Origin of the sequence: Methylobacterium sp. 285MFTsu5.1 (assembly GCF_000383455.1) — a bacterium.
Lineage (GTDB): Bacteria > Pseudomonadota > Alphaproteobacteria > Rhizobiales > Beijerinckiaceae > Methylobacterium.
Genome location: NZ_KB911270.1, coordinates 111,628 through 220,474, shown reverse-complemented (window position 1 = coordinate 220,474; position 108,847 = coordinate 111,628). Strand labels below are relative to the sequence as shown.

The window sequence follows — 108,847 nt, the reverse complement described above, 5'->3', positions numbered from 1 at the left end:
ATGCGGCCGTTCAGGTCGTGGAACACGCTCGGATAGGTCGCCTCGATCGCGTCGCGCACACGGGCGTAGTCGGCGACCCAGGCATCCCAGTCGATGCGGGGATTGGGCGGCAGGGTCGCCTTGGCGATCTCCGCCACGATCCAGGGCTCGGAGCGCAGGTGCGGTCCGACCGGGTCGGCCACGCCCCGCGAGCCGTGGAACTGGGCGGTGGAGCTCTCCATCGATACGGCCTGCGGGCCGCTCGCCTGCCGGTCGATCTCGATCCGGCCGAGGCAGGGCAGGATGTAGGCGACGGCGCCGGTCACGAGGTGCGAGCGGTTGAGCTTGGTCGAGATCTGCACGGTGAGCCGCTGCCGCCGCCAGGCCGGTTCCATCCGGGCGGTGTCGGGCACGGCCCGCAGGAAGTTGCCGCCGAGCCCGATGAACGCCTTCACACGCCCGTCGAGAACGCCCTCGCAGGTCTCGACGGTGTTGAGGCCCTTCTCCCGCGGCGGCTCGAAGCCGTAGAGTTCCCGCAGCTTGTCCAGCGGCGCCAGCTCCGGCTTCTCGGTGATGCCGACGGTGCGCTGGCCCTGCACGTTCGAGTGGCCCCGCACCGGGCAGATCCCGGCTCCGGGCTTCCCGATATTGCCGCGCAGCAGCAGCAGGTTCACGAGCATCCGGACGGTCTCGGTGCCCTTGCGGTGCTGGGTCAGGCCCATCCCGTAGATGCCGATCACCGCCTTCGCGCGGGCGTAGACCTCGGCGGCGGCCTCCAGAGCAGTCCGGGTGAGGCCGGAACGCCGCTCCAGCGCGGCCCAGTCCTGACCGTCACAGAAGGCGACGAAGGTCTCGAAGCCGTGGGTGTGCTCGGCGATGAAGGCGTGGTCGAGCACCCGCGGCCGGCCGGCGGCCTCCGCGGCCCGGTCGAGGGCGATCAGCGCCTTGCACAGCCCGGTGAGCGCCGCGAGGTCGCCGCCGGCCTTCACCTGATGGTACTGCGTCGAGATCTTCGTGGACGAGCGGGTGAGCATCTCGACCGGCGATTGCGGGTCGGTGAAGCGCTCCAGCCCGCGCTCGCGCAGCGGGTTGAAGGTGATGATCTGCGCACCCCGGCGCCGCGCCTCCTGGAGCGGGTGCAGCATCCGCGGCGAGTTCGACCCGACGTTCTGGCCGAAGAAGAAGATCAGGTCGGTGGTCTCGAAATCCTCCAGCAGCACCGTGCCGACCGGCGCGCCGATCGACTGCGGCAGCGCCACCGAAGTCGGCTCGTGGCACATGTTGGAGGAGTCGGGCAGGTTGTTGTTGCCGTAGAGCCGCGCGAGCAGGGCCCACATGTAGCTCGTCTCCAGCGACGCCCGACCGGAGGCGTAGAACACCACCGACCGCGGGTCTTGCGCGCGCAGCTCCTTCAGCTCACGGCCGATCTCGGCCAGGGCCTCCGCCCAGGCGACGGGCCGGTAGCGGTCCGTCGCCGGATCGTAGCGCATCGGGTGGGTCAGGCGGCCCTGCTCCTCCAGGGCGTAGTCGCTCCAGCCGAGAAGCTCCGTCACCGTGTGCGCGGCGAAGAAGTCCGGCGTCGCGCGGCGGCGCGTCTGCTCCCAGGCCGTCGCCTTGGCGCCGTTCTCGCAATACTCGAACGCCAGCGGCTTGGCGGGCTTCGCCCAGGCGCAGGAGGTGCACATGTAGCCGTCCGGCTTGTTCTGCTTGAGCAGCATCGCCGAGCCGGTGACCGGCACGCCCTCGCGGGTCAGGATCTCGACGAGGGAGCGGGCCGAGCCCCAGCCGCCCGCAGGCCCGTCATAGGGCTCGATCCGGACGTCGTCGGTGTTCTGATCGGCCATGGCGCCCTCCACCCGGCGCAGCGAGCACCGGACCTGGGGAACGCGCGAGCGGGCGAATGGGATCACGGGCGCGTCACCGCGCCCGGAGAAGGGTTTCCTCGCCGCCGCCGCGGCTCTAACGTCGACATGCGGACTGTCCCGCCGGAGGAGGAAATCATGGCCAGCGTCGACGTCGAGATGGTGAAGTGCGCCTGCCAGGACTGCGTCTGCGTGATCCCGGTCGCCAAGGCCGTGTCGCGGGACGGCAAGGCCTATTGCTGCGACGACTGCGCGAACGGCCACAAGGATCACGCCGGCTGCGAGCACGCCGGCTGCGCCTGCCACGGCTAGGGCTTTTCCCGGTCGCGTCGCGACGGTCCGGAGGACGCGTCACCGGTCGAGCCAGCCGCGACGCGCCCCTCTCCCGCACAAGCGGGGACCTGCACCTCATTCGGCGCGGCTTCGGAGAACGACCCCGGGATGACGCGCCGCGGCGGTCGCGGTCAGGAGACCGCGGCGAGCTTGTCGGCCATCGACTGGTCCTTGTCGCGGCGCGTCGAGAAGATCAGCGTGAAGAAGGTCCGCTGGACGCCGAGCTCGGCGAGCCTCGCCTCGCACCGCTCCGCCAGCGCGCAGATCTCCGACAGCTCGCCCTCGATGTTCGTGCCGTTGGGATGCATCGTGGCGGTGAGCCCGCTCGACTCGATGATCCCCTTGAGCTCGCGGACGTAGGGCGAGACCGACGGGCCGACGCCCATCGGCACGATGCAGAGGTCGGCCGAAACTCTCATGGTGCCTGCCTGATCCGGGAGGGGCGGCCCCGGCCGGCTGCGCGACCGGAAGCGGGGCGAGCGCGCAGCCTATCGCCGGCCGCACCGACTTTCCAGGCCGGCGCCGGCGGTCACGCCTCGCCGGTCTCCAGCGCCGCCGCCCGCACCGAGGGCAGGCAGGGATTAGCGTTGTCGCTGCGCCACGCGAGCCACAGCTCCGGCCCGGTCGTGGCCGGCAGGGCGATGGGCCGGAGCCGGATGTCGGCCATGCTGTTGCCCCGGGCGCTGCCCGGCACCAGCGCGACGCCGATGCCGGCGCCGACGAGGGCCAGCATCGCGTGGACCTGGTTCACCCGCTGCACGATCCGCGGCTGCACGCCCCCCGCCTCGAACAGCCGGTCGAGCAGGTCGATGAAGTAGCGCCCGCCCCGGGGTGACCACGTCACGAAGGCCTCGCCGTCGAGGTCCCGCAGGGTCGGGGCGCGCGCCGCCGCGAGGCGGTGCCCGCGCGGGACCGCGAGCAGGAGCCGCTCGCGCGCCAGCGGCGCTGTGGCGATCGCGGATTTCGGATCCTGCAGGACCGGGGCCGGCCGCAGGATCGCGAGATCGGTGCGGTTCTCGCCCAGCGCCAGGATCTGCTCGTCCGAGACCATCTCCTCCAGCACGAGGTCGACCTCGGGCAGCGTCCGGCGGACATGGGCAACGACCTGCGGCAGCGTCCGGTAGGCCGAGGCGGCGGTGAAGCTGAGTCGCAGCACCCCGCTCTCGCCCAGGGCGGCGCGGCGCGTGATGCGCGCGGCGTTCTCGGCCGCCGCCAGCACCCGGTAGGCCTCGGCCAGGAAGGTGCGGCCCGCCGGGGTCAGGCGCACCGCCCGGGTGGTCCGCTCCAGCAGCGTCACGTCCAGCGTCTGCTCCAGCATCTGGATCTGCCGCGACAGGGGCGACTGGGTCAGGTGCAGCCGGGCCGCGGCCCGGCCGAAATGCATCTCCTCGGCGACGGCGACGAAGCTGCGGGCATGGCCGAGATCGAACATTGATGCAGGATCCGGGATAATCCAGCCAAAATCAACGTTGGACGCATTTAACGCCGGCGCCTAACCCCGGACGCGACACCGAACGGTGCGTTCCAGGGAGAGAATCGATGGCGAGCATGACCCCGGCCGAGATGGCGCGCGTGCTGGGCTCCGGCCTGCTGTCCTTCCCGGTCACGCATTTCCGCGGCGATCTCAGCTTCGACGAGACCGCCTACCGGGACAATCTCGGGCGGCTGGCCGACTACAGGGTTTCGGGCCTGTTCGCCGCCGGCGGCACCGGCGAGTTCTTCTCGCTGACGCCCGTCGAGATCGACCGCGTCCTGCGCGCCGCCGTCGAGGAGACCCGCGGCCGGACCCCGGTCATCGCCCCCGCCGGCCAGGGTACCGCCCTGGCGGTCGAGATGGCCCGGGCCGCCGAGGCCGCCGGCGCGGACGGGATCCTGCTGCTGCCGCCCTACCTCGTCGGCTCCGAGCAGGCCGGTCTCGCCGCCCATATCGAGGCGGTCTGCCGCGCGACCTCGCTCGGCGTCATCGTCTACAACCGCGCCAACGCCCAGCTCAACGAGCAGACGCTCGCCGGCCTGTGCGAGCGCTGCCCGAACCTCGTCGGCTTCAAGGACGGCGTCGGCGACGTCGAGCTGATGACCCGGGTCTACGCCGCTCTGGGCGACCGCCTGACCTATGTGGGCGGCCTGCCCACCGCCGAGACCTTCGCGCTGCCGTACCTGGAGATGGGCGTCACCACCTACTCCTCGGCGATCTTCAACTTCCTGCCCGAATGGGCGCTGTCTTTCTACGACAGCGTCCGCCGCCGGGACCGCGACGCGGTCTACCGGGAGCTGCGCGACTTCGTCCTCCCCTACATCGCGATCCGCAACCGCAAGCGCGGCTACGCGGTCTCGATCGTCAAGGCGGGCATGAGCGCCGTCGGCCGCCACGCCGGCCCGGTCCGGCCGCCGCTGACCGAACTCGACGCGGCCGAGCGCGCCGAGCTGACGGCCTTGATCGGCGACCGCCGCTGAGCCCCGCCTCGACACCCAAGACAGACCCGCCGAGCCAACGGCGGCCACGACCCGCCTCCCGGATCAACCGGGCGGCGACGAGCCTGGGAGAACGTCCATGAGTGCCAGTTCGACCGGCGCGCCGAGCACCCTGCTCGCCGCCGCCGACGCGGGTCGCCGCACCCGCGTCCGCCTGCTGATCGTCGCGATGCTGTTCGCCGCGACCACCATCAACTACGCCGACCGCGCGACCATCTCGATCGCCGGCCCCGACATGGCCAAGGAACTCGGCCTCTCGCCGGTTCAGATGGGCTACGTCTTCTCGGCCTTCGCGTGGTCCTACGTCCTCGCCCAGATCCCGGGCGGCTGGCTCCTCGACCGCTACAGCGTCAAGTGGGTCTACGCCGCCGCCGTCGCCCTCTGGTCGGCCTTCACGCTGGTCCAGGGCGCCGTCGGCTTCTTCACCGGCCTGACCGCCGTGGTGCTGCTCTTCGCCCTGCGGCTCGCCGTCGGCCTCACCGAGGCGCCGGTCTTCCCCGCCAACGCCCGGATCGTCGCCGCGTGGTTCCCGACCCGCGAGCGCGGCATGGCCTCGGCGTTCTTCAACTCGGCGCAGTACTTCGCCACGGTGCTGTTCACGCCGCTGATGGCGTGGATCGTCCACAACTTCGGCTGGCACCACGTCTTCACCAGCATGGGCCTGCTCGGCATCGCCTTCGCGGTCCTCTGGCTGCGCGTGGTCGACAGCCCGAAGAACCACCCGTCGATGAACCAGGCGGAGCGGGACTACATCGAGGCCGGCGGCGCCCTGCTCGACATGGACGGCCAGAGCCGGAGCAAGCAGGGCGATGCCGGCCGGACGCTGCGCCAGCTGCTCGCCAACCGGATGCTGCTCGGCATCTATATCGGCCAGTACTGCATCACCGTGCTGACCTACTTCTTCCTGACGTGGTTCCCGGTCTACCTCGTCAAGGAGCGCGGCCTGTCGATCCTGCAGGCCGGTTTCGCGGCGGTGCTGCCGGCGCTCTGCGGCTTCATCGGCGGCATCCTCGGGGGCGTGATCTCCGACCTGCTCCTGCGCCGCGGCTTCTCGCTGACGGCGGCCCGCAAGATCCCGATCGTCGGCGGCATGCTGCTGTCGATGAGCATCATCGGCTGCAACTACGTCCAGGCGGACGCCCTCGTGGTCGGCCTGATGGCGCTCGCCTTCTTCGGCAAGGGCATCGGCGCGCTCGGCTGGGCGGTCGTCGCCGATACCTCCCCGCGGGAGAGCGGCGGCCTCTCGGGCGGCCTGTTCAACACCTTCGGCAACACCGCCGGCATCACCACGCCGATCGCGATCGGCTACATCGTCCAGAGCACGGGCTCGTTCAACGGCGCCCTGGTCTTCGTCGGCCTGAACGCCCTGGTCGCCTGCTTCTGCTACCTCGTGGTGGTCGGCGAGATCCGCCGCGTCGAGCTCAAGGCCCACTGACCCGCACGCCGGACCGGCCCCGGCCGGTCCGGCCCCGCATCGATCCCGCCTCGCGCCCGGCGCAGACCGGCCGGGGGCCCCCGAGGAGGACGCCATGCTGAATGACAGTCGCCACGCCGCCCGCCACACGCCGACCGTGACCGCCATGACGGTGGTGCCGGTGGCCGGCCACGACAGCATGCTGCTCAACCTCTCGGGCGCGCACGGCCCGTACTTCACCCGCAACCTCGTGATCCTGACCGACTCCACCGGCGCCACCGGCCTCGGCGAGGTCCCCGGCGGCGAGGGCATCCGCAAGACCCTGGAGGATGCCCGGGACCTCGTCGTCGGGCAGCCGCTCGGCGCCTGGAACGCGGTGCTCAACGCCATGCGCACGCGCTTCGCCGACCGCGACGTCGGCGGGCGCGGCCTGCAGACCTTCGACCTGCGCATCACCATCCACGCGGTCACGGCCGTCGAATCCGCCTTCCTCGACCTGCTCGGCCAGTACCTCGACGTGCCGGTCGCGGCGCTCCTGGGCGAGGGCCAGCAGCGCGACGCCGTCGAGATGCTGGGCTACCTGTTCTACGTCGGCGACCGCACCCGCACGGATCTCGGCTACCGGGCGCCGACGGCCCGCGACGGCTGGTTCCGCCTGCGCGACGAGGAGGCGCTGACCCCGGAGGCCGTCGCCCGGCTCGCCGAGGCCGCCTACGACCAGTACGGCTTCAGCGACTTCAAGCTGAAGGGCGGCGTCCTGCGTGGCGAGGACGAGATCGCCGCCGTCACCGCGATCCACGAGCGCTTCCCCAAGGCCCGCGTGACGCTCGACCCGAACGGCGCGTGGTCCCTCGCGGAGGCGATCCGCCTCTGCAAGGGCCAGGGCCACGTCCTCGCCTACGCTGAGGACCCCTGCGGCGCCGAGGGCGGCTTCTCGGGCCGCGAGATCATGGCCGAGTTCCGTCGCGCCACCGGCCTGCCCACCGCCACCAACATGATCGCCACCGACTGGCGGCAGATGAACCACGCGATCCAGCTCGGCGCCGTCGACATCCCGCTGGCCGACCCGCATTTCTGGACGCTCGCCGGCTCGGTCCGGGTGGCCCAGCTGTGCCGCGACCACGGCCTGACCTGGGGCTCGCACTCGAACAACCACTTCGACGTGTCGCTCGCCATGTTCACCCACGTGGCCGCGGCGGCGCCCGGCAACGTCACGGCGATCGACACGCACTGGATCTGGCAGGACGGCGAGCGCCTGACCAAGGAGCCGCTGGCGATCCGCGGCGGCCTCGTGCGGGTGCCGGAGCGGCCGGGCCTCGGCATCGAGCTCGACATGTCGGCGGTGGAGGAGGCCCACGCCCTCTACCGCGATCACGGCCTCGGCGCCCGCGACGACGCGGCCGCCATGCAGTTCCTGATCCCCGGCTGGACCTTCGACAACAAGAAGCCCTGCCTGGTCCGCTGAAGCCCGGCCCGGGCTCGCGCCGTCAGACGCGCGAGCTCGGGCGGTAGAACGGCTCGTGCCGCGACGGGTCGATGTAGTCGGCGTAGAAGCGCCGCGCGTGGGGGAGCAGCGCCTTCGACAGCTGGCGCCGCTCGACCTCGTCGTCCGAGAGCGCCCGCGACAGGTCGTCGTGGAGCGCCTTCAGGGCGGCGTCGCGGTCGACCCGGGTGAAGCGGCCGTCCGCGTAGAGCACCTCGCCCTCGCACAGAACTGCGGTGACGCCGCCGGTCTTGGCTCGCTGGATCACCGCGTCGAGGAGCGGCGTCTCCGGGTCGAGATACGGGTAGGCGATCTGGTCCCAGTCGATCAGGACCATGTCGGCGCCCTTGCCGACCTCGATCGTGCCGAGGCTGTCGCCGTAGGGGGTGGTGCGGGCGCCGCCGACGGTGGCCATGCGCAGCACCTGGGCCATGCTCGGCACGTCGGCCTCGTCCATGCCGGGCACTCGGTGGGCGCGCAGCACGAGGCGCATCTCCTGCAGCATGTCGCGGTCGTCGTTGATGCCGGCCTCGTCGAGGCCGATCGCCGTGTTGATGCCCTTGGCCTCGAAGCGGTTGAGCGCCGCCACGCCGGAGCGCAGCCGGAAGTTCGAGGAACAGTTGTGGCAGATGCAGGTGCCGGTCGCGGCGACCCGGTCGATGTCGGACTCGTTGAGCCAGACGCCGTGGCCGAGCGTCAGGCGGGGTCCCAGCATGCCGAACCGGTCGAGGTACTCGACCGCGGTCCCGCCGCCGCGCTTCTCCGCGTAGGCCTTCTGGTAGGCGGTCTCGACGAGGTGCATGTGCATCGGCACGTCGTAGGATTCGGACAGGCCGGCCAGCCCCTCGAGGGCCGCGTCCGAGCACCAGTGCAGGTTGGCGGGTGCGAGCTGGATCTTGGCCCGCGCGGCTCCGGCCTGGCCGCTATGCAGGCTGCGGAACAGCGAGAAATTGTCCTCCAGGGACATCTGGAAGCGCTCGAACCAGCGCTTCATCGGGTCCTGCAGCGGCGCTGGCAGGCTCGCCACGAAGTCCATGTCGGCCTGGTAGACGAGGCGGTTCTGATCGCGGACCGCGAAGCAGTACGAGACCCGCATGCCGATGTCGCGATAGGCGCGCAGCACCTCGTTGGAGCGCGCCTCGACCTCCTCCAGGCTGCCGGGCATCCAGCCGTGGATGTGCTGGACCGTGGTGATCCCGGAGCCGACCATCTCGAAGGCCGAGTACAGGGTGTCGAGGTAGAGGTTCAGGTTGCGTGCCACCATGCGGGTGACGAACCACAGCTCCAGGGGCATGTCGGGGGAGCCGAGCTGCACTGGCGTCAGGCCGACATGGTGGTGGCCGTTGACGAAGCCCGGCAGCAGGATCTCGCGGCCGGACCCGATCACGGGTGCGTCGGGGTAGCGGGCGTGCAGGTCCGCGTAGGTGCCGACCGCGGCGATGACCCCGTCCTTCTGAAGAACCGCGCCGTCGGCGATCTCCTCCCAGCGATCGTGGTCGAGGGTGCGGGTGATCATCCGCCGGCTGCGGATCAGCGATGTGGCCATGGTCGTGTCCGTGTTGGGGGAGGGGGTCAGACGAGCGCTTCCTGCTCGGCGAAGGCCCGGTCGACCTCGTCGCGCAGGAGCTCGGTGAGGTGCCGCCGCAAGGCCTCCGCCTCGGGCGAGAACGGGTCGCGCGGGCGGGCGAGGTCGTTGCGGACGATCGTCTTGATCCGCCCGGGGCGGGCGGTGAACACCACCACCCGGTCGGCGAGCGCCACCGCCTCGTCGATGTGGTGGGTCACGAACAGCACCGAGGCGCCGCTGTCGCGCCAGACGTCGAGCAGGAAGTCCTGCATCTTCTGGCGGGTCTGGACGTCGAGCGCCGCGAAGGGCTCGTCCATCAGCAGTACCTTCGGGCGCATGGCCAGCGCCCGCGCCACCGCCACGCGCTGGCGCATGCCGCCGGACAGCTCGTCCGGCCGCTTGTCGAAGGCCTCGGCGAGGCCGACGCGCTGGAGCGCGGCCCGGGCGACGCTCCGCCGCTCGGCCTCCGGCACGCCCTTCAGCGACAGGCCGAAGCTGACGTTCTGCCAGACGCTGAGCCAGGGCAGCAGCGAGGTCTCCTGGAAGATCAGACTGCGCTCCGGCGACGGACCGGTGACCGGTTCGCCGAAGGCCAGGAGTTCGCCCCCGGAGGCGGGTTCGAGCCCGGCGATCAGGTAGAGCAGCGTGCTCTTCCCGCAGCCCGAGGGGCCGAGGAACACCACGAACTCGCCGGGCCGCACGGTGAGGTCGATGTCGCGCAGGGCCTCGTGGGCGCGGGCGGTGCCGGCCGCCCAGACCTTGGCGACGCCGCGGCACGAGACGGCGTCATGGGATGCGGGATCAGAGGCCAAGGGAGGCCCCCGCGTCGCGCGGCAGCCAGTACAGCAGCCGCCGCTGGACCAGCCGGAACAGCAGGTCGAAGGCGAAGCCGAGCAGGCCGATCAGCGTGATGGTGAAGAAGACGAGCGACGGGTTGAAGGTGTTGCGCGCCAGCATGATCACCTGGCCGAGCCCGTAGCCCACGCCGGTCGCCTCGGCGACGAGCACCACCATCCAGGCGCCGAACAGGTTGAGGCGCAGCACCGCGAGCAGCCCCGGCAGGATCGCCGGGACGATCACCCGCGCGTAGATCTGGCGCTTGGACGCCCCCATGGTCCGGGCGACGTTGATGTAGTTGCGGTTGACCCCGTCGATCTGCTGGATGGTCGAGAGCACCATCGTGAAGAACAGGGCGATGAACACCATGAAGATCGCCGGGGCGTTGCCGATCCCGAACATGAAGATCGCCACCGGCAGCCACGCGATCGGCGAGACCGGCGCCAGGAGTGTGATGGTCGGCAGGGTCAGCCGCTCGAACAGCTTGAAGTAGCGGATCGCCACCCCGACCAGGATCGACAGGGAGGCCGCCAGGGCGAGGCCCGCCAGCACCCGGCCGGTCGAGGCGAGCACGGTGATCAGCACCGCCATGGCGGGGCTGGGGCCGGTATTCATCCCGGTGCCGATCTGCCAGCGCTGCGCGGTGTTGAAGAAGCGCGCCTGCTCGGCGAGGTTGCCGAGGAAGATGTGCGGCGGCGGCAGGAGCTTGGCGTCGGCGATGCCGAGCGCCCAGAGCAGCTCCCATAGGCCGGCGAAGCAGCCGACCGAGACCAGCATCCAGCCGATCCGGCGGAGCAGGGGGACGAGCCCTTCGGGCAGCGCGAGGCGCTGACCGAGCGGGAGGCGCGGCCGGTCCTGCGGGACGGCGGCGGCGCGGGCGAGGAAGGTGGCCATCCGCTCAGGCCGACTTCAGCTTGAGCTTGCCGTAGAGGTCCGGGTTCTCGGCGATGACCTGTTCCAGCAGGGTCCAGTCGATCGCGTCGCGGCCGGGCTTCTTCTTGATGTAGCCCATCTCGGCGACGGAATCGGTCCGGTCGAGGATGAACTGCGTCTGGTTGCGGGCGTCGACCACCGAGGGCTGCCGGCCCATGGCGAGCTGGGCGTTGCTCATCGAGGTCTTGTAGTAGGAGCCGACGAGCTTGTTCAGGGCGACCTGGGGGTCGCCCTCCGCCAGCGCCTGGGCCTTCATCATGCCCTTGATCAGGGCCTTCACGGCGGCCGGGTTCTTGGCGATCAGCTCGTTGCGGACCGCCAGCACGCAGTCGGTGTAGCCCTTGCCGTAGATGTCGGTCCCGTCGGAGAGCTTCACCGCGCCCTTCACGTCGGTGAGCAGGGCCGTGCCGTAGGGCTCGATCGTCGAGATGATGTCCAGCGCCCCGGCGCGGAACGCCTCCACGGCCTCCGGGGTCGAGCCCATGTAGCGGACCGTGATGTCCTTGAAGGCGACGCCGTTCTTCTTCAGCCAGTCGTAGGGCAGCACTTCCAGCGTATCGAGCTGGAAGGTCCCGAGCGTCTTGCCCTTGAGCTTCTCCGGGCTGTCGAGGCCGGGCTGGGCCACGAGCACGCAGCCCTCGATGCCGCCGCCGGCCACGATCTTCACCGGGGCGCCCGCGTCGTAGAGGGCCATGAAGCTCGTGTAGGGCATCACGCCGGCATCGACCTGGCCCATGCCGAGGAAGGTGACTTGATCCGAGAAGGTCGGCGTGTTGACGAAGTCGATCGTCAGCCCGTCATCCTTGGCGAGCTGCATCGCCTCGGCCAGGAAGAAGTTGAGGTTGCAGAAGCCGGTGCCGTGGGTCGCGCGGATGCCGGTGGCCGCCGCGGCCGGGCCGGTCAGGCCCGGGCCCACCGCCAGGGTCAGCGCGGCGGCGGTCCCGCCGAGGAAGCGCCTGCGACTGGGCTTGAACCGCGTGAGATCCGGGACGCGATAATCGCCGTGACGGTCGCACATATCGACTCTCCTCAGAGGGCGGATCGCGCGATCCGCCGGACGGCGCGTGCCGGTGCTGAAACGGAGGGATCGGAGCTCGGGACAGGCTCAAGGCAGTCGCGGAGATCCGGTCGCCCGGCACCTCACCACATCGACGGCACGCCAACCTCTAGCCGCCGCCGGGGCGACGCTGCGCTGGTGAATACGAACCAAGAAGCGTGCCAGACGCGGGAATCTGCGGTGTTGGCGGCGCACCTCGCCCGTCGGCGCTGTCGAGGAACGGCACCGCCGTCATTGCGAGCGGAGCGAAGCAATCCAGCCGCGCCACGCCTCCCGACATGGCGCTGCCCTGGGTCACTTCGCTCCGCTCGTGATGACGGAGGTGTCGCATCGACCGGTTCGACGCCCGCGAAAGCGGCTGTCTGCCGCCGGCGTGTTCAGCCGGGCTCTTCGGTCAATGCCGGTCCCGCGCGGGCGAAGAACGCGCGGAGCGGGCCCTCGGGCAGCATCCCGAGCCTCGCGCACAGGCGGTCGTCGGGCGCCCGGTCGGCGCCGCGCTACGCGGCCACGAGGTTGAAGGTGCGGTCGGACGGCGCGAGGCTCACCCGCCGCCCCCAGTCGAAGGCGACGAAATCCTGCTCGATCCCGTCCGAGAACACCACGCCGCCCTCGTTCATCCGCGACACCACGGTGAGGGGCGATCCGGCGAACTTGCCGCCGCGGAGGTCGGTGCCGGTGGCGACGCTCGGGAACGGCTCGCGCACCCAGTAGCCGAAGGCCGCCTCCTCGATGCCCACCTCCACGGTGAGGTGCGTCGCCTCGCTGATCGAGCGCGCCCAGCCGGTCAGGCCGGTGCCCGAGGCCACGATCAGCCCGCTCGACGAGTGGTCCTCCGCCCGCGCCCCGTCGTCGATGCGGTAGCGCGCCGATTGGTGGCTGCGGTGGCCGACGAAGATCTCGTTCAGGGCGAGCAGCCGCTCGCCACCGTCGAAGGTCGCCTGCACCATGGTGCGCCGCTGAAGGGGCACGGCGCCGGCCGCGCTGGCGGGCAGGAGCGCGCGCAGGGCCTCGACCCGCGCCCGGGCCAGCACGCCGTCGTAGAGGTCGGGCGCCGGGTTGACGCCGACCACCGGCTGCCCGTCGAGGTACTTGGCGACGTTGGCCACGAGCCCGTCCTGCCCCACCGCCACGACGACGTCCTCGGGGGCGAAGAGGAAGCGGTCGAGGTCGGGGCGCCGCACCAGGGCCTGCCGCCAGTCCAGCGGCACGGCGGACCGGGCCTCGGCGAGCACGGCCTGGAATTGCGCGTGGCGCGCCTCGACCTCGGCGAGCGTCTGGCCTCGGCTCTCCAGGAAGAACCGGACCTGGCCGCGAGTCGCGTGCCGGGCGATGAGCAGCTCGTAATCCGTGTCGCGGATGACGAAGACCACGCGGGGGGTGACGGCCGGCACGGCAGACCTCCTCAGCGCGGCGCGAGCCGCGGGGACAGCGCGCCCCGGAACTCGCCGAGGACGGCCGCCAGCAGGTCGGGCGTGACGTTGACGTGCTCGATCGTCTCCAGCTTGCCGGCGAGTTCCCGGGCCGCCAGCCCGAGCAGGACGGCGGGCGGCATGTCCCGGTAGACGGCGGCGCGGCGCTGCTCCGCGTCGGCCCGGGCGCCCTCGACGAGGCGGATCCGCTCGGCCTCCGCGGCCGCCTCCAGGCCCCGCGCCTCCGCGACGCCGGCGGCGCGGTCGCGGGCGTTCTCGGCCTCCTGCGCGATCAGCACGGTCTCGCGCCGGGCCAGCTCGGTCTTCGTGGCGAGCTCGTTCTCCGCGATGGCGCGCTCCTTCTCGACCGCCAGGGCGCGCCGCGCGAAGGTCGCCTCGTCGGCCTTCTGCTGCAGGGCCTCGAAGGTCGGGGTCTGGAGGGCGCGCTCCAGCTCGCTCGTCGGCGCGAGGTTGGTGAGCCGCACAGACACCGCCGCCACGCCGATCTCGGCCAGCGCCGACGCGTCGGACAGCACCCGTTCCAGCACGGCGCGCAGCGGCTCCGGCCCGGCGTCGAGCAGGGCGCCGATCGGGCTCGCCCCGAGATACTGGAGCGCCGCCTGGCTCGCGATGCCGCCGAGGCGCGCCTCGATCCGCTCGATCGGCTCACCCTGCAGGCGCCCGGTGCGGAGGTCGATCGAGAAGTCGACCCGGCTCGCCAGCAGCTCCGGATCGACGACGTGCCAGCCGATCGTCCCCTGGACCACGACGGTCTGGAAGTCCCGGCTGCGGCCGCGGACGAAGAGCGTCATCTCGCGGTCGTCCACCGGCACCTCGCTGATGCTGGCGGTCTCGGGCCGGAACCAGAAGACCAGACCCCGCCCGCTCTGCCGGACACGACCGTTGCGGAAGCGGATGATGTGGCTGCTCGCCTCGCTCCGAAGCTGGGCGATGACACCGATGTTGCGGACCGTGGCCATGATGGGCTCCTCGAAGCGCTCTCCGCCGAAGTGGATACCGGTTCGGCTCAAGAGAGCGCGTTGAAACAAAGGCTTAGAACTGGCCTGACCTGTCGAAGCGGAAGAGTTCGGCGGGGCGGAACGCCGTCCCGGCCTCGCGGGCGCCTGTCGGCGCGATCCAGCCCCGGTCGCGCATGCGGCGCCGGAAGGCGGATTTGTTGAGGGGCACGCCGCGGATCGCCGCGTGCACGTCCTGAAGCTGCCGGAGGGTGAAGTGCTCCGGGAGCAGCGCGAAGCCGACATCCGTGTAGTCGAGCTTGCCGCGCAGCCGCTTCACGGCGAGCGCGAGGATGTCGGCGTGGTCGAAGGCGAGGGCGAGGGGCGCGCCGTCCTCCGCCTCGGCCGAGACCGGGCCGCCGGACTCGCCCGCCCAGGGCACGACCAGCACCGCCGCCGCGAGCCCGGCACCGCCCGCCAGGGCCTCGACGAAGGCCGCCTCCGGCAGCAGCGCGAGGTAGGCCACCGAGACGATCCGCATCCGCGGATCCCGATCAACGGCGCCGAAGGTGTAGAGCTGCTCGAGCCGCGCCCGCCCGATGCCGGCCTTGTCGCGCAGGACGCGCTCCGCGGCGGCGTCGAGGGTCTCGGCGATGCCCACGAACCCGCCCGGCAGGGCCCAGAGGCCCGCCTGCGGCTGCTGGCTCCGCCGCAGCAGGAGGGCGGCGAGCCGGCCCGCCCGGATCCCCAGCAGGACGAGATCGACCGCCAGGGCGGGCCGCTCGTAGGCCGCAGGATCGTAGCCTGCCAGGAACTCGGACTCGGTCATCGGTCTTTTCTGCTCAAGTTGAGCATAACTAAGACGCAGATTGCGCATATGTCAAGCCGAGAGCGGATTCGCCGGGAAGCGCCGCGGAACGCACAGCTCCGCACCGGCTCCGCACAGATCCGCCCGGGCACGGCCGGCCGGTGCGGTCTGAGCCTGGAAAAGGGCGAAGCTTCTCGTGGCGACCGAGGGGCTGGCGCGGGAGCTTCAGCGGCGAGCCGGCATCGATCCGCCGGTGCAGGAGGTTTCCCCGATGCCGTTCTTCGCTCCACGATCCGCGGTCGAGCCCCCCCGCAACGCCGCGCTGTCACCGCTCTTCCTCGCGCTGCTGGCGCTGCTCATCATGCTCGCCTCGGCCCACGCGGCGCCGGGCCGAGACCGGGGTGGCCTCACCCTGCGCGGGCCGGCCGGCACCGCGCCGGTCGAGGCCGTCCAACTGGCGACCGACATCAGCGTCGACGTCAGCGGCCCGACCGCCCGGGCCACCGTCACCCAGGCCTTCCGCAACGTCACGGCGGACTGGGTCGAGGGCACCTACCTGTACCCCCTGCCGGAGGACGCGGCCGTCGACGGGATGAAGCTCGTCGTCGGCTCCCGCGTGATCGTCGCCGACATCCGCGAGCGGGCGGCGGCCAAGCGCGCCTACGAGGCCGCGAAGGCGGCCGGGCAGTCGGCGGCGCTGACCGCGCAGGAGCGGCCCAACGTCTTCACCAACGCGGTCGCCAATATCGGCCCCGGCGAGACGGTGGTGGTCCAGATCACCTATCAGCAGACGATCCCCGTCTCGGGCGAGACGCGGACGCTGCGCCTGCCCCTGGTGGTCGCGCCCCGCTACAATCCCGCCCCCGCCCCGGTGGACGCGGTCTCCCTCGACGGCGTGGCCGGAGCGGCCCGCGACCCGGTTCCGGATCGCGCCCGGATCAGCCCGCCGGTGCTCGACCCGGCCCTGTCGTCGCCGACCAACCCGGTCGCCGTCACCGTGCGGCTGAAGGCGGGCTTCCCCGTCGGTGACGTCCGCAGCGCGACCCACGCGATCCGCGTGACCGAGACCGGCCCGGAGGCGCGGACCGTCACGCTCGCCGACGGCGTCGTCCCGGCCGACCGCGACCTCGAGCTGACCTGGGCGCCGGTCCCGAGCCGGGTGCCCGGCCTCGGCCTGTTCCGCGAGACCGTGGCGGGCCGGACCTACCTGCTGGCCGCCGTGAGCCCGCCGGCGATCGAGACCGACACGGCCGCCCGGCCGGCGCGCGACGTCACCTTCGTCATCGACAATTCCGGCTCGATGTCGGGCGCCTCGATGCGGCAGGCCAAGGCCGGGCTGCTCGCCGGTCTCGCCCGCCTGACCCCGTCGGACCGCTTCAACGTCATCCGCTTCGACGACACCTGGGACGCGCTTCATCCCGCGCCCGTCCCGGCGACGCCGGAGGCCCTGGCGCAGGCCCAGGCCTTCGTCGCCGCTCTGGAAGCCCGCGGCGGCACCGAGATGCTGGCGCCGCTCAAGGCGGCCCTCGCCGACCCGCACCCCGAGGACGGGCGCGTCCGGCAGGTCGTGTTCCTCACCGACGGCGCCGTCGGCGACGAGGAGCGGATCTTCGCGGCGATCCACGCCAATCTCGGGCGCACGCGCCTGTTCATGGTCGGCATCGGCTCGGCGCCCAACGGCCACCTGATGCGCCACGCCGCCGAGATCGGACGCGGCAGCTTCACCGAGATCCGCGACCTCGCGCAGGTCGGCGAGCGGACCCGCGCGCTCTACGAGAAGCTGGAATCCCCCGCCGTCACCGACCTGACCGCGACCTTCTCGGTCTCGGGCGTCGAGGTCACGCCGGGCGCGCTGCCCGACCTGTATCGCGGCGAGCCGCTGGTCTTCGCCGCGCTTCTGCCGGGAGCGGCCGAGGAAACGGCCCGCGGGACCGTGACCGTCACGGGCCGGGTGGGCGGCCGGACATGGACCCGGACGCTCCCCCTCGCCGAGGCGGGTGCGGGCGCCGGCATCTCCAAGGTCTGGGCGCGCTCCCGGATCGGCGAGACCGAGACGGCGCGCATCACGGGGCGCCTCGGCGCGGACGCGGCCGACGCCGCGATCCTGGCGCTGGCCCTGGAGCACGGCCTGACGACGCGGCTGACCAGCCTCGTGGCCGTCGACGCCACGCCGCGCCGCGCGCCCGGCACGCCCCTCGTCGCCGCCGACCTGCCGCTGAACCTGCCGGCGGGCTGGGACTTCGCCAAGGTGTTCGGCACGGACCGGCCGGGCGCCACGCCCGCCGACGACGGGGCAGCGCGGATCGTGCCGATCCGGGCCGAGGGCGCGGCGGTCGACCTGCCGCGGACCGGGGCCGGCATCGTGGCGCAGCTCGGCCTGGGCCTGCTCCTCGCCCTGCTGGGTCTCCTGCTCGGCACCGGCCTGACGATCGGCGGCCGGCGGACCGGGGACGCGCGATGAGCCGGCGCACGGTGACCGGACTGGGGAGGGCCCTCGCGGCCCTCCTCACCCTCGCGGGGCTCGGGCTCGCGGCGCAGGCCGCCTGGATCCCCGCCAAGGCCGTCCTGGCCCAGCTGCTGCTGGAGCGCGCCTTCGCCCGCACCCTGGCCGAGGGTCGGCCCGCCCGGCCCTGGCCCTGGGCCGACACCGAGCCGGTCGCCCGGCTCACCGTCGCGGGCCGCAGCTTCGTGGTGCTGCGGGGCGGGAGCGGCCAGGCCCTGGCCTTCGGCCCCGGCCACCTGGACGGCACCCCGGAGGCCGGCGCGCCCGGCACCGCGGTCATCGCCGCCCACCGCGACACGCAGTTCGCGGTGCTGGGACAGCTCGGGCCCGGCGATCCCGTCACGGTGACCGGCCGCGACGGCCGGATTCTGCGCTTCCGCGTCACCGGCACGCGGGTGGCCCGCTGGGACGCCTCGGGCATCGACCCGGAGGCCCCGGGGCGGCATCTCGACCTCGTCACCTGCTGGCCCCTGGAGGCGCTGCAGGCCGGTCCGCTCAGGCTTATCGTCGAGACCGAGCTGGCCCCGGAGCCGGAGCGTTCCTGACGGCTCGGCGTGGACGGTCAGCTTGGCCGCGCTTGCGCGAATGTGCGGTTTCGTGCGGATCTGTGCGGGTCAAGCCCGTGCGAGCCGTGCCTGTGAGCGAGATTGAACTGTCCGAGGCGCAGAGCCGCGCCATTGCCCAGACCGTGCGCGAGGCGCTGGCCCGCCGGCGCATCTCGCGGCAGACGCTGGCCGAGGAGGCCCGGATCAGCATCTCGACCCTGGAGAAGGCGCTCGCCGGCCGCAGGCCCTTCACCCTGGCGACGACGATCCGGCTGGAGGAAGCCTTGGGCCAGTCCCTGCGCCAGGAGACGGCGCGCCCGGCCCCGGAGGCGGCCCGTCACGCGCCCGACGAGCTCGGCTCCTACTCGCGGGAGAGCGTCGCCTGGATCGAGGGGCGCTACCTCACCCTGCGGCCCTCGTTCGGGTCGGCGGACGCGATCTTCGCCTACCGCACCGAGATCGCCTGGGACGCGGACGCGGCCCGCCTCGTGTTCCGCGAGGCCGAGCGGCTCGACGCGCCCTTCGCGCAGTCCGGCAGCGTCGCCGTGCCGAGCCAGTCGGGCATGATCTACCTCGTGACCAACTGGCACGGACAGCACCGCCTCGCGGTGCTGTGCCGCCCCAACATCCAGGGCGAGATGTACGGGGTCCTGACGACGCTCCACGCCGGGCGCGGCACGCAGCTGACCCCGGCCGCGGCGCCCCTGGCGCTGTTGCCCGAGCAGGCGGGCGCGCACGGATACGGGCGGATCGGGCCGGAGGAGCCGGGCTACGGTCCGTACCGGGCCTATCTCGCCCGGGTGAACGACGACGGCTACGCCACCTTCTTCACGGGCGTCGCCTGACGGGATCTGACGGATGAGCCCGAAGGCGCGGCGCGCGGCGGGCTTGGAGCGGGTACCGGGAATCGAACCCGGGTATTCAGCTTGGAAGGCTGCTGCTCTACCATTGAGCTACACCCGCGCGGGCGGATCGTTAGCACGCCGGGTCGGCCGTGAGAAGGTGGGTCGGGATCGCCGCCGCGCGGGCGACGTCCCGAAACCGCGACGTCGCTGGCCGGCTCACAGACACGGATTCATGACCGGCTCGCGCGGGGTCGAGAGCAGGTCGTCGACCTGGGCGCGCAGGCCCGCGGCGCCGCCGGTCCGCAGGGCCTCGTACAGGGCCTCCGCGTCGCGGCCGCAGACCGCGCCGGGCCGCTGCTCCGGTTCCGTCGTCCCGTCGCGCGGCGGGCCGGCCCCGTCCGGGGCGTTGTCGGCGATGAAGCGATCGATGCGCGCGAGCGCGGCGCGCAATTCCTGCTGGAAGTCCGGGTCGGCGCCGGCGTGGCACGCCTGTCCGACGGCGCGCATCGCCTGCAGGATGCCGCGCATGCACAGCACCGCACCCTTGCCGGTCCGGTCGACCTTCGTGACGGTGTCGCCGCGCCGAATGGTCTGGATCCCGTTCACGAGCGCCTCCGCCGATCCCGGTCCGGCCTGACCGGGAGCCTCCGAGGACACGACCAGGAACGCGCAGGCCGCGGCGGCGCAGCCGACGATCAGGGATCGCGGTCGGGACGGCGTGCGTGTCGTGAGGCGCATGGATCCGGTGCCGTCTCCACCGCGCGACCGCGGCAACATCTGCGCCCGCTCAACCCAGGCCCAGGGCGGCGCGGGCCTCCGCGGGCGTGGCGACGCGGCGGCCGTGGCAGGCCACAGCCTCGGCGGCGAGGCCGACGAGCTCGGCGTTGCTCGCCGCCAAGCGGTCCTTCGTCACCCGGATGTTGTCCTCCAGGCCGGTGCGGACCGCGTCCGCCCCGCGGGCGAGTGCCCAGTCCATCACGATCGCCTGGTTGCGCCCGATCCCGGCCGCCGTCCAGGTCGCCTCCGGCAGGATCCGCCGGGTCTCGGCGAGCAGGATGTCGAGGAGGTGCTCCTCGGCCGGCATCGCGTTCTGGACGCCCATGACGAACTGCACGTGCGGGCGCGCGTCGATCAGGCCCGCCTCCACCAGCCGCTTGGCGCCGTGCAGGTGCGAGAGGTCGAAGATCTCGATCTCGGGCCGGACGCCGTACTGCTTCATCTGGCCGGCGAGGTCGGTCACGAGGCTCGCGGAATTCTCGTAGACGATCGTCGGGAAGTTCACCGAGCCGGTGGACAGGGAGGCCATGTCGGGCCGGTGCTTGAGCGAGAGGCCGCGGGCGGCCGGGTCGCGCCCGCGCCCGCCCGTCGAGAACTGCACGATCATCCCCGGGCAGTGCCGGCGCAGCCCCTCCTGCACGGCGGCGAACCTGTCCGGATCGGAGGAGGGCGACTCGTCGTCGTTGCGCACGTGGATGTGGCAGAGCGTGGCGCCGGCCTCGAAGGCCTGCTGCGTCGACTCGATCTGCTCGGGCACGGTGACCGGAACGGCCGGGTTGTCGGTCTTGCGCGGCACCGAGCCGGTGATCGCCACCGCGATCACCACGGGCGCGTCGCTCCGGGATCCTGCCATTCGCCTGTCCTCCCTGCCGCATCGGGCTTCCGCGACCGGGATAGCGCCGCGGGATCCGGATCTGAACCGCCCGGCGCGGGCGGCAGCTCCGTGTGCGGGACATCTCCGGCCGGATGACAGCCCGGACTTGAGTCTTGCGGGCGCTTGCCGCACCTCTCGACCCGCGAGGCACACGATGAACGACACCGTCCTGGTCCTGAACGGGCCGAACCTGAACCTGCTCGGCAAGCGCCAGCCGGAGATCTACGGCCGCGAGACGCTGGCCGACGTCGAGGCCCTGTGCCGCGAGACGGCCGCCGGCCTCGGCCTCGCGGTCGATTTCCGCCAGAGCAACGCCGAACATGTGCTGATCGACGCGATCCACGAGTACCGCGTCGGCTCGACCGGCATCGTCATCAATGCGGGCGCCTACACCCACACCTCGGTCGCCATCCTCGACGCGCTGAACACCTGCGAGGTGCCGGTGATCGAGTGCCACATCTCGAATGTCCACCGCCGCGAGGCGTTCCGCCACCATTCCTACCTCTCGCTCGCGGCCACGGCCGTGCTGGCGGGATTCGGCACGCACGGCTACGCGCTGGCGATCCGGCACCTCGCGCATCTGCGGGCCGGCAGACCTGCGTGAGGCGCGGATAGCGCCGCGATCAGGGTTGACGCTGGCGGAGACAGGGCGGAGGAGGGCGGTCAGGCCCTATTCCCACGCGATCTCTCTGGCCGGACCGGTTCTCAAGGCCCCGGAGAGCGCCCCAAGCGGAGCGCGCACGCCGCATGACCAGCCCCTTCCTGCCCCTCGACCGGAAAGTGATCGCCCGCGAGGCGGCCAAGATGTTCCTCGAGATCGAGGCGGTGCTCTTCTACAAGGACGAGCCGTTCAAGTTCACCTCGGGCTGGGCGAGCCCGGTCTACACCGACAGCCGGAAGATCATCTCGTTCCCGCGCCTGCGCTCGACGCTGATGGATTTCGCCACCGCCACCATCGTGCGCGAGATCGGCTACGAGAAGCTGACCCACATCGCCGGCGGCGAGACCGCCGGCATCCCCTTCGCGGCCTGGATCGCCGACCGGATGATGCTGCCGATGCAGTACATCCGGAAGAAGCCTAAGGGGTTCGGCCGCAACGCCCAGATCGAGGGTGAGATCGTCGAGGGCGCCCGGACGCTGCTCGTCGAGGACCTCGCCACCGACGGGCGCAGCAAGGTCAATTTCTGCAAGGCCCTCCGCGATTCGGGCGCCCAGGTCGAGCACTGCTTCGTGCTGTTCTACTACGACATCTTCCCTGACAGCGCCGCGCTGATGGAGGAGATCGGTATCAAGCTCCACTACCTCACCACGTGGTGGGACGTGCTGGCGGTGGCCAAGGAGATGGGCACCTTCGACCCGAAGACGCTGGCCGAGGTCGAGCGCTTCCTCAACGCGCCGGCGGAGTGGTCGGCGGCCCACGGCGGCATCTCCGCCTTCGGCCAGGCCTGAGGGGCATCCCGCGATGAGCGTCGCCGACCTGTTCCCCGCTGAGCGCCAGGACGCGAAGACCGTCGACTGGATCACGATCCGGCGGCCTGACGACTGGCACATCCACCTGCGCGACGGCGCGATGCTGAAGGCGGTGCTGCCCTACACGGCGGCGCAGTTCGCCCGGGGCATCATCATGCCGAACCTCGTGCCGCCGGTGACCACGGTGGCGGCCGCCAGCGCCTATCGCGAGCGTATCCTTGCCGCGCTGCCGGAAGGCCAGGACTTCACGCCGCTGATGACCTGCTACCTGCGGGACGACACCGACCCGGACGAGATCGAGCGCGGATTTCGGGAGAAGGTCTGGGTCGCTGCGAAGCTCTACCCGGCCGGCGCGACCACGAATTCGCACGCGGGCGTCACGGACCTCGTCGGCATTACCCCCGTCCTGGAGCGCATGGAGCGGATCGGCATGCCGCTCCTGATCCACGGCGAGGCGACCGACCCGGAGATCGACATCTTCGACCGGGAGGCCGCCTTCATGGAGGGCAGCCTGATCCCGCTGCTCGGCCGCCATCAAGGGCTGAAGGTCACCGTGGAGCACGCCACCACGGCGGAGATCCTCGACGTGGTCCGGGAACACCGGAGCCGGTGCGCGGCGACGATCACGCCGCACCACCTCGTGATCAACCGGACGCACATCTTCCAGGGGGGGCTGCGCCCGCACCTGTACTGCCTGCCGGTGGCCAAGCGCGAGCGGCACCGTTTGGCCCTGCGCGAGGCCGCGACCTCCGGCGAGGCCTGCTTCTATCTCGGCACCGACACCGCGCCGCATGTCCGCGGGGCCAAGGAGGCGTCCTGCGGCTGCGCCGGCGTGTTCTGCGGGCCTTCCGCGCTCCAGACCTACGTGCAGGTCTTCGACGAGGAGGGGGCGCTCGACAAGTTCGAGGCCTTCGCGTCGCTCAACGGAGCCCGCTTCCACGGGCTGGAGCCGAATGCCGGGACCGTGACCCTGGAGCGGCGGGAGAGCCGCATCGCCGAGGCCGTCGCGGTCGACGACACGGCAGTCGTCGTGTTCCGCGGCGAGGAGACGCTGCCCTGGTCGGTGGTATAGCGAATCAGGGCGATGGGTGCGCTCCGTCATCGCGAGCGCAGCGAAGCGACCCAGGGATGCGCGACATCGGTGATCGTCGCGCGACACTGGATTGCTTCGCTGCGCTCGCAACGACGATGATCGGCACTCCATCCAATCAGCCAGAGCCATCTTTGCCTGGATCCAACCTCCGGTTACCGATCTTCCGTCGATCCGGGGGAGGGCAAGATGCAGGACGCGCGACAGGATGGCATCACGGCGCTCGGCGCCGTGGACCTCGCCGCCGCCATCCATGGCCGAGTGATCTCCTGCGTGGAGGTGATGCGCGCCTATCTGGAGCGGATCCATCGGATCAACCCGCAGGTGAACGCCCTCGTGGGCCTCGCCGACGATGCCGCGCTCCTGCGGGAGGCCGAGGCCGCCGACGCCGCGCTGGCGCGGGGGGACGCCGTCGGGCCGCTGCACGGCTTCCCGCTGGCCGTGAAGGATCTCGACCCAGTCCGCGGCCTGCGGTTCACGCAGGGCTCCCCGATCTTCGCCGACCGGGTCGCCGACACCGACTCGATCATGGTGACGCGCCTGCGCGCCGCCGGGGCGATCTTCATCGGCAAGACCAACATCCCCGAGTTCGGCCTGGGCTCGCACAGCTTCAACCCGGTCTACGGCGCCACCGGCAACGCCTACGATCCGGCCAAGACCGGGGGCGGCTCGAGCGGCGGCGCCGCGGTCGCAGTCGCCTTGCGGATGCAGCCGGTCGCCGACGGCAGCGACCATGCCGGCTCCCTGCGCAACCCGCCGGCCTTCAACAACTGCTACGGCCTGCGCCCGAGCTGGGGCCGGATCCCCGCCGAGGCCAAGGACGTGTTCAGCCCGAACCTCGGCGTGCTCGGGGCGATCGGGCGCACGCCCGGCGATATCGGCCTGATGCTCTCGGTGCTGGCGGGCTACGACCCGCGCTGCCCGAACGCCATTCGGCAGGACCCGTCCGCCTTCGCGAGCCCGCTCGCCCGCGATTTCCGCGGGACCCGGATCGCGTGGCTCGGGGATTGCGGCGGCCAGATCCCGTTCGATCCCGGCGTGCTCGACGTCGGGCGTTCGGCGCTCGCCACCTTCGCGGAGATCGGCTGCACCGTCGAGGAGGCGATGCCGCGCTACGACATGGAGACCCTCTGGCAGGACTGGCTGGTGCTGCGGGCCTTCACCGTCGCGGCGAACCTCCGCCCGTTCTACGACGAGCTCCGCCACCGGGTCCTGCTGAAGCCGGAGGCGGCCTGGGAGGTCGAGCGGGGGCTGGCGCTCGGCGCCGACCGGATCATCGCGGCGCTGGAGGGCCGCACCCGCTGGTACGAGACCCTGCGCCGCTTCATGAAGACCTACGACTACGTGGTCATGCCCAGCGCCCAGGTCTTCCCGTTCGACAAGGGCCTGCGCTGGCCCGAGACGGTGGGCGGACGGGCGATGGACACCTACCACCGCTGGATGCAGATCACGATCCCCGCGACGATGTCGGGCCTCCCGTCGCTCGCCGTGCCGGCGGGCTTCGGCGAGGCCGGTCTGCCCACTGGCATCCAGATCGTCGGTCCGAACCACGGCGAGCTCGCCTGCCTGCAGCTCGGCGCCGCCTACGACGCGGCGAGCGGCTGGGTGCGCCGCTACCCGCCGCCGCTGCAGTGAGCCGCGGCTCCGGCACTCAACCGGCGCGGAACCAACGCGATTGCACGCACGGACGCGTTGACCGGCTCCGCGCTCTCCGCTAAGAGGCCCGACACTTCGCGCGCCGACTATGAGCCAGTTCCGGATCATGGGGCCGCCGCGGGGCAGTTTCGGGTTTCCGATGACGACGGTCCTTATTGTAGCGGTAGCGTCACCGACGGGGCGGCCCTGAACGAGGGTCGCGATCCGAGCGGTGGCGCATGCAGGGTCCCTCGGGGCCCTTTTTTGTTGCCCGCTCCAGGGCGGCATGGGATCGGCGCAGACGGGTGACCGAGGCGAGAGGCACCTTCGGGCGAGGCGGAGACCGCCCCGCGTGACGGGGGTGCCGGGAGAGAGGACGGGGCAGGGCGGCGATCATGGGATCGCGGTGGCCTCGGAGAGCGCGAGGAGACGAGCATGGGCGGCGAGGTCATGACCGGGGCCGAGATGGTCATCCGGGCCTTCCAGGATCAGGGTGTCGACACGCTGTTCGGGTACCCGGGCGGCGCCGTACTTCCGATCTACGACGCGCTCTTCCACCAGAACGCCGTCAAGCACATCCTCGTCCGCCACGAGCAGGGCGCCGTCCACGCCGCGGAGGGCTACGCCCGCTCGTCCGGCAAGGTCGGCTGCGTCCTCGTCACCTCGGGCCCCGGCGCGACCAACATCGTCACCGGGCTCACCGACGCGATGCTGGATTCGATCCCGCTGGTCTGCATCACCGGCCAGGTTCCGACGCACCTGATCGGCACCGACGCGTTCCAGGAATGCGACACGGTCGGCATCACGCGCCACTGCACGAAGCACAATTACCTGGTCAAATCGATCGACGACCTGCCGCGCATCCTGCACGAGGCGTTCTACGTCGCGGCGAACGGCCGGCCGGGCCCGGTCGTCGTCGATCTGCCCAAGGACATCCAGTTCGCCTCCGGCCTCTACGAGCGTCCGGAGATCGCGAGCCACAAGACCTACCGCCCGGCCGTGAAGGGCGACGCCGACCGGATCCGCGCGGCCGTCGAGCTGATGGCGACCGCACGGCGGCCGGTCTTCTACACCGGCGGCGGCGTGATCAACTCGGGCCCGGAGGCCTCGCGGCTGCTGCGCGAGCTCGTCCGCGAGACCGGTTTCCCGATCACCTCGACGCTGATGGGGCTCGGCGCCTATCCGGGCACGGACGAGAAGTTCCTGGGCATGCTCGGCATGCACGGGACCTACGAGGCCAACCTCGCGATGCACGAGTGCGACGTGATGATCTGCGTCGGCGCGCGGTTCGACGACCGGATCACCGGCCGGCTCGACGCGTTCTCGCCCTTCTCCAAGAAGATCCACATCGACGTCGACGCCTCCTCGATCAACAAGGTCGTGAAGGTCGATGTCGGGATCGTCGGCGACTGCGCCTCGGTGCTCGCCGACATGCTGGAGGCGTGGCGCGCCCTGCCGTCGCGGCCCGACAAGTCGAACCTCGATCCGTGGTTCCAGAAGATCAGCGCCTGGAAGGCGCGGGACTGCCTCGCCTACTGGCCGTCGGGCACGATCATCAAGCCGCAATACGCCGTGCAGCGCCTCTACGAGGCCTGCAAGGACCGCGAGACCTACATCACCACCGAGGTCGGTCAGCACCAGATGTGGGCCGCCCAGTACTTCAAGTACGACGAGCCGAACCGCTGGATGACGTCGGGCGGCCTCGGCACGATGGGCTACGGCCTGCCGGCGGCGATCGGCACCCAGCTCGCGCACCCGAACGGGCTCGTGATCGACATCGCGGGCGAGGCCTCGATCCTGATGAACATGCAGGAGATGTCGACGGCGGTGCAGTACCGCCTTCCGATCAAGGTGTTCATCCTGAACAACGAGTACATGGGCATGGTCCGCCAGTGGCAGGAGCTGCTGCACGGCTCGCGCTACTCGCAGAGCTACTCGGAGAGCCTGCCGGACTTCGTGAAGCTCGCGGAGGCCTACGGTGCCAAGGGCATGCGCTGCGAGAAGCCTGGCGACCTCGACGGCGCCATCGCGGAGATGCTCGCCCATGACGGCCCGGTGATCTTCGACTGCATCGTCGACAAGACCGAGAACTGCTTCCCGATGATCCCGTCGGGCAAGGCGCACAACGAGATGCTCCTGTCCGATTACCTCGGCGAGACCGGCGTCGAGCTCGGCGACGTGATCTCCGAGGAAGGCAAGATGCTGGTGTGAGGGCGGGCGGCCCGGCGTCACCGCCGGGCCGCGATCCGCCGCTGCGGCGGCGATGGGTCGAACGACGAGGACGAGGCCGGCGATGAACGCGATGAACACCCACTACCCCGATGCCGTCCGCGTCGAGCCGGTGAACCGGCACACGCTGGCGGTGATCGTCGACAACGAGCCCGGCGTGCTCGCCCGCATCTCGGGCCTGTTCTCCGGCCGCGGCTACAATATCGAGAGTCTGACCGTCTCCGAGACCGAGGAGGCGCGCCACATCTCGCGCATCACCATCGTGACCACCGGGACGAACGCCGTGATCGAGCAGATCAAGGCGCAGCTTGACCGGCTGGTGCCGGTGCATCGGGTCGTGGACCTCACGCTCCAGGGCAACGCCATCGAGCGCGAGATCTGCCTCGTGAAGGTGAAGGGCGAGGGCGAGCACCGCAGCGAGGCCCTGCGGCTGGCCGCCGCCTTCGGCGCCAAGACGCTGGACGCCACGCTCAACTCCTTCGTGTTCGAGCTGACCGGCGCTACCGAGGATGTCGACCGGTTCGTGCGCCTGATGAGCGTGATCGGGCTGGTGGAGATCTGCCGGACGGGCATCTCCGCCATGGGGCGCGGGGCGGAGCCGCTCTGAGCTTCTGGCGCGCGGCCAGTCGGTGCTCGGGGGAGCCGGAAGACGTTACCGGCTCTGAAGGCGACAGCCGGCTGGCCGTTGTCGCTGAAAACGCCGCGCCCGTATTCGTCGATCAAGGACCCCCCATGACCGCCCGCAACCTCTACTACGCCCCCGGCGCCTGCTCGCTCGCCGCCCACATCATCCTGGAGGAATCCGGGCTGCCCTACGAGGGCCTCAAGCTCGATCTCGCCGCGGGCGACCAGCGCCGGCCGGAATACCTCGCGATCAACGATCGCGGCCGTGTCCCGGCGCTGACCGAGGACGGCTGGGTGCTCACCGAGTGCGCGGCCATCATGCGCCATGTCGCCCGTCAGGTGCCGGAGAAGGGGCTCTGGCCCACGGATCTCCGCGAGCAGGCCGCCGCCGACGAGTGGCTCGGCTGGCTCGCCTGCAACCACCACGTGACCTACGCCCATGTCCGCCGGCCCGAGCGCTACACCGAGGACGAGAGCGCCCTCGAGGGCATCAAGGCGAAGGCGGCCGACACCTACGCGGACCTCGCCACCATGACCGAGGTGCGCCTGTCGCACGGCGGGTGGGCGGTGGGCGACCGGTTCAGCGTCGTCGACGCCTACCTGACGGTCTTCTGGTTCTGGGCCAACGGCCCGGTGCTCCGGTTCGACATGGCCGGTCGCTTCCCGGCCTGGACCGCCCATGCGCGCCGGGTCGCCGAGCGCCCGGCTGTCCAGGCCGTCTTCGCCCGCGAAGGACTGCCGCTCCCCCGCTAGCGAGGTGCGAGCGCGACCCCCCTTGCCGCGCCCCACGAATCGGCCTACAGCGCGTACCGTACGGTACGGTACGCCATTCGAGATGATGCAGGCCAGCGCGACAGCAGAGCGGGAAGAGCCGTCGGCACGCCAGCAGGCAGTGCTGGACGCCGTGCTCGGCCTCATGGTCGAGGACGGCGAGCAGCTCACCATGGACGCCGTCGCGCGCCGGGCGAGCTGCTCGAAGGAGACGCTCTACAAGTGGTTCGGCGACCGGGACGGGTTGCTGACCGCGACGGTGCGCTGGCAGGCCTCCCGGGTCCATGCCGGGAACGACAGCGCTCAGGTGCTCGACGGCGCGACCCTGCGGGAGCGCCTGCAGGACTTCGCCGTGACGTGGCTGGAGGTCATCACCGGCCCGACCTCGGTGGCGCTGAACCGCATCGCCATCGCGCATGCGGGCTCGCGCAAGAGCAATCTCGGCGGCATCGTCCTGGCGAACGGGCGCTTCGCGATCGGCGAGCGGGTGAAGCCCGTGCTGGAGGCGGGGCGCGCCGCCGGCCTGCTGAGCTTCGCCGACAGCGAGGCTGCCTTCCGCACCTTCTTCGGCCTCGTCGGCCGGGATATCCAGATCCGCCTTCTGCTCGGCGAGACCCTCGACCTCGACGGGGCCGGGATCCGGCGCGACGCGGGCCGCGCCGTCGAGCAGTTCCTGGCCCTGTACGGCCGGGCCAAACCCGACCCGAAACACCAAGTCTAAGAGGAGACAGACATGCGGGTGTATTACGATCGCGACGCCGACCTGAACCTGATCAAGGGCAAGAAGGTCGCCATCGTCGGCTACGGCAGCCAGGGCCACGCCCACGCGCTCAACCTGCGCGATTCCGGCGTGAAGGACATCGTCATCGCGCTGCGCGAGGGCTCCGCCACCGCCAAGAAGGCCGAGCACGAGGGCTTCAAGGTCCTGTCGGTCGCCGAGGCCGCCAAGTGGGCCGACGTGGTGATGATGCTGACCCCCGACGAGCTGCAGGGCGACATCTACCGCGAGTCCCTCGAGGGCAACATGAAGCAGGGCGCCGCGCTCCTGTTCGCCCACGGCCTCAACGTCCACTTCAACCTGATCGAGCCGCGCAAGGACCTCGACGTCCTGATGGTCGCCCCGAAGGGCCCCGGCCACACCGTGCGCTCCGAGTACCTCCGCGGCGGCGGCGTGCCGACCCTGATCGCCATCGCGCAGGACGCCTCCGGCAACGCCCACGACCTCGGGCTGTCGTACGCCTCGGCCAACGGCGGCGGCCGCGCTGGCATCATCGAGACGACCTTCAAGGAGGAGTGCGAGACCGACCTGTTCGGCGAGCAGGCCGTGCTCTGCGGCGGCCTCGTCGAGCTGATCAAGGCCGGCTTCGAGACCCTGGTCGAGGCGGGCTACGCCCCCGAGATGGCCTATTTCGAGTGCCTCCACGAGGTGAAGCTGATCGTCGACCTCATCTACGAGGGCGGCATCGCCAACATGAACTACTCGATCTCCAACACGGCCGAGTACGGCGAGTACGTCACCGGCCCGCGCATCGTGACGCCCGAGACCAAGGCCGAGATGAAGCGCGTGCTCAACGACATCCAGTCGGGCACCTTCACCCGCAACTGGATGCTGGAGAACAAGGTCAACCAGACCTCGTTCAAGGCGACCCGCGCCAAGCTCGCCGCCCACCCGATCGAGGAGGTCGGCGCCAAGCTCCGCGGCATGATGCCGTGGATCTCCGAGAAGGCGCTGGTCGACAAGACCCGCAACTGATCCGCATCCGCGCGGTCGGGCCCGGCCCGGCCGCGCACGCGCGGGGCCGGTCACGCGGAGGCGTGGCCGGCCCTTCGCGTTCCGGGTTGCCCGACACAGGGTGTCCCGGCCATAAGCCCGCCAGCGGTCCCGCGCGTACGAGGACCGGCAAGCGGAGAGGACACGCATGGCATCGCTCTATTCCGACGCGCACCGGGCGCTGCAGGAGGAGTTCGGCACCACCAAGCTCGCCGTGCGTCTCGACGAGGACTGGGTCCACGAGACCGTCCAGCCGGACGAGGCCGCCTTCATCGGCTCCCGCGACATGTTCTTCCTCTCGACCGTCGACCCGGACGGGATGCCGACGGTCTCCTACAAGGGCGGTCCCACGGGCTTCGTGAAGGTGCTCGACGACAAGACGCTTGTCTTCCCGGGCTTCGACGGCAACGGCATGTTCTACTCGATGGGCAACATCGAGGGGCAGGCCAAGGTCGGCCTGCTGTTCATCGACTTCGAGACGCCCCACCGGATCCGCGTCCAGGGCCACGCGACGCTGCTGCGCGACGACGCCCTCTTGGCCGCGTACACCGAGGCCAAGTACCTGGTGAAGGTCGCGGTGACGAAGATCTGGATCAACTGCCCGCGCTACATCCACAAGTACCAGAAGCTCGAGCAGAACAAGTACGTGCCGCGGCCCGGCCGCGAAACGCCGCTCGCCGCCTGGAAGCGCCTCGACCTCGCGGGCGACGTGATCAGCGATGCCGACAAGGCCCGCGTCGCTCAGGAGGGCCGGCTGGAGGTCGCGGAGTACGAGGCGCTGATGGCCCGCGGCGAGGCCTGATCGTCCATTGCGGCCGCCCCGCAGTCCCGGGCGGCCGGTGCGGAACTCAAATTACGTCAAATCAGATTTTTCCGAGTATAAATCTGCCGTACAAAATACTAATAAAGCATAACTTCTGTGTTCTATAGTTTAATGGTCTAAAAAATTCTTGACGATGTGAGTGCCGAGCCATAAATTTCGTGCAGATTTTGCCGATCGCATCTTTGCTCGGACCGTTAAGATCATGGTTTCGCTCCCGCTGCGCGTCGCATTGATCTGCAGCATCCTGATCGCTGCGGTGTTCGCGGGTGGGACGACTTTTCTCGCCCGCCGAATCGACGCTTCCTTCGATGAGCAGGCCGCAGAGATACAGTCGGAGACGCTGTCGAACGAGGCGCGCGAGGTCCGCTTCCGCCTCGCGGTAGCGGCCAAGACTGCCGAGAGCATCGCGGCCTCCGCGTCGGCCCTGCGCGCCGGCCGCATCCAGGACCGGGACATCTACGACGCGCTGCTGCGCGAGCTTCTGCGCGCCAACCCCGAGCTGATCGCGACCTGGACGGGCTGGGAGCCGGACGCCCTGGACGGGCGCGACCGCGCGTTCGCCGGCACGGCCTCCTCGGACGCGAGCGGCCGCTTCATGCCTTACTGGAACCGCGGGAGCGGCACGATCAAGCGCGAGGTCCTCACGGGCTACGAGGCCGAGCCGGACGGCGCCTATTACCTCCGGCCGAAGCAGCTGAACCGCTTGGTCGCCATCGAACCCTACATCTACCCGGTGGCCGGGAAGGACGTCGTCATGATGTCGTTCGGCGCACCGATCACCGTGGACGGCACGTATCGCGGCACCGCCGGCGTCGACATCGATCTCGGGTCCCTGAACGCCGCCCTCGGGGCGGTGAGGCCGTTCGGGACCGGCTACCTCGCCGTGGTCTCGGCGAACGGAACGACCGTCGCGCATCCGACCGGCGCGGCGGCCGGGAAGCCGATGCACGGCTTCGACGCGTCGGCGGCGGACGCGGCCCGGCAGGCGATCGCGGCGGGAGCCGTGGTGGTGACCGACGCGCCGGGCCCGGACGGGGCGCCGTGGCGCTACATGGCGCAGCATATCCAGGCGGGCGAGACGCCCGACCGCTGGGCGATCGTCGTCGCGGTGCCGGTGGCGACGCTCACGGCCGCCGCCGATCGGGCGCGCGCGACGCTGATCGGCATCTCGGTCCTCTGCGTGCTGATCGGGTGCGCGGCCGTCTTCGGCGCGCTGCACCATCTCGTCGGGGCGCCGATCCGCGGCCTCGGCCGGACCATCGGCGACATGGCCGCGGGCGATTACGGGGCGGATGTGCGCGAGGCGCGGCGCCGCGACGAGGTCGGACTGGTCGGGCGTGCCGTGCTGAAGCTGCGCGACGGCCTGCGGGCGCAGGCGGAGGCCGACGCGCGAACGCGGGCAGAGGCTCAGGCGGCGGCCGACCGGGACCGCAAGCGGGTGACCGCGGACTTGGCGAACAGCTTCGAGCAGGCCATCGGCGGCATCGTCGCGACGGTCACGGACGCGGCCACCGCGCTGCAGGCCACGGCCGGGGCGCTGGCCGCCACGGCGTCGGAGACCGCCGGCCAGTCGACCACCGTCGCGGCCGGGGCCGAGGAGGCCGCCTCCAACGTCCGGGCCGCAGCCTCGGCGGCCGAGGAGCTCGGCAGCTCGGTGCAGGAGATCGGGCGTCAGGTCCAGGGATCCGCGCAACTCGCGCGGGCCGCGGCCGACGAGGCCGGGCGCACGGTGCGGCTGGTGGAGGATCTGAGCGCGGCGGTGATGAAGATCGGTGATGTTGTGGCGCTGATCAGCGGCATCGCCGGCCAGACCAACCTGCTGGCCCTGAACGCCACCATCGAGGCGGCCCGCGCCGGCGAGGCCGGCCGGGGCTTCGCGGTCGTGGCCGCCGAGGTGAAGGCGCTGGCCGAGCAGACCGCACGGGCCACCGAGGAGATCGCGGGCCAGATCGCCCGCGTCCAGGCCTCGACCGAGCAGGCGGCCTCGGCGATCGGCAGCATCACGACGCGCGTCGACGAGATCAGCGGGGCGGCCACGACGATCGCGGCCGCGGTCGAGCAGCAGGGCACGGCAACCCAGGAAATCGTCCGCAACGTGACCCAGGCCGCCGCCGGCACGGGCGAGGTGACGACGAACATCGCCCGCGTGGCCGAAGCCGCCGACATGACCGGCTCTGCCGCCGGTCAGGTGCTGGAATCGTCCGCGGACCTGTCGCGGCAATCCGCGCATCTCCGGGCGGAGGTCGGCCGCTTCCTCGGAACGGTGCGCGCGGCCTGATGGTCGCCGTGCCGGCCCGCGCTACGGCGCCTTGCGGGCGACGATGAACACGCGCGGGAAGGCGAGCAGGCGCCGCCCGTCGCTGCGCGGCGGGTAGGCGGCGTCGATCGCGCGGGTGTAGGCCGCCAGGAAGCCGGCCCGCTCCTCCGGATCCAGCGGGTCGAGGAACGGCCGGAGCCCGGTCGCGCTGACCCAGTCCACGATGGCGGCCGCGTCCGCCATGCGGTGGTGGTAGGCGGTGCGCCAGACATCGACCTCGGCGGCGCGCGGCGCCAGCAGGTCGTAGTAGGCGGCGGGTTCCAGCATCCGTCCGAGGCGGCCGGCCACGGCCGGATCGCCGATCGCGGCTGCCCAGGGACCGTCCGCCGCGACCGCGCGCATCAGGCGATGGGTCGGCTCGGCGAGGTTGTCGGGCATCTGCACGGCGAGCACGCCGCCCGGGGCGAGCAGACCGAACAGCCGCGGCAGCAGGCTCGCGTGGTCCGGCAGCCATTGCAGGACGGCGTTGGTGTAGATCAGGTCCGGCGCGCGCTCGGGCTGCCAGGTCGCGGCATCGGCCAGCGCGAAGGCGACGCCCGGGAGGCGGGCGCGGGCGCTCTCCAGCATGGCCGGCGAGGTGTCGAGGCCGATCACCTCCGCGTCGGGGTAGCGCGCCGCGATCAGCGCGGTGGAGTTGCCGGGCCCGCATCCGAGATCGTAGGCCAAACGCGGCGCGTCGAGGGGCACGCGGGCGAGGAGCTCGGCGGCGGGGCGGGTCCGCTCGTCCTCGAAGCGGGTGTAGAGGGCTGGGTTCCAGTCGGCCATCACACCCTCCCGTATCGATCCGTCAGCAGCCGAGCCGGTCGGCGAGATCCGCGAGATCCCGCGCCGCGTGGGTGACCGGCACCGTCGGCGCGGTCTCGCCGCCGGCCGGGCCGTGCTCGTGCGGGCGGGCGATGTGGGCGGTGGCGAGCCCGTGGCTTGCCGCCGCCGCGAGGTCGTTCGAGTGGGCGGCGACCATCATGGTCTCGCCGGCCGCGAAGCCGAAGGCCGCGACCGCGTCGCGGTAGAGCGCCGGCTTCGGCTTGTAGTCGCGGGAATAGCCAGCGCCGAGCACAGCGTCGAAGATCAGGCCGTTGCGGCGGGCGAGGTCGGCCATCAGCCGGACATGCCCGTTGGAGTTCGGTGCCAGGAGGTGCTTCTCGCGCAGGCGCCGCAGCGCGTCCGGCACCTCGGGCCACGCGTCGAGCCGGTGCCACGCCTGGACCAACTCGCCCCGCACGGCCTCGGAGACGCCCGCGAGGCCGAACTGCGCCAGCACGTCGGGCAGGGATTCGGCTTGCAGCGTGTCGAGGTCGACGAAGGGCCGGGCCCCGGAGCGCACCGTCTCCATCGAGGGATTGTACCGGGCGCGCCACGCGTCCGCGAAGGCGCCGGCATCGAGGTCCGGCGCGACGGGCGCGAGCAGCCGCGCCGCCTCGCGGGCGACGCCGGAGCGCCAGTCGACCAGCGTCCCGAAGACGTCGAAGACCAGCGCCCGGATTGTCACCGCACCGCCTGCAGGCTGGGACCGCGCCGGACGAAGCCGACGATGTCCTTGACCGCGTCCAGCGTCTGTGCCGCGATGGTCTCGGCCCGGGCGCCGCCATCGGCCAGCACGGCGTCGATGTGGCCCGGATCGGCGGTGAGGCGGCGCATCTCCTCGGCGATCGGCGCGAGGCTCGTCACCGCGAGGTCGGCCAGAGCCGGCTTGAAGGTCGAGAACTGCGCCCCGCCGAAGTCGCGGAGCACGTCCTCGCGGGTGATCCCGGCGAGTGCCGCGTAGATCCCCACGAGGTTGTCGGCTTCGGGCCGCTCCTTCAGGCCCGCCACCTCGGAGGGCAGGGGCTCGGGATCGGTCTTGGCCCGGCGGATCTTCTGGGCGATGGCGTCCGCGTCGTCCGTGAGGTTGATGCGGGCGTTGTCCGACGGGTCCGACTTCGACATCTTCTTGGTGCCGTCGCGCAGCGACATGACCCGGGCGGCCGGGCCGCCGATCAGCGGCTCCGTGATCGGGAAGAACGCGTCGCCGTGGCCGTGCGCCGTGATCGAGCCCGAGAAATCGGTGTTGAACTTCTGGGCGATGTCCCGGGTCAGCTCCAAGTGCTGCTTCTGGTCCTCGCCGACGGGGACATGGGTCGCCCGGTAGGCCAGGATGTCGGCCGCCATCAGCACCGGGTAGTCGTAGAGGCCGATCGAGGCGTTCTCCCGGTCCTTGCCGGCCTTCTCCTTGAACTGGGTCATGCGGTTCAGCCAGCCGAGGCGGGCGACGCAGTTGAACACCCAGGCGAGCTCGGCGTGCTGCGGCACCTGGCTCTGGTTGAACACGATCGAGCGCTTCGGATCGATGCCGGCGGCGAGGAAGGCGGCGGTGACCTCGCGGATCTGGCCGCGCAGGGCCTCGGGATCCTGCCAGACGGTGATCGCGTGCAGGTCGACCACGCAGTACAGGCACTGCGCGTCGCGCTCCTGCATCTCCACGAAGCGCTTCACCGCCCCGAGATAGTTGCCGAGGTGCAGGTTGCCGGTGGGCTGGACGCCCGAGAAGACCAATTCGGTGAACGCGGCCATCGGCGCCGATCCTGAGCGAGGGAAGACCGGGGCTCCGCGCCGTCCGGGCGCGCGGTTACTCGCACCCGTAGGCCGGAATGGTCAAGGACGCGCTCACGGCTCCCGCGTGGGCAGCTTCGCGCTGGGGCAGAGGTCGACCAGGACGCAGCGCCCGCAGGCCGGGCGATGATGATGGCAGACCTTCTGCCCGTGCAGCATCAGGATCTCGTGATTGTCGTAGAGGTCCTGCGCGCTCCAGTCCGCGGGGAGCTGCGCCCGCAGGATCGGGTGCGACGGGCCGACATCGACCCGCCTGCCGATCAGCCCGAGGCGCTGAGCGACCCGGTGATGGTGGCTGTCGACCGGCAGCGCCGGCATCCGCAGGGTGGAGAAGGACAGGACCGCCGCGCTGGTCTTCGGCCCGACGCCCGGGATCGCCTGCAGCCATTCCCGCGCCGCCTCGACCTCCATGTCGGCCAGGAAGGCGAGGTCGAGGCTGCCGTGCCGGTCGCGCAGGGCGCGGAGCACGTCGCGGATACGCGGCGCCTTCAGCTCCGGCCAAGTCACGCCCGCGATGGCGGCCTCGATCTCCGGCACGTCCGCGTCGAGGACCGCGCCCCAGTCGGGGAAGCGCGCCCGCAGCGCCTTGAAGGCCCGGCCGGATTCGGCATTGCGGGTCCGGTGCGACAGGAGCGACGAGACGAGCTCGCTGACCGGATCGAGGCTGTGGAAGTACGGGATCGGGCAGCCGTAGACCGGGCAGAGCCGCGCGTGGACGGCGAGCGCCTTCTCGGCCAGCGCCGGATCCGCGACGGCGGGGACCGCCTTGCGGCGTGAACGCGGGACGGTCGAGGATCTGAGGTCGGCGGCGGGCATGTCGGGCGAATCCGCCAGCCGCCGCCCCTGTTCCTGCCGGTACGGGGCAGCGGCGATCTGTCCGCATCGTCGGGTCCGCGCGCTTCCAGCGGCGAGCAGGGCGCGCTCTATTCCGAGGCGGTCGTCGCGACCGAAGGGCGCCGCCGCCGGCCCGCGCTCGCCTACTTCACCAGCGCGTAGATGTTCACGTCGAGGCTGTCGTCGGTGCTGTCCTTGAGGTCGGTGGCGTACTCCTCCACGAACCGGTCCTGCACGACGATGTCCTTGGCATCGAGGTAGGCGGTCAGCGTCTCGTAGGTGCTGTCGATCGCCTCGTAGGAGCCCTTGTGGGCGAAGCGCAGCGCCTTGCCGGAGGGCGTCGTGCCGAAGCGCAGGCCGTCGGTCTCGGCCGGTGCCGGGCTCGGCGCGGCCGCCACCGGGACCATCGCCTCGAACTCGAAGCCGTCGTCGTCCGTGCGGGTGAAGACCGCGAGCGGCCGGCCGGCCGGCGCGACGCCGAGCTTGGCGAGGTCGGCCTCGATCCGCGCGAAGGCCTGCTTCAGGTTCGGCACGGCCTCCTCCCACTTGGTCTTGCCGGACAGGATCGCGGCGGGCTTGGCCGGGAGGGTGACCTCGTCGACGTCGCCGGGCTCGCCGGCCTTCTCGATGAGCGTGGGCCGGCCGGGTGTCCCCGTGCTCGTGGCCGGGGACGTTCCCGCCGCAGACTGGCCCGCGGGCGGGGGCGCCACCGATTGCTGCGGGGCCGGGGCCGCGCTCTTGTCCGGGTCGGCGACCGGGTTCGGCGCGGTCGTGGTCGGCAGCGGGTTCGTCTGGGCCGGCGCGGGCGCCGTGGAGGGCGGCGGCGCGGGCTGCTGCTGGGCGGCGATCGGGCCGGCCGACGCGAGCACGAGGGCGGCCGAGAGGGCGACGAGCGGACGAAGGCGGATCACGTAGGGCGCTCCGGTCGAGGCCCGCGGATGATCGCGCGGGCTCCCGCGGCGTAACCTAGTGGCGAACGGGACGGCCCGCGAGGGCGCCGCGGACGAGAGCCGCGGGTGCGGCGCATCTGCCACGCCGTGGCACCCCTCGCGCCGGGCGGCGGCTTTTGCGATATAGCCCGCGCCCTCCTCCAACCGCGGGACCGCATGAGCGCACTCGCCCACAGACGCTTCCTGAAGATGCACGGCGCCGGCAACGCGATCGTGGTGCTGGACCTGCGCGGCTCCGCGGCGAAAGTCCGGCCCGAGGAGGCGCGGGCGATCGCCCAGGATCCCGGCTCGACCTTCGATCAGCTGATGGTCCTGCACGATCCCGTGAGCCCGGGCACGGACGCGTTCATGCGCATCTACAACACCGACGGTTCGGAATCGGGCGCCTGCGGCAACGGCACGCGCTGCGTCGCCTACGCGATGCTCGACGACCCGGCCATGGCGCGGCCGGCCGAGGGCGGCCGGCTCACCCTGGAGACCAAGGCCGGCCTGCTCGGAGTGCGCCGCGTCTCGGAGCGCGCCTTCACGGTCGATATGGGCCGGCCGCGGCTCGCCTGGGACGAGATCCCCCTGTCCGAGCCGTTCCCCGACACCCGGCGGATCGAGCTGCAGATCGGCCCGATCGACGACCCGATCCTGCACTCGCCGGGCGCCGTGAACATGGGCAACCCGCACGCGGTGTTCTTCGTGGAGCAGGATCCGGACAGCTTCGACCTCGCCCGGATCGGCCCGATGCTGGAGAACCACCCGCTGTTCCCGGAGCGCGCCAACATCTCGGTGGCGCAGGTGACGGGCCGCGAGGCGATCAAGCTCCGCGTCTGGGAGCGGGGGGCCGGGCTGACGCTCGCCTGTGGCACCGCCGCCTGCGCCACCGTGGTGGCCGCCTCGCGCCTGCGGAAGATCGGCCGACAGGCCAGCGTCGCGCTGCCGGGCGGCGAGCTGTTCGTCGAGTGGCGCGCCGACGACCACGTCCTGATGACCGGTCCGGTCGCGCTCGTCGCCGAGGGGACCCTGGCGCCGGAGCTGTTCGACAGCGCGGCCTGATGGCGGTCGAGACCCTCACCTTCGGCTGCCGCCTCAACACCGTCGAGTCCGAGGCCCTGAGGGCCCACGCGGCTGCGGACGGGCGCGACCGCGTGGTGGTGAACACCTGCGCGGTGACCGCCGAGGCCGGGCGGCAGGCCCGCAAGGCGATCCGGCGCATCGCCCGGGAGCGGCCCGCCGCCGAGATCGTCGTCACCGGCTGCGGCGCCGAGGTCGAGACGGAGGCCTACGCGGCCATGCCGGAGGTCGCGCGCCTCGTCGGCAACGCCGAGAAGCTGCGGCCGGAGGGCTGGTCGGCGGCCGCGACCGGCCCGGGCGCCGTCATGGCGGCGCGAACGGCCGAGCCGACGCGGGTCGAGGCGGTCGCCGGGCACACCCGTGCCTTCGTGCCCGTGCAGAACGGCTGCGACCACCGCTGCACCTTCTGCGTGATCCCGTTCGGGCGGGGCGTCTCCCGCTCGGTGCCGGAGGCGGACGTGATCGCGCAGGTCGAGACCCTCGTGGCCCGGGGCGGGCGCGAGGTGGTGCTGACCGGCGTCGACCTAACCGCCTACGGCCGCGACCTCGCCGGCCCGGCCCCGTCCCTCGGCGGCCTCGTGCGGGCGATCCTCCGGGCGGTGCCCGACCTCGCGCGCCTGCGCCTGTCCTCGATCGATTCTGTCGAGGCCGACGACGCCCTGATGGCGGCGATCGCCGAGGAGGAGCGGCTCATGCCGCACCTGCACCTGTCGCTGCAGGCCGGCGACGACCTGATCCTCAAGCGCATGAAGCGCCGGCACCTGCGCGCCGACGCGATCCGCTTCTGCGAGACGGTGCGGCGGCTGCGACCCGACATCGTGCTCGGCGCCGACCTGATCGCGGGCTTCCCGACCGAGACGGAGGCGCAGTTCGCCCGCTCCCTCGACCTCGTGGCGGAATGCGGCCTGACGCACCTGCACGTCTTCCCCTATTCCCCGCGTCCCGGCACGCCGGCCGCGCGCATGCCGCCGGTTGCGCCGGACGTGATCCGTGCGCGGGCGGCGCGGCTGCGCGAGGCGGGTGCGGGTGCCCTGCGGCGGCACCTCGACGCCCAGGTCGGCCGCCGCCTCACGGTGCTGGCGGAGCGCGGCGGCGTCGGGCGGAGTGTGGATTTCACGGCCGTGCGGCTGGCGGCCGATGAGGCGCCCGGGACGTTCCACAGCATCGCCATCGCGGGGCACGACGGGGCGCGGCTGATCGGCGCCTAGCGCCCGGTCTTCCTGGCCTGTGACGCTCCGTGCCGGCCCCGAAAGGACGGATGCGGTCCAGGCGCATGTTCAATCGTGCCCGCCGCCGTCTTTGCGAGCGGAGCGAAGCAATCCAGCGGCGCCAGGTCTCCCGATGTCGCGCTGCCCTGGGTCGCTTCGCTGCGCTCGCGATGATGCGAGGCTCACGCGCCCATCGTCGCCACGGCTTCGGCGACGTGCGGTGGGGGCGGCGCCGTCACCGTGATGGCCTCCCGTTTAGGATAAAGCGGGATCGACAGCGCCCGCGCGTGGAGGTGCAGCGCGCTCCCGCGGGGCGCGCCGCCGTAGACGGCGTCGCCCAGGATCGGCCAGCCGGAGGCGGCGCAGTGGACCCGGAGCTGGTGGGTCCGGCCGGTGACCGGCTTCAGCTCCAGCCAGGTCCGCCCGCCGGCGCGGCCGAGCACCCGCCAGTGCGTCAGCGACGGGTCCCCCGCGGGGTCGGCCTTCATCCACCATGAGCGCGGATCGTCCGAGCGGCGGGCCAGCGCCAGGTCGATTCTGCCTTCCTCCTCGGCGGGACCGCCGGCCACGATCGCCCAGTAGGTCTTGTCGACGGCGCTGCCGGAGAAGAGCTTCCCGAGCCGCGCCAGAGCCTTGGCGTGGCGGCCCAGCGCGAGGCAGCCGGAGGTGTCGCGGTCGAGCCGGTGCGCGGCCTCCGGCCGGCGGGGCAGGCCGAACCGGAGCGCGTCGAGGTGGTCGGTGAGCGTCTCGCCGCCGCGGGGGCCCGGATGGACCGGTAAACCCGCCGGCTTGTCGATGACGAGCAGCAGGGCATCGCGGTAGAGGAGGCGCGCGCCTATGTCGAAGGCGTTGGACATCCGGATCGGCTAGAGGGTCGGTGTCGGCGGGGCAAGGTGGGGCGAGGACGCGATTTCATGGCGAGCGAGGAGAAGCCCGGCTGGTTCGGACGCCTGTTCGGGCGCAAAGGCCAGCCCGCGCCCGAGGACAGAGCCGAGAATCAGGCCGAGGACAAGCCCGAGGCCGAGCTTCCGGCCGGGGCGGCCTCGCCCTCCGAGGGGGAGCCGGACTTCGCCACCGCCGCGGAAGATGTCACCCACGTCCCGCTGCCGCCCGAGGAGACCGGGGAGCCGGTCCCGGACGCTGTCGAGGGTGCGGACCTGCTGCCCGTGGAGGGCGAGCCGGAGCGTCCGCCGGCCGGCACCGCCGGTGACGATCCCGCGCACGGCGCCGACCCGGTCGATACGGGTGATATGAACCGCGAGTCGGTGGTGGAGCCGGCTGCCGACGTGCAGCCCGAGATTCAACCCGATTCCCAGCCCGACATCCAGCCGGTCGACAGCGCCGCGGCCCTCGCGCACGACGCCGGCGCCGGGCCGGACCGCGAGCCGGAGGCCAAGGGCTGGTGGAGCCGCCTCACCTCCGGGATGAAGCGGACCTCGTCGGCGCTGTCCGACCGGGTCACGGGCCTGTTCACCAAGCGCAAGCTCGACGCCACGACCCTTGAGGATCTGGAGGACGCCCTGATCCAGGCCGATTTCGGCCTGGAGACCGCGATGCGGGTCTCGGAGGCCGTCGGCAAGGGCCGCTACGAGAAGGGCATCTCGCCCGACGAGGTCCGGGCGATCCTGGCCGCGGAGGTGGAACGGGCGCTGGAGCCGGTTGCGGTGCCGCTGACGATCGACGCCGCTAGGAAGCCCTTCGTGATCCTGACGGTCGGCGTGAACGGCGCCGGCAAGACCACGACGCTCGGAAAGCTCGCCTCGAAGCTGCGGGCGGAGGGGCGCACCGTGATGCTCGCGGCCGGCGACACCTTCCGCGCGGCGGCGATCGACCAGCTCAAGGTCTGGGGTGCGCGCACCGGTACGCCGGTGGTGAGCGGCGCGCAGGGGGCGGACGCGGCGGGCCTCGCCTTCGACGCCCTGAAGCAGGCGGGCGCCGCCGGCACCGACGTGCTGCTGATCGACACCGCCGGCCGGCTCCAGAACAAGGCCGGCCTGATGGCCGAGCTGGAGAAGATCGTCCGCGTCCTGCGCAAGCAGGACCCGGAGGCGCCGCACGCCACGCTCCTCGTCCTCGACGCCACGGTCGGCCAGAACGCGCTCAGCCAGGTGGAGCTGTTCTCGCAGGCCGCGCCGGTCTCGGGCCTGGTGATGACCAAGCTCGACGGCACCGCCCGGGGCGGCATCCTGGTGGCACTGGCGGCGAAGTTCGGCCTGCCGGTGCACTTCATCGGCGTCGGCGAGGGCGTGGAGGATCTGGAGCCCTTCGCGGCCCGCGACTTCGCCCGGGCGATCGCCGGGCTGGAGAAGGATTAGGCGGCGGCCGCTCGAAGGTCTCAGGTGCGCGATGTCATGGACATCGCGCGCTCCGCGTTCCACACACCCCGGCGAATCCCGTCCGACGCTCTCAGCCGACCGTGAGCGCCGCAGCCGAGCCAACCGAGCGTATGCAGATCGAATCCGTCCCCCCGCACCGCCACCTGCCGCCGCTCGTGAAGCTGGCGCTGGAACTCGGGCCGCTGGTGCTGTTCTTCCTCGGCAACGCCTATTCCGAGAAGTTCGGCGTCGCCCCGGACCAGAAGCTGTTCGTGGCCACGGGCGTGTTCATCGCGGCGACCGTGGTGGCTCTGGCGATCCACTACGTGATGGTGCGCCGCCTGCCGATCATGCCGCTCGTGTCCGGCGTGGTGGTGGTGGTGTTCGGCGGCCTGACTCTGGCGCTGCAGGACAAGACCTTCATCATGGTCAAGCCGACCATCGTGAACGCCCTGTTCGGCACCGTGCTGCTCGGCGGCCTCGTGTTCGGGCGCTCGCTGCTGTCGGTGGTGCTCGACTCGATGTTCAGCTTGACCGACGAGGGCTGGCGGAAGCTCACCTTCCGCTGGGGCGTGTTCTTCTTCGTGCTGGCGGCGATCAACGAGCTGGTCTGGCGGACCCAGACGGAGGATTTCTGGGTCAACTTCAAGGTGTTCGGCATCATGCCGATCACCGTGCTGTTCGCCCTCGCGCAGACGCCGCTGCTCACCCGCTACGAGCGCAAGAAGGCGCAGCCGGAGGCGTGACGCCTACTGCGCCGCCGCGACCTTGCCGGCCGCGCGGATGCGGGCGAGCACGCTGGAAAAATTCTCCGGCGTGAGGATGCCGACCAGCTTGTCGCGGATCACGCCGTCGGGCCCGATGATGAAGGTCTCGGGCACGCCGTAGACGCCGAAATCGATCGCCGCGCGGCCGCCGGCATCGGCTCCCACCGCGCTGAACGGCACGCCGTGCCGGGTCAGGAAGCGCTGGCCGGCCTCGGGGTTCGGCTCCTTGTAGTCGATCCCCACGAGCCGGATGCCGGGCTCCTTCGCCAGCCGCATCAGCATCGGGTGCTCCACCTGGCAGGGCGCGCACCACGAGGCGAAGACGTTGAGCACCGTGATCTGGCCCTTGAGGTCCGCGCTCGACAGGCCGGGCACGGGCGCGCCGTTGGCGGTCAGCCCCGGCACCGCGGGCAGGTCGAAGCGCGGGACCGGCTTGCCGATCATCGCGGAGGGGAGGGCGGCCGGGTCGGCGCCGGAGCGCAGGCGCAGGAACAGCACGGCGGCGAGCGCCGCGAAGACGAGCGCCGGCAGGATCAGCAGCAGCGAGCGGCGGACCGGCGGTGTCCGGCCGGCGGTGTCGTCGAGGGGCGCGCTCATCGCCGGTCCTCGCCGAAGCCCCTGAGGGCGCGCCGCTGCGCCCGTCGGTCGCGCAGGGCGTTGCCCACGAGGGCGACCATCACCACCGCCGTGAACGCGTAGGCGGCCAGGATGAAGCCGCCGTGAGACCCGAGATCCATCGCGGTCCTCCTAGACCGGCTGCCCGACCGGCATCGCGGCCGGTGTCGGGGTGAGGCGCGGCTGGGCGCGGTCGAGGCGCTCGGCCTCGCGGATCGTCAGCGTCCGCACCCGGCGGCGCATGATCTCGGTGCGCATCGCGTAGAGGTGCAGGGTCGTCCCGCCGAGGGTCGCGGCGGCGATCATGACCAGCAGCGGGTGGAGCATCGAGGGATCGATGGTGGAGCCGCCCATGCGCAGGATCGAGGCCGGCTGATGAAGCGTCGACCACCAGTTCACCGAGAACTTGATGATCGGCAGGTTCACGGCGCCGACCAGCGTCAGGATCGCCACCGCGCGCGCGGCGCGGTTCGGATCCTCCAGGGTCCGCCACAGGGCGATGATGCCGCAGTAGATCAGCAGCAGGATCAGCATGGAGGTCAGGCGCGCGTCCCAGACCCAGTAGGTACCCCACATGGGCTTGCCCCACAGCGAGCCGGTCACGAGGCAGATCAGCGTGAAGGCGGCCCCGATCGGCGCGGCCGCCCGCTGGGCGACGTCGGCCAGCGGGTGGCGCCAGACCAGGGTTCCGATCGCCGACACGCTCATCGCGCCGTAGAAGAACACGCCGAGCCACGCCGCCGGGACGTGGATGTACATGATCCGCACCGTCTCGCCCTGCTGGTAGTCGGGCGGCACCACGAAGAAGGTCTGGTACAGGCCCAGGGCCAGCACGCCGAGGGACAGGGCCGTCAGCCACGGCACGAGCGCCCCCGACCACCGCATGAAGTGGCTGGGGTTCGACAGGCGGGTCCAGAGGGAAGGCGTCATCGCGGCAGCTGTCTCGGACATCGTGGAAGCGGTCTAGCCTAGGGTGCGGTGCAGCAACAATGCGGGTCGGCGGCGCAGGCGGCGGGGGTGCCGCAATGGCATCGTGCGCCGGGCCGGAACCCGTTGGGCCTTCGGATCCGAAAAGCTGCTGTACGACTGCGCCGACAACGAGCCGTCTTCCTGAGACATCCGCGACGCACGCGCTCTCCCGCACGGGAGCGGGGACCCGCGCCACGCCCGCACGTGTCCGACGATGACGCACGTCCGCGGCCGCAGCTTTTCGCGTCCGAGCCTTGCGCATCGCGGGCGGATTGCGCATATAGATGTGAACAAAAAGAGAACGGAAGAGCGTCCCCGATAAAAGCTGTGGACGACGCGACCTCACCCTGACGGACCGAGCGCCCCATGCGAACCGCCGACAAGCAGATCGCCGACATCCTCGTCCGCTACGGCGAGCCCTTCGGGGGCAACGTCTGGCGCGTCCAGGGAACCGCCGTCATCTATCACAAGACCCTGGAGCGCATCGCCGCCCAGGCCGGCATCGTGTTCGGGCCGCCGACCGTCATCCGGGCCGAGCGCGACGAGGCCGTGATCCTGGTGACCGGCCGGCTGCCCGGCGCGAAGCCCGGGACCGAGCGGGTCGAGTGGTCCATGGGCGAGGCGCTGGTCAACGTGAACTACCGCGTCTCGGGCAAGCAGGCGGCCTACGTCTACGCCATGGCCGAGAAGCGCGGGAAGGACCGCGTCATCCTCAAGCTCATCGAGCTGCACGGCCTCGTCTACTCCGAGGAGGAGGCCGACGAGTTCCGGGCCCATCAGGTCCCGGTCCGGGCCGTCGACGAGGATTTCGAGGAGGCGCCCGCCTTCGACGAGGTGACCGAGGCCGAGGGCGACCTCAAGCGCCGCATCGACGAGGCCGAGACCATCAACGCCGTCACCGACCTGATGCTGGACGGCGCCACCCAGGCCGTCCTGGCGACGATGCCGCTCGGCACCCGCGACGAGGTGCGCGACTACGCCAAGGCCCGCCTCGTGGCGCTGGGCTGGCCGAAGCGCGCCGGACGCCGCAGCGCCGCCTGATCCCGCTTCCACCCCCACCGAAGGAGACCGCCATGCATCGCGCGACGAGCCGCCGCACCATGAAGGCCCGCCGGGATTCCCACCACGGCTGGAGCATCGAGACGCTGTCGTACAGCCCGACGCGGATCGTCCGCCTCGGCGCCGAGAAGGTCGCGATCCTGTTCCCCCCGGTCGAGCCCGGCGCGGCCTGGCAGCTCTACCCGCATCCCGACACGTTCCCGGGCCTGAACTTCGAGGGCCTGCCCGAGCCGCTGCGCCCGGAATTTCTCGCCTTCCCGGACCTTCCGGAGGTCGAGCGGTTCCTCGGCATCCGCGACGCCGAGCCCGCCGCCCTCGCGGCGTGACGCGGGCGATCAGGGCGCCGGCCGCGGTGCGCCGCGATGGAGCGCCTCGGCCTCGTCGGTGAAGGTGCCGTCGGGGCTGTGCAGGACGAGGGGCGGCAGCAGGCTAAGCAAGGCGCGGCTGCCGCGGGTCGCCGCGATCAGCACGCGGATCGCGGGCACGTCGCCGCGGGGATGGACCGGGCGGATCGCCAGCCCGCCGTAGCGGCCCCGGAGCGCGTCGAGGCAGGCCGGGAGGGCGTCCGCCCGGTGGATGAGGCCCAGGCGCCCGCCGGGCCGCAGGATCGCCGTGCAGGCGCGGATCCAGGCGTCGAGATCGCCGCCCGCGAAGGTGTGGGCGGCGGCGCGGCCCGGATGCGGCGAGGCGCGGTGATCGCCGGCCGCGAAGAACGGCGGGTTGGTGAGCACGACGTCGAAACTGTCCGGCAGCAGACCGGCGGCGCGGCGTTCCGCCGCGGGGGCCAGCACGTCGGCGACCACGATCCGCGCGTCGATGCCGTTGAGGGCCGCGTTGGCGCGGGCCAGATCGGCGAGTGCCGGGTCGCGCTCGACCAGGGTCGGCCGGAGCCCCGGCGCCAGGGCCGCGCAGGCGAGGCCGACGGCGCCGGTCCCGGCGCCGACGTCGCAGAGCCGGTCCCCGGCGCGCGGCGCGAGCAGCCGGGCGAGCAGCACCGCGTCGGTCCCGGCGCGGTGCGCCCCCCGCGGCGGCTGGTGCAGGCGCAGGCGGCCGCCGAGGAAGGGATCGGCGCCGCTGTCGGCCTCGGCGGTCACGGCTGGCGCAGCTCGTGGGCGATGCCGGCATCGGTCAGCAGGCGGCGGGCCTGGGCCTCGTGGTCGCGCGGCACGAGGAGGCGCTGACCGAAGACGCCGATCGACCCCTCCATCAGGCTCATGTGACTGTCGGCCACGAGGACCGGGATCTCGGCCGCCTCGAGGACCGAGCGGGCGAACCCGATCAGCACGACGTCGTTGGCCCGGATCAGCTCGATCATCGCGGCGCGGCTCCGGAACAGGCGGGGATCGGCGGTTTCGTCGCGTGAGATCCGCGCTGGCGACACCCCATATCCGGCCGGCGACGATGTTGCGGCGCCGCGGGGCGCGTGCGAAGGGATCGCCCGCCCCCTGCGGGGCGACCGGTCTGGAGGTCACGGATCTTGGGTATGGCCCTCTCCATCGAGAATCCGAAGCCCGAGGCGGAGGCGGGGCTCAACGACCTCGTCGCGCTGGTGGCCGACGGCATGGCGCGGGTCAACACCACGATCCTGTCGCGGACGGGATCGGACGTGGCGATGATCCCCGAGGTCGCCAACCATCTGATCGCCTCCGGCGGCAAGCGCCTGCGCCCGATCCTGACCCTGGCCTGCGCCCGGCTCTGCGGCTACGCGGGCGCCACCGACGGCGACGTGAAGCTCGCCGCCAGCGTCGAGTTCATGCACACCGCCACGCTCCTCCACGACGACGTGGTCGACGAGAGCGACATGCGCCGCGGCCGCGTCGCGGCCCGGATCAAGTGGGGCAACGAGGCCTCCGTGCTGGTCGGCGACTTCCTGCTCGGCCAGGCCTTCCGGATGATGGTGGAGGTCGGCTCGCTCAAGGCGCTCGACATCCTCTCGGCCGCCGCCACGGTGATCGCCGAGGGCGAGGTGATGCAGCTCACCAACGCCAAGAACCTGGAGACCGACGAGGCCGCCTACCTCGCGGTGATCCGCGGCAAGACCGCCGAGCTGTTCGCCGCCGCCTGCGAGGTCGGGCCGGTGCTCGCCGGCCGGTCCGAGGCCGAGCAGGCGGCCGCCCGGTCCTACGGGATGAATCTCGGCATCGCCTTTCAGTTGATCGACGACGTGCTCGACTACGGCGGCACCTCCGCGGAGCTCGGCAAGAACGTCGGCGACGATTTCCGCGAGGGCAAGATCACCCTGCCGATCGTGCTGGCCTATCGCCGGGCCAGCGAGGGCGAGCGCGGCTTCTGGCGGCGCACCCTGCAGCAGGGCGAGATCGGCGAGACCGACCTGGAGACCGCCCTCGACCTCCTGCAGCGCCACGGCGCCCTGGAGGAGACCGTGGCCCGCGCCCACCATTACGGCGCCGAGGCCCGGGCCGCCCTCGACATCTTCCCGGACGGGCCCGTCAAGGCGGCGCTCCTCGGGGCCGTCGAGTTCTGCGTGGCGCGGGCGCGCTGAGGGCGGGCGCTCTCGGCTCCCGCGTCGACGGCGACCGACCTCCGCCAGCTTGACGGCGCGCGTCGGCCTCACCGCGTCACGGGCCCGAGGGCCTCGGTGAGGGCGGGGGCGAGGTCGCGCAGCTCCGCGAGATGCGCGTCCGTGAGGGTCCGCAGCAGGGCCTCGGCGCGCGGCGTCAGCGACAGCTCGCTGCGCCGCCTGTCCTCGACGGCGCGGGTCTTGGTCAGCAGGCCGGCCTCCACCATGCGGGAGACCAGCTCGGCCGCGCTGTGGGGGGCGATGAGCAGCTGCTCGGCCAGCAGGCCGACCGTGGCGGGCGCGCGCCCGACGTGGCCCGCGAGCGTCAGCAGCGCCTGATGCTGCTGCGGCGGCAGCCCCGCCCGGGCCGCCGCGGCCTCGCTGAACGCCAAGAAGCGGCGGAGACGGAAGCGGAAATCCGCCAGCGCCGCGTACTGCTCCCGCGACAGTGCCGCCGTTCCGGGGGCATCGGCCTCCATGATCGCCTCCGTGGTGAATCGTCCGAGCCGCCGATGCTGCGTCGTATCGGCAGTCCTGTCCCGGCTGCAACGGTCGAGCCATTGTCGAATATATCGGATCACGACATAAGTGCCGCCGCGACGAAAGGAGGCCCTGATGATCGGCGGGACTGGGAGCGGGAGCGGGGACGGCAGGCCGTCGCGGCGGGCGCTGGGAGATTTCAGCGCGGACCGGCGGGTCCTGACGCTGGCCGGCATGGCGGTCGTCACCGGGACCGCCGCCAGCGGCACCGCCTGGATCCTGCTCACGCTGATCGGCGTCGTGACCAACCTCGCTTGGTACGGCCGGCTCGACGCCGACCTGACCTCCCTGGCCGGCGCGGCGCCGGGGCCCTGGATGGTGGCGATCCCGGTGATCGGGGCGCTGATCGTCGGCGCCATGGCGCGCTACGGCTCGGAGAAGATCCGCGGCCACGGGATCCCGGAGGCGATGGAGGCGATCCTGATCGGCGGCAGCCGGATGTCGCCCAAGGTCGCCGTGCTCAAGCCGCTCTCCTCGGCGGTGGCGATCGGCACCGGCGGCCCGTTCGGCGCCGAGGGGCCGATCATCGTGACGGGCGGCGCGGTCGGCTCGCTCTTCGCCCAGTTCTTCCATCTCAGCGCCGCCGAGCGGAAGACCCTGCTGGTGGCGGGCGCGGCGGCCGGAATGACCGCCATCTTCGGGACGCCCGTGGCGGCCGTGCTGCTCGCCGTGGAGGTCCTGCTGTTCGAGTGGCGGCCGCGCAGCCTCGTCCCGGTGACCGTCGGGGCGGTCACCGCGGCCTGCTGGCGGCCGGCCCTGTTCGGCGCCGGCCCGCTCTTCCCCTTCGCCGACAATCCGGCCCTGCCCTGGTGGGGGCTGCCCGCCTGCGCGCTGCTCGGGGTCGCATGCGGCCTGATCTCGGGGGCGCTGACCCGGGCGCTCTACGCGCTGGAGGACGGTTTCGGGCGGCTTCCCCTCCACTGGATGTGGTGGCCCGCCCTCGGCGCCGTCGTGGTCGGGCTGGGCGGCCTCGTGGAGCCCCGGGCGCTCGGCGTCGGCTACGACGTCATCAACGACCTGCTCTCCGGCCACATGCTGGCGAGCGCCGTCGTGCTGATCCTCGTGGTGAAGGCGGTGATCTGGCTCGCCGCCCTGTCGTCGGGCACGTCCGGAGGCGTGCTCGCGCCGCTGCTGATCCTCGGCGGCGCCGTCGGCTGGCTGATCGGCCTCCTCTTGCCGGGCGCCCACGGCTTCTGGGCGCTCATCGGCATGGCGGCGATGCTCGGCGGCACCCTGCCGGCGCCGCTGACCGGCGTCGTCTTCGCCGTCGAGGTGACCGGCGACGTCGCCGCCCTGGCGCCGCTGCTCGCCGCCACCATGGCGGCCTACGCGGTGACCGTCCTCCTCCTCAAGCGCTCGATCCTGACCGAGAAGATCGCCCGGCGCGGGCAGCACGTGACCCGGGAATACGGGATCGATCCCTACGAACTCGCCCGGGTCGAGGCGGTGATGACCCGCACGGTCGAGACCCTCGACGCGAACCTGCCCCTGGCCGACGCCCTCGCGGCGATCGAGACCGGTGCCCACCACGCCTATCCGGTGGTCGACGGCGCGGGCCGGCCCGTGGGTCTCGTCTCGCGCAGCGACGCCCTGCGCTGGACCCTGGAGGAGCGCGACGGCGAGGCCGAGGCGGGCACCCTCGGCGAGCGCGTCTCTGACGCCGATCTCGCCGTCGTCCATCCGGGCGACGTGGTCTCGCACGCCCTCGACGTGATGCTGTCGGCCGGGCAGGGGCGCCTGCCGGTCACCGATCCGCGCACCGGCGGCCTCGTCGGGCTCCTGACCCGCAAGGACCTGCTCCAGGTGCGCGCCACCGTGGTTCGGGCCGAAGCCGAGCGTCGCGCGTTCTACCGGAAGGGGCGGGGTGAGCGGCGCGCGCGGATCGAAGCATGACCCTGAACCTGCACCGTCCCGGCCGGACCACCCGCCTCGATCGGCTCGCGCCGGGCAGCGTCTACCTGATCGCCGGCCGGGACGGGCCGGATCTCGCCCTCGTCGTGCAGCGTGAGGGACGTCGGGAGGCCCTGCTGCTGAACCGCCGTCACGCCGGCGACGGCCACCTGCGGGTCGCGTCCGAGATCGCTCCCGAGGCCGACGTGCTGGCGCTGCCGGGGGCCGTCCTGGCGCCGAGCGGCGCCCTCGCGGACGTCGCCCTCGGCGTCACCGCCGCTCCGGCCGCGCTCCACCTCGGCGACGGCCGGGCGTATCTGCGCGGACGCATCTCGGACGGCCGGCTCGCGACCTTCGATGTCGGGACCGGTCGGGCCAGCGCGATCGATCCCGGCGACCTGCCGCGGGCGCGCGGCTGGCGCGTGATGGTGCCCGAGGGTCGCGGCGTCGTGACGGTGTACGAGGCGGAGCCCGGCTGAACGCCGCCCGCGGGCCGGGTCAGCGCAGGAATGTCGGCGCCACCCACCATCCCGGATGGGCGGCGCGCAGGGCGGCGGCGGCCCGGACGGCCGCGCGCCGGTCGGCGAACAGCGCGAAAACGGTCGCGCCGGAGCCCGACATCCGCGCGAGGCGGCAGCCCTGGGCGCGGAGGGCCGCCAGCGCGTCGCCGATCACCGGCGCCACGGTCAGGGCCGGCGCCTCCAGATCGTTGCGGGCCCCGGCCAGGGCCCGGAGCAGCGGGTCGCTCGCCATGGCCCGCGGGATCGTCGGGTGCGGCGCGCCCGCGAGATCCTGGCCGACGCTCAGGCCCAGCGCCTTGAAGACCGGGGCGGTGGGCACCGGAACGCCGGGATTGATCAGCACCGCGGGCAGCGGTGCGAGGCCGAGGACCGGCCCGATCGCCTCGCCCGCACCGCGCATCATCCGGGCCCGCGGGTCGAGGCAGACCGGCACGTCGGCGCCGGTCTCCCGCGCCACCGCGCCGACGGCCTCGTGGTCGAGGGGCAGCCCGTTGAGGCGCGCCAGCAGGCGCAGGGCCGCGGCGGCGTCGGAGGAGCCGCCGCCGATCCCCGCCGCGACCGGCAGGCGCTTCACCAAGTGGAAGGCGCCCACGCGCAGGCTCGGCACTCGCGCGGCGAGCCCCCGGGCGGCCCGCAGGACGAGGTTGTCGTCCGTCGGGCCGGCGGGGCCGGCGGTGGGGCCGCTGACGGTCAGGCTGAGCGGTGCCGCGGGATCCAGCGTCAGGCGGTCGGCCGTGCCCGCGAAGGCGACGAGGCTCTCGAGCACGTGGTAGCCGTCACCGACGCGGCGGCCGAGGACGTGGAGTGTCAGGTTGACCTTGGCGGGGGCGCGATCGGCGAGCAGGGTCACGGGGTCTCGGTCGGGTCGTGGCGATGTGTCCCGAGGCTCTACAGGCTCGCGGCCCGGAACAACAGCTCAGCTGCCGCCCCCGCCGAACACCCGGCGCGGCCGGTCGGGCCGGGCGTCGTTCGGGCGGATCACGGTCAGATCCTCGGCGAGTCCACCAGCCCGTCGCGTCCCGCGAGGCTCGACAGGGCGCCGGAGCGTCGGAGCCTCAGGATGCGGTGGTCCGCCAGGGGGCACGCCGCCGCCGATCCGCGCGGACCGGGCGCCCCGGCCTGCGGCCTGGGCGCCGCGCGATGGAGTCCGGGCCGTGGTGCCGGCGGATCCGATCCTCTAGGCTGTCGCGCATCATGGCGTTCACCGAATCCGTCGCCGCGGCGCTCCCGTGCCAGCGCCATCTCTTCGAGATGCCCGCCGACGTCAGCTACCTCGACGCCGCCGCCTGGTCGCCGCTGCCGCGGGCCGTGCGCGCGGCGGGCGAGGCGGGGATCCTGGTCAAGAGCCGTCCCTGGGACCATCCCCGCACGGCGGTCCCGCCCTGGGCCGAGCGGGCGCGCGCTGCGGCCGCCCGGCTGATCGGCGCCGGCTCGGACGAGATCGCGATCGTCGGCGCGGTCAGCCACGCCATGGCGGTGGCCGCCCGCAACCTGACCCTGAGGCCGGGCGGGCGCCTGCTCCGCGTGGCCGACGAGTTTCCGTCCCTGCGCTTCGCCTTCGATCGGCTGGCCGACCGGCAGGGTCTGGTGGTGGAGGAGGTGCCGCGCCCCCCGGACGGCGACTGGACCGCGGCGGTCGCGGCCGCGATCGACCGGCCGGGCGCCCCGCCGCTCGCCCTCGCCACCCTGACCCCGCTGCACTGGACCGACGGCAGCCTGATCGACCTCGATCGGCTCGCTCCCGCGGTCCACGCCGCCGGTGCGGCCCTGGTGATCGACGCCACGCAGGCCGTGGGCGCCGTGCCGGTCGACGTCGCCCGGTGGCGTCCGGACTTCCTGGCCTTCCCGACCTACAAGTGGGCTCTCGGACCGTACGGTCTCGCCTTCCTGTACGCAGCGCCGCACCGGCAGGACGGGGCGGCCATCGAGGAGCATATCGGGAACCGCCCGCCGGCCGCCGGTGCCCGCCGCTACGACCGGGGCGAGCTCAACGATCCGGTCGCGCTGTTCATGGCCGTGACCGGGCTGGAGCAGATAGCCGAATGGGGCGTGCCGGCCGTCGCCGCCCGGCTGCGCGGGCTGACGGACCGCTTGGCGGACGGGGCCGCCGGCCTCGGCCTGGCGCCGTTGCCGGCTTCCCTGCGGGCGCCGCACATCCTCGGTCTGCGGCCGCCCGTGGGTCTGCCGACGGGCCTCGTCGATCGCCTGCAGCGGGACCGGGTCTACGTGAGCGAGCGCTCCGGCGCGCTGCGCATCAGCCCGCACGTCTGGGCGGACGAGGACGACCTCGCGCGCTGCCTTGCCGCACTGTCCGGTGCCTTCCGGGGGATCACCTGAGACGGTCCGGAAACGGACGCTCCGGCATGAGCGCCGGGCCGGGAGAGAGTCGCGAGACGATGCCGCGCCGCCGAATGCTTCCCGGCGCCGGCGCCCGGCCCGCGCGCCCACACGGAGACCGTCCACCCCCACATGACCGATTCGATGCCGCGTCCCGGTGATCGGCTCCGGCTCCCGGGCGCCGGCCGCCTCCGCCTGCCCGGACCGATGCGTGCCGTCCTCTCGGGGCGGTTCGCCGTGATCCTGTCGGGCGAGCTGACCCAGAGCCTGTTCCACTTCCTCCTCAACATCCTGCTGGTGCGCGCGCTCGGCGCGCACGATTACGGCCTGTTCGCCATCGTCTTCGCGGTCGGGGCGGTCGGCATCACCTACATCCGGGCCCTGGTGGCGGTCCCGGCGACGATCCACGTCGCCCGGAGCCTGGGGCGTCCGGCGGCGCTCGGCTACGACGTGATGTTCGGCTCGGGCGCGGTGCTGGTCTCCGGCCTCATGGCGGTCGCCGTCGGCCTTCTGCTGATCCCGGTGATCGGCCTCGGCGCCCTCGCGGCCGGGGCTTTCGTGGGCCTCTACGCCTTCCGCAGCTACCTGCGGATCGTGCTCCTCGCCCGCGGCCGGCCCCGGATCGCCGGCCTGAGCGACCTGGTCTACGCGGTCTGCGGCGGTCTCCTCGTCGCGCGCTGGCTGAACGGGGAGGGCACGGCCCTTCTCGATCGGGCCTTCGCGGCGATCGCGCTCGCGCACGCGGTCGCGATCGCGGTGGCCTACGCGGCGCTGCGCGAGCGGATCCGCTTCTCGCTGCACGCGCGGGCGCGCGCCCGCTACCGGGCCATCTGGCGGACCCTGGCGTGGTCGCTCGCCGGCGTCACCAGCCTGACGGTCCAGGGTCAGGGGCTGACCCTGCTGCTGGCGCTCCTGGCCGGGCCCGCCGCCTACGCGCCGATCGCCGCCACGATCGTGCTCTACGCGCCGCTGCGCATCCCCGCGAGCGCGCTGCTGAACATGATCCTGCCCGAGATCAGCCGGTTGCTCGCGGCCGGGCAGGTCGATGCCGCCCGCCGGCTCGTCGTCCGCAACGGAATCCTGCTCGGCAGCGCCTGTCTCGCCTACGGGGCGGTGATGGCGGCCGCCCTGCCGCTGGTCGAGGACATCCTGTTCAAGGGTCGGTTCGCCGCGCAGCCGATGGGCTGGATCGGGCTCGGTGTCTGGGCGGTGGTGACCGTGTCGCTGCTCTACGCGATCCCGCGGGCCTATCTCGAGGCCTCGGCGGCGTTCCGGACCATCACGGCGGGCGCGGTGGCGAGCGCCGCCCTCGGGATGGCCGTGATGGTGCCGGTGCTGCTGCTGCTGCCGCCCGCCACCGCGCTCGCCGGCCTGCTGGCCTCCGAGGTTGCGACGCTGGTCTGGTCGGTCTCGGCCTTCCGGACCCTGGCGCGGCGCCCGGGACCGGCGCGACCCCTCGGCGCCGCGTGACCGGCCCGTCGCTCAGCGCAGCGCGAGCAGGGCCGGCGCCAGTCTCCGCAGCGCCGGCGTCCGGCTGTAGACCCAGAGCGGGTTGTGCTGGACCACGTCGGTGCACAGGCCGCGCTTGAACTCGAAGACGGGCCGGTTCGCCGCCGGATCGATGCCGCCGAAATCGAAGACCCGGCAGCCCTCTTCCTTCGCTCGCTCCACGAAGCGCCAGACCGCGAGGGTCGCGGCGCCCGTCGCGCGGGCCCGCTCGTTCGAGGCCGTGTAGAAATCCGTGCAGCGGCTGTCCGACAGGTGCGCGATCCGCACGAGGACGCGCCGTCCGTTCTCGCGGACGTCGAGGAACAGCAGGTGCTCGTCCTCGGCCGCGATGTCGCGGTAGGCCTGCGGCTGCAGCGTCGTGGCGAAGCCCTTGCGCTCGCGCAGGGCCGCGAACATCGCGGTGAAGTCGTCGAAGGCTTCGAGGCGCTCGGCCCTGTCCTCGAGGAAATGCGTCGTCACCTCGGCGTTCCGCTCGGCCTTGCGCAGGGCCTTGCGCCAGCGCGGCTCCATGCCGGCCTGGATGGCGTCGAGATCCTGGGTCAGGTCGAGCTCGAGGGTGTGGTCGGGCGCGCCGATCACCGGGGCGAAGCCGTGCATCAGCAGCGCCAGCGTCGCGTCGCGGGTCTCGAACTGCTCGTAGTCGACGGCGAGGACGTCGAGCCGGCCGAGCGCGAGGTGGTCGATGAACGCGGCGAACACCGCCTCCGCGCGGTGCGCGCCCGCGGCGGTCAGCAGCGGGCCGCCCTGGACGTGGATGAACCGCGCCGGCCCCTTCCGGCGCGTCTGCCACTGGACGAAGGCGAGGTCCGCGCCGTCGCCGGACACGACCGCCCGCCGCACCTCCAGGCCGCGCCGCGCCTTGTAGGTGCCCCAGGGGCTGCCGCAATAGATGTTGGCGCCCGGGCAGGCCCAGACCCGCCGGTCCCAGTCCAGGGCATCCGCGGTCTCCTGAACCGCGAGCTTGGCCGCCATGTCGCTCCTCGTCCTCGCGCCCCGTCCCGGCCGGGCAGGGTTTCCCGCGCCGCACGCCTCATCGGTCAGGCGCCACCGCAATGCATCCTCGCGCGGCCGATCGTCCACAGGGTGACGGTGGCCGCGCGGGTCGGTTTCCGCTGCGTCGCGAGCGGGGCTCCGGTACCCGGGCGGCCGGGGCCGGTGAGGGGACGAGCCCGGGCCGGTCGTTGCGCGGCGCCGGCAGCAGGGCCGGCCGCGGCGCTTGGCCACGGACCGCGGGCGAGCAGGAGGTCGTCCCGGTAACCCCGAGGGCGCCCGCGCTCAGGGCGGACGCCTGTTCCGGACCGACGCCGGTCCTGCGGGGACGCGCGGGGATCCTAGGCGGCCGGTCGCGCCGGCGCGTCCGCGGCGCGGGACGGATCCGTCGCCGTCGGGCGGCGCAGCGTCGTCCGGACCATGGCCTCGATGCCCTCCGCCGCCGAGGCCTCCGAGAACAGGCTCAGGTAGCGCGCCCGGGCCGCCCGGCCGAAGTCGCGCCAGCGCGCCGGGTCGGCGACCAGATCCGCCAGCACGGCGGCGATCGGCTCCGGGCCGCCCGGCGGGACGATCCAGCCGGTCTTCCCGTCCTCCACCACCTCGGGCAGGCCGCCGATCGCCGTGACGAGCGGCGGCACGCCGTAGGACATCGCCTCGATCGCCACGCGGCCGAGGGATTCGGGCCGCTGCGACGGCATCGTGACCACGTCGGCCCAGCGGTAGAGGGCGGTGGGATCGGCCACGAACGGCTCGAGCGTGACCTGCGCGGCGAGCCCCGCCTCGGCGATCCGCCCGACCAGGGCCCGCTCGCGGGCCTCGTCCTCGAAGGCGCTGCCGACGATGCGCAGCGCGATCCGCCGACGCACGGGCTCCGGCAGGGAGGCCAGCGCCTCCACGAGGACGTCCTGGCCCTTGATCCGGCTGATCCGGCCGAGCATCAGCACGCGGAGCGGGCGGGCGCCGTCGTAGGCGCTCCGATTCGGCTCGGCGGGACCCGCGATCCCGTTGTAGACGACCCGGGCGGTCGCCCCGCGGGGCAGGGCGTAGGCCCGCTCGGTGGCGCGCGAGTTGAACACCACGTTGGCGCCGCTCCAGCGGATCAGCCCGCGCAGGACCTTCAGCACGGCGCCTTCGGGGATCTCGTGGACGTGGACGATGCTCCGGCCGGGGACCAGCCGGGCGGCCAGCAGGTAGTCGGCCACCACGGTGGTGTTGATGTAGACGAGGTCGCTCGCGCGGATGCGGCGCCACGCACGGATCATCGCGATGGGCAGAGCCATCAGACCCAGGGTTACGAGGCGCGCCAGGTTCTTGCGCCGCAGGATCCAGAGCGGGGCGATCACGATCTCGCTGGCGAAGGGCTCCAGCGCGGCCACGATCGGCCCGCGTCGCGGCAGCACCACGTCGATCCGCGCACCCGGATGGGCGGCCCGGATCGTGCGGACGGTCTCGATGAAGCAGCGATCCGAGCCGTACAGCTCGAATCCCTGGTGGACGCACGTGATCCGAAGCTCCGCAGCGGCGTTGCCGACGGCCCGCAGCGCGGGGGCGGCAGCACGATCGCTGTCGCGCGCCGCTCTCAGTCCGAAGTTATCTACCATAAGATGATTTCTGTATTGAATAAACAACTAGCAGTTGTAGAGACCGGTCGTCGGGATTGTATCCTTCGGATCTACAATAGGGCCGACACATTGGAAAGGAAGTTTCATGCCTGACCGCGCACCGAAACTACTTATTCTCGGAACGCGCGGTATCCCGGCCGCCCACGGTGGTTTCGAGACTTTCGCGGAACGTCTCGCGCTCTACTTGGTCGAACGCGGCTGGCAGGTCGGCGTGTACTGCCAGAGGGATGTCGAGGCGGTGCGGGACCGCATCGTGCGGAGCACCTGGAACGGCGTCGAACTGATCACCGTGGAGATCGGCCTGCGCGGTCCCGTCGCGACGCTCGCCTTCGACGCGATCTGCGCCCACGACGCCGCGACCCGCGGCGGCGTCTGCCTCGTGCTCGGCTACAACGGCGCCGCATTCCTGCCCTACCTGCGGGCGCGGGGCGGGCGTATCCTGACCAACATGGACGGGATCGAGTGGCGCCGTCCGAAATGGTCGCTGCCCGTGCGCGCCTTCTTCTACGTCAGCGAGTGGATCGCCGCGTGGTCCTCGCAGCGGCTGGTGGCGGACCATCCCGTCATCGCCGACCACCTCGCCCGTCGCAGGCCGCGCGGCGCCATCGCGACCATCCCGTACGGCGGCGATCCCCCGGCGGCCGATGTCGGACCGCCGCCCCTCGGCCTCGAGCCCGACCGCTACCTCGTCTCGATCGCCCGCATCGAGCCAGACAACAACATCCTGACGCTCGTCGAGGCCTTCTCGCGCCGTGCCCGCGGCGTGCGGCTGGTGGTGCTCGGCACGCTGCGGGTCGGCAACCCGTACCATCGCGCCGTGGAGGCAGCCGCCTCGCCGGAGGTGCTGTTCCCCGGGGCCATCTACGAGCCCGGGCAGGTCCAGGCCCTGCGGGTCCACGCGCGGGCCTACCTCCACGGCCACACCGTCGGCGGCACCAACCCGTCGCTGGTCGAGGCGCTCTGGGCGGGCAACGCCGTGGTCGCCCACGACAATCCGTTCAACCGGGGCACGGCTGGCGACGGTCAGTTCTACTTCTCGGATCCGGACAGCTGTGCCGCGGCGATCGAGCGTGTGCTCTCCGACGGGGCCGCGGTCGCGGCGGCCCGCGCGGCGGCGCGGGCGCGCGCCGAGCAGTTCCGCTGGGATACCGTGCTGGCCTCGTACGAAGATGCGCTGCGCCGTGTCGGCGGCTACCCGCCGGCCCCGGACAACGCGGCGCGCGCCGCCGCGGCAGCGCCCGTCAGCGCCACGGCCGGTCCGGGATGGTAGGCCCCAGCCGCCGGTCGGTGCTGGCCGGCGTCCTCGCGGCGGGTGCGGGTGTCCGGCCTGTCCAGGGTAGTCCCGCGCCGGTCACCCTGCGCCGCGGCATCGCCCTCTGGCCCTGGTTCTCGCTGACCACCGAGTACCCGCCCCCGCGGACCGACTACGCGTGGCCGCCCTTCCAGGCCGGCCGGCCGGTGCCGACCCGCGACGACCTCGCCCGGATCGCCGGGTTCGGCTTCGACTTCGTGCGCCTGCCCCTCGATCCCGGGCCGTTCGTGGCCTTCACGGGGCCGCGGCGCACCGAACTCCTCGGCACCTTGTCGGAGGCCGTCGACGCGGCGCTGGCGGCCGGGCTGCGCGTCCTGGTCAATGTCCAGGCGAACGCCGCGACCCACCACTACACGCCCGACGCGTTCTACGGCTCGGACCGGGCGCCGCTCTTCGCGGCCTATCGCGACCTCGTCGGAGACCTCGCGCGCCTGTGCGCGCGGAAGGGCACGGACCGCGTGGTCCTGGAGCCGGTGAACGAGCCGCCGCAGGCCTGCGGCGGCGGCGCCTGGAACCGGGTGCAGGACGGGCTCCTGGCCGCGGCCCGCGCGGCCGCGCCAGCGCTCACCCTGGTGGCGACCGGCTCCTGCGGCAGCCTCGTCGCCGGCCTGACGGCTCTGGATCCGGCCGCGCTCGCGCGGTTCGCGCCGCTCCTCTACACGTTCCACTTCTACGAGCCGTACCTGTTCTCCCACCAGGGGGCGACCTGGCTCACCGAGGAGCCGTTCTACCGCTGGCTCACCGTCGTGCCCTGGCCCGGGAGCCGCGGCACGCTGCGCGAGACCCTCGCGGCGGTGCGGGCGCGCATGGAGACGGACCGCACGGTGCCGCAGGCCGAGAAGGCGCGCGACCGCGCGGTGATCGAGGCGAAACTGCACGCGTATTTCGAGGCCGCGCCCGGCCCGGCCTACATCGCCGACGCGATGGCGCCGGTCGCGACCTGGGCGGACCTCTACGGGATCCCGCGCGGGCAGGTGCTGATGGGCGAGTTCGGCGCCCTGCGCACCGACGCCCGTTTCACGGCGTCCCGGGCGCCGGACCGGGCCGCCTACATCCGGGACGTGCGGCTGGCGGCGGAGGCGAACGGGTTCGCGTGGTCGTTCTGGAACCTGTTCGACGGCCTCGGCCTCATGGACGACGCGCACGTCGCCGATCCCGCCCTGATCGCGGCGCTCGGGCTGCGGGCCCGGCCCTGAGGCGGTCCCCGACCGATCCGCGGCTCGGGCCCTCTCAGCCGCGGCGCGGAAGGGGCGGGAACAGGACGATGAGCATCAGGGCGAACTTGGCGAGCAGGGTCGTCTTGCCGGCCAGGCCCTCGAACGTGTTCACGAGGATCACGAAGGCCAGGATCGGGAGCCAGACGCCGCGCCGGCAATCCCGCGCGATCTCCGCGAGGTAGAGCCCGACCGCGATCACCAGCACCCCCGTGACCAGGATGCCGTGGTAGAGCACGGCCGAGATGATCGAGTTCTCGATGCCCCATTCCAGGCCGTAGATCCGGCGCAGCGTGTTCACCTGCAGGAAGTCGGGGGCGAGCAGGAGCTGCCGGAACGGGATCGCGTCGAACACCGTGAGCATGTCGACCCGGGCCTGCGCGCTGCCGCCGTCCGAGACGAACCGGTCCAGCAGGGTGTCGAAGAACCCGGCCGAGGCGAGGACCGCGACCAGCACGGGCAGCAGCGTCAGGGCGAAGCACGCGCAGGCCGCCGCCGCCAGCGGGACGCGGCCGGTGCGCAGGGTGCGGTTCAGGGCCACGAGCCCGACAGTGCCGCCGAGGATCAGCGTCGTGACGGTGGCCGAGCGGCCCCCGAACGTGACCAGGGCGACGAGCTGGAGGACGATCATGGCGGCGCGCGGCATCGGCGCCAGGCGGCCGCCGCCCTTGGCCAGCGCCAGGATGTAGCACGCCGTCATGGTCGCGTTGGCCAGCGGGTGGCCCTGGAGGGCCGCCGAGCGGGTGTCGGACTCGAACGCCACGCCGTCGAACCGGTAGGGGAAGAAGCGCTGGCCGCTCGCGAGCTCGAACAGGCCGAGCAGGGCGTTGGCGAGCATCACGAGGTGGAAGATCGTCTCCAGCCGCCCGAGCGTTTCGGCGTCCCTGTCCATCAGGAGGATCGGGACGAGGCCGGCGAGCACGAAGGTGTCGATGGAGCCAGCGAGGCCCGCGCCGCCCCGGGCCGCGATCAGCGCGAGGAGCAGCACGCCGCAGGCGGCCAGGAGCACGCTGGCCGGCCGCCGGTTCAGCGCCCCGGCCACCGGGATCACCGGATTGCCCGCGCGCATCAGGGTCCAGCCGATCAGGACGACCGCCAGGTAGGTGGCGGGGTGGATCTTCGAGGCGGCCGAGCCGGTGATCCCCTCGTAATTGAGGCCGAGCACCCACAGGAGGCCGCCCGAGACCCCGACGAGGAGCAGGGCCCAGACCGACAGCGCCACCGATTCCGCCCGCAGCAGGGCGCGCAGCACCGGACCCGTGCGCGCCGCCGGATCGTGGCGGCGCGCGAAGCCGGTCTGCCGGAGGGTCCTCACGCCTTGCGCCGGGTCAGGAGCAGGGAGCCCGAGATCGGCCGGCCCAGCGCCTCCGAGGTGTCGACGAGGTCGATCAGGTCGCGCTGGCGCGTCGCGCCGTTGCAGGCGACGAGCAGCAGCCGGTCGGCGGCGGCCGCCAGGGGACCGAGCCGCAGGTTCTCGGTCAGCACGCCGCCGTCGACGAGCACGAGGTCGAAGCGTCCCTTCACGCCCGCGATGAAGCGCTCGACATTGGCGGGGGTCAGGGCATCGCGCAGGGGCTTCTCGGTGTCGCCGAGCCCGACCAGGCGGGCGCCGGAGGCCGGGTCCGTCCGGGTCACGGCGTTGAGGCTCTGCTCGCCGCGGAGCACGTCGAGGAGGCCGCCGGTGCCGGAGCCGTCCGCCCGCAGGTCGGCGTCGACGCGCAGGACGCGGTCGCCGCGCGCGACGGCGACCGCGGCGAGCAGCCCGATCACCGCCTGGCGCTCCGCCTCGTCGGATTCGCCCGAGGTGACGAGCAGCGCCAGCGCGTGGCCGCGGGTGCCGGAGGTCGCGGCCAGGTGATCGAGGGTGACGCTGGCGGCGGTCGCGCTCGCGCCCCGCGGCCGCAGGCCGGGCAGCACGGCCACGACCGGGGCGTGCGACAGCCGCTCCAGCTGCCGCGGCGAGAGCACGGTCGGCGCGAGGTATTCCCGCGTCAGCGCGAGGCCGGCGCCGAGGCCGAGGCCGCCCGCGAGGGCGGCGGCGACCAGGATCAGCCGCGGCGGCCAGCTCGGATCCTGCGGCGGCCGCGCCGCGGTGATGATCCGGGCGTTCGAGCTGTCGATGCTGGTCTGCTCCTTGATCTCCCGGGCGCGCACCAGGAAGGCGTTGTAGACCGAGCGCGCCGCGTCGACCTCGCGCTCGAGCTCGCGCTGCTGCACCGACGACTGGGCGTTCACCGCCGACTGCCGCTGCAGGCGCTCCAGCTCCGCCGCGAGGGTCCGCTCGTTGGCCTGGGCCCGCTGGGCCTCGGTCTCCGCCGCGCCCGCGATGCGGTTCAGCTCGGCGTCGATCAGCCGGCGGACGTCCTGCATCTGGGCGCGCACCGCGGCGATGAACGGGTGGCGCTCGCCGAGATTGGTGCGCAGGTCCGCCTCCTTGGCGGCGAGCTCCGCGTACTGCCCGCGCAGGCGCTCGATCACCGAGGACTGGACCGCCTCCGGCATCGCCCCGGACCCGATCGCCTGCCCGCGCGCCTCCCGGATCCCCTGGAGCCGCGCCCTGGCGTCGGCGGTCCGCGCCCGCGCGGCGACTAGCCGCGCGTTCAGGTCGGTGAGCTGCTGCTCGTTCACGAGCCGGCCGCTCGACGCGATCAGGCCGTTGCGCGCCTTGTAATCCTCGAGCTTCTTGTCGGCGGCGTTGACGGCGCTGCGCAGCTCGTCGAGGCGGCCGCGCAGCTCGCCCGCGGCGCGCTTGGCGGCGTCCGAGCGGGCGTCGGTCTGGTCCGCCAGGTAGGCGCTCGCGATGGCGTTGACGATCCGCGCCGAGAGGTCGGGATCCGTCGTGGTGACCACGAGATCGATGACGAAGACCTTGTCGGCGCGCTTGACCGCGAGCCGCCGCCGCAGCTGGTCCAGCGCCCGGCCGCGGGCGTCGACGGGCCGCTCCGCCCTCGGCCCGGCCACCAGCGCGCGGAGTTCGCCGAGGACCCGCGTGACGACGCCGTCCTGCGGCGCGCCGAAGCCCGGCGTGGTCGCGAGCCCGACCTGATCGACCGCCCGGCCCAGCACGGCGTCCGACTCGATCACCTTCACCTGGCTCTCGACCTGGGCGATGCCGCCGTCCGGCGACAGCCCGGCGGGGTTGACGTCGTTCGAGACGACCTGGCGGTCGCGGGGATCGATCAGGATCTGCGCGGTGGCGGTGTAGAGGGAGGGCGTGATCAGCGCGTAGGCGAGGGCGAGCAGGCCGAGCAGCAGCGCCGTCCCGAAGACCAGCCGCTTGCGCCGCCACAGGATCCGCCACAGGTCGCCCAGCTCGGCCGTCGTGTCGGGACGGTTGGGGCCCGGACGCTCGGGATGGGCCGGCTGCACGGGGGTGAGCCACGTCGCGACAGCGATGTTATGGTCGATCTGTGCCACGATCGGTCACCGTCGTCTCAAACCTGGTCGGTCCCTCGCGGGTGCCTTCCCCACTGCAAGAGTCGCGCAGCCTCCTGACAATGGATCGGGACCGCGATCCGCGCCGGAGCGGCCCGGATGACTGGGAGCGTGGTAAATCAAATCCGCGCGGCGCGCTCCCGCGCACGCCTCGTTCATCGCGGTCCCGGTGTTGCTGCAGCGTGTCGGCCGCGCGGACGCGGCGTCGCATCGCGGCGGGCCGCCGAGGGACCGTCCGGATGTCCCGCACGCCGCGCTGCCGCAGCGCCCGCCGACCCCGAGCCATGCGTTCAGACATCGGCGTGGATAACGCCTTCGGGCTGCTCTATTCCCCGATCGGATAAATTGTATTGGCTCTTCCGAGACGCAACAATCGCTTCAAGCTGCGATCTGTACTCTAATTCAGGTGCTCTGCCATGGAAGCGATCGGCGTCGAGGACCGGGGCGGCGGCCGGCGCGACGCCAGCGCCCGCCTGCGTCGGATCGCGGCCGCGACCGGCGTCCCGCTCGCCGCCTTCTTCGGGGCGCCGGCGCCGCGCCCGCTGGCCGAGCTCAGCGAGCTGATCGGCCTGTGGCAGTCGATCGCCGACCAGGAGGGCCGCAACGCGATCCTGGCGGTGGCCCGGGCGCGGGCCGCCGGGACGAAGGACGGGCCGGGCGGGCCGGCCTGACGGACCGGCCCGCGGATTTTGCGGTGCCCGGCCCTGGCGGGAACGCGCCGGGACCGCTACATGATGGGAGCGGGGCTGCAGAGTTCGTCAGGAGCACTATCCCCGGGGCCTTATCGACTCCCTCGGGAGCTGTCCCTGGCCTCGTCCCTGGACTTGGCCAACACGGCGCCCACCTACGCTGTAGGTTTCCCGGGATCGATCCTCCAACGGCTCACGTGGCTCCGCACCCGACCTCTCCCAGAACCGGCACCGAGGCTCCGGACGCCGCCCGCAAGGCGGAACTCCGCGCCGCGGCCCTCGCCGCCCGCGACGCCCTCGATCCCGCGGCCCGGCAGGCGGCCTCGACGGCGATCGGGACCGCGCTCCTCGCGCTGCCCGAGCTCGCCCAGGCCCGTCTCGTGGGCGCCTTCTGGCCGATCCGCAGCGAGGTCGATCCCCGGCCCGCCGCCGAGGGCCTGCGCGCCCGCGGGCAGGCCGTGGCCCTGCCGCACGTCACGCCGGACGGCCTGGTGTTCCGGGAATGGCGCGCCGGCGACGCCCTCGTCGCCGGCCGGTTCGGCCTCAGCGAGCCCGACCCGTCGCTGCCGCCGGTGGAGCCCGACGCGCTGATCGTGCCGCTCGCGGCCTTCGACCGGACCGGGCAGCGCATCGGGTACGGCCGCGGCTACTACGACGGCGCGATCGCGCGCCTGTCCCGGACGAACCCCGTCCTGACCGTCGGCATCGGCTTCGCCGCCCAGGAGGTGGCGCGGGTGCCGGCCGAGCCGCACGACCGCCCCCTCCAGTTCGTGATCACCGAAGTCGGCGTGATCCGCTGCGACAGGACCGCCTGACCCATGCGCTTGCTCTTCCTCGGCGACGTCGTCGGGCGTTCGGGCCGCACCGTGGTGTGCGAGCACCTGCCGCGGCTCCGGGAGCGGTGGCGCCTCGACTGCGTGGTGGTCAACGGCGAGAACGCGGCCGGCGGCTTCGGCATCTCCGAGACGATCTGCGACGAGCTGATCCAGGCGGGCGCCGACGCGGTCACCCTCGGCAACCACAGTTTCGACCAGCGCGAGGCGATGGTGTTCATCGCCCGCCAGCCGCGCCTGGTGCGGCCGGCGAACTATCCGCCCGGCACCCCGGGCCGCGGCGCCACAGTCGTGGAGACCCAGGGCGGCGCCCGCGTCCTCGTGGTCAACGTGATGGGCCGGGTCTTCCTCGACGCGATGGACGACCCCTTCGCGGCGGTGGAGCGCGAGCTCACCGCCTGCCCCCTCGGCGCGGCGGCGGACGCGGTGATCGTCGACGTCCACGCCGAGGCGACGAGCGAGAAGCAGGCCTTCGGTCACTACCTCGACGGCCGGGCGAGCCTCGTCGTCGGGACGCACACGCACACGCCCACGGCGGATCACCGGATCCTGCCCGGCGGCACGGCCTACATGTCGGATGCGGGCATGTGCGGCGATTACGATTCGGTGATCGGCATGCAGAAGGACGAGCCGATCCGCCGCATGATCCAGAAGACGCCCGGCTCCCGCTGGGAGGTCGCCGTCGGCGAGGGCACGCTGTGCGGCATCGCGGTGGAGACGGACGCGCGCGGCCTCGCCACGCGGGTCGCGGCCCTCCGCCTTGGGCCGAATCTCGAGGAGACCGCGCCGCATTTCTGGGATTAGCGCCCTGTCCGGCCCGGTGGATGCCGGTTTGGCGTAAGGCGGTCGCGGGCCGCTAAGCCTTTTGTGCGGGACCGGTCTCGATCGGCCTGGGCATAGCTCCGCGATGACCTTCCCGAGACTTGATCGCGTGCGGGCCTACCCCCACAGTGCCCCCCGAGGGGCGCCGATGGCCGGCTGCCGCGTGGTGAGATCAGGCTAGAACGATCGATGGCCGCCCGAGAAACCGGCGACGACAAGAATGGGCCGCTGGCACAGCCCGGGATCTATCTCGGGCGGATGGTCATCTTCCTGATCCTTGTAGGCTTCCTGGCCTTCATTCTGTTCCGGCAGATCACACCGGCCTTCCTGGCCAATCCCGGGCTCAACGGGCTCATCCTCGGTGTGCTGCTGATCGCCGTCCTGATCGCCTTCGGGCAGGTCGTCCGGCTGTTCCGCGAGACCGCCTACGTCAACGCCGTCGCGGGCGGCGCGCAGGTCAAGAAGCCGCCCGCCCTGCTGGCGCCGATGGCGCCGATGATCGCCGCGCGGGCCGGCGGAGCCACCCTGCCGGGGACGACCGGCTACCTCGACACGATCGCGGTGCGCCTCGACGAGGGCCGCGAGATCCTGCGCTACATCTCCGGCATCCTGATCCTGCTCGGCCTGCTCGGCACCTTCTGGGGCCTCATCGACACGCTGTCGGCGGTCGGCGGCGTCATCAAGGGCATGCGCGGCGGCGGCGATGCCGGCGTGATGTTCGACGAGCTGAAATCGGGCCTCGCGGTGCCGCTCTCGGGCATCGGTCTGGCCTTCTCGGCCTCGCTGTTCGGCCTCGCCTCGTCGCTGATCACCGGCTTCCTGGAACTGCAGGCGGGCCAGGCCCATGCCCGGTTCCACAACGAGCTGCAGGACTGGCTGATGTCCGGCGCGGCAGCTCCGGAGACGGCGCCGGTCGCGGCGGCGGCGACCGCGGCGCGGCCGGCCGCCGGCACGCAGGAGCTGAAGGAGGCGGTCGACCGCCTGAGCGCCCTGGTGGCCGAGGGCGGCGGCAGCCGCGCGGCGACCCAGGCGATGACCAACCTCGCCGAGGGCATCCAGGGCCTCGTCCAGCACATGCGCGCGGAGCAGCAGATGATCCGCGACTGGGTCGAGGCGCAGGCGAGCCGCGAGCGCGAGCTGAAGCAGGTGCTGGACCGGCTGGGCCGGGAGCGCGTCTAGTGGCCTCCACGGCGACCCGGACCCGGCGGACGCTCAACGTCTGGCCCGGCTACGTCGACGCGCTGGCCACGCTGCTGCTGTCGGTGGTCTTCCTGCTCACGGTCTTCGTGGTCGGGCAGTTCTTCCTGTCGCAGGAGCTGACCGGACGGGACGAGACCCTGGCCAGGCTCAACCGCCAGATCGCCGACCTCACCGACCTCCTCGCCCTGGAGCGGACGAACCGCCGCAACCAGGAGGAGGAGGCTCGCAATCTCCGCACGACGCTCGCCGGCGTCGAGGCCGAGCGCGACCGGGCCAAGGTGCAGGCCGAGGCCGCGACGGTCAGCCAGGGCGCGGCGGGCACCCTCGACAAGCAGCTGGAGACCGAGCGCGGCGCGACCCGGCGGGCGCAGTCCCAGATCGACCTGCTCAACGAGCAGATCAGCGCCATGCGCCGCCAGCTCGCAGCCCTGGAGGACGCCCTCGCGGCCTCCGAGAGCCGCGACAAGGAATCCCAGGCCCGGATCGCCGAGCTGGGCAGCCGGCTGAACGTCGCCCTCGCGCAGAAGGTCCAGGAGCTGGCCCGCTACCGGTCCGACTTCTTCGGCCGCCTGCGGCAGATCCTCGGCAACCGGCCCGACATCCGCGTGGTCGGCGACCGCTTCGTGCTGCAATCCGAGGTGCTGTTCCCGGCCGGCTCCGCGACCCTCAAGCCCGAGGCCGGGCCGGAGCTCGACCGCATCGCCGGCGCGGTCTCGGAACTCGCCAAGCAGATCCCGGCGGACCTGCCCTGGGTGCTCCGCGTCGACGGGCACACCGACGCGCGCCCGATCAGCACGTCGCAGTTCCCGTCAAACTGGTCCCTCTCGGCGGCGCGCGCCATCGCGGTGGTGCAGTTCCTCGCCGGCAAGGGGATCCCGCCGCAGCACCTCCTGGCGGGCGCCTTCGGCGAGTTCCAGCCCCTCGAAGCCGGGGCGACCGAGGAAGCCTACGCCCGCAACCGCCGGATCGAGATGAAGCTCACCGAGCGCTAGCGCTGTCGGGCCGTCGCGGCGCCACCGGGTGTGTCGGCGCGCGGCCCGCGTCCGGTGACCAGTTTCGCGCCGATCTCGCTCCGCATTCCCAGGTGCATGTGCCGATCAGGCCAGCATCCGATCGTCTTACGAGAGCTTCGAACACCAGAAGCCGGAAGAGATAGGCGGCAATTGTTCCGGCGGGCGCCGATTTCACCTGTGCGCGCCGCAGCTCTGCTGGATTAACGCATCGTTATCCTTGACGTCCCATGGTGCGGCCGATCCAGGGAGACCGTATCGATGTCGAAGCTCAGCCTGTCCCTGAACGCGGTTCGGCCCGGAGCCGACGATCACCCCCGGCCGCACGTCGCCCTGCGGGACGAGGCCAGCGCGATCGCCGCGGCCGTGCGGGTCTTCGAGGACGGGCTGACGGACCTGCACGCGGGCGTGGCGGCCGCGGACGACGCCGCGTCCGCCGCGGCGGCGGCCGACGCGGCGACCGGCCTCCTGGCCGGCATCGCCGGTCAGACCAGCCTGATGGCGCTCCGGGCCGCGATCGAGGCGGCCCGCGACGGCGGAGAGGGCCGGGGCTTCGCGGCCGCGGCCGCGGAGGTCAGGGACCTGGCCGGGCAGATGGCGCGGGCGACCGACACGATCGTGGCCCAGGTCGGCCAGATCCAGGCCGCGGCGGAGCGGGCGCAGGATACCGCGACCCGGGGGCAGCGCCAGGCCGCGTCCGCGCATTGAGGCCGCGCACCCCGCACCGGCGATCCGTCGCGCGGACGGGCGCCGCCCCGGGCGGCTCCGGGCGCGGCCCGGCTACTCGGCGACCGGCAGGCGCTCGCCCCGGCTGCGGGGCTCCTTGCCCCGCGCCGTCTCGTCCAGCGCGTCGGTGAACTGCAGGTTCGCGAGCTGGGCGTAGAGCGCGCCCTGAGCCAGCAGGCTCTCGTGGGTTCCGGTCTCGACGATGCGGCCGTCGTCGAGGACCAGGATGCGGTCCGCGGCGCGGATCGTGGCGAGCCGGTGGGCGATCACCAGCGTAGTCCGGCCCTGCATCAACGTGGCGAGGGCGGCCTGGACGGCGCGCTCGGACTCGGCGTCCAGGGCCGAGGTGGCCTCGTCGAGGAGCAGGATCGGCGCGTCCTTGAGGATCGCCCGGGCGATGGCGATGCGCTGCCGTTGGCCGCCCGAGAGGGTCACGCCGCGCTCGCCCACCTGGGTCGCGTAGCCCTGCGGCAGGGCCGAGACGAAGCCGTGCGCGTTGGCGAGTTCGGCCGCGCGCCGGACCTCCGCCTCGCCGGCCTCCGGGCGGCCGTAGCGGATGTTCTCGGTGACGGTGCCGGAGAACACGACGGGGTCCTGGGGCACCAGGGCGATGCGGGCGCGCAGGCGCTCGGGATCGACCTGGGCGATGTCGGCGCCGTCGACCAGGATCCGGCCGCCCTGCGGGTCGTAGAAGCGCAGCAGCAGCTGGAACACCGTCGATTTGCCCGCGCCGGAGGGGCCCACGATGGCGATGCGCTCGCCGGGCGCGGCCGCGAAGCTGAGGCCGCCGAGGGCGGCGTGTTCCGGGCGGGTGGGGTAGGCGAAGCGCACGTCCTCGAATGCCACCGCGCCCCGGGCCGGCTCGGGCAGCGGCAGGGCCGGGGACGGCGCGCGGATCGCGGGCTCGGCGGCGAGGATCTCGGTGAGCCGCTCGGCCGCGCCGGCCGACATGGCGAGGTCGCCGTAGACCTCGGAGAGCTGCCCGAGGGCGCCGGCGCCGAACACGGCGTAGAGCACGAACTGCGAGAGCTCGCCGCCCGTCATCGTGTGGTTCAGGACGCCCTGGGCGCCGTACCACATCACCCCGACCACCGAGGCCGAGATCAGGAAGATCGCGACGCCGGTGAGCAGCGCGCGGGCCCGGATCGAGGCCTGGGCAGCGCCGTAGGCCTCCTCGGAGGCCGCCGCGAACCGGGCCGCCGTCGAGTCGGAGCGGCCGAAGGCCTGCATCGTCCGCACCGCCCCGACCGCCTCGGCGGCGTAGGCCGAGGCCTCGGCGAGCCGGTCCTGGGCCGCCCGGGAGCGCCGGCGCACGCCGCGGCCCGACACGATCAGCGGGAAGACGATGATCGGGATCGCGGCCAGCACCATCACCGACAGGCGCGGGCTCGTCACCACCATCATGGCGGTGGCGCCCACGAACAGGAACAGGTTGCGCAGCAGGATCGAGACCGAGACGCCGAAGGCCGACTTGATCTGCGTCGCGTCCGCGGTGAGCCGCGAGACGATCTCGCCGGACTGCGCCCGGTCGAAGAACGCCGGATCGAGCTGGGTCAGCCGCGCGAAGACGGCGCTGCGGAGGTCTGCGACGACCCGCTCGCCCAGCGTCACCACTGTGTAGACGCGGGCCGCGCTCGACAGCGCGAAGGCCGCGACGACGCCGAGCAAGGCGAGGAAATAGGCGTCGATCACGTTCGAGCCGTCGGCGGTAAAGCCGTGGTCGATGACCCGGCGCATGGCGATCGGGACGACCAGCGTCGAGGCCGACGCGCAGATGAGGGCGACGAGCCCCGCGGCGATCCGCGCGCGGTAGCGCAGCGCGAAGGGGAGGAGCGGCCGGAGGGCGCTCAGCGGGGCTCTGGGTCGGCCGGCCGCGGCCGCCTTGGTCTTACGGGCCATCACGCCTCACGTGTTGTCGTTCTCCCGGTCCGCGGCGCTTGTGACCGGGGAGCGGCTGCGGTATAGGCCGCCGCTCATCCGATTGCGTGTGTTCAATGGCCGCGGGCCGCCACCACGGTCGGCTTGGACGTGCCGTTGCCACGAACCCATGGTTCGGTGCAACCGGTGACATCTTCCGCATTCCGGGCCGGGCGGCGCCTCCTGCGCTTCCCGCCGGCGTGCCAGACAGGGACCAAGGTCATGGCGAAGGACGCGGCCGCGAAGGCCAAGGGGACCGAGCACCCCGATTACCACTTCATCAAGGTCGTGATGACGGACGGTACCGAGTACCAGACCCGTTCGACCTACGGGAAGGAGGGCGACACCCTCAATCTCGACATCGATCCGCTGACCCATCCGGCCTGGACCGGCGGTGAGCAGAAGATGCTCGACCGCGGCGGCCGCGTGTCGCGCTTCAACTCGCGGTTCGGCAACCTCGGCAAGCGCTGAGCGCCGCAGCCGTCACGGCGACGCTGTTCGAGACGGGCGGTCCCTGCCGGGGCCGCCCGTTTTCGTGCGCGGCGTCGCGCGGCCGCGCGCGTTATCCACAGGACGGGTTTGCGAAGATCGCCCGGACCTTGGCGCGAACCGCGCGTCCGGATGCGTGGACGGGAACGCTTCTTCTCGGTCGGGGCGCACCCGCGGCCTCCGCGGCCGGACCCGGCCGCCGCCGGCGCATTCAAAGCGCGGCCGGGCCGTCGTATCCTTCCCCGGTCACCCGCGGTTCGCCGGAACTCCGCCGCGCGGGCGGCCCGCCTGTCCGGGGGCCGAGGCTCTCCGGACGCACTGCTAGGATCGAGATCCGATGAGACGTCTGCTGCTGCTGTTCCTCGCCCTGGTCGGTCTGGCCGCCGCGCCGGCCATGGCCGCGGACAAGATCAAGGTCGGCATCATGGGCGGGGATGCCGAAGTCCTCTGGGCGAAGGCCAAGGAGATCGCGGCCCGCGACGGGCTCGACATCAACCTGGTGGTGTTCTCCGACTACCTGCTGCCGAACGAGGCTCTCCAGTCCGGCGACCTCGACGCCAACGCCTTCCAGCACAAGCCGTTTCTCGCCAACCAGGTCAAGGCGCGGGGCTACAAGATCGTCCCCGTCGGCGAGACGATCGTGACACCGATCGGCCTGTACTCCAAGCGGGTCAAGGCCGTCGGGGACCTGAAGGACGGCGCGCAGATCGGCATCCCGAACGACCCGTCGAACGGCGGTCGGGCGCTCCTGCTGCTGCAGGCCGAGAAGCTGATCCGCCTGAAGGACGGGGTCGGCCTGCTGCCGACGGTCTTCGACGTCGTCGACAATCCCAAGCGCCTGAAGTTCCAGGAGGTCGACGCCGCGCAGCTGCCCCGCAGCCTCGAGGATCTCGACGCCGCGGTGATCAACACCAACTACGCCGTCGATGCCGGCCTGATCCCCGGCAAGGACTCCATCGCGATCGAGTCCAAGGTCGACAACCCCTACAACAACGTCATCGTGGTCCGCGAGGCGGACACGGGCAAGCCCTGGGTGCCGAAGCTGGTCCACGCGTTCCAGAACGACGCCATCCGCCAGATCCTGAAGGAGCAGTTCCCAGGCCAGTTCCCGGCGTTCTGAGCGTCGGGGCCGGGACGCCGGCCTCGCGCGGCGGCGCTCTCCGGAGCGTCGCCCGGCCCCCGCTCAGCCCTCGCTCATGCGGAAGGCCATCCGCAGCAGGCCCTGCTGCGCGGCGACGGGGCTCTCCACCGGCTGCGGCGTCGGCCGGTCCTCGGCGATCAGCGCGTCGAGGTGCAAGATGCGGCTGTGCAGGCGACGGGCCCGGAGGATCAGCTGCTGCAGGCGCATCGGCAGCAGGTTGAAATCCTGCTGCTTCGGCGGCTCGGCGGTGCCGAGCTTGACCCGGTGCTTCTCCAGGAGGGCCTCGGCCGGGGTCATCTCGCCCTCGGCGACGGCGCGCTGCACCAGCAGCCACGAGGCGATCTGCATCAGCAGCGTGGTCAGGCGCATGCTCTCGGCCGCGTAGCTGAGCGTCGCGTCCCGGGACACGAGGCGCGACTCGTCGCGGCCCTCGCCGTCGAGATAGGCGGCCGTCTCCTCGACCAGGGTCATCCCGTCGCGGAACAGCGCCTTGAAGGCTTCCGAGTTGACGTAGGACCTGCCGAAATCGACCCAGTCCTGATCGTCCCGGAACGTGACATCGAAGCCGTTCATCTGCCTCTCCTGTGCCGTCCGACGGCCCGGCTCGTTCCGATCCGGGACGCTCCGTCCGTGGCTTTCGGACGACGCCGCAATCCTAGCGCCGATTGGCCCGGACAGCAGGGTTCATGTTTTTTTAACCTTAACCCGCCGCCCGGGATCTGGAGAAGTGCCGCGGATGGCGGCACCCGCGCTCAGAACGAGGCGCGGATACCGCCGAAGACGCTGCGGCCGCTCCCGGGATAGAAGGCGGCCAGCGCGGCCGGGCCGCCCGCCGTCGCGGCGGCGTTGGCCACCACGGCGATGTCGGAGACGTAGCGGGCGTTCGTGAGGTTGCGGGCATCCACGAACAGGGCGACGCCGTCGGCGAGATCGAGGCCGGCCTCGACGCCGAGCAGGGCGTAGCCGGGCACCCGCAGGGTGTTGGCGTGATCGGCGAAGGCGCCCTGCGGCACCCAGTCGAGCGACGGCGCGACGTGGAAGCCGCGCGGGTGCCGGTAGCTCATCACGGTGCGCAGCACGTCGGCCGGGATCCCGGCGATGCGGTTGTTGCCGAAGACCGGGTCGCCGACGAACCGGAAGTCGTTGTGGGTCCAGATCTGGGTCACGCTGAGCCCGTCGCCCGCCGCCGCGAGGTCGCGGGCGAGGTCCAGGGTGAGCGCCGCCTCGACGCCCTGGTGGACGGAGCGGGGGGTGTTGAAGGTGGCGGCCGGGATGTTGAGGCCGGGATTGGTCGCGAAGTTGATCAGCTCGTCGCGCAGGTCCGACCGGTAGAGCGTCACGTCGAAGGCGAGGCGGTCGACGCGGCCGCGGGCGCCGGCCTCGTAGGTCCAGGCGCGCTGCGCCCGCAGGGGCACGAAGGTCGTGCTCAAGAGGTTCTGCTGCACGAGGTCGGAGAAGTCCGGCACGTCCCGGGACCGGACGACGTCGCCGAAGATCTGGATGTCGGGCCGCGGCTGCCACAGCAGGCCGACTTTGGGGTTGACGCCCGCATAGGTCACGTCGGCGAAGCGCGGGTTCGGGTTGCCCGGCAGCCCGCCCTTGTCGCTGAAGGTCCGGTTCGACGAGAACGCCTTCGCGCCGGTCATCAGCGCCACGTCCGGGAGGAACCAGAATCGATTCTCGCCGTAGGCCTCGAGGCTCGAGGCGCTCTGGAGGGCGTTGAGCGTCTGCGCGCCCCGCTGCCCGCGGACGTTGAAGAATTGCAGCGCGGAGTTCTGGCCCGCGAAGGCGCGCAGGCCCAGCAACACGTCGTCGCGGAAACCCCCGAGATCGAAGGTCCCGGCCCAGTGCGGGCTGATCCCGTAGGTCCAGCCGTCCTGGTCGATCGCCTGAAAGATCGGGTGGTACAGGCTCTTGTGGATCGCCCAGGTGTCGACGTCGAGCTTGCCCACGTCGAGCAGGAACGAGGTGCGGTTCGCGATCCGCTCCGTCTCGACCTTGCGGGACTGGTTGCCGGTGATCGCCGTCGGGTTGGCCAGCGTCGGGGTCGAGAGGCTCTGGCCGAGGGTCAGGGTGCCCGGCAGCTTCTGATCGGTGAGGTAGGTGCCGAGATAGAAGCGGGTCTCGATGTCGGGCGCGATCCGGTAGCCGATATTGGCGTTGAAGTTCTTCGTGGCCTGGGCCTCGTGGGCGCGGAACCCGTCGGAATTGGTCAGCGTCGCGTTGACCAGCCCGTCGAGCGGCCCGTCGATGCGGGACATCTGCGCCTGCTCGCGAATCGTGCCGAAGCTGCCGCCGTCGACCCGCAGGATGTTGGGCGCCAGCGCGGTGTAGGCCGTGGGCGTGACGGCGTTGACGGCGCCGCCGAGCGTCGTCGCCCCGAAGGTCAGGGCGTTGCCGCCCTTGTAGACCTCCACCGAGCGCAGGGCGAGCGGGTCGACCTGATAGAAGTCGCCGCTCCCGTCCGCGAGGTTGAGCGGGATCCCGTCCTGCAGCAGCTCGAGCCCGCGCAGGTGGAAGGCGCGGGCGATGCCGGAGCCGCGGACCGACAGGCGCAGCTCCTGCCCGTAGCGCTCCTGCACGTAGACGCCGGGCACGTCCTTGAGCACGTCGCGGAGCGTGTTGGTGTAGCGGTCCTGGAGCGCCGCGGCGTCGACGAAGGCCACGGAGCCGACGGTCCCCGCGAGGGCGGCCCTCTGGCGGTCGACGCTCGGCACCGAGAGCGAGCCGCGGGTCTCGTCCGACGGCGCGTCCGTCGCGGCGGCCCCGACGACGCTGAGTTCGGACAGGGTGACCGAGGCGGCGGACGGTGCCTGGGCCGCGGCCGGCGTCGCGCAGGTGAACAGCAGGAGCGCGGCGCGTCGGCCGGCCCGGAACTGGCGGGGCATGGTGTGGATCCGTGTCTGGCGATCGGGAAGGCGGGGCGATCGGTCAGACGACGGGCGGGGCGCGGGCACCGAGGCCGGGACGCGGGGGCGCCCGCGGGAGGGCGACGCGCCGCGGCCGGGGGGCGGCGGCCGCGAGGGGGCGGGCGACCGGGACGGCGGCGACGGCCGACGGCCCGGGCAGGGTGGCGGGGCCGGCCGCGTGGCAGGCGACGCAGCAATCCCCGCGGTGAGGGGCCGGCAGCTGTTTGCCGGCCGGTGCCGGATCGGTCGGGCCGCCGTCGGCGAGGCAGAGGACGTGGTCCGGCCCCGCGGCGGCGGAGGCCAGGCCGCCGAGGACGCCCTGGAGCGCCAGGGCGTAGAGGGCGAGGAGCGCCACGATCCGGGCGAGCGCGCGCGCCGGCCGCGCGGGGGCGACCCGAGGGTCCGCGCGGCCGCGACGGCCGGGCGCCGCGGCGGCCCGGCCTCGTGGATCTGCTCGCGTCACGGCTGTCGCCCGGCGGCCGAAGCTCGGTCCCGGGCGGCTAGTGCTGGTGCTGGTGCTGGCCGCCCGGCGCGCCCGCGCCGATCGGCGCCACCGTGAAGGTCACCGGCACGGCGCCGGCCCGCTGGAAGGTGAGCGTCCCCGCGACGGTCTCGCCCGCCTTCGGCGCGCCGGTCAGGTCCTCGAACATGAGGTGATAGCCGCCGGGCTTCAGCTCCACGGTCTCGCCGGGCTTGATGGTCAGGCCGTTCGTGACCGGCGCCATCTTCATGACGCCGCCCTCCATCGACATGGAGTGGATGTCGCTGCTCTTGGCGAACGGCACCGTGGCACCCGTGAGCGTGTCCGGGGCGCTCCCCGTGTTGGTGATGCGCACGTACCCGCCGGCGACCTTGGCGCCGTTCGGCGTGGCGCGCAGCCACGGCGTCTCGATCGTCAGGTCAGCGGCCTTCACGGTCGTCGCGGCCGCGGCCGTCCCCGCGGCCGGCGCGCCGCCCGCCTGAGCGACCTGGACGATCCGGAAGGACGGCGCGGCCGTCTTCAGGTCGTGGGCGTCCTGACCGGCCTTGGGGATCTCCGACCAGGAATAGCTGCCCTCCGCGCAATCCTGCTGGACCGGGACGTAGACGGTCGCGCCGGGCTCGAACGTGCCGGCGACCTGCGCCAGGAAGGTGAACTCGTCGACCTGATCGTCCGGAAGGGAGCCGCCGCTCCACGTGATCGACGTCACGCCCTCCGCGGCCGTGCCGTGATGGGTCGCGTAGGTCTTGGCGTAGGGTCCGCGCGTCGTCGCGAGGGTCCAGCCGGGTTTCGGCATCGGCTTGGCGCCGATCAGGCCCTCCGGGATGGTGACGCTCACGCGCGTCGTCGGCTTGCCGTTGCAGCCGTGCATGATCTGGACGACGCCGCGATACGAGGCGCCGGGGGCTGCCTGCTTGCGTTCCAGCACCGCGTGGGCCTGCGCCGCGGAGGCGAGCAGCCCGAGGCCGAGGGCGGCCGAGACAAGGGTCTTCATGGGAGTACATCCGTCCTGAGGGATCCGAGAGGTGGTGATCGCTCAGGCGGTCGGCGGCCCCCTCGGGGACGCGATGGTGCCGGGCGGCGCGCGGGCGCCGACGCTCCGGTTGAGGGGCCAGGCCGGCCGCAGGTCCGCGGTCGCGACCCATCGGAAGCCGACGGACGGGGGGCGCGGCGGGAGCGCCGGGCCGGTGGCCTGGGCCGCCGTGCAGCAATCGCCGTGGTCGTGGGGGACGGGCGCGCCCGGAGAAGCGGACGCGTCGGCATGCTGCGCGCAGAGGCCGTCGGTCGCCGCCGGCACCGGCATCAGGCCGCCGAGAAAGGCCTGGAGCAGCAGGGCGTAGAGCGCCAGCAGGGCGACGACGGCCCGCAGGGCCGGCCCGACACGTCGATCCGAAAGGGCCTCGCCCGAATCCATGCTGCTCCCGCGCGCCGTCCGAACCGGACCGCTATGGCATCCCTGCCACACCGGCGCGACGATGGCAGTTGCCAGGGTGCCGCAGACGGACGCCGCGTGCGCTGGCGCACGGCGATGCCACATTCCGGCCCCTTCGATAGGGAGTCTTAACGCCATCCCGACACCGTGGCGCCCGAGACAATCCGCTCCCGTCACGACCTGACGAACCCCGGACCAGAGCCAGCGACCGATGCGCAAGAAGGCACAAAACCGGTTCCCCGCGATCCTCGGCGTCGCCGCCCTCGGCGCGCTCGGCATCGGCGGCGCCCAAGCCCGCGATCAGGGCAACTATGCCCAGGCCGAGTGGGCGCAGGACTACGCCTCACCCGCCGGCATGCAGGTGCAGCGCGAGACGGTGCCGATCCTCTCGCCCCAGACCGTGACGTCCACCGAGCAGATGGTGGAGCGCTACAAGGACATCGTCGCCCGCGGTGGCTGGCGGCAGGTTTCCGGCGCCGACCACCTGCGGATCGGCTCGCGCGGCCCGGCCGTGGCGGCCATCCGCCAGCGCCTGATCGTCACCGGCGACCTCGATCCGGCCGCGGGCGGCTCGGGCGTGTACGATTCGTATGTCGCCGCGGGCGTGAAGCGGTTCCAGGCCCGGCACGGCCTCAGCCAGACCGGCGCGATGACGATGGCCACTCAGCAGGCCATGAACGTGCCCGCCGACGTGCGCCTGCGCCAGCTCGAGATCAACGTCGTGCGCCTGCGCTCCTACTCGGGCGATCTCGGCCGGCGCTTCGTGATCACCAACATCCCGGCCGCGCTCGTCGAGACGGTCGAGAACGGTCAGGTCGTCACGCTCCACGCCGCCGGCGTGGGCAAGATCGACCGCCAGTCGCCGATCATGAACACCAAGGCGACGCAGATCAATTTCAACCCGACCTGGACGGTCCCGGCTTCCATCGTGAAGAAGGACCTGATCCCGAAGATGCAGAAGGATCCGAACTACCTCACGGACAACAAGATCCGGATCCTGTCGAACGGCTCCGAGGTCTCGCCGAAGTCGGTGAACTGGTTCTCGGACGAGGGCACCCGCTACACCTACCGGCAGGATTCGGGCGCCGACTTCAACTCGATGGGCATCGTCCGCATCAACATCCCGAATCCCTACGGCGTGTTCATGCACGACACGAACACCAAGGGCGTGTTCGGCGACGATTTCCGCTTCATCTCCTCGGGCTGCGTGCGCGTGCAGAACGTGCGCGAGTACATCACGTGGCTGCTGAAGGACACGCCCGGCTGGGACCGTCAGAAGGTCGAGGAGGCGATCGAGAGCGGCAAGCGCATCGACGCCAACATCTCCCAGCCGGTGCCGGTCTACTGGACCTACATCACCGCCTGGTCGACCCCGGACGGCATCGTCCAGTTCCGCGACGACATCTACAAGCGTGACGGCGTGAACGTGCCCTCGACCATCGGCGCGCCGACCCCGGTCGCCAGCGCCGAGCCGATGCCGCAGACCTTCGAGCCCGGCGACGAGGAGTAGTCGGACCCGCGGGCGCCGGCCGCTCCCGGCGACGCCCGCCCGTCGAACCCGATCCGAGGCCCGCACCTCTGCCGAGGCGCGGGCCTCGCGCGTTCGGGGCCGCGCCTGTCATCCGGAGGTCAAACGCGTCTGATTGGCCGCGCAGGCAGCGTCCCGGATGCCGGTTGCCGGCCTCCCGCGGGACGCCGCGCCGCGAAGCCGTGCAGGAGCCATCGATGTCGCGCGACACCCAGCCCGGAGGCCTGACCCGCCGGAGCACCATGGCGGGCGCCGCCGCCCTCGGCCTCGTCGCGGGCCGGGCCGGTGCGCAGGAGCCCGCCGAGGCCGCCGAGGCCACCGGGATCGTCTCCGCGCGCGACGCGGCCGGCGGGGACCCGGTCCCGCTGCCGGGCGTGCTGGTGTCCAACGGTCGCGAGATCGCGCGGACCGACGAGCGGGGCCGATACCGCCTGCCGATGCCGGGCGACGGCGCGGTCTTCGTCATCAAGCCGCCGGGCTACGCCCTGCCGCGCGACGCCGACAACGTGCCGCGCCACTCCTACATCCACCAGCCCGGGGGCACGCCCGCCGAGCTGGGCCTGCGCTACCGCGGCCTCGCGCCCACCGGGCCGCTCCCGGCCTCGATCGACTTCACCCTGACCCGGGCGGACGAGCCGGACGACTTCGACGTCGTGCTGTTCACCGATCCCCAGCCCGAGAGCCGGTTCGAACTCGACCACGTGCGCGACACCGCGGTCGCCCGCGCCATGGCGATCCCGGCCGCCTTCGGCCTGACCACAGGCGACGTGCTGTTCGACGATCTCTCGCTCTACGGCCGGTCCAACCGGATCGTCGGGCGGATCGGCCTGCCCTGGTACAGCCTGCCGGGCAACCACGACCTCAACATGCAGGCGCCGGACGCGCGCTACAGCCGCGAGACCTGGAAGCGGGTGTTCGGCGCGCCGACCTACGCGTTCCGGCACGGCCGGGCGTGGTTCGTGATGCTCGACAACGTCGAGTGGCTCGGGCCGCCGGTGCCGGTGGGCGCCAACACCTACCGGGGCCGGATCGGCGACCGCGGCCTGGCCTTCCTGCGCAACCTCCTGGCCGAGATCCCGCGGGACGACCTGATCGTGCTGGCTATGCACATCCCCCTGCACACCGAGACCGGCCCCGAAGAGCCCCGCACCCACACCACGGACCGCGCCGCGCTCCTCGACCTGCTCGCCGGCCGCAAGGTGCTGAGCCTCGCCGGCCACACCCACACGACCGAGCACCACTACCTCGCCGACGGGCACCACCATCACGTGCTCACCGCTGTCTCGGGCTCGTGGTGGAGCGGTCCCGACACCCGCACGGGCATCCCCTCGGCCGACAGCCGCGACGGCACGCCGAACGGGTTCCACGTCCTGTCGATCCGCGGCACCGACTACACGACGCGCTACGTCGCCGCGCAGGGGCAGCCGGACGAGACCATGCGGATCCTGTTCGAGAGCGAGCTGCGGGCCGGCGCGCCCGAGGTGGTGCGCTTGACCCGGCCGGTGCAGGGGCTGCGGCCGCCGGTGCCGCAGGACGCGCTCGCCGACACGACCCTGGTGGTGAACGTGTTCGACGGCGGCCCGCGCACGCGCCTCGCGTTCCGGGTCGGAGACGCGCCGCCGAAGCCGATGGCGCGCACCCGCCGCCCCGACCCGTTCGTCACCGAGCTCTACGAGCGCTACCCGGAGACGAAGAAGAGCTGGGTAAAGGCGGTGCCCTCGACCCATATCTGGACGGCGCGGCTCCCGGACGACGTCGCCCCCGGCGCCCACCGGGTGACCGTGGAGGGCGCGGACGAGTACGGCCGCCCGATCCGCGGCTGCACGGTGCTGGAAGTCACCGGCGAGCGCGGCCGCGGCTGAGCACGGGCGCCGGTCGTCCGGCGCCCGCGCGGGTCACGCCGCCAGCTGGCGGGCGCCGTGGCCGCCCTCTTGGATCTCCTCGACGATCTTCGCGCAGAACGCGTCGAGGTCGCCCGGATTGCGGCTCGTGACGATGCCGTGATCGGTCACGACGTCCTTGTCGTGCCAGCGGCCGCCGGCATTGATCACGTCGGTCCGGATCGAGCTGAACGAGGTCAGGTCGCGGCCCTTGGCCGCGCCGGTCTCGATCAGCAGCCACGGGGCGTGGCAGATCGCGGCCACGACCTTGCCGGAGGTCAGGAAGCTCCTGATCAGGGCGAGGGCCTGGGGCTCGAGCCGGAGCTTGTCCGGGTTGATCTGGCCGCCCGGGAGAACGAGGGCGTCGTAGGATGCCGGGTCGACTTGCTCCAGGTCGGCGTCGACCGCGACTTCCCGGCCCCAGTCGGTCTTGTCCCAGCCGCGGATCGTGCCCTTGCTCTGGCGCGACTGCGGGGCGGCGACGGTCACCGCGGCGCCGGCCTCGGCCAGCTTGGCCTGCGGGACGGTCAACTCGCTCTCCTCGAAACCGTCGGTGGCGAGGATCAGGATCTTGGCTTGGCGGATGTCGGGCATGGCGGTCTCCGGTCGGGGGATCTGCCCGGCTAACGGAGGCTCGTGCCGCCCGTTCCCGCGGCCCTCCGCCGCCCGGCCGCGTCCGGGAGCGGACCCCGGACCGGTGATCGGAACCCCCGGGGAAGGCGGCCCGTTGGTCCCCATCCCAACCATCAGGAGTCGCGTCATGGCCAATCCCGGCCTTCCCGAGCCCACGCCCGGCGACCTGCCGCCGCCCCCACCGATGCCCGAAGAGGAGCCCGATATCGGCCCGACCGGCCCGCGCACGCCCTATCCGGTGAACGATCCGGGGATCGGCGAACCCGGCGGTCCGGGCTCCGAGCCGGACATCTTCCCCGGCACGCCGACGGATCCCGGGACGCGCATGTGACGGCGCCCGCGACGGCCAAGCGCCCGGCCGTCAGTGACCGCCGTGCGAGGTCCGCACGTCGCGCGGGGCATTGAGGATCTCGGAGAGGCTCGTCACGACGTGGCGGGCCTCTTCGTCCGTCAGGCGGAGCTGGAACGGCGGCAGAGCGCCGGCCTGCAGGGCGACCACCGCCTGGCCCTCGTCGTCGGTACCGACCTCGATGGCCGACGACGTCACGTCGAGCATGGCGACCTCCTCGTCGCCCATCTCGTCGGCCATGTCGGGCTCGTCCGTATCGTCGATCGCCGTGAGGAGTTGCCCGACGGCGCGCACCAGCGCCCGGGCGGCGCGGGCATCCATCACCACCGCCGTCGCCTGATCGTCCTTCTGGAAGGAGAGCTGGATGTTCGCACCGTCCAGCGAGACCGAGATGCCTGCCATGTATCGTCCAGAGCCACGCGCCTTAACTGCTTGAGCGCATTCCGTATATGCATCGTGAATGCCCGGAATCACAGGGGGCGGTGCCGCTCGGCCCCCTCCCGATCCCGGCCTGCGACGCAGATGATACGCCGCCCATGCCTTGTTGCGGCCGCAGCCTGCGCCTAAATACGTCCTCGGGGGGCTTATCCACCGAGGCTGACGCTGTTCAAGGTTCAGCGACTCGCGCCCCGCCGCACTGGCCAAATCCAGAAAGACCGTGGTGCATCACGCGGCCCTCGTGCCGCGCGGATGGCCTATGGACGAACGAGGTACACTACGTGAATACCGGCACTGTGAAGTGGTTCAATGAGACCAAGGGCTACGGTTTCATCCAGCCCGACGACGGCGGCAAGGACGTGTTCGTCCACATCTCGGCCGTCGAGCGCGCCGGGATGCGCAACCTGATCGAAGGCCAGCGGATCGCTTACGAGATCCTCACGGACAAGCGTAGCGGCAAGGACGCCGCCGGCAACCTGCAGGCGGCCTGACCGTCGCGGGTTCCGAGGCGCCTCCCGCGCCCTCAATGCGCCGACGTGTGCAACTGAGGATTGCGGGTGGCGCATGAAGCGGCCGCCAGACGCGGTTCCCCCTTCCGACGCTGCCTGCCCGGGCGAGACTGCCAGGGTTCCGGTCGCGTCGGAGGCAATATCCCAGAAACGACGCCGGGCGCAGCCAACGTCCGGTCCAGAAAAGAAAAGACAGTGATGTTATTCGAATACACACGGCGCCGCGGCGTCCGTTCCCCCGTCACCGATGCCCCGACCTTCCGAGTGGGCAAGCTGGCGCGGGCCATGACCGCGGACCAGACCGGGGCGGATCTCAGCGACCTGATCGACCGGTCCTACAACTACCACTCCCCGCGTGAGCTCCACTGGCATCTCGCCGAGCGTCTCGGGCTCGCGCCCGCCGCGGTGAAGATCCGCGAGACCGCGACGGCCTGAGGCCGCTCGCCGCGGACACGCGGGGCCTCGGCCTCAGCGGTCCCAGGCGGCGAGCACCGGGTCGCGCAGACCCAACGGCGCGGCGAGCAACTCGCCGTGCACCGGGTCAGCGCGATTGTACGGCGTCGCAGCCCCGGAGAAATCGCAGACCACGCCGCCCGCCTCGCGCAGAACGAGGTCGGCGGCGGCCAGGTCCCAGTCGCGGGCATTCCCGGAAATCATCCCGATATCGACCGTCCCGTCCGCCACGCGGGCGAGCCTCAGGGCGAGGGACGGGATCCGCGCGATCACCTCGAAATCCGGGTCCGCTCCGGCGCCCCGGGCCAGGCGGTCGAGCATCGGCTTCGGGCCGGTGACGCGGGCGCCGGGCAGGCTCTGCCTGGTATCGACGCGGATCGGTTCGCCGTTCCGCGTCGCGCCGCGCCCGCGCACGGCCTCGTAATCCGCGTCGCCCACCGGCGCGTGGACGAAGCCGATCAGCGGCTCGCCGCCCGACAGGAGCGCCACCGCGATCGACCAGTCCGGATGGCCCGACAGGAACGCCCGCGTCCCGTCGATCGGATCGACGATCCACACGAGGTCGTGGCCGAGGCGCGCCGGGTCGTCGGCGGTCTCCTCCGACAGCCATGCCGCCCGCGGCACGAGGGCGCTCAGACGCACCTTCAGGAAGGCATCGACCGCGACGTCCGCCTCGGTCACAGGCGAGCCGCCGGCCTTCGACCAGATGCGGGCCGAAGTCTGCCCGCCGAGCCTGAAGAACGGCCGCGCGATGTCGGCGGCCTCGCGCATCACGGCGCGCAACTCCGGCATCAGGGCGGATACGGCATCGTCGGTGAGAGGCTCTGGCATCGCGCTCCGCGTGGAATCCGTGCGGCCCGCGAGGGCCCCGCCGGCCCGCCCGTCCGACGGGCGGACGTCCGGGCCCGCTTGGGCTCACCCCGTCGGGCTGAGAAGACCCGGCGCGGAGGATCGCGCGCCCGGTCGCCCCGTTGTACGGCGGCGCCCGCAGCGCCACAAGGATGCTGGTTGATCGATCGATAACGACCGATCTGCGCAAGGAAATGTTGAGCATTCAAGGAAGCATTGAGCATTCCGCAAATGACAGCGCTGTCCAGATTCGCTTAACGACGGCTCTTAAGCGGTGCGGAGGAGTTCGGGTGCGATTTTGCTTGGCATAACGGACGGCCCGACAGGGGTCGCCACTTGCTCCAGGGACTCGGACCGATGAACACTTCCCCGGCCACGGACAAAAGCCACGCAGGACACCCGATGCACGGTGCCGACACCGCGCCCCGCTTCGTCGCTTCGCCGCTGCCGGTGATCGGCCGCACCCCCGGCGCGCGCCGGGCCGTCGGGATCGCGCTCGCCTACGCCACCGAGGACGCCGAGATCGTGGGCGCCGACCGGTTCAGCCTGATCCTCGTCGACGAAGAAGGCGACGTGCTGCAGCGCCTCGGCAGCTTCGAGGAGGACGATGTGGTCGCGTTGTGGCGCGACATCGCGGCGCGGGCGGGCCTCGTGCGGATGATCGTCCGGGAGGACGGCCTCCTCGTCCCGGTCTCCCAGCAGATCGGCCGGCTGATTCTCGGTCAGGTCCGCATCCGTCGCCGCCACGCCGGTCTCGGCCGCCGTCGCCCGCGCTTCCTGGCCCGCCGCAAGACCGGCCGGCTCCCCGCGCGCCCGCAGATCTTCCGCGGCGAGAACGAGATCATCGCCCGCACCTGAGGGCGCCGACGGCCCTTAGAACAAGTTGCGCAGCAGCGCGTCGGCGGTGAGGCCGACGAACAGGATCAGGCCCGCATCCCGGTTCGACCGGAACAGCGTGAGAGCCCCGCGCCCGTCGCGCTCGCGCAGCGACAGGACCTGCCAGGCGAGGTGCCCGGCGAAGGCGGCGACCCCCAGATACCCGACGAGCCCCGCTCCCGCCCCGCGCGCGGCCAGCACCACGAACAGAGCGGCCAGCGCGTAGCAGAGCCCGACGGCGAGCCGCACGTGCCGGCCGAACAGGCGGGCCGAGGAGCGGATCCCCGCGATCTCGTCGTCCTCGATATCCTGCACCGCGTAGATCGTGTCGTAGCCGATCACCCAGCACAGGGCGCCCGCGTAGAGCAGGAGCGCCGGCGGATCGAGGCGGGCGAACACCGCGGCCCAGCCCATCAGAGCCCCCCAGGCGAAGGCCAGTCCCAGGATCGCCTGCGGCAACGGCATGACCCGTTTCATGAACGGGTAGATCGCCACCGGCAGCAGCGAGCAGAGACCGATGATCACCGCCTCCGCGTTGAACTGCAGCAGGACGGCCAGCCCGATCAGGGCCTGAATCACCAGGAACAGGGCGGCGTGGCGCGGCCGCACCTGGCCCGAGGGCAGGGGGCGCAGGCGCGTGCGCTCGACCTGCGCGTCGAGGTCGCGGTCGGCGATGTCGTTGTAGGTCGAGCCCGCCCCGCGCATCGCCACGGCGCCGATCAGGAAGAGCAGGCAGTGCCAGGGGTCGGGAAAGGCCTGGTCCGCGGCAATCGCCGCCAGGGCGGCCGACCACCAGCAGGGCAGGAGGAGGAGCCACCAGCCGATCGGCCGGTCGATCCGGGCCAGGCGCAGGTACGGGCGCCAGGGCCGGGGCGCCCGCCGGTCGACCCAGTGCCCGGAGACCGCGTCGGCCGGCCGCCCGTCGTCAAACACCGTGCCGTTCATCGGTCGGATCTCCGGTCGTCCCGCACGTGAGTCCCCCGCCGCTGCCGAGGGGGGACCCGCGCCGGATCCGCGATCCTCTCAGACGATCTCAGAGAGCGCCCTGCGGCAGCTTGAAGCTTCCGGTCAAGCCCGGGCCGCCGAGCAGCCCGCCGCCGCCGCCGCCCGCCTGGGCCTGCGCCTGGGCGCGGGCCTGCGCCTCCATCTTGGTCGCCTGGGCGGCGACGCTGCAGATCTTGGTGCGGATGCCGCTGACCTTCACGTGGTCGGCCTTGAAGCCCTCGGCGAAGGAATCGGGGATCGAGCACCATTCCTTGTTGGCGGCGATCCACTTGATGCCCTCCGCGCCGTTGGACTGGAGCTTCCCGAACAGGGCGCAGGCCTCCTGCGGGGTCATCTTCTTCTTGGACTGCGACGCCGCATTGGCGCGGCCGACCAGAGCCTTGCGCTCGGCCAGGGTCTTCTGGATGGCACCGCATTCCGGTGCCGCGCTCTGCGCGAACGCCGCCGTGCCGAACAGGACGGTGCCGACCAGCACCGCCGCCCCCAGCTTCAGACTCCCCTTCGCCATTCCGCGACTCCCTCGACGCCCCTGCCGAATCCGCGAGCGGCCGGCTCTCTTCCGTTCCGTTGGGTTCGCCATAGGATTGTGGCGTCATTCGAGCGGCAAACCGGCTGCGCCATGCACCGGTGGACTGGCTGCCGAAAACCGGGGCTCGTAACCATTCGGCAACACTTTCGGTCGCGGTCCCCGCGTTGACAGGCCCGCCGGCCCGCGCGACCACGCCGCCATGCCGGCCTATGACTTCACCGCTCCGCGCCTCCACGTCGCGGCCGATCTCGCGGCGGGGGTGATTCTGCCCCTCGACCGGGCTCAGGCGAACTACCTGCTCAACGTGCTGCGCCGGGGGCCGGACGATCCGGTCCTGGTCTTCAACGGCCGCCACGGCGAGTGGCGCGCCCATCTGGTCCAGACCGGGCGCAAGGGCGCCGACCTGCACGTCGCCGCGCAGACGCGTCCGCAGCCCGCGCCCGCCGACCTTCACTACCTGTTCGCCCCGCTGAAGAGCGCGCGCCTCGACTATCTCGCGCAGAAGGCGGTGGAGATGGGGGCCGGAACGATCCGACCGGTCATCACCCGGTTCACGCAGGGCGATCGCGTCAACATGGACCGGCTGCGGGCCAACGCGGTCGAGGCCGCCGAGCAGTGCGGGATCCTGGCGATTCCCGATTGTCCGGAGCCCGAGCGCCTGCCGGCCGCTCTCGCGGGCCTCGCGCCCGGGCGGCTCCTCGTGTTCTGCGACGAGGACGCGCCCGTGCGCGACCCGGTGGCGGCCCTGCGGGCGGCCGGCGACCCGCTGGCGCCCCCTCCGCTCGCCGTGCTGGTCGGTCCCGAAGGCGGCTTCTCCGAGGAGGAGCGGGCGCTGATCCGGGCGCGGCCGAACACCGTGGCGCTCTCCCTGGGGCCGCGCATCCTGCGGGCCGACACCGCCGCCGTCGCCGTGCTGACGCTGGTGCAGGCGGTGCTCGGCGACGCGCGCTGACGCGCGCCGCCCCGATCCATGTGTGCCCGCGCACATGGAAGGACCGCGCCGGTCGATTGTTTCCACGGATCAGACGTGAAGCGGCGCGCCGGTCGAGACCGCCGCGTTGTGGGTTCACGGCGGCTCGATTATGTCCCGGATCGGACGCCGCCTGCGCCGCGTGCTCATCGGGGTCGGGGGCGGGTGTCCGCCCGGATCCCGCTCGCGAGAGCGGGTTTGTACCGGGTGGATCCGCCGGAGCAGTCCGGCGCGCCCGTTCCCAGGCACACGTCAGACGCACGGGCAGGCAGCGCATGGCGCGCGACAGCAACGACACCACGCCGCTCACCACGCGCGCCGAACTGATCGAATGGTTCGCGGCGGGCGAGAAGCCGCGCGCGCGCTTCGCGATCGGCACCGAGCACGAGAAGATCCCGTTCTATCGGGAGACCCGGGCGCCGGTTCCCTACGAGGGTGACCGCGGCATCCGGGCGCTCCTGGAGGGGCTCGCCCGCGAGACCGGCTGGGAGCCGATCCTTGATCTCGGCAACATCATCGGCCTGTCGGCGGAGGCGGGCGGCGCGATCTCGATCGAGCCCGGCGGCCAGTTCGAGCTGTCGGGCGCGGCGCTCCCCGACGTGCACGCCACGGCGGCGGAACTCGCCACGCACCTCGCCGCGGCGAAGCGGGTGGCCGATCCCCTGGGCATCGGCTTCCTGACGCTGGGCATGAGCCCGAAATGGCGCCGGGACGAGACCCCGGTCATGCCCAAGAGCCGCTACCGGATCATGGCCGGCTACATGCCGAAGGTCGGGTCCCTCGGTCTCGACATGATGCTGCGCACCGCCACCGTGCAGGTGAATCTCGACTTCGCCTCCGAGGCCGACATGGTGCGCAAGATGCGCGCGTCCCTGGCGCTGCAGCCGGTCGCGACCGCGCTCTTCGCCAACTCGCCCTTCACCGACGGCCGGCCGAACGGCTTCCTGTCGCGCCGGTCCGAGATCTGGCGCGACACGGACGCCCACCGGACCGGAATGCTGCCCTTCGCCTTCGACGCGGGGTTCGGCTACGAGGCCTATGTCGACTGGCTGCTCGACATGCCGATGTACTTCGTCAAGCGGGGCGACACCTACCACGACGTGTCGGGCGCCTCGTTCCGCGACCTGATGGCCGGCAAGCTCCCCCAGCTGCCGGGCGAGTTCGCCACGGTCTCGGACTGGGCCAACCACGCCTCCACGGCCTTCCCCGAGGTGCGGCTCAAGCGCTTCCTGGAGATGCGAGGCGCCGATGTCGGCGGCCCCGGCATGATCGCCGCCCAGGCCGCCTTCTGGACCGGTCTCCTCTACGACGACGCGGCCCTCGACGCGGCCCTCGACCTCGTGAAGGGGTGGAGCCTCGCCAACCGCGAGGCCGCCCGCGCCACGGCGCCGCGGCTGGGGCTCGCGACGCCGGTGGCCAATACCACGCTCGGGGCCGTCGCCGCCGAGGCCCTGGCGATCGCCCGCGCGGGCCTCCGGACGCGGGGCCGCCGCGACGCCGAGGGCCGGGACGAGGTGATCTACCTGCAGCCGCTCGAGGCCGTCGTCGCGGCCGGGCGGACGCGGGCCGAGGATCTCCTCGCCGACTACGAGGGGCGCTGGGGCGCCTGCGTGCGTCCGGCCTTCACGGAATGCGTCTTCTAGCATCCGGCTGAGCGGCTCACGCCGCCCGCGCGAATCGCCGTTGGAACGTGCTAATGGAACGTTCCGACATGGCGCGACGCCCGGGGAGAGGCCGAATCATGACCCGCATCATCTCCGTCATCCTCGCCGGGATGGTTTCCGTTCCGGCGGCCGTGAGCACGGCGCGGGCGGCCGACCTGGCGCCGTTCCAGGGCTCAGGTCCGACGCCGGGTCGCTGGCACACCGGAGCCGGCGGCCGCATCGCCGGCACCGTGGCCGCGCGGGGGCGGCCGCAGTACAGCTATTACGGCGAGTACGGCTATCCCGCGCCGTTCGGCTACGGTTACGCCTACGCGCCGGTCCCGAGCCGCGGCTTCGAGTACGGCTACAACGGTCCCCGCTATGTCTGGACCGCGCCGGACAGCTATTCCGGACCCGCCTTCGGCTATCACGTGTGGTGAGGACGCCGCTGGCGCCGGGCCGCCGCGGTGCCTAAGACCGCCGGGCCGGCATCCGCGCCGGTTCGGGAGCTTCCGGCGTGCGGGACGAGGATCCGGACTGCGTCGACCTCGACCTGAGCGGCCTGAAATGTCCGCTCCCGGTCCTGCGCACCCGCAAGGCGCTGCGCGGCCTCGCCGCCGGCCGGACGCTGGTGGTGACCTGCACCGACCCCCTGGCCGCCCTCGACATCCCGAACCTCGTGCGCGAGGAGGGCGCCCGCCTCGACGCCGCCGAGCGCCTGGAGGGGCCGCCCGCGGGGCGTTTGCGCTTCCGCATCACCGTGTCCGCAAGGCCGCCGCATTCCTGAACGATCCGTCGGGCTCCAGGAGCAGGGCGAGATCGGAATGGCACCACGGATCGGGGGCGTGCGCCTCGTACATGACGGCTGGGCGCGCTACCTCGTCGCCGAGGTGATGCAGGAGGACGGGAGCCGCATCACCCGGGAGATGGAGGATCACGGCCGGGCGGTCGCGGTGCTCCCCTACGATCCGGAGCGGCGGGTCGCCACGCTCGTCTCGCAGTTCCGGGCGCCGGTCCTCTACTCGGGCGGGCCGCCGAGCCACATCGAGGTGCCGGCCGGGCTCCTCGACGAGGGCGCCTCCGAGGACGAGGCGCGGCGCGAGGCGATGGAGGAGACGGGCCTGCGCCTCAGCGCCCTCGACTTCGTCGCCAGCGCCTGGTCGATGCCGGGGATCTCCACGGAGCGGATGGACCTGTTCCTCGCCGCCTACGGCGAGGCCGACCGGACCGGCACCGGCGGCGGTCTCGCCGCCGAGGGCGAGGCCGTGGCGGTCCACGAGATCCCGCTGCCGGAGCTGGCCGCCATGGGCCGCCGCGGCGCGATCACCGACATGAAGTCGCTGACGCTGCTCTTCGCGCTCCAATTGCGGCGGCCGGACCTGTTCGCGGAGCGGCGCTGAGGTCAGCCGGGGCGCCGCCGGAACTGGTCGCGCGCGGCGAGGCCGATGAAGCGCCACGACTTGATGAAGTAGCGCCGGAACAGCCGGCGCGGCGCCTGCAGGAACCGGTAGATCCACTCGAGGCCGAGGCGCTGCATCAGCCGCGGCGCGCGCGGCAGGAACCCGGCGGCGACGTTGAGGGCGTCGCCGACGCAGAAGACCACCGGCTCGCCGAGCGTCTGCCCGTGGCGATCCACCCAGATCTCGGATTTGGGCGCGCCGACGCCCATCACCAGCAGCGTCGTCCCGTGAGCGCGGATCCGCTCCGCCAGGGCGCGGCTGTAGGCCGCGTCGTGCTCGAAGCCGAAGGGCGGCACGGCGCTCGCCACGGCGCCGGGCGGAAGGCCCGCCGCCTGCAGCCGGGTCGCCAGCGCGTCCGCCGCGTCCTGTCGGGCGGAGACGAAGAAGACCCGCCGCGCGAAGGCCGGCGGGTCGGCCAGGACGCAGCCCAGGAGATCGTGGCCGGTGATCCGGTGAACGGGCTGGGCGCACGCCTTCCGGGCCAGCCAGACCAGCGGCATCCCGTCGAGGGTCCGGGCCGCGGCGCGCGCGTAGGCCTCGCGGAACGGCGCGTTCTCGCTGAGCTGGACGATGTGATCGACGTTCGCCGTCACGATCATGCGCGGGCGGCCGTCACGCCGGGCCGCGACGTCGGCCACGAGGGTCGCGGCGGGACCGGTGTGAAACCGGTAGCCGAAGAGTTCGACGGTCGCGCCCGTCTGCGGCGATCCGGACGCCGCGGGGGCCGGGGCGCTCACCGTGTGTGCCTCCCCGAGGACCGGATCCATAGCGCCCAGGTAGAGGCTGATCTCGCCGATGTCACGCATCGGCGGCCCGGAAGCTCGCGGCCGGCCGGGTGGCGGCGCGCAGGCTGCGGCGACGGTCGCTGTCGGCGCCGAGCAGCAGGGCGATGCCGCCGCCGAGCAGCAGGCCGAGGACGAGCGCCACCGGCAGGACGATCTTGGGGGAGGGCGGGAAGGTCCGCTGGCGCGCCGGGACCGCGGCCGAGATGATCCGGACGTTGGTGGTGTTGAGCCGCTCCTGCTCGCTCGCCTCGCGGGCGCGCTTCAGATAGGCCTCGTAGATGCCGCGGCGGGCGTCGAGGGTCCGCTCCAGCTCGCGCAGGCCGACATAGGCCCGGTCGCTGGACGCGGTCTCGTTCTTTACCCGGTCGAGATTGGCCCGGATCGCGGCCTCGCTCGCGGCGGCGCGGTCGTAATCCTTCTGGGTCGTCTCGATGATCCGCTCCTTCTCGCGCTGGATCAGGCGCTGCAGGTCGCGCTGCTGGGCGTACTGCTCGGCCATGGCCGGGTGGCGCTCGCCGAGGCGCGTGGCGAGCTCCGCGGTGTTGCGGGACAGCGTGGCGTATTGCTGCCGCAGGGCCTGCATCTCCAGGCTCTGCAGCATCTCCGGCAGGGCGGTGCTGGGATCCGACGAGCGCATCCGGCGCGCCTGATCGAGGCGCGACTTGGCCTCCGCGGTCTTGATGGAGGCGGTGACGAGCTGCTGGTTCAGGTCGCCGAGCTGCTGGTCGGTGAGCAGGCGGCCGCTGGCGGCCACGAGCTTGTGATCCTCGCGGTAGCGCACCACGGCGCTCTCGGCCTGCTCGACGTCGCGCTTGAGGCTGTTGAGCCGCCCCGCCAGGGCGTCGGAGGCGCGCCGCGCGGTCTCGGTCCGGGCCGCGGCCTCCTCGGCGAAGTAGGCGTCGCCGACGGCGTTGGCGATGCGGGCGGCCTTCTCGGGATCGCGCGACTGAACGGAGACGTCGATCACGAAGGTCCGCTCGGCCCGCCGGACAGTGAGCCGGTTCTGCAGCGTGTCGAGGGCCGTGAAGACCGGGTCGCGGCTCGCCGGCGGGGGCAGCATGCCCAGCGCGCCCTTGATCCAGGTGAGGGTCGGGTTGTTGCCGTCCGGCAGCACGAACTCGTCGTCCTGGTCGAGGTGGAGCTTGGCGATCACCCGGCGCAGGACGCTGTCGGACTGGATCACCCGCACCTGGCTCTCGGCGATCGACACGCCGCTGTCGGCCTGGGGCTGGCGCGCGTTCACGTCGTTCTCGACGACGCGCAGGTCGCTCGGATCCACCAGGATCTGGATGCTCGACGTGTAGCGGGGCGGGATCAGGCCGAGGAGCGCCACCGCGACGGCGACCATGAACAGGCCGCCCAGCACGATGAAGCCGCTGCCGCGCCACAGCCGCCGCAGGATCACGCGGCCGTCCGTCGGCGGTGCGACCTGCGGCAGCACCATCCGCACGGGCCGTTCGCCGCTCATCCGCGTCGAGAAGTCGAACATACGCCTCGCTCCCTGACCTGCCTCGGCGGAGACCGCCGCCCGTCACCCGCCCCGTCGCCCGTTCCCTTTGTGACCAGCTCCGTGCCGATCTGGAACAGGTGCCCGCCCGAGGCGCTGCCTTCTTCGGGAGCCCAGCAATCAACATACCGGACCAGTAGTGTCGCCCCGATGCGGCACTTGCTTCAGGAAGCTGGCAGATATCGCTTACAGATGCAGTCCTGACTGTCACGACAATCGAGCATGAAAAGTTCCCGATTTGTTGGGGACTACGCAGGCCGCCTCAGGCGGTGCCCGCGTGTGCGACAATTGACTCCAGCGCATCGTAAGCCGCGGGATCGCCGGCCAGGAAGCGCTGAAAGCGCGCGCCGTCCTCGGCCGCGATCGCGTTCCAGCGCGCGACGTTGGCCCGACTCATTCCGGCGGCGCGGGGCAGGGCGCCGTCGCGGATCCAGCTGGCGAGGGCGCCCGCGGCCGCGTCGGGCTCCTCCGGCCGGATCAGCAGGGCCGACGCCCCCAGGACCTCCCGGAACACCGGGTCGTCCGGCGCCACCACCGGAAGGCCGCCGTGCTGGACCTCCAGCAGCGGCAGGCCGAGGCCCTCCGCCTTGGAGGTGGAGACCAGCAGGTGGCACGACCCCGCGAGGGCGCGCAGCTCGGCGTCGGCGAGGTACCCGTGGCGGTGCAGGAACGGCGGCGGTGCGTCCAGGAAGGCGTGCTGTCCCCAGCCGACCCGGCCGACGAGGTGGAGCTCCGCCGGGATACCGGCACGGATGAGCGCCGCCGTCAGCGCGAGGGTCGCCGGATAGTTCTTGCGCGGCTCGATGGTGCCGATGGCGAGGATGCGCAGCGGCCGGCCCGGCGCGTAGGCAGCCGGTCCCGGCAGGTGCGCGAGCCCGAAGGCGTCGCGGACGGGGGGGCGCAGCAGGGCGACGCGGGCGCGTCGGGCGCAGAGCGCGCGCACGTCCGCCCCGGTGGTGCGGCTGTTAACGAACAGGTTCGGGCACCAGCGCAGGGCCAGGGCGAAGCTGGGGCTCATGTAGAGCCGGCTGCGCAGGCTCAGATCCTCCGTCCGCGTGAGCAGGAAGGTGTCGTGGACGTAGAGCAGGCAGCGCGACGCCGCGACGGCGCAGAGCGGCCCGGGCGGGAAGCCCGGGAACAGGAACAGGGCGTCCCGATCCATCAGCGCCCGCGCCGGCAGGCCGAGCTGCTGCGCGGCGACCATGCCGGGCAGGGAGCCCGCGGTCACCGGCCGCACCGCGTGCGGGGCGAGCCGGTCCGGGGCGAACAGGTCGAGGGTGACTCGCTCGATCCCCGTCACGTGGGCGCGCAGATGGGTCTGATCGAGGTAGATCCGTCGCCGAGTCGGCGCCGCCCGCGCGCCGCCCGCATTGTCGCCGGCCCTGTCGCCGCGGGCCGTCACGTCTGGCTCCGGCGCAGCGCGCCGGCGAGGTAGAGGCACCGGCGCACGAGGAGCGGCATCCGACGCCCGAAGACCATCTGCTTGGCCCGCCGCAGCCGGCGCACGAGCGGGCGCGAGATCGCCGGGACGGTGCCGGCCGCGCCCGCCCGCAGGTCCGCCGCGAAGGGGAAGTGCCCGAGCATCCCGGGGGCGAAGCGCGGGCCCGTCGGGGCGCTCGGCAGACCGTGACGCCGGAAGACCGCGTCCAGCGACAGCGCGGAGGCGGCCGGGCTGTAGCGGCTCTCCAGGGCGATGCGCGCGAAGGCGCCGAGCCGCGCGCGCGCCTCGCTGTCGCCGACCAGCGCCGCCAGCGCCTCGGCGAGGGCGCCCGGCCGCACCGGTACGAGGCGGCCCGACACGCCGTCGATCACGGCCGAGGTCAGGCCGGAGGTGCGGTAGGCGAGCGTCGGCACCCCGCACAGGCCGGCCTCGATCGGCGTCTGCCCGAGGGTCTCGTGACGGCTGGCGGTGACGTGGAGGTCGCAGGCCCCGTACCACGCGGCCAGGAGCGCCTCGTCGGCGATGAGGCCGGGCGCGTACAGGTTCGCGACGCCGAGCCGGGCCGGGTCGTCGAGCCGGCCGACCGCCACCACGCCGACGCCCGGGCCCGCCACGGCCTGGAGCGCGGCCCGGAGATCGGCGAAGCCCTTGTCGGGCCCGTCGACGATGACCGAGGAGACGAGGATCAGGACGTCGTCGGCCGGCAGGCCGAGCGTGCCGCGCAGCGCCGCGCGATCGCCGGGCCGGAACACGGCGGTCGGGAAGGCCAGCCGCACGGGCTCGATCACGCTGCCGGGCGGGGCGAGTTCGCGCGCCCGCGCCAGCGTCCAGTCGGAATTGGCCAGCAGCCAGGGCGCGGAGGGTCGCGTCGGGGATCCGGGCGCGGCGCCGGCGAGCACCGCGCGCTTGCGCTCGTGCATCCCGGCGATCCGGCCGGGCGCCAGCTCCGGGTACTCGTCCGGGCCGGGGCAGGCGGCGTCGCAGCCGGAGGCGGCGCGCCCGCAGTCGCGGGGGTGGGCGCACCGGCCCGTCAGGGGGAAGAGGTCGTGCAGCACGAGGCCGACCGGACCGCGCCGCGCCAGGCGGCCGACGACGTCGAGGCTGCGGGTGGCGCCGTGCAGGTTGCCGGCGAGGACGAGATCGGGGGCGGCCGCCGCGACCGCGGCCTCCGCCTGCGGGAAGTCGTCGCGCCACTCGGCGGCCTCCGGGCGTCCGCTCAGCGTCACCTCCGCGACCCGGTGGCCCGCGAGCGTCAGCGCCTCGGCGAGGCGGCGCTGGGCCACGCCCGCGCCCCCTCGGGTTCCGGTCCCGGTCAGCGACACGATCGACAGGCCGGCGGCGGGCGGGGGCGGCGGCGCGTCGAGCCTGTGGAGCAGGATCGGGCGGCCGATCAGGCTCCGCCGATCGGCGGGGATCGCCGACCAGGCGGAGGCGGCGTCGAGCGTCCCGTCGGCGTCGATGATCGCGTGCGCGAGGGCGTCCCGCCGCCAGAGGATCCCGCCGTCCGCGGCCCCGGGGCCGTCGAGGCCGCGGACGATGTCGTCGAACAGGACGCGCAGCCCCGCCACCGCGTCGGCGCCGGTGAGCGCGGCCTCCAGCGCCAGGGCGGTCAGCGCACCGGGCGCGAGCAGGTCGCCGGCGCGGAGCCAGAACAGGTGCTCCGGATCGGGAACCGACAGGATGCGCGCCGCCGCGGCGCGGCCGGCCGCCGGGTCGAGCAGGTCGTGCCGCAGTTCCGGGTAGCCCTGGCGCAGGACCGACGCGATGGTCTCGGCGAGCGCGGCACCCGCGCCGGCCACCGTGACGACGCGGATCCGCGGCCACGGACGCCCGTCGGGGAGCGACGCGGGACGGGCCGGCGCGCCGGCGCTGCGCCCGAACGGCCAGCCGGCGACGCCGTGGGCGGGCGGTGACATGTCTGCGGCGTCGGTCACGGCGGCTCTGGCGGCGGCTCGGGTCTCGTGCGGGGTGGCAGAGTGGACGGGAAGGTTGAAGATTGCCTCTCGGGGCGGGCGGCCCGTCAGGCCGCCACGCGGATCCGCGCCGGGCCGGCCTCGATCCGGCCGATCCGGGCCGCCGCCGGGTAGCCGGCCGCCCGGATGCGCGCCAGGATCGCGTCGGCCCGGTCGGCCGAGCAGGTCACCAGCAGCCCGCCCGAGGTCTGCGGATCGGTCAGGAGATGGCGGCGCCACTCGGGGAAGTCGGCCGGCAGGTCCACGGCCTCGCCGAACGCCGCCCAGTTGCGGTGCGAGGCGCCGGTGACCGCGCCCGCGCGCGCCAGCGCCTCCGCCTGCGGCAGCAGGGGAAGGGCGTCGGCCTCGAGGGTGAGCGTGAGGCCGGCGCCGCGGGCGATCTCCAGGCCGTGCCCCAGGATGCCGAATCCGGTCACGTCGGTCAGGGCGTGCACGGCGGGCTCGGCGGCGAGATCGGTCCCGATCCGGTTGAGCAGCGTCGTGGTCGCGATGAAGTCGCGGTAGCCGGCCTCGTCGAGGGTCGCCCGCTTGATCGCCGCCGAGTAGACCCCGACCCCGAGGGCCTTGGTGAGCAGGACGGCGTCCCCGGCCACCGCGTCGGCGTTGCGCCGCACCGCCTCGCGGCGGCAGGTCCCGATCACCGCCAGACCGTAGATCGGCTCCGGTGCGTCGATCGAGTGGCCGCCCGCCACCGGGATGCCGGCCGCAGCGCATTGCTCCGCGCCGCCGCGCAGGATCCGCGCGACCACCTCGGGGTCGATCTTGCCGAGCGGCATCCCGAGGATCGCCAGCGCGAACAGCGGCCGGCCGCCCATGGCGTAGACGTCCGAGATGGCGTTCGTCGCGGCGATCCGGCCGAAATCGACGGGGTCGTCCACCATCGGGGTGAAGAAGTCCGTGGTGGCGATGAGGCAGGTGCCGTCCTCCAGTTCCCACACCGCCGCGTCGTCCGCGGTCTCGTTGCCGACGAGGAGCCGCTCGAACGGGCCCGCCGCCGGCTGCTGGGCGAGGAGCTGGCGCAGGGTGGCCGGATCGAGCTTGCAGCCGCAGCCGCCGCCGTGGGCGAGACTGGTCAGGCGGGGGGCATCGCTCATGGCCGAACTCCGTTCCGGATAACCTGGGGTCTTCGCGGGGTCTTCGCCGGGTCTTCGCGGAGTCAGTAGCGCGTCGTCACCGCGTTGAGCCAGTCCGGCGAGGCCGCGACGGCCGCGGCCTCGACCCGCTTGTCGAGGCCCGTCAGCACCAGCAGCCCGAGCACGACCATCACGGCGCCGAGCGCGGCCTTCGCGGCCCGGCCGGCCGCAGCGAGGCCGCCGCGCCAGCGCAGCAGCGCCTCGCGGGAGACGAGGCCCAGGAGCATCAGCGGGGCCGCGGCGCCGATCCCGAAGGCCAGCATGGTCAAGGCGACGCCCCCGAGATGCTCGCCCCGCGCCGCCATGAGCGAGGCCGCCCCCAGGGTCGGTCCCACGCAGGGGCTCCAGGCCGCGCCGAGCAGCAGGCCCACGGCGAACTGGCCGGGCAATCCCCCGGAGCCGACGCCGCCGAAGTGGTCCTCCGCCCAGGCGCCGACCGGGCCGGCCGCCGTCGCGACCCGGGCCTGGAGCCGCGGCAGCATCAGCACGACGCCCAGGAGCACCAGGAGCACCGCGCCGGCGCGCCGGAACACGTCGCCGTCGAGCCCGACGGTGAAGCCGATCGTCGCGACGAACAGCCCGATGGCCGTGAAGGCGATGGCGAGGCCGGCCGCCAGAGCCGCCGGACCCAGGCGATGCTCGGCCGCCGCCGTGCCGAGCACGATGGGGATCAGTGGCAGCACGCAGGGCGAGAGCACCGAGAGCAGGCCGGCCAGGAACGCGAACCCCACCGTTCCCAGCATGCCCCGTGCCCTCCCGCTGGCGCCTCGCCCGACGAGGCTTCGACCCTGGCGCGCGGGCCGTCAACGCGCCAGGCGGACGCGGGCCGGCGGGAACAACGCGGCCGCGCGCCGTTTTCGGCGGCAGTCCGGCGGCGTTGCCGGGCGAGGCGCCGAGGAAGGCGCCGAGGAAGGCGCACAGGAAGGCGCTGAGGCGAGGCGGAGCGGACCGGTGACCATCTTCTTCACGGGCGACACGCATTTCGGCGACCCGCGCGCGCTGCGCTTCGATCACCGGCCCTACCCGGATCTCGAGGCCCACGATGCCGGCCTGATCGCGGCCTGGAACGCGACGGTCGCGCCCGGCGACACGGTCTGGCACCTCGGCGATTTCGCCCTCGGGCCGAGCGGTGACCGGATCCGCGCGATCCTCGCCGGACTGAACGGCGAGAAGCACCTGATCGTCGGAAACAACGACGGGCCGGACACGCTGACGGCGCCCGGCTGGGCGTCGGTCCGGCACTACGCGGAACTCGCCGTCGAGGGGCGGATGGTGGTGCTCTGCCACTACGCGTTCCGTACCTGGAACGGCATGAGCCGGGGCGCGCTGAACCTCCACGGCCACAGCCACGGCAAGCTCAAGCCGATGCCGAAGCAGTACGATGTCGGCGTCGATCCGATGGGTGCGGCCCCCGTGCCACTCTCCGCAATCCTGACCTCCCGACTGCGCCGGAAGCGGTGATTCGGGGCGGAACTTTCACGTCAGCTTCACTGTTTCAGCGGACAGAGAAGGAGTGGACCTGAGCCGCTCCGAGAAGCCCGGCAGGACCGCCCGCGGATCTGCCATCACAAACCGTGTGTGAGTGTTCCCGTGAGTGCCAAGTTGGTCACTCTGACCCGCTGCCTCGCCAGCCTCCTGGCAGGCCTCGCCCTGACTTCCGCCGCGTCGGCCCTGCCGTCCTGCATCGAAGCCCAGCGCAAGGTCGACGAGGCGAACGCCCTGCGCTTCCAGGCGCGTCAGGAAGCCCGCCTGGGCAACCATGACCGCGTCTGCGACACGCTCGACGAGGTGGGCGACCGCTACGACGATGCCCGCGACGCGTTCGAGCGATGCGGAGAGGGCGTCGTGGCCATCGACCTCCGCAGCGAGCTGCGGGGTCTGCGGATCGCCAAGAAAATCAACCGCTGCGACTGACCGGGTGCGCGATCGCACCTCGGCCGTCCCGTTCCTGAAGCATCACCCCGATACGCGCGACGCTGGTCGCCGAGAAGGTTCTGCGCCGATGACCCCCGCCACGCTCTCGAACGACATCGAGCCCACCGTCACCCGCACCGGTCCGTCCTTCGCGGCCGCCCTGTGCGGTTTCGTCAGCACCACCGTCGCCACGACGATGCTGCTCATGCTGATCGGCACGTTCTGATTACGGTGCGACCGACCAGAATCTCTGGCGGTTGAACAGCATCTCCTGGGAGCCGATCTTCGGGGTCGGCTCCGTCCTCCGTCCGCAATCGGGCTCGGCCGGTTTCGTGACCGCCGCCAGGGTCGCCGGCGCCACCGGCACGAGGCCCAGTCGGGACTGCACTTCGGGTTGCCGTGCCGCCGCGATGGTCAGCACGCAGGCGATCAGGCCGCCGGCAACAGTTCCGAGAACGAAATTCAACATCGGGGTTGGGGTCCGGGGGCCGGTTCCTTTCGGCCGCACAGCGTCGTCGATAACCAACCCGGCGGCATCATGGCGGATGCGGCGCTCACGCGCTTTTAACTCCTGATCTGCGACAGCTACGCGCTAGCTTGCCTCAGTGGCAGGCCCGACGACGGGGCTGGACCGCCGATGAACTACGCCGCCAACGCCTACGCCAAGACCTCCCACAGCGCGCTGTCGCCCCGCGAAGCCGAATCCGCCGTGCTGCTCAAGGCGGCGCAGAAGCTGATCGGCGCCAGCCAGGGGCTCGCCAGCGGCGACGCCGGGCGCATCAACGAGGCCCTGTCGTTCAACCAGCGGGTCTGGACGCTGCTGACCTCCGAGGCGACGTCCGCGGAGAACCCGCTCCCCGCCGACGTGAAGCAGGGCGTCGGACGCCTGGGCGTGTTCGTGCTCCAGAGCTGCATCGACACGATGATCGCTCCCACGCCGGAGAAGATCGCCACGCTCGTGTCGATCAACAATCACATCGCCGCCGGCCTGCAGGGCAATCCCGGCTGAGGCCGCGTGCCGGTCAGCGAGCCGCCGCGGCGTCCGGCACCTCGGCCGGCGATTCGGCGCCGGCCACCTCCCACTCGACGAGCTTGCGGCTCAGCTTGAGCGACCGGTAATACTCGCCGGCCTCCACCGCCTCGGCGATCGCGGCGATCTGCCCGGCGGCGGCCGGCGCGAGTCCCAGCAAGTCCGTGGCCTGCCGGAAGAACAGGTCGATGCCCTGCGTCGGGTCGTCGGCGAGGTAGATGACCGTCAGGGTCAGGTGGAGACGCTTGCAGGCCGTGTCGGCCTCGCTCTCCGTGATGATCTCGCTCTCGCGCAGGAACTTGCACTGCGTCTCGATCAGGAAGGTCGAGCGACGGTCGCCGTTGCGGAGCAGCGCGCCGTTGATGATCAACCGCTCGAACGGCTTGAGTTCCAGGCGCAGGGGCATCGGGTGTTCCTTTCTAGAAGACCCGGCGATCTCATTCGCGAACCGTTAACGTTTCGCGAATGTCGGACGGCGGCGCCGCCGTTGCCGCGGGTTGCCATGATGGTAAACTCAGACAAATTCCGGCCGGGCGAGCCACGTCGAGGAGGATCGATGACGGCGAAGGGCGATCAGCGCGCGCGGTATCCCAGCCTCGCCGGCAAGCGCGTCCTCGTGACCGGCGGTGCCTCGGGCATCGGCGAGGGGCTGGTGGAGGCCTTCGTCGGGCAGGGCGCCCGCGTCCTGTTCTTCGATATCGCCGACGACGCGGCCCGCGCCGTGGTGGCGCGCCTCGCGCCCGGCGCCGCGCACGCCCCGCTCTACCGGCGCTGCGACCTGACCGATATCGAGGCGGTTCGCGCGCTGGTGGCCGAGGCCGACACGGCCCTCGGCGGGCTCGACATCCTGATCAACAATGCCGGCAACGACGACCGCCACGCTCTCGCGGACGTGACGCCCGCCTACTGGGACGACCGGATGGCGGTGAATCTGCGCCACCTGTTCTTCGCGGCCCAGGCGGCGGTCCCACCCATGCGCCGCGCCGGCGGTGGCGTGATCCTCAATTTCGGATCGATCAGCTGGCATCTCGGGCTGACGGAGATGCCGCTCTACCAGACCGCCAAGGCGGCGATCGAGGGCATGACCCGGGCGCTCGCCCGCGACCTCGGCCGCGACAACATCCGGGTGGCGGCGATCGTGCCGGGCAACGTTCAGACGCCCCGCCAGGAGCGATGGTACTCGCCGGAGGGCGAGGCGGAGATCGTCGCCGCGCAGTGCCTGAACGGTCGGATCCAGCCGGCCGACGTCGCCGCGCTGGTCCTGTTCCTGGCCTCGGACGATGCCCGGATGTGTACGGCCCACGCGTACTTCATCGACGCGGGCTGGCGCTAGGACCGGCGCCGGGCAACCAAGCGGCCGGGCAAAAGATCGGCCGGGCGGAGGCGTCGACGGCGCTCCGGCCCGGCCCGCTTTCCTGCCTCAGTCGCAGGTCTCCTTCTTGACGGTCTTCGAGTCGCCCATGTCGTTCTCCTTGCGCACCGTCTTGGTGACGCAGCCGTCGCCGTGGTCGTGGACGGTCACGGACTTCGACTCGGAGGCCGGGCGGTCGACGACGACGGCCGGGCGGTCGCGCTCGATCACCGTGGTCTGGGCTTGCGCGGCGGCGCCGAGGCTCAACAGGGCGGCGGTCGCGAGCAAGGTCATGCGCATGCTGAAACTCCAATACCGATTTCGGTAGCGGATAACGGCAATGCCAGCTTGGGCGTTCCGCGGCGTGTCGCGTCCTGAGGCGGGCCGAACCCGTAGAGAACTTGGCTCGGCCCGCGCGCCGTTCGGCATGAGGTGCAGCCGGAGCGACGGCGCCAATGACCGCGGAAGCCGACCCGTTGCAACCCCGGCGAACTACGTGCGCGGCGCGGCCGGGTCTCAGCCGCCGGTCATCGGCGGGAAGAAGGCGATCTCGCGGGCCCCCGCGATCGGCGCGTCCGGCTTGGCGTGGGCCCGGTCGATCGCGGCGCGGACGACGCCGGCATCCTCGAAGGCGTAGGCGTATTCCTCGCCCCGGCCCCGGAGCCAACCGACGAGATCGGCGACGGTGGCCACCTCCGGCGGCGGCGCCAGCTCCTCCTCGGAGCGGCCGATCCGCTCGCGGACCCAGGCGAAATAGACGAGCTTCATCGCATCACCGTACCGGAGACAGGGCAGGGACCGCGCGTCCCGGAGACGGATCCCTCAGCGCGGATCGTCGATGACGTGCTTGATCCCGGCCCGCATGTAGTCCCACCCGGTCCAGAGCGTGAGCGCGGCGGCGAGCCACAGGAGCGTCAGGCCGATCGGCTCGGTTCCCGGGAGCACCGTCTCGCCCGCCGGACCGGCCACCAGGAAGCCGAGGGCCAGGAGCTGCACGGTGGTCTTCCACTTCGCGATCCGGCTGACCGGCACGCCGACCTTCAGCTCCGCCAGATACTCGCGCAGGCCGGAGACCAGCACCTCGCGGCACAGGATCACGATGGCCGCCCAGATATTCGAGCCGACGATGGTGTGGTCCGCCGCCAGCATCAGCAGGCACGCCGAGACCAGCAGCTTGTCGGCGATCGGATCGAGCATCCGGCCGAGCGCCGAACTCTGGTGGTAGGTGCGGGCGACGTACCCGTCGAGGTAGTCGGTGATCGCGGCCGCGACGAACACCCCCAGCGCCGTCCACCGCGCCGTGTGGGATTCGGGCCAGAACAGCAGCGCGACCATCACCGGCACGGCAACGAGGCGCCCGTAGGTCAGGCAATTCGCGAGCGTCCAGGCCGGCGACCGTCGTCGGGGAAGGACGGCGTTCATCGGAGGGGTGAAATCAGAGTGGGCCCCGGGCGTCAACGCCCCAGACTCCGCCTCGGCCATCGCGGCCGGGTTCTCAGGCGCCGGCATGAAAGAAGTCGTAGACCGCCCGCGCGGTGGCGGCGTTCACGCCCGGGGTCTTGGCCAGATCCTCGAAGGCGGCGCGCTCGATCGCCTTCACGGTCCCGAAGTGGTGCAGCAGCGCGCGCTTGCGGCTCGGACCGATGCCGGCGATCTCGTCCAACGGATTCTTCACCATCTCACGCTTCCGCTTGGCCCGATGGCTGCCGATGGCGAAGCGGTGCGCCTCGTCGCGGAGCCGCTGCACGAAGTAGAGCGTCGGGTCGCGCGGCGGAAGCTTGAAGGGTGGCCGCCCGGGCACGAAAAACGTCTCCCGGCCCGCATCCCGGTCGCGGCCCTTGGCGACGCCGACGAGCGGCACGCCCGCCACGCCGACCTCCTCCAGCGCCGCCCGCGCGGCGTCGAGCTGGCCCTTGCCGCCGTCGATCAGCACGAGGTCCGGCCAGGCCGGGAACGCCTCGCTCTCCTCCGCCGGGGCCGGCACCGGCTCCGGCACGCCGCCCTCGGCGGCGGCCACGGCCGCCTCGCGCTCCGTGCGCGGCGCCTCCTTCACGAGCCGCTTGAAGCGCCGCTGCAGCACCTCGCGCATCATGCCGTAATCGTCCCCGGGGGTCAGATCCTCGGACTTGATGTTGAACGTGCGGTAATGCGCCTTCATGAAGCCCGTCGGGCCGGCGACGATCATGCCGCCGACCGCGTTCGTGCCCATGATGTGCGAGTTGTCGTACACCTCGATCCGGCGGGGCGCCCCGTCGAGCCCGAAGGCCTGGCCGAGGGCGGCGACGAGCTTGCCCTGCGAGGCCGTGTCGGCGAGGCGCCGCGCCAGCGCCTCCTTGGCGTTGCGCTGGGCGTAGTCGACGAGGTTCTTCCGCTCGCCGCGGCTCGGCCTGTGAATCTCGACGCGGTACTCCACCCGGCTCGACAGGGCCGCCGCGACCAGCTCCGCGTCCTCGATCGCGTGGCTCGTCAGCACGGTCCTGGGGGCGGGCTTGTCGTCGTAGAATTGGCCGATGAACGAGCCCAGCACCTCGTCGGGCGTCATCGTCCGGTCGGCCTTCGGGAAATAGGCGCGGTTGCCCCAGTTCTGGAAGTTCCGGAAGAAGAACACCTCGATGCAGAACTGGCCGGCCTGCTCGTCGAGGGCGAACACGTCCGCCTCCTCGACGCCCTGGGTGTTGACCCCCTGCACGCCCTGGATCGCCGACAGGGCGGCGATGCGGTCGCGGAACCGGGCGGCGCGCTCGAACTCCATCGCCTCGGACGCCTCCTGCATCTCGGCGCGCATCCGGTCCTTCACGGCGTTCGACTTGCCGGCGAGGAACGCCCGGGCGGAATCCGCCATGGCCGCGTAGTCGTCCGCGGCGATCTCACCGGTGCAGGGGCCGGAGCAGCGCTTGATCTGGTAGAGCAGGCAGGGCCGGGTGCGGTTCTCGTAGTAGCTGTCGGTGCAGGTGCGCAGCAGGAAGGCGCGCTGCAGGGCGTTCACCGTCCGGTTCACCGCCCACACGCTGGCGAACGGGCCGTAATAATTGCCCTTCCGGCGCCGGGCGCCCCGGTGCTTGACGATCTGCGGGGCGGGGCCGTCGTCGGTGACCAGGATGTAGGGGAACGACTTGTCGTCCCGCATCAGCACGTTGAAGCGCGGCTTCAGCTGCTTGATCAGGTTGGCTTCGAGGAGGAGCGCCTCGGTCTCGGTCGCCGTGGTGACGAACTCCATCGCCGCCGTCTGCGAGATCATCCGGGCGATGCGGTTCGAGTGCGCCTGGCCCCGCGCGTAGGAGCCGACCCGCGCCTTCAGGTTCTTGGCCTTGCCGACGTAGAGGACGTCGCCGCGATGGTCGAACATCCGGTAGACGCCGGGCGAGGACGGCAGGGTCGACCAGAATCGGCGGATCACCTCGGTTCCGGCCTGGACGGCGCCCGGCTCGAAGTCGAAATCGATCTCCGGCGCCTCCGTCTCGGGGAGGCCGGCTTCCGGCTCGTCGGCGGCCTCGTCCCGCTCGGCGTCGCGGCCGTCGTCGAAGGTGTCGGGGGGCAGGTCTGAGAGGGCTCTGCGGCTCATACCGCAGATCTAAGCGTTCCGGACCGCCAGGGGGACCGGGGCGGCGACAAAAATCGCGCGCCCGGTCGGCTCGATCAGTCGAACAGCGAGTCGATGTCGCTCTGGTCGACGTGGCCGATGTCGTGGTCGAGCTTGGGCCCGTTGAGCAGCGAGCTCTCGTCGTCCAGGGAGGTCGGCACCGGCATGACGGTGATGAGCTCCTTGAAGCTGTCGAGTTCCGACCACGTGGCGATGAGCCGGTCGAGATGCTCCTCGATGAACTTCATCACGCTGACGATCTTGGTGATCCGCTGGCCGGTCAGGTCCTGGAAGTTGCAGGCCTCGTAGGCGGTGATCACGCGCTCGAGGATCACGTCGACGTGCTGCTTCGTGCCGGGCGGCAGCGTCGCGGCGTTGAGCATGCCGGCGTGGCTCTCGATCTCCTCGATCGCGCCGAGGAGCTGCGTGGTGGCGCGCTCCGTCGAGTCGACCACCGCGTCGAGCTCGTCGGCCGCCCGGCGCATGCCCTTGCCGGTGTTCTCGGTCCGGTGCAGCGTCGCCAGCTCCGACTTGGTGCGGGTGATCGCCTCCTTCATCACGTCGAGCTCGGTGCGCATCGCCAGCGCCTCGTGCAGCTCGCGGCGGCACGACTCGATGGTCTCGCTCGCGCTCATCTGCGTGACGCGGCGCAAGTCCTGGATGGCGTTGAAGATCTCCTCCAGGCGCTCGCTCGAGGCGGACGCCCCGGGTCCGGGAGGGGGAGCCGCGGGAAGCCCGAGACTGTCTTCGATGCGATAGCGCTTCTGGGTCATCGTCCGGGCGTGAGCGTTCGGGTTCCGTCGCCGCGACTGTCTACCATAACGGTTAGCGGACTGTGACTGCCGAGCTTCTTACCGCCGGCCCCCTGCGCCTGGGGGCCCAGGGCCCCGTCGGGGCTTAACCGCCGATTCACGCTGGTCGCGACGGGCCGGGGACGGGCCGGGCCGCCCCGGCGATTCACCACGTTCGTTCACCGGATTCGGTAAAATTCGACGGGATCGTTCGCGGGCCGGGAGCACGGGCACCGGCTCGGGAGCATGCGACGATGCGGCGTTCAGTCCGTCTGGGAATGGGGGTGGCCGCGGCCGCGTTCGTGCTGTGCGGCCCCGCCCGGGCGCAGCAGGCGCGCTACGCCGAGGGCGGCTACGGCGGCGGCCTGATCGAGTATCTCGTCACCGGCAGCGCCGGCGGCGCGCCCGGGCGCGGCTGGCCGCAGCGCGCGGCGCCGCAGCAGCGCGTCGCGGCCTATTCCGGCGAGCTGGTGCCGGTCGAGCCGGAGCCGGCGCAAGGTTACGGGCAGGCGTACGGGCAGGCTTACGGCCAGCCCTATGGCCAGGCTTCCGGCGCCCCTCAGCCCTACGGTGCGCCCCAGGGAGATCCGGGCCGGATCGGCCGCGCGGTCTCGCCGGAGTACCAGCGCCAGGAAGTGGCCTTCACGGGGCGGCAGAAGCCCGGAACGATCGTGATCGACACCGCCGGAAAGCATCTCTACCTGGTGCAGGCCGGGCAGCGCGCCCTGCGCTACGGGATCGGCGTCGGCCGCCCCGGTTTCGCCTGGAGCGGGCTGAAGACGGTGAGCCGCAAGGCGGAGTGGCCGGACTGGACGCCGCCGGCCGAGATGCTGGCCCGCCGTCCCGACCTGCCGCGCCACATGGCCGGCGGCCCGGAGAACCCGCTGGGCGCCCGCGCCCTCTACCTGGGTTCGTCGCTCTACCGGATCCACGGGACGAACGAGCCCAACACGATCGGGCAGTCGGTCTCGTCGGGGTGCATCCGCATGATGAACGACGACGTCATCGATCTCTACGAGCGCGTGCCGGTGGGGACGCGGGTCGAGGTCCTCTGAGCGGCCGACGCGGCCCCGGTCGCGGATCGGACCTTCTGGATACGAGAAAGGCCCGGCCGCGCCTGACGCGACCGGGCCTTCCGCTGCCTATCCGGGACGATCAGGTCCAGTCGCTGTCGTCGCCGCCGCCGAGGTCGCCGCCGAAATCACCGCCCGGATCGCTGTAGCCGGCGTCCTGGAAGCTGCCCATGTCGCCGCCGCTGTTGTCGAGGGCCGAGCCGAGATCCTGGTTGCCGCCGTCGCCGTAGTAGTTGTTGACGACGGTCTCGCCCCCGCCGCCGAGACCGGCGGCCGCGGCGCTGCCGAGGCTCGAATGGCCGCCCGCGAAGGCGTTCGACAGGGCGCTGCCGAGGAGCATGCCGCCCGCCGCGCCGGCCGCCATGGGCAGGGCCGTCGCCATGAAGCCGCCGCCGCGCGCCGGCGCCTGGGGCTGGCCGCCCCACGGGCCGCCCTGCTGCTGCGGGTAGCCGCCCTGCTGCGGGTAACCCTGCGGCGGGCCGCCCTGGTTGCCCCAGGGCTGGCCGCCCGGACGCGGCTGGCCGTAGCCCGGCTGGGGCTCCTGGCGCTGCTGGCTGCCGCCGCCGAAGATGCTCGACAGGAAGCCGCCACCCCCGGAGGACTGGGCCGGAGCCGCCTGGCTACGAGCTTGCTCCAGCTGCTGGTTGAGGCTCTTGATCGCCTCTTCCTGCACGTAGATCAGCTGCGCCATCGCGTAGGGCGCGTAGGGCTGCGCGCGGAGCTTGTCGGCGATGAAGCGCTCCGCCTCCGCGTCGCGGGGCTGGGTCTGCGCCTGCTCCAGCCGCTGGAAGATTCCCGAAATGACGTCGCGTTCTTCGCTGTTCATGGAGTCGTCCTCCTCGAATCTCACCCGCGGGCCCGAACGCGCCGCATGGCAGCTAGGACATGGGTGCGCGGCGACGCTTTGTCAGGGGGATTGCGAAAACTTCATCCGCCTATCCCGAAACGCGAGAAGCCCGACCTGCCGGCCGGGCTTCCTGCATGCCGAGTGTAAGGCGCGGCCGCGGCCGCGCCGACGCGATCCTAGAACGTGCCGAACTTGTAGTTCAGGCCGGCGCGGACGACGGCGAACTGGTCGTCGCGGCGGCCGACGCCGCTGTAGACGACCGGGAAGTTGTTGGCGGCGTTGATGACGAACGCGCCCTGGTTGCGGGTGCCGCGGTCGAGGTTGACGTACAGGCCTTCGACCTTGAGCGTCACGGCCGAGGAGCGGAAGAAGTTCAGGAACGAGTCGGTGGGCAGGGCGTACTCGATGCCGCCGCCGGCGGCCCAGCCGGTGCGGAAGCTGTCGTTGCCGGCGTAGCCGCCGAAGGAGCGGTCGGCGCTGCCCGAGCCGTAGGCGAAGCCGCCGGTGCCGTACACGAGGGTGCGGTCGAAGGCGTAGCCGAGGCGACCGCGGACGGTGCCGAAGAAGTCGAGGCTGGAGAGGCCGCGCGGGTCGGTGACGTAGTAGCCGGGGGCCAGCGCGCCGGAGATGAAGGCGTTGTTCCGGTTGCGGCCGAAGTCGAGGTACTGGGCGTCGGCCTCGACACCGATCACGAGGCCGGAGCCGGGGGTGATCTGCCAGTTGTAGCCGATCTGGCCACCGCCGGAGAAGCCGTCCTGGCTGCGGTTGCGGAAGGAGGCGACGGTGCCGGGGGCGGCGTAGGGGAAGGGGACGGCGAAGGTGTTGCCGGTGTTGCGGTCGCTGGCGTCGAAGGCGTAGCCGGCGTTGATACCGAAGTAGGCGCCGGTCCAGGTGAAGACCGGGACGGGGGTGAACACCGGCGGCGGGGCGGCGCGGCGCGGCAGGTCGGCGGCGAAGGCCGAACCCGCGAAGGCGACGCCCGCGAGGGCCGTGGTCACACGGAGCATG

The 108,847-nt window shown here is 72.3% G+C and carries 111 protein-coding genes, 1 tRNA gene and 1 other RNA gene (2 of these 113 running past the window's edge); 57 read left to right on the top strand and 56 right to left on the bottom strand.

The features are described from left to right. On the bottom strand, positions 1 to 1,823 hold the 5' portion of the coding sequence (locus H288_RS0101095) for an FdhF/YdeP family oxidoreductase (protein ID WP_026604554.1). It extends 496 nt beyond the left edge of the window; the window shows 1,823 of its 2,319 coding nt (coding positions 1–1,823); the start codon lies at positions 1,821 to 1,823; its stop codon lies off the left edge, out of view. A 156-nt stretch (positions 1,824 to 1,979) separates the two neighbouring features. Between H288_RS0101095 and H288_RS0101090 the strand changes: the two genes are divergently transcribed. After that, entirely contained in the window at positions 1,980 to 2,153 is a 174-nt protein-coding gene (locus tag H288_RS0101090) for a metallothionein (protein WP_020090747.1), read from the top strand. 152 nt (positions 2,154 to 2,305) lie between these two features. Here the strand turns inward: H288_RS0101090 and H288_RS0101085 are convergent, their stop codons facing one another. Next, complete coding sequence (locus tag H288_RS0101085; RefSeq protein ID WP_020090746.1) at positions 2,306 to 2,593, bottom strand: MTH1187 family thiamine-binding protein; 288 nt, start codon at positions 2,591 to 2,593, stop codon at positions 2,306 to 2,308. Positions 2,594 to 2,703: 110 nt separating this feature from the next. Further along, positions 2,704 to 3,606: a LysR family transcriptional regulator gene (locus tag H288_RS0101080; protein ID WP_020090745.1), complete on the bottom strand. Its 903-nt coding sequence runs from the start codon at positions 3,604 to 3,606 to the stop codon at positions 2,704 to 2,706. 107 nt (positions 3,607 to 3,713) lie between these two features. On the opposite strand from H288_RS0101080, the gene kdgD reads away from it, so the two are divergent. The 3 genes from kdgD to gudD all read left to right on the top strand — a co-directional run bounded on the left by kdgD (position 3,714) and on the right by gudD (position 7,525). Continuing rightward, on the top strand, positions 3,714 to 4,628 hold the full coding sequence (gene kdgD / locus H288_RS0101075; protein WP_020090744.1) for a 5-dehydro-4-deoxyglucarate dehydratase: 915 nt from the start codon (positions 3,714 to 3,716) through the stop codon (positions 4,626 to 4,628). 97 nt (positions 4,629 to 4,725) lie between these two features. Continuing rightward, complete coding sequence (locus H288_RS0101070; protein WP_020090743.1) at positions 4,726 to 6,081, top strand: MFS transporter; 1,356 nt, start codon at positions 4,726 to 4,728, stop codon at positions 6,079 to 6,081. 94 nt (positions 6,082 to 6,175) lie between these two features. Next, positions 6,176 to 7,525, top strand: a complete 1,350-nt coding sequence (gudD, locus tag H288_RS0101065) for a glucarate dehydratase (RefSeq protein WP_020090742.1) — start codon at positions 6,176 to 6,178, stop codon at positions 7,523 to 7,525. A gap of 22 nt (positions 7,526 to 7,547) precedes the next feature. On the opposite strand, the gene H288_RS0101060 is transcribed toward gudD, so the two are convergent. The 7 genes from H288_RS0101060 to H288_RS0101030 form a co-directional block, all read right to left on the bottom strand. Beyond that, complete coding sequence (locus H288_RS0101060; protein WP_020090741.1) at positions 7,548 to 9,089, bottom strand: amidohydrolase family protein; 1,542 nt, start codon at positions 9,087 to 9,089, stop codon at positions 7,548 to 7,550. Positions 9,090 to 9,115: 26 nt separating this feature from the next. Next, positions 9,116 to 9,922 carry an ABC transporter ATP-binding protein gene (locus H288_RS0101055; RefSeq protein ID WP_020090740.1) on the bottom strand — a complete coding sequence of 269 codons (807 nt, stop codon included), beginning with the start codon at positions 9,920 to 9,922 and terminating at the stop codon, positions 9,116 to 9,118. Further along, positions 9,912 to 10,841, bottom strand: coding sequence for an ABC transporter permease (locus H288_RS0101050; RefSeq protein WP_020090739.1), 930 nt, complete (start codon positions 10,839 to 10,841; stop codon positions 9,912 to 9,914). The genes H288_RS0101055 and H288_RS0101050 overlap by 11 nt, the downstream gene beginning before the upstream one ends. Before the next feature lie 4 nt (positions 10,842 to 10,845). After that, positions 10,846 to 11,898 carry an ABC transporter substrate-binding protein gene (locus H288_RS0101045; protein ID WP_020090738.1) on the bottom strand — a complete coding sequence of 351 codons (1,053 nt, stop codon included), beginning with the start codon at positions 11,896 to 11,898 and terminating at the stop codon, positions 10,846 to 10,848. 536 nt (positions 11,899 to 12,434) lie between these two features. Next, positions 12,435 to 13,328 (bottom strand): NAD(+)/NADH kinase, encoded by an 894-nt coding sequence (locus H288_RS0101040; protein WP_020090737.1) that lies wholly within the window; start codon positions 13,326 to 13,328, stop codon positions 12,435 to 12,437. Positions 13,329 to 13,339: 11 nt separating this feature from the next. Next, positions 13,340 to 14,326 (bottom strand): SPFH domain-containing protein, encoded by a 987-nt coding sequence (locus tag H288_RS0101035; protein ID WP_020090736.1) that lies wholly within the window; start codon positions 14,324 to 14,326, stop codon positions 13,340 to 13,342. A gap of 73 nt (positions 14,327 to 14,399) precedes the next feature. Next, the gene (locus H288_RS0101030; protein WP_020090735.1) at positions 14,400 to 15,131 is read right to left on the bottom strand and encodes an NUDIX domain-containing protein; all 732 of its coding nucleotides are present in this window, start codon (positions 15,129 to 15,131) and stop codon (positions 14,400 to 14,402) included. Positions 15,132 to 15,381: 250 nt separating this feature from the next. Here H288_RS0101030 and H288_RS0101025 point away from each other — a divergent pair, with 250 nt between their 5' ends. The 3 genes from H288_RS0101025 to H288_RS0101015 all read left to right on the top strand — a co-directional run bounded on the left by H288_RS0101025 (position 15,382) and on the right by H288_RS0101015 (position 19,003). Further along, a complete protein-coding gene (locus H288_RS0101025) occupies positions 15,382 to 17,571 on the top strand; it encodes a marine proteobacterial sortase target protein (RefSeq protein ID WP_043712017.1) in 2,190 nt (729 codons plus the stop codon). After that, positions 17,568 to 18,158: a class GN sortase gene (locus H288_RS0101020; RefSeq protein ID WP_020090733.1), complete on the top strand. Its 591-nt coding sequence runs from the start codon at positions 17,568 to 17,570 to the stop codon at positions 18,156 to 18,158. The genes H288_RS0101025 and H288_RS0101020 overlap by 4 nt, the downstream gene beginning before the upstream one ends. Before the next feature lie 92 nt (positions 18,159 to 18,250). Further along, on the top strand, positions 18,251 to 19,003 hold the full coding sequence (locus tag H288_RS0101015) for a helix-turn-helix transcriptional regulator (RefSeq protein WP_020090732.1): 753 nt from the start codon (positions 18,251 to 18,253) through the stop codon (positions 19,001 to 19,003). 44 nt (positions 19,004 to 19,047) lie between these two features. Here H288_RS0101015 and H288_RS0101010 read toward each other — a convergent pair. The 3 genes from H288_RS0101010 to H288_RS0101000 form a co-directional block, all read right to left on the bottom strand. Continuing rightward, positions 19,048 to 19,121, bottom strand: a tRNA-Gly gene (locus H288_RS0101010). Positions 19,122 to 19,219: 98 nt separating this feature from the next. Then, positions 19,220 to 19,741 (bottom strand): hypothetical protein, encoded by a 522-nt coding sequence (locus tag H288_RS0101005; RefSeq protein WP_020090731.1) that lies wholly within the window; start codon positions 19,739 to 19,741, stop codon positions 19,220 to 19,222. Between the two features lie 49 nt (positions 19,742 to 19,790). After that, complete coding sequence (locus H288_RS0101000) at positions 19,791 to 20,633, bottom strand: 3-keto-5-aminohexanoate cleavage protein (protein WP_026604553.1); 843 nt, start codon at positions 20,631 to 20,633, stop codon at positions 19,791 to 19,793. Positions 20,634 to 20,808: 175 nt separating this feature from the next. On the opposite strand from H288_RS0101000, the gene aroQ reads away from it, so the two are divergent. The 11 genes from aroQ to H288_RS0100945 all read left to right on the top strand — a co-directional run bounded on the left by aroQ (position 20,809) and on the right by H288_RS0100945 (position 33,345). Next, positions 20,809 to 21,258, top strand: coding sequence for a type II 3-dehydroquinate dehydratase (gene aroQ / locus H288_RS0100995; RefSeq protein WP_020090729.1), 450 nt, complete (start codon positions 20,809 to 20,811; stop codon positions 21,256 to 21,258). 143 nt (positions 21,259 to 21,401) lie between these two features. Continuing rightward, positions 21,402 to 22,103, top strand: coding sequence for an orotate phosphoribosyltransferase (locus H288_RS0100990; RefSeq protein WP_020090728.1), 702 nt, complete (start codon positions 21,402 to 21,404; stop codon positions 22,101 to 22,103). Between the two features lie 13 nt (positions 22,104 to 22,116). Beyond that, positions 22,117 to 23,196, top strand: a complete 1,080-nt coding sequence (pyrC, locus tag H288_RS0100985; protein ID WP_020090727.1) for a dihydroorotase — start codon at positions 22,117 to 22,119, stop codon at positions 23,194 to 23,196. 207 nt (positions 23,197 to 23,403) lie between these two features. After that, entirely contained in the window at positions 23,404 to 24,849 is a 1,446-nt protein-coding gene (locus H288_RS0100980; protein WP_020090726.1) for an amidase, read from the top strand. Between the two features lie 435 nt (positions 24,850 to 25,284). Then, on the top strand, positions 25,285 to 27,060 hold the full coding sequence (locus H288_RS0100975) for an acetolactate synthase 3 large subunit (protein WP_020090725.1): 1,776 nt from the start codon (positions 25,285 to 25,287) through the stop codon (positions 27,058 to 27,060). Between the two features lie 82 nt (positions 27,061 to 27,142). Continuing rightward, positions 27,143 to 27,685: an acetolactate synthase small subunit gene (gene ilvN, locus H288_RS0100970; protein WP_020090724.1), complete on the top strand. Its 543-nt coding sequence runs from the start codon at positions 27,143 to 27,145 to the stop codon at positions 27,683 to 27,685. Between the two features lie 125 nt (positions 27,686 to 27,810). Then, positions 27,811 to 28,455, top strand: coding sequence for a glutathione S-transferase N-terminal domain-containing protein (locus H288_RS0100965; protein ID WP_020090723.1), 645 nt, complete (start codon positions 27,811 to 27,813; stop codon positions 28,453 to 28,455). A gap of 82 nt (positions 28,456 to 28,537) precedes the next feature. Next, positions 28,538 to 29,194, top strand: coding sequence for a TetR/AcrR family transcriptional regulator C-terminal domain-containing protein (locus H288_RS0100960; protein ID WP_085986784.1), 657 nt, complete (start codon positions 28,538 to 28,540; stop codon positions 29,192 to 29,194). Between the two features lie 12 nt (positions 29,195 to 29,206). Continuing rightward, positions 29,207 to 30,226 (top strand): ketol-acid reductoisomerase, encoded by a 1,020-nt coding sequence (ilvC, locus tag H288_RS0100955; RefSeq protein WP_012322218.1) that lies wholly within the window; start codon positions 29,207 to 29,209, stop codon positions 30,224 to 30,226. A gap of 166 nt (positions 30,227 to 30,392) precedes the next feature. Then, a complete protein-coding gene (locus H288_RS0100950; RefSeq protein WP_020090721.1) occupies positions 30,393 to 31,046 on the top strand; it encodes a pyridoxamine 5'-phosphate oxidase family protein in 654 nt (217 codons plus the stop codon). A gap of 223 nt (positions 31,047 to 31,269) precedes the next feature. Continuing rightward, positions 31,270 to 33,345, top strand: coding sequence for a methyl-accepting chemotaxis protein (locus H288_RS0100945; protein ID WP_020090720.1), 2,076 nt, complete (start codon positions 31,270 to 31,272; stop codon positions 33,343 to 33,345). Between the two features lie 21 nt (positions 33,346 to 33,366). Here the strand turns inward: H288_RS0100945 and tam are convergent, their stop codons facing one another. The 5 genes from tam to H288_RS0100920 form a co-directional block, all read right to left on the bottom strand. Further along, entirely contained in the window at positions 33,367 to 34,149 is a 783-nt protein-coding gene (tam, locus tag H288_RS0100940) for a trans-aconitate 2-methyltransferase (RefSeq protein ID WP_020090719.1), read from the bottom strand. Positions 34,150 to 34,171: 22 nt separating this feature from the next. Then, positions 34,172 to 34,873, bottom strand: a complete 702-nt coding sequence (locus H288_RS0100935; protein ID WP_020090718.1) for a haloacid dehalogenase type II — start codon at positions 34,871 to 34,873, stop codon at positions 34,172 to 34,174. Continuing rightward, complete coding sequence (trpS, locus tag H288_RS0100930) at positions 34,870 to 35,934, bottom strand: tryptophan--tRNA ligase (RefSeq protein ID WP_020090717.1); 1,065 nt, start codon at positions 35,932 to 35,934, stop codon at positions 34,870 to 34,872. The genes H288_RS0100935 and trpS overlap by 4 nt, the downstream gene beginning before the upstream one ends. 93 nt (positions 35,935 to 36,027) lie before the next feature. Further along, positions 36,028 to 36,789, bottom strand: a complete 762-nt coding sequence (locus H288_RS0100925) for a (Fe-S)-cluster assembly protein (protein ID WP_020090716.1) — start codon at positions 36,787 to 36,789, stop codon at positions 36,028 to 36,030. A 161-nt stretch (positions 36,790 to 36,950) separates the two neighbouring features. Then, a complete protein-coding gene (locus tag H288_RS0100920; protein ID WP_020090715.1) occupies positions 36,951 to 37,718 on the bottom strand; it encodes a GyrI-like domain-containing protein in 768 nt (255 codons plus the stop codon). Between the two features lie 195 nt (positions 37,719 to 37,913). Here H288_RS0100920 and dapF point away from each other — a divergent pair, with 195 nt between their 5' ends. Together dapF and mtaB are read left to right on the top strand one after the other, a co-directional pair. Then, complete coding sequence (gene dapF, locus H288_RS0100915; RefSeq protein WP_020090714.1) at positions 37,914 to 38,801, top strand: diaminopimelate epimerase; 888 nt, start codon at positions 37,914 to 37,916, stop codon at positions 38,799 to 38,801. Then, positions 38,801 to 40,027: a tRNA (N(6)-L-threonylcarbamoyladenosine(37)-C(2))-methylthiotransferase MtaB gene (gene mtaB / locus H288_RS0100910; protein WP_020090713.1), complete on the top strand. Its 1,227-nt coding sequence runs from the start codon at positions 38,801 to 38,803 to the stop codon at positions 40,025 to 40,027. The genes dapF and mtaB overlap by 1 nt, the downstream gene beginning before the upstream one ends. Before the next feature lie 182 nt (positions 40,028 to 40,209). Here mtaB and H288_RS0100905 read toward each other — a convergent pair whose 3' ends face one another. Then, entirely contained in the window at positions 40,210 to 40,884 is a 675-nt protein-coding gene (locus H288_RS0100905; RefSeq protein WP_020090712.1) for an RluA family pseudouridine synthase, read from the bottom strand. 57 nt (positions 40,885 to 40,941) lie between these two features. Between H288_RS0100905 and ftsY the strand changes: the two genes are divergently transcribed. Both ftsY and H288_RS0100895 read left to right on the top strand, forming a co-directional pair. Then, complete coding sequence (gene ftsY / locus H288_RS0100900; RefSeq protein WP_020090711.1) at positions 40,942 to 42,342, top strand: signal recognition particle-docking protein FtsY; 1,401 nt, start codon at positions 40,942 to 40,944, stop codon at positions 42,340 to 42,342. 131 nt (positions 42,343 to 42,473) lie between these two features. Beyond that, the gene (locus H288_RS0100895) at positions 42,474 to 43,088 is read left to right on the top strand and encodes a septation protein A (protein ID WP_020090710.1); all 615 of its coding nucleotides are present in this window, start codon (positions 42,474 to 42,476) and stop codon (positions 43,086 to 43,088) included. Positions 43,089 to 43,091: 3 nt separating this feature from the next. Here H288_RS0100895 and H288_RS0100890 read toward each other — a convergent pair whose 3' ends face one another. Genes H288_RS0100890 through H288_RS0100880 form a run of 3 tightly spaced genes read right to left on the bottom strand, consistent with a single transcriptional unit; the run spans position 43,092 to position 44,654 of the window. After that, on the bottom strand, positions 43,092 to 43,706 hold the full coding sequence (locus H288_RS0100890) for a DsbE family thiol:disulfide interchange protein (RefSeq protein WP_020090709.1): 615 nt from the start codon (positions 43,704 to 43,706) through the stop codon (positions 43,092 to 43,094). Next, positions 43,703 to 43,846 (bottom strand): heme exporter protein CcmD, encoded by a 144-nt coding sequence (gene ccmD / locus H288_RS0100885; protein WP_020090708.1) that lies wholly within the window; start codon positions 43,844 to 43,846, stop codon positions 43,703 to 43,705. The genes H288_RS0100890 and ccmD overlap by 4 nt, the downstream gene beginning before the upstream one ends. A 10-nt stretch (positions 43,847 to 43,856) precedes the next feature. Further along, positions 43,857 to 44,654: a heme ABC transporter permease gene (locus H288_RS0100880; RefSeq protein ID WP_026604551.1), complete on the bottom strand. Its 798-nt coding sequence runs from the start codon at positions 44,652 to 44,654 to the stop codon at positions 43,857 to 43,859. 405 nt (positions 44,655 to 45,059) lie between these two features. On the opposite strand from H288_RS0100880, the gene H288_RS0100875 reads away from it, so the two are divergent. Beyond that, on the top strand, positions 45,060 to 45,734 hold the full coding sequence (locus tag H288_RS0100875; protein ID WP_020090706.1) for a hypothetical protein: 675 nt from the start codon (positions 45,060 to 45,062) through the stop codon (positions 45,732 to 45,734). 32 nt (positions 45,735 to 45,766) lie between these two features. After that, positions 45,767 to 46,078: a hypothetical protein gene (locus tag H288_RS0100870; RefSeq protein ID WP_020090705.1), complete on the top strand. Its 312-nt coding sequence runs from the start codon at positions 45,767 to 45,769 to the stop codon at positions 46,076 to 46,078. A 9-nt stretch (positions 46,079 to 46,087) separates the two neighbouring features. Here H288_RS0100870 and H288_RS0100865 read toward each other — a convergent pair whose 3' ends face one another. Together H288_RS0100865 and H288_RS0100860 are read right to left on the bottom strand one after the other, a co-directional pair. Beyond that, complete coding sequence (locus H288_RS0100865; RefSeq protein ID WP_020090704.1) at positions 46,088 to 46,846, bottom strand: methyltransferase; 759 nt, start codon at positions 46,844 to 46,846, stop codon at positions 46,088 to 46,090. After that, positions 46,843 to 47,067, bottom strand: coding sequence for a DUF2007 domain-containing protein (locus H288_RS0100860; protein WP_026604550.1), 225 nt, complete (start codon positions 47,065 to 47,067; stop codon positions 46,843 to 46,845). The genes H288_RS0100865 and H288_RS0100860 overlap by 4 nt, the downstream gene beginning before the upstream one ends. A gap of 168 nt (positions 47,068 to 47,235) precedes the next feature. Here H288_RS0100860 and H288_RS0100855 point away from each other — a divergent pair, with 168 nt between their 5' ends. Next, positions 47,236 to 48,255: a polyprenyl synthetase family protein gene (locus H288_RS0100855; RefSeq protein ID WP_020090702.1), complete on the top strand. Its 1,020-nt coding sequence runs from the start codon at positions 47,236 to 47,238 to the stop codon at positions 48,253 to 48,255. Between the two features lie 68 nt (positions 48,256 to 48,323). Here H288_RS0100855 and H288_RS0100850 read toward each other — a convergent pair whose 3' ends face one another. After that, positions 48,324 to 48,752, bottom strand: a complete 429-nt coding sequence (locus H288_RS0100850; RefSeq protein WP_020090701.1) for a helix-turn-helix domain-containing protein — start codon at positions 48,750 to 48,752, stop codon at positions 48,324 to 48,326. Between the two features lie 136 nt (positions 48,753 to 48,888). Between H288_RS0100850 and H288_RS0100845 the strand changes: the two genes are divergently transcribed. Both H288_RS0100845 and H288_RS0100840 read left to right on the top strand, forming a co-directional pair. Further along, complete coding sequence (locus tag H288_RS0100845; RefSeq protein WP_020090700.1) at positions 48,889 to 50,706, top strand: chloride channel protein; 1,818 nt, start codon at positions 48,889 to 48,891, stop codon at positions 50,704 to 50,706. Beyond that, a complete protein-coding gene (locus H288_RS0100840; protein ID WP_020090699.1) occupies positions 50,703 to 51,182 on the top strand; it encodes a hypothetical protein in 480 nt (159 codons plus the stop codon). Before H288_RS0100845 ends, H288_RS0100840 begins: the two co-directional genes overlap by 4 nt. A gap of 19 nt (positions 51,183 to 51,201) precedes the next feature. On the opposite strand, the gene H288_RS0100835 is transcribed toward H288_RS0100840, so the two are convergent. Next, complete coding sequence (locus tag H288_RS0100835) at positions 51,202 to 52,074, bottom strand: 4-(cytidine 5'-diphospho)-2-C-methyl-D-erythritol kinase (protein ID WP_020090698.1); 873 nt, start codon at positions 52,072 to 52,074, stop codon at positions 51,202 to 51,204. A 344-nt stretch (positions 52,075 to 52,418) separates the two neighbouring features. Here H288_RS0100835 and H288_RS0100830 point away from each other — a divergent pair, with 344 nt between their 5' ends. Both H288_RS0100830 and H288_RS0100825 read left to right on the top strand, forming a co-directional pair. Then, complete coding sequence (locus H288_RS0100830; protein ID WP_020090697.1) at positions 52,419 to 53,561, top strand: aminotransferase class V-fold PLP-dependent enzyme; 1,143 nt, start codon at positions 52,419 to 52,421, stop codon at positions 53,559 to 53,561. 207 nt (positions 53,562 to 53,768) lie between these two features. Further along, positions 53,769 to 55,031: a membrane protein gene (locus tag H288_RS0100825; RefSeq protein ID WP_043712014.1), complete on the top strand. Its 1,263-nt coding sequence runs from the start codon at positions 53,769 to 53,771 to the stop codon at positions 55,029 to 55,031. A 12-nt stretch (positions 55,032 to 55,043) separates the two neighbouring features. Here the strand turns inward: H288_RS0100825 and H288_RS0100820 are convergent, their stop codons facing one another. Both H288_RS0100820 and H288_RS0100815 read right to left on the bottom strand, forming a co-directional pair. Next, positions 55,044 to 56,042 carry a GNAT family N-acetyltransferase gene (locus H288_RS0100820; RefSeq protein ID WP_020090695.1) on the bottom strand — a complete coding sequence of 333 codons (999 nt, stop codon included), beginning with the start codon at positions 56,040 to 56,042 and terminating at the stop codon, positions 55,044 to 55,046. 359 nt (positions 56,043 to 56,401) lie between these two features. Further along, a complete protein-coding gene (locus tag H288_RS0100815) occupies positions 56,402 to 57,661 on the bottom strand; it encodes a glycosyltransferase family 4 protein (RefSeq protein WP_020090694.1) in 1,260 nt (419 codons plus the stop codon). 106 nt (positions 57,662 to 57,767) lie between these two features. On the opposite strand from H288_RS0100815, the gene H288_RS0100810 reads away from it, so the two are divergent. After that, positions 57,768 to 58,952 (top strand): DUF1972 domain-containing protein, encoded by a 1,185-nt coding sequence (locus tag H288_RS0100810; RefSeq protein WP_026604548.1) that lies wholly within the window; start codon positions 57,768 to 57,770, stop codon positions 58,950 to 58,952. Continuing rightward, on the top strand, positions 58,946 to 60,190 hold the full coding sequence (locus tag H288_RS0100805) for a cellulase family glycosylhydrolase (protein ID WP_026604547.1): 1,245 nt from the start codon (positions 58,946 to 58,948) through the stop codon (positions 60,188 to 60,190). Before H288_RS0100810 ends, H288_RS0100805 begins: the two co-directional genes overlap by 7 nt. A 34-nt stretch (positions 60,191 to 60,224) precedes the next feature. On the opposite strand, the gene H288_RS0100800 is transcribed toward H288_RS0100805, so the two are convergent. Together H288_RS0100800 and H288_RS0100795 are read right to left on the bottom strand one after the other, a co-directional pair. Next, positions 60,225 to 61,523 (bottom strand): VpsF family polysaccharide biosynthesis protein, encoded by a 1,299-nt coding sequence (locus H288_RS0100800; protein ID WP_020090691.1) that lies wholly within the window; start codon positions 61,521 to 61,523, stop codon positions 60,225 to 60,227. After that, the gene (locus tag H288_RS0100795) at positions 61,520 to 63,625 is read right to left on the bottom strand and encodes an exopolysaccharide transport family protein (RefSeq protein ID WP_020090690.1); all 2,106 of its coding nucleotides are present in this window, start codon (positions 63,623 to 63,625) and stop codon (positions 61,520 to 61,522) included. The genes H288_RS0100800 and H288_RS0100795 overlap by 4 nt, the downstream gene beginning before the upstream one ends. A 434-nt stretch (positions 63,626 to 64,059) precedes the next feature. Here H288_RS0100795 and H288_RS0100790 point away from each other — a divergent pair, with 434 nt between their 5' ends. From H288_RS0100790 to H288_RS0100765, 7 genes are all read left to right on the top strand, one after another. After that, positions 64,060 to 64,314 (top strand): hypothetical protein, encoded by a 255-nt coding sequence (locus tag H288_RS0100790; RefSeq protein ID WP_020090689.1) that lies wholly within the window; start codon positions 64,060 to 64,062, stop codon positions 64,312 to 64,314. A gap of 69 nt (positions 64,315 to 64,383) precedes the next feature. Beyond that, positions 64,384 to 64,540: non-coding RNA, 6S RNA (gene ssrS, locus H288_RS33700), on the top strand. Further along, entirely contained in the window at positions 64,530 to 65,147 is a 618-nt protein-coding gene (locus H288_RS0100785; RefSeq protein WP_020090688.1) for a 5-formyltetrahydrofolate cyclo-ligase, read from the top strand. Before ssrS ends, H288_RS0100785 begins: the two co-directional genes overlap by 11 nt. A 3-nt stretch (positions 65,148 to 65,150) precedes the next feature. Beyond that, positions 65,151 to 65,969 (top strand): TIGR00282 family metallophosphoesterase, encoded by an 819-nt coding sequence (locus tag H288_RS0100780; RefSeq protein ID WP_012322254.1) that lies wholly within the window; start codon positions 65,151 to 65,153, stop codon positions 65,967 to 65,969. A gap of 207 nt (positions 65,970 to 66,176) precedes the next feature. Continuing rightward, a complete protein-coding gene (locus H288_RS0100775; RefSeq protein WP_020090687.1) occupies positions 66,177 to 67,166 on the top strand; it encodes a MotA/TolQ/ExbB proton channel family protein in 990 nt (329 codons plus the stop codon). Continuing rightward, entirely contained in the window at positions 67,166 to 68,179 is a 1,014-nt protein-coding gene (locus tag H288_RS0100770) for a peptidoglycan -binding protein (protein WP_020090686.1), read from the top strand. Before H288_RS0100775 ends, H288_RS0100770 begins: the two co-directional genes overlap by 1 nt. Before the next feature lie 279 nt (positions 68,180 to 68,458). Beyond that, the gene (locus tag H288_RS0100765; protein ID WP_020090685.1) at positions 68,459 to 68,905 is read left to right on the top strand and encodes a methyl-accepting chemotaxis protein; all 447 of its coding nucleotides are present in this window, start codon (positions 68,459 to 68,461) and stop codon (positions 68,903 to 68,905) included. A gap of 72 nt (positions 68,906 to 68,977) precedes the next feature. Here the strand turns inward: H288_RS0100765 and H288_RS0100760 are convergent, their stop codons facing one another. Next, the gene (locus tag H288_RS0100760) at positions 68,978 to 70,822 is read right to left on the bottom strand and encodes an ABC transporter transmembrane domain-containing protein (RefSeq protein ID WP_020090684.1); all 1,845 of its coding nucleotides are present in this window, start codon (positions 70,820 to 70,822) and stop codon (positions 68,978 to 68,980) included. A 240-nt stretch (positions 70,823 to 71,062) separates the two neighbouring features. Here H288_RS0100760 and rpmE point away from each other — a divergent pair, with 240 nt between their 5' ends. Continuing rightward, on the top strand, positions 71,063 to 71,311 hold the full coding sequence (gene rpmE, locus H288_RS32010) for a 50S ribosomal protein L31 (RefSeq protein ID WP_012322259.1): 249 nt from the start codon (positions 71,063 to 71,065) through the stop codon (positions 71,309 to 71,311). A 355-nt stretch (positions 71,312 to 71,666) separates the two neighbouring features. Continuing rightward, positions 71,667 to 72,449, top strand: coding sequence for a MetQ/NlpA family ABC transporter substrate-binding protein (locus H288_RS0100750; protein ID WP_020090683.1), 783 nt, complete (start codon positions 71,667 to 71,669; stop codon positions 72,447 to 72,449). A 63-nt stretch (positions 72,450 to 72,512) separates the two neighbouring features. On the opposite strand, the gene H288_RS0100745 is transcribed toward H288_RS0100750, so the two are convergent. The 5 genes from H288_RS0100745 to H288_RS0100725 all read right to left on the bottom strand — a co-directional run bounded on the left by H288_RS0100745 (position 72,513) and on the right by H288_RS0100725 (position 77,274). Next, entirely contained in the window at positions 72,513 to 73,043 is a 531-nt protein-coding gene (locus H288_RS0100745; protein ID WP_020090682.1) for a DUF1465 family protein, read from the bottom strand. Positions 73,044 to 73,222: 179 nt separating this feature from the next. Next, positions 73,223 to 75,358 carry a TonB-dependent receptor gene (locus tag H288_RS0100740; RefSeq protein WP_020090681.1) on the bottom strand — a complete coding sequence of 712 codons (2,136 nt, stop codon included), beginning with the start codon at positions 75,356 to 75,358 and terminating at the stop codon, positions 73,223 to 73,225. A gap of 43 nt (positions 75,359 to 75,401) precedes the next feature. Continuing rightward, complete coding sequence (locus H288_RS0100735; protein ID WP_020090680.1) at positions 75,402 to 75,734, bottom strand: hypothetical protein; 333 nt, start codon at positions 75,732 to 75,734, stop codon at positions 75,402 to 75,404. Positions 75,735 to 75,879: 145 nt separating this feature from the next. Further along, entirely contained in the window at positions 75,880 to 76,854 is a 975-nt protein-coding gene (locus H288_RS0100730) for a DUF1775 domain-containing protein (RefSeq protein ID WP_020090679.1), read from the bottom strand. A gap of 42 nt (positions 76,855 to 76,896) precedes the next feature. Continuing rightward, entirely contained in the window at positions 76,897 to 77,274 is a 378-nt protein-coding gene (locus H288_RS0100725; RefSeq protein WP_020090678.1) for a hypothetical protein, read from the bottom strand. A 229-nt stretch (positions 77,275 to 77,503) separates the two neighbouring features. Between H288_RS0100725 and H288_RS0100720 the strand changes: the two genes are divergently transcribed. Further along, entirely contained in the window at positions 77,504 to 78,802 is a 1,299-nt protein-coding gene (locus H288_RS0100720; protein ID WP_020090677.1) for a L,D-transpeptidase family protein, read from the top strand. A 215-nt stretch (positions 78,803 to 79,017) separates the two neighbouring features. Beyond that, entirely contained in the window at positions 79,018 to 80,682 is a 1,665-nt protein-coding gene (locus H288_RS0100715; protein WP_020090676.1) for a calcineurin-like phosphoesterase family protein, read from the top strand. Positions 80,683 to 80,715: 33 nt separating this feature from the next. Here the strand turns inward: H288_RS0100715 and H288_RS0100710 are convergent, their stop codons facing one another. Next, positions 80,716 to 81,294 carry a type 1 glutamine amidotransferase domain-containing protein gene (locus H288_RS0100710; protein ID WP_020090675.1) on the bottom strand — a complete coding sequence of 193 codons (579 nt, stop codon included), beginning with the start codon at positions 81,292 to 81,294 and terminating at the stop codon, positions 80,716 to 80,718. A 166-nt stretch (positions 81,295 to 81,460) separates the two neighbouring features. On the opposite strand from H288_RS0100710, the gene H288_RS0100705 reads away from it, so the two are divergent. Next, positions 81,461 to 81,664 (top strand): hypothetical protein, encoded by a 204-nt coding sequence (locus H288_RS0100705; protein WP_020090674.1) that lies wholly within the window; start codon positions 81,461 to 81,463, stop codon positions 81,662 to 81,664. Positions 81,665 to 81,694: 30 nt separating this feature from the next. On the opposite strand, the gene H288_RS0100700 is transcribed toward H288_RS0100705, so the two are convergent. Next, the gene (locus tag H288_RS0100700; RefSeq protein WP_020090673.1) at positions 81,695 to 82,084 is read right to left on the bottom strand and encodes a hypothetical protein; all 390 of its coding nucleotides are present in this window, start codon (positions 82,082 to 82,084) and stop codon (positions 81,695 to 81,697) included. Positions 82,085 to 82,401: 317 nt separating this feature from the next. On the opposite strand from H288_RS0100700, the gene H288_RS0100695 reads away from it, so the two are divergent. Together H288_RS0100695 and H288_RS0100690 are read left to right on the top strand one after the other, a co-directional pair. Next, the gene (locus H288_RS0100695; protein WP_012322269.1) at positions 82,402 to 82,611 is read left to right on the top strand and encodes a cold-shock protein; all 210 of its coding nucleotides are present in this window, start codon (positions 82,402 to 82,404) and stop codon (positions 82,609 to 82,611) included. Between the two features lie 216 nt (positions 82,612 to 82,827). Beyond that, entirely contained in the window at positions 82,828 to 83,064 is a 237-nt protein-coding gene (locus H288_RS0100690) for a hypothetical protein (protein WP_026604544.1), read from the top strand. A 33-nt stretch (positions 83,065 to 83,097) separates the two neighbouring features. Here H288_RS0100690 and H288_RS0100685 read toward each other — a convergent pair whose 3' ends face one another. Then, entirely contained in the window at positions 83,098 to 83,913 is an 816-nt protein-coding gene (locus H288_RS0100685) for a 3'(2'),5'-bisphosphate nucleotidase CysQ (protein ID WP_026604543.1), read from the bottom strand. Between the two features lie 420 nt (positions 83,914 to 84,333). Between H288_RS0100685 and H288_RS0100680 the strand changes: the two genes are divergently transcribed. After that, entirely contained in the window at positions 84,334 to 84,789 is a 456-nt protein-coding gene (locus H288_RS0100680; protein ID WP_020090670.1) for a DUF6101 family protein, read from the top strand. A 15-nt stretch (positions 84,790 to 84,804) separates the two neighbouring features. On the opposite strand, the gene ubiA is transcribed toward H288_RS0100680, so the two are convergent. Further along, entirely contained in the window at positions 84,805 to 85,752 is a 948-nt protein-coding gene (gene ubiA / locus H288_RS0100675; RefSeq protein ID WP_020090669.1) for a 4-hydroxybenzoate octaprenyltransferase, read from the bottom strand. A gap of 88 nt (positions 85,753 to 85,840) precedes the next feature. Further along, the gene (locus H288_RS0100670) at positions 85,841 to 86,320 is read right to left on the bottom strand and encodes a hypothetical protein (RefSeq protein ID WP_020090668.1); all 480 of its coding nucleotides are present in this window, start codon (positions 86,318 to 86,320) and stop codon (positions 85,841 to 85,843) included. Positions 86,321 to 86,540: 220 nt separating this feature from the next. Here H288_RS0100670 and H288_RS0100665 point away from each other — a divergent pair, with 220 nt between their 5' ends. The 5 genes from H288_RS0100665 (at position 86,541) to H288_RS0100645 (ending at position 90,354) form a co-directional block, all read left to right on the top strand. Continuing rightward, the gene (locus tag H288_RS0100665) at positions 86,541 to 87,293 is read left to right on the top strand and encodes a 16S rRNA (uracil(1498)-N(3))-methyltransferase (protein ID WP_020090667.1); all 753 of its coding nucleotides are present in this window, start codon (positions 86,541 to 86,543) and stop codon (positions 87,291 to 87,293) included. 293 nt (positions 87,294 to 87,586) lie between these two features. Continuing rightward, complete coding sequence (locus H288_RS0100660) at positions 87,587 to 88,954, top strand: glutamate--cysteine ligase (RefSeq protein ID WP_020090666.1); 1,368 nt, start codon at positions 87,587 to 87,589, stop codon at positions 88,952 to 88,954. Between the two features lie 98 nt (positions 88,955 to 89,052). Then, positions 89,053 to 89,394 (top strand): hypothetical protein, encoded by a 342-nt coding sequence (locus tag H288_RS0100655; RefSeq protein WP_020090665.1) that lies wholly within the window; start codon positions 89,053 to 89,055, stop codon positions 89,392 to 89,394. A gap of 77 nt (positions 89,395 to 89,471) precedes the next feature. Beyond that, positions 89,472 to 89,741 (top strand): sulfurtransferase TusA family protein, encoded by a 270-nt coding sequence (locus H288_RS0100650; protein ID WP_020090664.1) that lies wholly within the window; start codon positions 89,472 to 89,474, stop codon positions 89,739 to 89,741. Positions 89,742 to 89,778: 37 nt separating this feature from the next. Further along, positions 89,779 to 90,354 (top strand): NUDIX hydrolase, encoded by a 576-nt coding sequence (locus H288_RS0100645; RefSeq protein ID WP_026604542.1) that lies wholly within the window; start codon positions 89,779 to 89,781, stop codon positions 90,352 to 90,354. Positions 90,355 to 90,356: 2 nt separating this feature from the next. On the opposite strand, the gene H288_RS0100640 is transcribed toward H288_RS0100645, so the two are convergent. From H288_RS0100640 to H288_RS0100615, 6 genes are all read right to left on the bottom strand, one after another. Beyond that, the gene (locus tag H288_RS0100640) at positions 90,357 to 91,220 is read right to left on the bottom strand and encodes a WecB/TagA/CpsF family glycosyltransferase (RefSeq protein ID WP_020090662.1); all 864 of its coding nucleotides are present in this window, start codon (positions 91,218 to 91,220) and stop codon (positions 90,357 to 90,359) included. Then, entirely contained in the window at positions 91,213 to 92,688 is a 1,476-nt protein-coding gene (locus H288_RS0100635) for a GumC family protein (RefSeq protein ID WP_020090661.1), read from the bottom strand. Before H288_RS0100635 ends, H288_RS0100640 begins: the two co-directional genes overlap by 8 nt. Positions 92,689 to 92,968: 280 nt before the next feature. Continuing rightward, the gene (locus H288_RS0100630) at positions 92,969 to 94,108 is read right to left on the bottom strand and encodes a glycosyltransferase (protein ID WP_020090660.1); all 1,140 of its coding nucleotides are present in this window, start codon (positions 94,106 to 94,108) and stop codon (positions 92,969 to 92,971) included. Then, positions 94,105 to 96,081 (bottom strand): glycosyltransferase, encoded by a 1,977-nt coding sequence (locus tag H288_RS0100625; protein ID WP_020090659.1) that lies wholly within the window; start codon positions 96,079 to 96,081, stop codon positions 94,105 to 94,107. Before H288_RS0100625 ends, H288_RS0100630 begins: the two co-directional genes overlap by 4 nt. Before the next feature lie 86 nt (positions 96,082 to 96,167). After that, positions 96,168 to 97,214 (bottom strand): selenide, water dikinase SelD, encoded by a 1,047-nt coding sequence (selD, locus tag H288_RS0100620; protein ID WP_020090658.1) that lies wholly within the window; start codon positions 97,212 to 97,214, stop codon positions 96,168 to 96,170. Positions 97,215 to 97,276: 62 nt separating this feature from the next. After that, positions 97,277 to 97,996, bottom strand: coding sequence for a cytochrome c biogenesis protein CcdA (locus tag H288_RS0100615; protein ID WP_020090657.1), 720 nt, complete (start codon positions 97,994 to 97,996; stop codon positions 97,277 to 97,279). Between the two features lie 208 nt (positions 97,997 to 98,204). Between H288_RS0100615 and H288_RS0100610 the strand changes: the two genes are divergently transcribed. The 3 genes from H288_RS0100610 (at position 98,205) to H288_RS35510 (ending at position 99,393) form a co-directional block, all read left to right on the top strand. Continuing rightward, positions 98,205 to 98,714: a metallophosphoesterase gene (locus H288_RS0100610; RefSeq protein WP_020090656.1), complete on the top strand. Its 510-nt coding sequence runs from the start codon at positions 98,205 to 98,207 to the stop codon at positions 98,712 to 98,714. Positions 98,715 to 98,843: 129 nt separating this feature from the next. Continuing rightward, positions 98,844 to 99,167, top strand: coding sequence for a hypothetical protein (locus H288_RS0100605; RefSeq protein ID WP_020090655.1), 324 nt, complete (start codon positions 98,844 to 98,846; stop codon positions 99,165 to 99,167). Between the two features lie 88 nt (positions 99,168 to 99,255). Beyond that, positions 99,256 to 99,393: a hypothetical protein gene (locus H288_RS35510; RefSeq protein WP_020090654.1), complete on the top strand. Its 138-nt coding sequence runs from the start codon at positions 99,256 to 99,258 to the stop codon at positions 99,391 to 99,393. Here the strand turns inward: H288_RS35510 and H288_RS0100595 are convergent, their stop codons facing one another. Then, a complete protein-coding gene (locus H288_RS0100595; protein ID WP_020090653.1) occupies positions 99,394 to 99,636 on the bottom strand; it encodes a hypothetical protein in 243 nt (80 codons plus the stop codon). Positions 99,637 to 99,804: 168 nt separating this feature from the next. On the opposite strand from H288_RS0100595, the gene flaF reads away from it, so the two are divergent. Continuing rightward, complete coding sequence (gene flaF / locus H288_RS0100590; RefSeq protein WP_020090652.1) at positions 99,805 to 100,176, top strand: flagellar biosynthesis regulator FlaF; 372 nt, start codon at positions 99,805 to 99,807, stop codon at positions 100,174 to 100,176. Between the two features lie 13 nt (positions 100,177 to 100,189). On the opposite strand, the gene H288_RS0100585 is transcribed toward flaF, so the two are convergent. After that, positions 100,190 to 100,603, bottom strand: a complete 414-nt coding sequence (locus H288_RS0100585; RefSeq protein WP_020090651.1) for a flagellar biosynthesis repressor FlbT — start codon at positions 100,601 to 100,603, stop codon at positions 100,190 to 100,192. A 150-nt stretch (positions 100,604 to 100,753) separates the two neighbouring features. Between H288_RS0100585 and H288_RS0100580 the strand changes: the two genes are divergently transcribed. After that, positions 100,754 to 101,530, top strand: coding sequence for an SDR family oxidoreductase (locus tag H288_RS0100580; protein ID WP_020090650.1), 777 nt, complete (start codon positions 100,754 to 100,756; stop codon positions 101,528 to 101,530). 87 nt (positions 101,531 to 101,617) lie between these two features. Here H288_RS0100580 and H288_RS0100575 read toward each other — a convergent pair whose 3' ends face one another. The 5 genes from H288_RS0100575 to H288_RS0100555 form a co-directional block, all read right to left on the bottom strand. Continuing rightward, positions 101,618 to 101,848 carry a hypothetical protein gene (locus H288_RS0100575; protein ID WP_020090649.1) on the bottom strand — a complete coding sequence of 77 codons (231 nt, stop codon included), beginning with the start codon at positions 101,846 to 101,848 and terminating at the stop codon, positions 101,618 to 101,620. A 216-nt stretch (positions 101,849 to 102,064) separates the two neighbouring features. Next, positions 102,065 to 102,316, bottom strand: a complete 252-nt coding sequence (gene moaD / locus H288_RS0100570; RefSeq protein WP_020090648.1) for a molybdopterin converting factor subunit 1 — start codon at positions 102,314 to 102,316, stop codon at positions 102,065 to 102,067. Positions 102,317 to 102,370: 54 nt separating this feature from the next. Further along, positions 102,371 to 102,970: a CDP-diacylglycerol--glycerol-3-phosphate 3-phosphatidyltransferase gene (pgsA, locus tag H288_RS0100565; RefSeq protein ID WP_020090647.1), complete on the bottom strand. Its 600-nt coding sequence runs from the start codon at positions 102,968 to 102,970 to the stop codon at positions 102,371 to 102,373. Positions 102,971 to 103,043: 73 nt separating this feature from the next. Further along, the gene (gene uvrC / locus H288_RS0100560; protein WP_020090646.1) at positions 103,044 to 105,110 is read right to left on the bottom strand and encodes an excinuclease ABC subunit UvrC; all 2,067 of its coding nucleotides are present in this window, start codon (positions 105,108 to 105,110) and stop codon (positions 103,044 to 103,046) included. Between the two features lie 74 nt (positions 105,111 to 105,184). Further along, on the bottom strand, positions 105,185 to 105,901 hold the full coding sequence (locus H288_RS0100555) for a protein phosphatase CheZ (protein WP_020090645.1): 717 nt from the start codon (positions 105,899 to 105,901) through the stop codon (positions 105,185 to 105,187). A gap of 272 nt (positions 105,902 to 106,173) precedes the next feature. Between H288_RS0100555 and H288_RS0100550 the strand changes: the two genes are divergently transcribed. Beyond that, a complete protein-coding gene (locus H288_RS0100550) occupies positions 106,174 to 106,974 on the top strand; it encodes a L,D-transpeptidase (RefSeq protein WP_026604541.1) in 801 nt (266 codons plus the stop codon). Positions 106,975 to 107,074: 100 nt separating this feature from the next. Here the strand turns inward: H288_RS0100550 and H288_RS0100545 are convergent, their stop codons facing one another. Both H288_RS0100545 and H288_RS0100540 read right to left on the bottom strand, forming a co-directional pair. Then, entirely contained in the window at positions 107,075 to 107,818 is a 744-nt protein-coding gene (locus H288_RS0100545; protein WP_020090643.1) for a DUF2076 domain-containing protein, read from the bottom strand. Between the two features lie 197 nt (positions 107,819 to 108,015). Next, positions 108,016 to 108,847 carry the 3' portion of a porin family protein gene (locus H288_RS0100540; RefSeq protein WP_020090642.1) on the bottom strand. It continues 8 nt past the right edge of the window, so 832 of the gene's 840 nt are visible here — the last part of the coding sequence; its start codon lies off the right edge, out of view; it ends in the stop codon at positions 108,016 to 108,018.

What these genes read in the sequence shown, in the direction of transcription:
- H288_RS0100965 (WP_020090723.1), top strand. Translation starts at nt 27,811, where the DNA reads ATGACCGCCCGCAACCTCTACTACGCCCCCGGCGCCTGCTCGCTCGCC.
- H288_RS0100775 (WP_020090687.1), top strand. Translation starts at nt 66,177, where the DNA reads ATGGCCGCCCGAGAAACCGGCGACGACAAGAATGGGCCGCTGGCACAG.
- H288_RS0100740 (WP_020090681.1), bottom strand. Translation starts at nt 75,358, where the DNA reads ATGCCCCGCCAGTTCCGGGCCGGCCGACGCGCCGCGCTCCTGCTGTTC.
- H288_RS0100830 (WP_020090697.1), top strand. Translation starts at nt 52,419, where the DNA reads ATGGCGTTCACCGAATCCGTCGCCGCGGCGCTCCCGTGCCAGCGCCAT.
- H288_RS0100745 (WP_020090682.1), bottom strand. Translation starts at nt 73,043, where the DNA reads ATGAACGGCTTCGATGTCACGTTCCGGGACGATCAGGACTGGGTCGAT.
- selD (WP_020090658.1), bottom strand. Translation starts at nt 97,214, where the DNA reads ATGAGCGATGCCCCCCGCCTGACCAGTCTCGCCCACGGCGGCGGCTGC.
- trpS (WP_020090717.1), bottom strand. Translation starts at nt 35,934, where the DNA reads ATGGCCGCGTTCACCGAATTGGTCTTCTCGGGCGTCCAGCCCACCGGC.
- flaF (WP_020090652.1), top strand. Translation starts at nt 99,805, where the DNA reads ATGAACTACGCCGCCAACGCCTACGCCAAGACCTCCCACAGCGCGCTG.
- H288_RS0100905 (WP_020090712.1), bottom strand. Translation starts at nt 40,884, where the DNA reads ATGTCCAACGCCTTCGACATAGGCGCGCGCCTCCTCTACCGCGATGCC.
- H288_RS0100825 (WP_043712014.1), top strand. Translation starts at nt 53,769, where the DNA reads ATGCGTGCCGTCCTCTCGGGGCGGTTCGCCGTGATCCTGTCGGGCGAG.
- tam (WP_020090719.1), bottom strand. Translation starts at nt 34,149, where the DNA reads ATGGCCGACTGGAACCCAGCCCTCTACACCCGCTTCGAGGACGAGCGG.
- mtaB (WP_020090713.1), top strand. Translation starts at nt 38,801, where the DNA reads ATGGCGGTCGAGACCCTCACCTTCGGCTGCCGCCTCAACACCGTCGAG.
- ubiA (WP_020090669.1), bottom strand. Translation starts at nt 85,752, where the DNA reads ATGAACGGCACGGTGTTTGACGACGGGCGGCCGGCCGACGCGGTCTCC.
- H288_RS0100655 (WP_020090665.1), top strand. Translation starts at nt 89,053, where the DNA reads ATGACCCGCATCATCTCCGTCATCCTCGCCGGGATGGTTTCCGTTCCG.
- H288_RS0100730 (WP_020090679.1), bottom strand. Translation starts at nt 76,854, where the DNA reads ATGAAGACCCTTGTCTCGGCCGCCCTCGGCCTCGGGCTGCTCGCCTCC.
- H288_RS0100855 (WP_020090702.1), top strand. Translation starts at nt 47,236, where the DNA reads ATGGCCCTCTCCATCGAGAATCCGAAGCCCGAGGCGGAGGCGGGGCTC.
- H288_RS0100685 (WP_026604543.1), bottom strand. Translation starts at nt 83,913, where the DNA reads ATGCCAGAGCCTCTCACCGACGATGCCGTATCCGCCCTGATGCCGGAG.
- H288_RS0100615 (WP_020090657.1), bottom strand. Translation starts at nt 97,996, where the DNA reads ATGCTGGGAACGGTGGGGTTCGCGTTCCTGGCCGGCCTGCTCTCGGTG.
- H288_RS0100860 (WP_026604550.1), bottom strand. Translation starts at nt 47,067, where the DNA reads ATGATCGAGCTGATCCGGGCCAACGACGTCGTGCTGATCGGGTTCGCC.
- H288_RS0100760 (WP_020090684.1), bottom strand. Translation starts at nt 70,822, where the DNA reads ATGGCCCGTAAGACCAAGGCGGCCGCGGCCGGCCGACCCAGAGCCCCG.
- moaD (WP_020090648.1), bottom strand. Translation starts at nt 102,316, where the DNA reads ATGAAGCTCGTCTATTTCGCCTGGGTCCGCGAGCGGATCGGCCGCTCC.
- H288_RS0100815 (WP_020090694.1), bottom strand. Translation starts at nt 57,661, where the DNA reads ATGGTAGATAACTTCGGACTGAGAGCGGCGCGCGACAGCGATCGTGCT.
- ilvC (WP_012322218.1), top strand. Translation starts at nt 29,207, where the DNA reads ATGCGGGTGTATTACGATCGCGACGCCGACCTGAACCTGATCAAGGGC.
- H288_RS0100700 (WP_020090673.1), bottom strand. Translation starts at nt 82,084, where the DNA reads ATGGCAGGCATCTCGGTCTCGCTGGACGGTGCGAACATCCAGCTCTCC.
- H288_RS35510 (WP_020090654.1), top strand. Translation starts at nt 99,256, where the DNA reads ATGACCCCCGCCACGCTCTCGAACGACATCGAGCCCACCGTCACCCGC.
- H288_RS0100680 (WP_020090670.1), top strand. Translation starts at nt 84,334, where the DNA reads ATGCACGGTGCCGACACCGCGCCCCGCTTCGTCGCTTCGCCGCTGCCG.
- H288_RS0101045 (WP_020090738.1), bottom strand. Translation starts at nt 11,898, where the DNA reads ATGTGCGACCGTCACGGCGATTATCGCGTCCCGGATCTCACGCGGTTC.
- ftsY (WP_020090711.1), top strand. Translation starts at nt 40,942, where the DNA reads ATGGCGAGCGAGGAGAAGCCCGGCTGGTTCGGACGCCTGTTCGGGCGC.
- pyrC (WP_020090727.1), top strand. Translation starts at nt 22,117, where the DNA reads ATGAGCGTCGCCGACCTGTTCCCCGCTGAGCGCCAGGACGCGAAGACC.
- H288_RS0101070 (WP_020090743.1), top strand. Translation starts at nt 4,726, where the DNA reads ATGAGTGCCAGTTCGACCGGCGCGCCGAGCACCCTGCTCGCCGCCGCC.
- H288_RS0101080 (WP_020090745.1), bottom strand. Translation starts at nt 3,606, where the DNA reads ATGTTCGATCTCGGCCATGCCCGCAGCTTCGTCGCCGTCGCCGAGGAG.
- H288_RS0101020 (WP_020090733.1), top strand. Translation starts at nt 17,568, where the DNA reads ATGAGCCGGCGCACGGTGACCGGACTGGGGAGGGCCCTCGCGGCCCTC.
- H288_RS0100845 (WP_020090700.1), top strand. Translation starts at nt 48,889, where the DNA reads ATGATCGGCGGGACTGGGAGCGGGAGCGGGGACGGCAGGCCGTCGCGG.
- H288_RS0100690 (WP_026604544.1), top strand. Translation starts at nt 82,828, where the DNA reads ATGTTATTCGAATACACACGGCGCCGCGGCGTCCGTTCCCCCGTCACC.
- H288_RS0100880 (WP_026604551.1), bottom strand. Translation starts at nt 44,654, where the DNA reads ATGACGCCTTCCCTCTGGACCCGCCTGTCGAACCCCAGCCACTTCATG.
- H288_RS0100660 (WP_020090666.1), top strand. Translation starts at nt 87,587, where the DNA reads ATGGCGCGCGACAGCAACGACACCACGCCGCTCACCACGCGCGCCGAA.
- H288_RS0100980 (WP_020090726.1), top strand. Translation starts at nt 23,404, where the DNA reads ATGCAGGACGCGCGACAGGATGGCATCACGGCGCTCGGCGCCGTGGAC.
- H288_RS0101000 (WP_026604553.1), bottom strand. Translation starts at nt 20,633, where the DNA reads ATGGCAGGATCCCGGAGCGACGCGCCCGTGGTGATCGCGGTGGCGATC.
- H288_RS0100705 (WP_020090674.1), top strand. Translation starts at nt 81,461, where the DNA reads ATGGCCAATCCCGGCCTTCCCGAGCCCACGCCCGGCGACCTGCCGCCG.
- H288_RS0100715 (WP_020090676.1), top strand. Translation starts at nt 79,018, where the DNA reads ATGTCGCGCGACACCCAGCCCGGAGGCCTGACCCGCCGGAGCACCATG.
- H288_RS0100550 (WP_026604541.1), top strand. Translation starts at nt 106,174, where the DNA reads ATGCGGCGTTCAGTCCGTCTGGGAATGGGGGTGGCCGCGGCCGCGTTC.
- H288_RS0100720 (WP_020090677.1), top strand. Translation starts at nt 77,504, where the DNA reads ATGCGCAAGAAGGCACAAAACCGGTTCCCCGCGATCCTCGGCGTCGCC.
- H288_RS0100875 (WP_020090706.1), top strand. Translation starts at nt 45,060, where the DNA reads ATGCGAACCGCCGACAAGCAGATCGCCGACATCCTCGTCCGCTACGGC.
- H288_RS0100575 (WP_020090649.1), bottom strand. Translation starts at nt 101,848, where the DNA reads ATGCGCATGACCTTGCTCGCGACCGCCGCCCTGTTGAGCCTCGGCGCC.
- H288_RS0100805 (WP_026604547.1), top strand. Translation starts at nt 58,946, where the DNA reads ATGGTAGGCCCCAGCCGCCGGTCGGTGCTGGCCGGCGTCCTCGCGGCG.
- H288_RS0100780 (WP_012322254.1), top strand. Translation starts at nt 65,151, where the DNA reads ATGCGCTTGCTCTTCCTCGGCGACGTCGTCGGGCGTTCGGGCCGCACC.
- H288_RS0100820 (WP_020090695.1), bottom strand. Translation starts at nt 56,042, where the DNA reads ATGGCGGCCAAGCTCGCGGTTCAGGAGACCGCGGATGCCCTGGACTGG.
- H288_RS0100890 (WP_020090709.1), bottom strand. Translation starts at nt 43,706, where the DNA reads ATGAGCGCGCCCCTCGACGACACCGCCGGCCGGACACCGCCGGTCCGC.
- H288_RS0101005 (WP_020090731.1), bottom strand. Translation starts at nt 19,741, where the DNA reads ATGCGCCTCACGACACGCACGCCGTCCCGACCGCGATCCCTGATCGTC.
- H288_RS0100645 (WP_026604542.1), top strand. Translation starts at nt 89,779, where the DNA reads ATGGCACCACGGATCGGGGGCGTGCGCCTCGTACATGACGGCTGGGCG.
- H288_RS0101025 (WP_043712017.1), top strand. Translation starts at nt 15,382, where the DNA reads ATGCCGTTCTTCGCTCCACGATCCGCGGTCGAGCCCCCCCGCAACGCC.
- H288_RS0101050 (WP_020090739.1), bottom strand. Translation starts at nt 10,841, where the DNA reads ATGGCCACCTTCCTCGCCCGCGCCGCCGCCGTCCCGCAGGACCGGCCG.
- H288_RS0100580 (WP_020090650.1), top strand. Translation starts at nt 100,754, where the DNA reads ATGACGGCGAAGGGCGATCAGCGCGCGCGGTATCCCAGCCTCGCCGGC.
- H288_RS0101090 (WP_020090747.1), top strand. Translation starts at nt 1,980, where the DNA reads ATGGCCAGCGTCGACGTCGAGATGGTGAAGTGCGCCTGCCAGGACTGC.
- H288_RS0101030 (WP_020090735.1), bottom strand. Translation starts at nt 15,131, where the DNA reads ATGACCGAGTCCGAGTTCCTGGCAGGCTACGATCCTGCGGCCTACGAG.
- H288_RS0100545 (WP_020090643.1), bottom strand. Translation starts at nt 107,818, where the DNA reads ATGAACAGCGAAGAACGCGACGTCATTTCGGGAATCTTCCAGCGGCTG.
- H288_RS0100665 (WP_020090667.1), top strand. Translation starts at nt 86,541, where the DNA reads ATGCCGGCCTATGACTTCACCGCTCCGCGCCTCCACGTCGCGGCCGAT.
- H288_RS0101085 (WP_020090746.1), bottom strand. Translation starts at nt 2,593, where the DNA reads ATGAGAGTTTCGGCCGACCTCTGCATCGTGCCGATGGGCGTCGGCCCG.
- H288_RS0100585 (WP_020090651.1), bottom strand. Translation starts at nt 100,603, where the DNA reads ATGCCCCTGCGCCTGGAACTCAAGCCGTTCGAGCGGTTGATCATCAAC.
- H288_RS0100725 (WP_020090678.1), bottom strand. Translation starts at nt 77,274, where the DNA reads ATGGATTCGGGCGAGGCCCTTTCGGATCGACGTGTCGGGCCGGCCCTG.
- H288_RS0100670 (WP_020090668.1), bottom strand. Translation starts at nt 86,320, where the DNA reads ATGGCGAAGGGGAGTCTGAAGCTGGGGGCGGCGGTGCTGGTCGGCACC.
- H288_RS0100790 (WP_020090689.1), top strand. Translation starts at nt 64,060, where the DNA reads ATGGAAGCGATCGGCGTCGAGGACCGGGGCGGCGGCCGGCGCGACGCC.
- H288_RS0101035 (WP_020090736.1), bottom strand. Translation starts at nt 14,326, where the DNA reads ATGGCCACGGTCCGCAACATCGGTGTCATCGCCCAGCTTCGGAGCGAG.
- ilvN (WP_020090724.1), top strand. Translation starts at nt 27,143, where the DNA reads ATGAACGCGATGAACACCCACTACCCCGATGCCGTCCGCGTCGAGCCG.
- H288_RS0101060 (WP_020090741.1), bottom strand. Translation starts at nt 9,089, where the DNA reads ATGGCCACATCGCTGATCCGCAGCCGGCGGATGATCACCCGCACCCTC.
- gudD (WP_020090742.1), top strand. Translation starts at nt 6,176, where the DNA reads ATGCTGAATGACAGTCGCCACGCCGCCCGCCACACGCCGACCGTGACC.
- H288_RS0100925 (WP_020090716.1), bottom strand. Translation starts at nt 36,789, where the DNA reads ATGCCCGCCGCCGACCTCAGATCCTCGACCGTCCCGCGTTCACGCCGC.
- dapF (WP_020090714.1), top strand. Translation starts at nt 37,914, where the DNA reads ATGAGCGCACTCGCCCACAGACGCTTCCTGAAGATGCACGGCGCCGGC.
- H288_RS0100975 (WP_020090725.1), top strand. Translation starts at nt 25,285, where the DNA reads ATGGGCGGCGAGGTCATGACCGGGGCCGAGATGGTCATCCGGGCCTTC.
- H288_RS0100990 (WP_020090728.1), top strand. Translation starts at nt 21,402, where the DNA reads ATGACCAGCCCCTTCCTGCCCCTCGACCGGAAAGTGATCGCCCGCGAG.
- rpmE (WP_012322259.1), top strand. Translation starts at nt 71,063, where the DNA reads ATGGCGAAGGACGCGGCCGCGAAGGCCAAGGGGACCGAGCACCCCGAT.
- aroQ (WP_020090729.1), top strand. Translation starts at nt 20,809, where the DNA reads ATGAACGACACCGTCCTGGTCCTGAACGGGCCGAACCTGAACCTGCTC.
- H288_RS0100950 (WP_020090721.1), top strand. Translation starts at nt 30,393, where the DNA reads ATGGCATCGCTCTATTCCGACGCGCACCGGGCGCTGCAGGAGGAGTTC.
- H288_RS0100555 (WP_020090645.1), bottom strand. Translation starts at nt 105,901, where the DNA reads ATGACCCAGAAGCGCTATCGCATCGAAGACAGTCTCGGGCTTCCCGCG.
- H288_RS0100635 (WP_020090661.1), bottom strand. Translation starts at nt 92,688, where the DNA reads ATGTTCGACTTCTCGACGCGGATGAGCGGCGAACGGCCCGTGCGGATG.
- uvrC (WP_020090646.1), bottom strand. Translation starts at nt 105,110, where the DNA reads ATGAGCCGCAGAGCCCTCTCAGACCTGCCCCCCGACACCTTCGACGAC.
- H288_RS0100595 (WP_020090653.1), bottom strand. Translation starts at nt 99,636, where the DNA reads ATGTTGAATTTCGTTCTCGGAACTGTTGCCGGCGGCCTGATCGCCTGC.
- kdgD (WP_020090744.1), top strand. Translation starts at nt 3,714, where the DNA reads ATGGCGAGCATGACCCCGGCCGAGATGGCGCGCGTGCTGGGCTCCGGC.
- H288_RS0100810 (WP_026604548.1), top strand. Translation starts at nt 57,768, where the DNA reads ATGCCTGACCGCGCACCGAAACTACTTATTCTCGGAACGCGCGGTATC.
- H288_RS0100960 (WP_085986784.1), top strand. Translation starts at nt 28,538, where the DNA reads ATGATGCAGGCCAGCGCGACAGCAGAGCGGGAAGAGCCGTCGGCACGC.
- ccmD (WP_020090708.1), bottom strand. Translation starts at nt 43,846, where the DNA reads ATGGATCTCGGGTCTCACGGCGGCTTCATCCTGGCCGCCTACGCGTTC.
- H288_RS0100945 (WP_020090720.1), top strand. Translation starts at nt 31,270, where the DNA reads ATGGTTTCGCTCCCGCTGCGCGTCGCATTGATCTGCAGCATCCTGATC.
- H288_RS0100750 (WP_020090683.1), top strand. Translation starts at nt 71,667, where the DNA reads ATGAGACGTCTGCTGCTGCTGTTCCTCGCCCTGGTCGGTCTGGCCGCC.
- H288_RS0100850 (WP_020090701.1), bottom strand. Translation starts at nt 48,752, where the DNA reads ATGGAGGCCGATGCCCCCGGAACGGCGGCACTGTCGCGGGAGCAGTAC.
- H288_RS0100710 (WP_020090675.1), bottom strand. Translation starts at nt 81,294, where the DNA reads ATGCCCGACATCCGCCAAGCCAAGATCCTGATCCTCGCCACCGACGGT.
- H288_RS0100765 (WP_020090685.1), top strand. Translation starts at nt 68,459, where the DNA reads ATGTCGAAGCTCAGCCTGTCCCTGAACGCGGTTCGGCCCGGAGCCGAC.
- H288_RS0100870 (WP_020090705.1), top strand. Translation starts at nt 45,767, where the DNA reads ATGCATCGCGCGACGAGCCGCCGCACCATGAAGGCCCGCCGGGATTCC.
- H288_RS0100895 (WP_020090710.1), top strand. Translation starts at nt 42,474, where the DNA reads ATGCAGATCGAATCCGTCCCCCCGCACCGCCACCTGCCGCCGCTCGTG.
- pgsA (WP_020090647.1), bottom strand. Translation starts at nt 102,970, where the DNA reads ATGAACGCCGTCCTTCCCCGACGACGGTCGCCGGCCTGGACGCTCGCG.
- H288_RS0100840 (WP_020090699.1), top strand. Translation starts at nt 50,703, where the DNA reads ATGACCCTGAACCTGCACCGTCCCGGCCGGACCACCCGCCTCGATCGG.
- H288_RS0100640 (WP_020090662.1), bottom strand. Translation starts at nt 91,220, where the DNA reads ATGCGTGACATCGGCGAGATCAGCCTCTACCTGGGCGCTATGGATCCG.